This window comes from Arenibacter sp. ARW7G5Y1, assembly GCF_003201775.1.
Taxonomy (GTDB): domain Bacteria; phylum Bacteroidota; class Bacteroidia; order Flavobacteriales; family Flavobacteriaceae; genus Arenibacter.
Genome location: NZ_QJJZ01000015.1, coordinates 57,672 through 139,073 on the forward strand (window position 1 = coordinate 57,672; position 81,402 = coordinate 139,073).

The window sequence follows — 81,402 nt, forward strand, 5'->3', positions numbered from 1 at the left end:
GAAATGGCATTTTTTACATTTTCAAAGGCATAAAGGAAAAGTAGGGCGGGACCTATGGTAAGAAGAATGAATGCCAATGATGGTGGGTATTTGCTTACATTTAGAAAGGACATCATTGTTTTGGTATTGGTGTCCTGTACTGTCCAGGGCACCAGATCCCCATAGACGTTCAAGCCCCTTATTACAAAGAATAGGACCAAGGCCCCTAATCCTATTCGCAACAGCCATGTTCGCCTTAGTTTTGCATCAAAGTCAGTTAGGTACAATTGTCCCAAACAATACCCCAATGCCATTAGGCCTATCCAAGGGATGACGGGGTAATGAAACAATATCATTTTATCCGGTCCAATTACCAAGGCTTGATTCTGATGTAGAAGATACCAGATTATGGACTGCAGGTTATTCCCCTGCATCACAATACCATCCAAAAGATTGTGTCCCACAATAATCATCAAACCAACAGCAAGAATTATTTGTTTTGGTAAATAAATTAGAAACGATAAACATATCATACTAAAGCCAATGGCCCATATAACTTGAAGTATGGGAAAACTGTAGGTAAGATCAAAGGTCCATATTAAATTGTTTACAACAACTTCCATAAAAATTAACCAGACACCTCTGGTTAGCAGGAATTTGGAGAGTTGGGCCCTGGTTTTGTTCCTACCGTAAAGGAAGGCGGAAGTTCCGGCCAGAAATACAAATACGGGGGCACAATAATGGGTTATAAAACGTGTAAAAAATAATATGGGTGTTGTAGTTTCCAAATCTGTGGGGTCAACAAAAAAGGAGCCATAGTTAAAATAGTCCCTTACATGGTCCAGGGCCATAATAACCATGACCAGACCTCTTAATATATCAATGGATTCTATTCGGTTGGTTTTTGGTTGCATAAATATAAGGTTGTTTTTGGTTGATCCCCATTGTTGCATATTGCTTGTTACTATTTAATAGGGAATTTTCCAAGTGATCAATTATAAGGCCTGCATTCTGTTTTAATAACACCTGCCATAGTCGTGGTATATATTATTATTATTATTATTATTATTATTATTATTATTTAAAAATTACGTTTTGTTCCGCTTCAAACCATGTTCTGTACAAGGGTTGGAATACCCTTTCCAAACTATTTCTCTTTATTTTTAAAGTGGGGGTTGAAAATCCGTTGGCTACGTTCCATTCCTCTTGCATGACCACAACTTTGGCAATTTTTTCATGTTTTTGAAGTCTTGGATTAATTTCCAAAATTGATTGATGCAAACTTTTGCCGAGATCATCTTTGGATTTGGCTTTCCCAAGAGAGGAGACCGTTACTAAAGCTATGGGCTGGGGTATCCCTGTGCCAACGACACAGATCTGTTCAATATCGGTATTTTTTGAAATTTGAAGTTCTATGGGAGCAGGGGATATATACTTTCCTTTATCGGTTTTAAACTGATCTTTTACCCTTCCAGTGATGGTTAAATAACCTTCATGGTCGTATTCTCCAATGTCCCCGGTTTTAAAATATCCTTCTTCATCAAAAACGGATGCCGTTATCTCCGGTGCTTTGTAATAACCCTTAAAAAGGCAGTTGTTTAATATTAAAATCTCACCTTCTTCAGAGAATTTAATTTTCACCCCTTCCAGTGCTTTGCCTACAGTACCTATTTTACTATGGCCTATTAAATTGGAATGGGAAATACAACAATCCTCCGTCATTCCATAGCCCTGTTGAATAGTGATGCCAATAGTACTGTACCAGTTTACCAAGCTACTGGAAATGGGGGCGGCAGCAGAGGCTATGAATGTAGCATTGGCCAATCCCAATTTGGTCTGGATTTTTTTCTTGATCACCCTATTCAAGTACGGGATGGATAAAAGGAAGTCTAATTTTTTTTGCGGAATACTTTCGAGAATTTTTTCTTGGAATTTGGTCCAGATCCTAGGTACGGCAAAGAAAATATCGGGCTGTAATGCCTCTAGGTTTTCGGCAAATTTTTCCAATGAATATGGAAAGGTTATCTGGCCTCCGTAAAAAAGTATCCCATTGCAAAAGGCCCGTTCGGCTACATGTGCCAGTGGTAGATAGGAGAAGAATTTAGGGTTTTTGGGTAACTTCAGGACGCGGATAAATGTACTTGAACTTTTGGAGAAATTTCCGCTGCTATGCATAACTCCTTTTGGCTGCCCTGTGGTTCCGGAGGTGTATATAATAGTCCTTAGATCATTATTTTTGGGCAAATATAAATCCAATAACTCCTCTTCCTGCTGCATAATGTCTTCCCATAAATTCCCGGTATTGCCGCCAAATGTTTTTACAGTGATAATAGGGATATCGGGAATGCCTTGTTCTTGCGATGCAAAATCGTCCAGTTTGCCAACAATTATGGCTTTGGATTCACTATGTGTCAAAATCAGGTCAATCCCTTCGGATGTCAATGTTGGGTAGATGGGAATGGAAATAAATCCTGCCATGGATATGGCCAGATCCGCCATCATCCAGTGGGGACAATTTTTGGAAAGCAAGGCAATATGGCTTTTTTTGGGCAATCCCAGTTTCGATAAATACGAGGCCAATTTCCTCATCTCAATCCCGGCGTCGGAGTAGGAGAGGGTCTTTTGATGGTTCTCAAAATTCTGAATCAAGAACGGATTAAGAGGGGTCTTTTTTTCCCAATATAAAAATGCCTCTATAGAAGAATTAAAATTATTCATTAGTACATTTTATCGGGTTAAAAAGTTTTGTTGTCAACATCTTTAATGAATTTTATTAAACCATTGAAATAAGTCTTTTGATCATCGTATTGCGATAAATGACTGCCGTTTGGACATAATAAAAATCGAGCTTTTGGCAATTCTTGGGACATCCATTCCATGTATTTCGGATCCATGGTATCATGGGTGGCCCCAATTACCAAGGTAGGAACTGTAATCGTGTTCAACCGCTCGGAGACATCCCAACCCTTTAAGGAGGCATTTCCGGTTACCCCAAATTCACTATATCCCTGCATAAAAATATAAATATTGGGGTTGAGATGGGCCATTGCACGATTAACGGATTCTGGCCATTTGTCCACGGGCAATCTTAAAAAGTGTTCCGTATAATAATGTTGCATTACCAGTTCTGAATATCTGGGATTCATAAAATCATTATTCGCCTCCATGTCCTTAATTTCCTTATAGACTTCTGGAGGTAATTGTGGGCCCAGCACTTCAGCGGCATACTTTTCATATGCCGGGATGCTGGCCATCATATTGGAAATAATAAGTCCTTTTAAGTTATCCTGATATTTTAAGGCATATTCCATTCCCAAGATCCCGCCCCATGATTGTCCAAGAAGATAAAAGTTGTCCTTGTTAAGGTTTAGGGCTTTTCGAACTTGTTCCACTTCCTCTACAAAGTGATCTGTTGTCCAAAGGGTGGAATCGTTGGGTTTGTCACTGTAATAGGAGTCCAATTGATCATAATAAATGTATTCAATTTCTTCCTTGGGCAAATAGCCATCAAAACACTCAAAAAACTCATGGGTACCCCCTGGACCCCCATGAAGTAATAATACCTTCATTTTGGGGTTGTTGCCAACCCTTTTTGTCCATACCTTGAACGTACCTTTTGGTGTTGTAATTGGTATCATGGCGATCCCGCCTGTAAATTGGTCCTCGCTGTTGGAGTAATCCATATAGGCCGACGTAGCTTCCTTTTCTAATTTTGGATGCTGTTTTTTTCCACAGGAAACCAATAAAACTAGAAAAATACTGGTGTATAGAAATTTGGTTTTCATAACTAAATCATGTTTTTAATAGTGAAACTCAATTTTGAGAAGTCAGTAAGACGTACTTAAAATTGCAAGTTGAACTAATCCCGCCTTTTTCGGCGGGATCTAGGTTCAATACCTCGACCCTAGGATCGATTCCTATTATTGGGTTCAGGGCAGACAGGCCTGTCTGCCGACAAAGGCAGGCTTGCCCTGAGGTTTAATACCTTATTATTTTTAATAACGATCTATATTGTCCAAGCCCAACCTCTGGTTTACTTTTGTGATTATAAAACATATTTGATCAAATAGGGTGTAAATAAATAGGGGGAAAGACAGGTCTTTGGTTTAATTTATTTACACTCGGATTTAAACCTAAAGGTTTCATAATGAATGCTTTTTGTTTTATTAAATATAATTAATTATTAATTCATTTCTCCTTTTACAATACAGATTGCAGGGGTAACAGGTATAAACCTCGTTAATTTTAGGTCAGATTTTATAAAAATTGCCTCGGTGGTGACATACCCAAAGATCATTTGGGCAATGGCGATATTGGGTGGTAGACTGCTTTCCATTGGCTATTATTTTTTAATGTAAATTATTTAATAGCAATGCCTGCGCTCGATGGTCCAGCTAAGGGAATTATACTTGTCTTGGTGAACCCAGCTTCCTTGGCAAGTCCATCAAAATCCGAAGTCGAAAAATCGTACCCTTCCGGAGTTTCGATCAACATGTTGAGGGACATAAGCAATCCAAAAGCATTTTTACGACGATCCTTATCGATAATATTTTCAATGACGACCAATGCCCCACCTTTCGGTAAAGCATCGTATGCTTTTTTAACAAGCATTTTTTTGTCCTTGGTTCCCCAATCGTGTAATATTTGACCCATGGTAATCACATCGGCTTTTGGGAAATTGTCCGTAAAAAAGTCCCCAGAAACCACCTTCACCTTATCCCCTAGGCCCATGGCATCCAAATTTTCTTGGGCAATGGGCGACACCGGGGGCAAGTCGAACGTGGTACATTGCATATGTGGGTTTTTCATTGTCACATGGGCGGAAAGAGTTCCGGCCGAGCCTCCAATATCACACAGTGTACTGTAATTGGAAAAATCGAATTCATTGACAAAAGCTATAAAATTGCCCATTTGTACGCCAGTCATAGCACGTATAAATTCCCGCAATTTGTCTGGATTGGCATAGATGATCTCAAATGGAGATTGTCCACCATCCTTGGCTTCATTTTGCGGCAAGCCTGTTTTTAGTCCGTCCTCTAAATTGTTCCAAAAAGGGTACAAACGGTTGTTGCACATTTCCAAAATTCCACCTATGTAGCTAGGTTTGTTCTTGTCCAGGAAGAAATCGGCATCCTCTGAATTGCTGTAAAGGGCACTTTCCTTAATTCCCTTTCTGTTTAGAAATCCCAATGCTACCAAAGCGTCCAAGTAATCATATAGACTACGTGCGTGCAGACCAAGCCTAGATTGAATTTCATTGGCAGATAATTCCCGTTTGGCCAGAATGGTGAAGAGTTCCATATTCACTGCCGTGAGTAAGGTTTTGGTGGCGAAAAATCCAGTACCGACCTGCATAATTTTTGACGGGTCGATTTGTGTTTGTGCTGTTGTTTCCATTTTGAAGGTTTGTTTATATTAGGTTCTTGTTTAATAATGAATTGGATTAAATGTGTTTTTTTGGTTTTAAAATAATAGGTTGAAGGTTATTTGGTGTATTACCCAAGTTGATAGAATTAGAAGGTATGGTCGGTAATTCTTTTCATTTCTTTTGTCGTAAAAAATCAACCCAATAAGAATCAGGTAGATTATTCCGTATTGTAAATTTTGGGTTACATGCTCTGACCATTCCAAAATTTGTGGTCCAATTCTACCAATTGTAGGTCCTAGAAAAACAGTGGCCGTACCAAGAATGTATCGCATATGTTTTGAAACAGTCCCCCTATTGTACATTGCCAATGAATAAAATAGGATCAATAGAACACTATCGGCCATAGGGAAGAATAGAATCTGTGGTGCGTCTGAATTTATAATCCTTATCATTTGGGGAACAAAGGATAAAATTAGGATTGGGAATACTATGTAGGATAGTTTGCCAATTTTTCTATGCAGTTGGTTTTTTCTGTATATTATTAGGAGGGGTTGAACAACAAGAAGTAAGATCCAAATGGAGGCAATAATGGCATGAAGATGTATAAACGTAGTTAGGTTTTCTTTAAAATCTGGAAATTGAACGAAATAAGTTTTGTAAAAACCCAAAAAGGTCAACGGTATCAGCAACAAAAAAAAGTATCCCAGATTTTTATACGCTTTTTCCATAAGATTGACTTTTATTTTACTGAACCAACTGTATTTTTTAAAAGTTGGTAATCACATATTAAATATGTCAGGTATTTCAGTAGAAATTTTCGTTTGATCGAGTTTTACCCCGCAATTTTTCATTATCATCCTAGATTCTGAACCTATATGTCTTTCCAAAAGGTGGCTTTTGTATAACCAATGGCACAGGGGCCGTCCATTCTGTTCAATAATCTGGCTGTGATATACTATTGGTGGTCCCAGCCTTCCAAATCCAAGATCATCTGGAATGTAGACCACATCTTTAAAGGCTTTTTATAGATTTTTTTTGGGACCTTTAAACGGCGTACATTTCTTTTTTAACGGTATTCTCAAATAGTTTTGACCGGAACCTTTTCTCAAACCGAATGAAGTCCAGATAATAAGCATACTTGCCGTTGGACATATACCTAAGGGTGTCACAATCTAAAATACCAATTCTTCGTTTTCTTGTTTGATTCGAAGTAAGGTCAATTTCTTTCCAAAATAATTTTCAACAGATAAAAATGTACAGCAAATGCAGCCAGTAATACAACAAATGCGATTTTCTATTGGTTTTGTTATTTTTTTGGAAAACTGCTTTAATAGCCCATTGGGTTCTGCGCGGGTGCCATTTATAGTAACGTTTAGCTTTTAGGCGGTACTATAAAATAATTTCCTTCTTGTGACGATACCAAATCGGGGGAAGTATAGGGATCTGACAATCGTTTTGATAGTTTACTTTCAGTTGAATTTACGTTTCACTGTTCCTTTCCTTTGTTTAAAAAAAACAGGTAGGGGGGTGTAGTAATGGTTTGGTCTATTTTCTTTACGAAATTGCTAATTCAAATTGAAAATCTGCAAACTACTTGTTGCCCCAAAGCTCCTGATGAAACCTATGACCTACCTGTTGATAAGTTTAATTAGATGGCGTATAGGCCAATTCGGGATGCATTCGCCCAGTCTCGGTTTCGTATTTTAATACGTACTTGAACACTTCATCGAAAAGTTTTTTCCCTTCTTCACCTAACAAGGCCTCATTTTCCTTAGATTTTTTAGCATAGTCCTCGGCGTCTACTGCCGAAATTACTGCCAGATAATAATCTCCCATATTACCAAATCCATTGTGGTATATACGATAGTACTCCTTGGATCCCTTTGAAGTATATAGGGCTTTTAATTCCTTTAGTTTTCCTTTAAGATTTTGAATGTTGCCCGGGGCAACATGTAAGAAATGCCATTTCCTGTAGTTCTGACCTTCGGTGATCGGGTTTATTCCTTCGGGCATATAAGTGAGTTCCTTGTTCAGATAAATTATATAATCGCCATGCTTGTCATAACATTCATTAAACCGCTTAAAAAGATTGACAAAGGCTTCTTCGCCCATTTTTTCAGACAGGGGAGCCATGACGTTCTTGTCCAGTTCCGCCATATTTTCTATAGGGGAAATGTTAAAGTACCTTCCGGTGTCGGTTGAGGCTACCTGCCAGCTAAGGTCCTGCAGGTTATGTTTTTTACTGGCTTCTGTAAAGTCTTTGGAAACCTGGTCATATTCTTGGATCATATTTGGTTTTACCTGATCCTCATGTACATAATAAGCTTGGTTCTTTTCCTTCTGTGCGGTAGCTGTGAATGTTATTAGTGTTAATGCCAGTGAAGTAAAAAGCGTTTTTTTTAGTGTTTTCATAATATTTGTTGATTTATGGTTTAGACATTTAATTTTGTTAAGGATTTTATATGTTGCACTATTTCAGATTAGGGGCCCGCAGCGAGTACCCCAATTGCTGTAAAAATTCCAATTCATTATAGAAAATATCTTCACGGTATATTTGCCCCTCTTCATTAAAATACAGGTGTGAAAATCCGTTTATTTTTACTTTCTTACCTGTGGCCATTACTTCGGCAAATTGGCCGGTATTGGTCCCGGTAAACATCCAGTCTACATAGCCTTGATTATCACAAACCAGGCAATTGCCCATTGTTATATCATAGTCTGGGAATCCGGTTCCAAAAAGATTAAGTCTTGCTTTTAGCTCTGTTTTATTGGTAACCACTGGTATTCCGTTCATGTTTCGTACATAATCGTCTGTTACAAGGCTATCAATTTCTTTTTCTCTCCTAAGGTTTAAGTAGACAATTATACTTGTCTCTAGCTTATTTTTCTTGGCAACCATTTTATTGTAACCGGACCTTGTCAAGGTTTCATTGCCCTCTAGAATTCTGTTGTTTTTACATGAAACACAACCTATGACCATAAAAATTAAAAATAACATGGGTGTTTTCATGACTTTCAAATAACTACCTAATTCTATCTAATTAATTGGTTTTTATGTTGAGTGGCAATTTGTTTGGGACGGAACCCTTGATTTAATGTCCGAACAACTAGTTTTATTTAGCCTGTGATTTATGTCATTATTATCGTATCTTAATCATCCCCGGATTTTTATGATAAATTATTGATTGCAAAAATGGGCAAACATCACTTTATTTCAGTTTTCATAATTATCCTCTGCAGTCCTTTGTTATTTGGGCAACTCATAGATTTTAATAGGGATGCCCCCTATGAAAAGGTATTTGTGGATACCGATAATTTTGGAGCTTCCTATCTACAACAATTGGAGAATTCCTATTCACAGGCCCCTTCGGATACGCTACAGTTCGAAATATTGAATGATCTGTCCTATTATTGGCATACTCGCAATTTAACTAAGGCCTTAAATTTTACCGAGGAAGGATTAAAGTGTACTTTGGCAAAAGGGGATATGCTTTGGCATGGCAGATTTCAAATTACCCAAGGGGCCATACTACTGCGAATGGAAAAACTAACAGAGGCCCAAGAAGTTTTGGAAGAGGCCCAAGGCAAGGTACCCATCAAAGACCTTCCTTTTTTATATACACAACTGGGCTATGTTTATGAACGTCGAGGGCAGCTCGACAAAGCAGCCGATTTTGCCTTGGAAGCATTGGAAATAGGGGAGGAATTAAAAGACAAAAAAGCTATAGCACTTGCTTATAGCGACTTAAGTAATATTTTTTGGAAACAGGCAAAATACGATAAGGGATTAAAATATGGTATTAAGTCCATTGTCATTTTTGAGGAACGGGGAATCATTGATCTGGATTATGATTTTACCCTTTATGTGGTGGCAAATAATTTCTTAGAACTGAACAGATATGATGAGGCGCTTAAATATTACGAACATTCCTTGGCCATAGGCGAGCGCTACGGGTTTTATAATAATTTAAGTGATGTTTACATTTCCCTTGTAGACCTCTATGCCTATTTAGGTCAATATCAGAAGGCGGAAAGTGCCGGGCTCAATGCGGTTAAATATGCAGACATCTTGGATAATGATTTTATGTTGATGAGATCTTGGCTATCTATTGGAAAATTGCAGAACCTTCAAGGAAAATATAAAAATGCCATAGAAAGCCTTCAGAAATCCCTGGAGGTTGCTACCACCGAATTTGGAGATGAATACTATTTGAGCCAGGTTTATGAGGCCCTTGGCAAGGCTTATGCCGGAGATCATGATTATATGGAGGCCTATAAGGCGTTTTCCAAGTATGATGGGCTAAAAAATGAAATCTTTACAGCGGAATCCGATCAACGTATAGCCTTGCTTCAAACCGAATTTGAAGTTGCACAGAAGGAAGATACCATACTTATGCAAAAGGGGACCATCCAAAAGCATAAGAGTAATCAGATCTTAACCTCAATAATCATTGGATTGTTATTGTTTCTTTTGATAGTAGGTTATGTAGCCATTAGAATTAACCATAGAAAGAATAGCCAACTACAGCAACAAAATAAGGAAAAAGAATTTCTTATAAAGGAAATACATCACCGGGTAAAGAATAATTTGGAGGTTGTTTCTAGTTTGCTTTCGCTCCAGTCTACCTATATAGAGGACAAAAAAATAAAGGACAATATGCATCAAATTCAAAATCGGATTTTGAGTATGAGCATGATCCATCAAAATTTGTATCAGGGAAAGAACCTGGCCAGTATTGAAATGAAGCATTATTTCAAAATTTTGGGCGATTATGTGCTGCAATCCTATGGTACGGAAAAAAGGATTGATATGGTCTATGACATGGAGGAGTTAGAACTAAATGTGGACATAGCAACCCCTATAGGTTTAATAGTTAACGAGTTAATTACAAATTCTTTAAAATATGCCTTTCCCAACGATCTAATCGGTACAATTACTATTAGTCTTGTGCAGAAGCCCCAGTTTTTGGAGCTTAGGGTCACAGACAACGGCATCGGTTTCCAAAAAGGTAGTAAGGTAAACGGAACAGGGTTTGGCACTCAATTGATATCCCTATTAACCAAACAATTGGATGGCAAAATGGTACTTCACCATAAAAAGGGAACTTCGGTCTCCTTTGAATTCCAATATCATAAAGCAGCTTAGTTATGGAAGAAAAGACCCGTATTTTAATTGTAGAGGACGATATGATCATCGCCGCCAATATATCTGTGCAACTCTCTAATTTGGGATATGAGGTAATGGGGATTGAAACTAGGGGGGAAGAGGCAATCTTACATGCCACCACCAATTGTCCCGATATTATTTTGTTGGATATTAACTTAAGGGGTCATATAAATGGAATTGAAGCTGCTGAGCAAATTCAGAAATACAAAAAAATTCCCATCATATATCTCACGGCCAATAGTGACGAGGCAACTTTTACAAAGGCCAAAGCTACACGCCCCCATGCTTTTATTTCAAAGCCATTTAATAGTCTAAGTCTGCATCGGACAATTGCCTTGGTTGTGGACCAAATAGGGGACAAGGATTTTGACACCTTTGAGGAGTCTGAAAATCTGGAGATTCTTTTGGATCGTATTTTTGTTAGACATAATGGGAAAATGGTTAAACTCCTTCTCGATGATATTTTGTATATAGAAGCCGATAGAAATTATAGTAATATAGTTACTTCAACAGGAAATTATTTGGTGAGTACCACCCTTAAGGTAGTGGAAAACAAAATGAAAACCCATATGTTTCTCAGGGTTCACAGATCATATATGGTGAATATTTCCAAATTGGATGTGGTTGCGGATAACCATTTGGAAATAAACAGGAAGGTAATTCCACTAAGTAAATCCTTTAAGGAGCATCTGTTGAAACATTTGCACACTATTTAAAAAGGTCGATTCGGAGCTTGGATAAGTTTAGTCTGTCTACGGCACCAGTGGGCTGTATTCGTTCTGTTTCCATGCCTATTTTGGGATCTATTTATTCAGTACAAAATATGGTTCAAATTAAACTTATGGCCATATTAGCTTTTGGTAGTATTTTAATGCAGGGTTAATAATCTGGTGGATGATATGGATTTGATAAATCGACCCCACTTTTTAATAAAAAGAATAAAAGCCTATAACGGTTATTATAGGCTTTTGGTTTTATAAGGATGATGAATCAACATGCATGTGTAAATCCTTATCCAATAGGATATACTTACTTTTTTAAGGTAATTGTAGTTTCCCCTTTTCCTATTATTATGATATCGGCCATATCCAAAAATAAGCCGGTCTCTACAACCCCCGGAATCTGTTTTAGTTCGCTTTCCAATAATTGGATATTTGAAACGTGTACAATATTAAGATCCAAAATAAAATTACCCTCATCGGTGACAAAGTTACTCCCATCCTTTTCTCTTAATTTCGGCTGTAACCCCATTTTTTTGAGCAACTGCTCAATTTTTTTAGTGGCAAAAGGTATGGTTTCCACGGGTAATTTAAAATCGCCCAACCTTTTTACCTCTTTTTGTGAATCGGCAATTATGATGACCAAATCCGAATTGAAGGTTAATATTTTTTCCCTTAACAAGGCACCACCGCCCCCTTTTATAAGTTGCATATAGGGATCAAATTCATCGGCACCATCAATATAAACATCAATGGTTTTGGTTTTTTCCAAGGTAGTAAGGGGTATCCCTAATTCCGTTGCCAATTTTTTAGTGTTTTCAGAGGAAGGTACCCCAACAATTTCCAGTCCTGTTTGTACCAGATTACCCAATTCTTTAACCATGTGTGCTGCGGTGGAACCTGTGCCCAAACCTACGGTCATTCCACTTTTAACATATTTTACGGCTTCTTTGGCTGCAAGCTGCTTTTCTCTATCCAGATTCATTTTCTAATATGTGTATAAAAATATTAAATACTACTCTGTTGTTATTTTTTTTGCTTTATCCTAATGGCAATCCCATGCGAACCTGGATTCTTGGTCTTTAGCAATTCCCCCATTATTTTTGGATGGTCCTCAGGCCTTGTCTGTGATAACTTATAGGTTGCTTGAATATCCGATATGTTGATTTGAAATCCAACAATACCCTTAATCTGCCTCATCGTCTTGTGGGACAAATTATGGATTGAAACCGGATTAGTGGATTCTTTCTCGTATTTGTCCACTAATTTATGAAGGGAGTCCAAGACCGCTCCTTCATTCAATATCTGTATTTTACCGTAGACGTGTACCGCTATATAGTTCCATGTGGGTACTTCCTCTTGCTTGTACCAAGAAGAGGAAACGTAGCTATGCGGACCATTGAAAATGGCTAAGACTTCTTCATTTTCAACGAATGATTTCCATTGGGGATTGGCCTTGGCGATATGACCCACCAGTATATCCATGCCTTTGTCATCTCTATCCAATTCCAATGGGATATGTGTGGCCCAGGGGCGGCCATCGGTTTGGTTGACCAAAATACCAAAGCTGTTTTGCTTCAGGAAATCCCGAACTTCATCCAGGTTTTCGTTTTTATAATGGGATGGGGTATACATGTTATAAGCGGTGCTTTATGGGTCAAATACTCAGGTCATAACTTAATCCTTCATTGTCATCAATACGGGTAAATGATCCGATATATGCATATTGTTGGGCATTCTGTCATCAATATGGGTATAGGACAGAACGTCAATTTTGTTAACAAAGATATAGTCTATTCTATTCTCCATAATTCTGTCCTGATCAAAACCATTAAAAGAACCAATGGGTCCATAGAAAGGTTTTTGTGAAATTTCCATGGCATCTGTTAGGTTCTTTTTTAAGAATTGAATAGGCTCGGTGTCAGGGGTTAAATTTAAATCTCCCATTAATATCACAGGTAGGTCGGAGGTATTTATTTCCCTTATATTTTTATAAATGAGTTGGGCCGAATTTACTCTGGCCAGCTTACCCCTGTGATCAAAATGCGTGTTAAAGACCCAAAATTGTTTTTTGGTCGTTAAATTTTCAAATAAGGCATAGGTGCAGATTCTCTCCATAGAGGCATCCCAACCTACCGATACTTTTTCAGGGGTTTCGGACAACCAGAAGGTATTCGTTTTCAGTACTTTAAATTTGTTGCTATTGTAAAAAATTGCCGAGTATTCACCTTTTTGCTGACCATCGTCCCGTCCCACTCCCACATAGGTATAACCATCGAGGGCATTATTTAGGTAATCAACTTGGCGGTGCAGGCCTTCCTGTATACCTAGGATGTCGGCATCATAGTGCTTAATTAATGTTGCCATTGACGCCCTACGTTTGTTCCAACTGTTTATGGTATCAGATGTAATGTCATACTTAATATTGAAACTGATAAGGTTGGTGGTTTGGGAAAATGTGTAAGCTGGAATTGAAAATAGGGCCAACCCCACTAATAGGGTAGTAAATATGTTTTTCATTGGATAATTATTTTTAGACTTTAAGAGTTGATCTTTTAAAAGAATAAATATCCTGATTTTTTTATATACCTACTAATCCTTTCGGGGTAAATATCACATAAATAAAAGAAAAGGGGGAACTGATCATTTGAGATCAATCCCTTTTTGGTCTATTATTTCTGTTCCTGTTGCGATTGTTATTTCTGCCTCCCCTGGGATTGGAGTGTCCTGTCCTCTGTTTTTGCCTATTATGGTGATGCTTTTTCTCTTCCAAAGGAATCTCTTCCGATCCATCATCCACGAAGGGATGATCGGTTATAACGGGTACCTGCTGGTTTATTAGTTTTTGAATATCCTTTAGATAAGGTCGCTCTTCAGCATCACAAAATGACAATGCAACCCCACTGGCGCTAGCCCTACCGGTTCTACCTATACGATGCACGTATGTTTCCGGAACATTGGGGAGGTCATAATTAATCACTAGGGAAAGTTCTTCAACATCTATTCCCCTAGCCGCAATATCGGTTGCAATAAGGACCTTTAGTTCCCCATCCTTAAAATCGCCCAGGGCTTTTTGACGAGCATTTTGCGATTTATTGCCGTGTATGGCATCGGACTTAATATCGGCTTTGGCAAGCTGTTTTACTATTTTGTTGGCACCGTGCTTGGTCCGTGAAAAAACAAGGGCAGAATCATTTGGTTCCTTTTCCAAAAGATGGATCAGGAGGTTGGGCTTATTTTTTTTGGTGACAAAATAAACTCCCTGTTCTACCTTTTCCGCTGTTGCTTGTTGAGGTTTTATCGTTACGCGTTCAAAGTCCCCCAATATTTTCTTTGAGAGTTCCACAATGGCGGGTGGCATGGTAGCGGAGAAAAAAAGTGATTGTCTGTTTTCCGGTAGTTTGGCGATTATCTTTTTAATATCGTGGATAAAGCCCATGTCCAACATTTGATCGGCCTCATCCAATACGGCATATTTAATATCCTTTAAAGAAATAAAGCCTTGGTTCATCAAGTCCAATAGCCTTCCCGGAGTAGCTATAAGTACATCCACTCCTTTTCTAAGGGCGTCTGTTTGCCTTCCCTGTTTAATCCCCCCGAAAATAACGGTGTTTTTTATTCCTGTGAATCGGGAGTAGGAGGTGAAATTTTCCCCTATCTGTATGGCCAATTCCCGCGTTGGTGTTACCACCAAGGTTCTTATTTTTCTTTGTCGCTGATCGGTTTCCCTGTCCATCACCAATTGTTGAATGATGGGAATGGAGAAGGCCGCTGTTTTGCCGGTACCAGTTTGTGCGCAACCCAATAGATCCTTTCCTTTTAATAAAATGGGTATGGATTTTTCCTGTATTGGAGTTGGATTTGTGTAGCCTTCAGCCGTCAGGGCTTTTAGGATAGGCTCTATAATACCTAATTCTTTGAATGTCATGTAGTATGTAAAATAAGCGGCAAAGGTAGTGGATTAGTTTGGATAAACCGTTTAATTCAAAAAATAGACCTTACAATCCAGCAACTGCAGCTTCTGCACAACGCTCCCCATCCATGGCTGCCGACACAATGCCCCCGGCGTAACCACCACCTTCCCCACAAGGAAAGAGTCCTTTTATTTCCGGATGTTCCAAGTTTTTATTTCGCGGTATATTTACAGGGGAGGAGGTCCGTGATTCAACCCCCACCACATTGGCCTCAGAAGTGTAATAGCCTTTCATTTTTTCCCCAAAAGCCGTAAATCCCGAGCGTAGCCTGCTGCCAATTAATTTGGGTAAAAGGGAATGTAGTGGAGCAGATTTCAAACCTGGCTGATAGGAGGTGGCATTAAGGTCGTTGGATAGTTTGCCTTCAACAAAGTCGGTAAGCCGCTGTGCAGGCGCCGTTTGTGTCCGCCCCCCCGATGTAAAAGCAAGTCGCTCCAAATCCTTTTGATATTCCAAGCCCTTCAGCGGGCCATAGTGCTCGTATTTGTGAATATCGATATCGACATTTATTTCTACAACAATACCGGAATTGGCAAATAAGTTATTGCGTTTGGAAGGCGACATACCATTTACGACTACTTCTCCCGGCGCGGTAGCTGCGGGTACTATAAATCCACCAGGGCACATACAGAACGAGTACACCCCCCGGTCCTTTACTTGTTCCACCAGACTATAGGCGGCGGCAGGGAGCAATTCGTTCCTTTGTCCTTTGCAGTGGTATTGTATGCTATCTATAATATGTTGAGGGTGTTCTACCCGTACCCCCATGGCAAATGACTTGGCCTGTAAGGCTATTTTTTTATTGTTCAGTAAATAATAGATATCCCTGGCCGAATGGCCCGTAGCCAAAATTACCCTTTCTGCCGGCATTTCGGTGCCATCTTGTAGTATAATGGCCTTTATGGTATTCTTGATAATGTTAAAATCGGCAACCTTTGTTTGAAAGTGTATTTCACCACCATATTTTATAATGGTCTCCCTAATATTTTGCACAAGCTTGGGCAATTTATTGGTGCCGATATGTGGGTGGGCATCAATGAGAATTTGCTCTGTGGCCCCGTGATATACCAAATTTTCAAAAATTCGCCTTACATCCCCTCTCTTAAGGCTCCGGGTGTACAATTTGCCGTCCGAATAGGTGCCGGCACCTCCTTCGCCAAAACAATAATTGGAGTCTTCATTTACTTGATGGTCCCTATTGATGGCCTTTAGGTCCCGTCTACGGTCCTTAACATTTTTTCCTCTTTCCAGGACAACGGGTCTATATCCCAATTCTATACATCGGAGCGCAGCGTACATCCCAGCAGGTCCAAAACCGATAATGTGTATTTTTTTGGCTTTGGAAACATCCTTGTAATCAAACTTGTACTCCATGTTTTTAGGAGCAGCTTCATTGATATATACAGAAACCTTGTAATTGAAATATATGGTAGGTTTACGGGCATCGATCGATTTACGCAGTACGTTCACCATAGAAATTTCCTCCATGGGAATTCCCAAATATTTCGAAGCTTTCTTTCGTAGGATATCCTCTACCGATTCTTCCAATAAAGTGGTCCTAAGCTGTATGTTTCTTACCATAGCGCAAAATTACTTTAATTAAAGTAATATTTATCCAAAAAAAATGACCGGTCTGTGGCCACCTATTTTGTTTATGGGCCATACTCCTTTTTGTAGGCCAATGGGGTCCTTTTGGTAATTGCCTTGAACTGTTTGTTGAAGTTGGACAGGGTTTGAAAGCCGCTCTCGTAGCAGGCCTGGCCAATATTCATTTTGTTCTCGATAAGTAATTTGCAGGCGTAGCCGATTCTAATTTCACTTAAAAACTCGGAGAAAGTCTTGTTGGCATGGACCTTAAAGTATCTGCTAAAGGAGGTAGGGGTCATGTTGGCCAAAGAGGCAACCGTACCCAGTTCTATTTTGCCTTTGAAATTTTTCATAACATAGGCATGTACATTGTTCATTCTTTCGGTATCGGCCTCCTTTAAGGAGTTGGTATATCCCGGGCTGGCCAATGGAATAGTTTCTGTTGTGTTGGCAATACAGTTTAGGATTTTAAACAATTCCAGAACACTCTCCATACCTTCAAGCTGAATAAGGTTGGTTAACATACTACCGATAGATTTGGCGGTTTTCCCAGTCACATCCAACCCCCTTAAACTTCTTTGAAATAATTGTCTCAGTTTAATCATTTCTTCTTTTTGCAATAAGCTATGGCCAATGAAATCCTCATGAAAGTAAACTACGATACCCTCAGACCATAAACTTTCCTCAACAACATATCCTTCATTGTCGCTGCGCCACATATGGGGCAAATTTGGCCCGGTAAAGGTAATATCGCCCTCTTTGAAATGCTTAACGTGGTCACCTATAAATCGGGTACCACTACCTTTTAATACCATAAATAGCTGATATTCGGGGTGGAAATGCCAAATAGGGTCAAAATTGGGCTGTCTCAACAATTTGGCCACAAAGGCATGGGATTTGGGAATGGGCGATTTTTGTAATGCGGATTTCACGTGGGGACCAGGATTTATTTACTAAGTTGTAAGCACACCAATCTTAGGTAGATACCTTGATTGTGTAATAATTTATCTATAAATATAGTCAAAATACTTAATGAATGATATAATACAGTCAATTGTAGATAAGATAGAGTATTCTTAGTGCCCGAATAATCGTTATAATTGTTGAACTTAAATACACTAAATCATGAAAACCATACAGGCACGTTTTTTTTGTTTACTTATTATAGTTACAAGTATTATAGGCTGTAATCCCTCTGAAAAGAAAAAGAAAGACGATGAGCCTAGGCGGATAGAGATGCTGTTCCTTGGACATTCACAGGAACACCATAACTCTAGGTCCTATATGCCAATTTTAGCTTCTGCACTGACCAAAAGCGGTATAAATGTTACCTATACCGAAGCGGTGGAGGACCTTAATCCTGAAAACTTAGAACGCTATGACGGTGTAATAATTTACGCCAATCATGAAGGTAGGTTTCCGGAGCAGGAAAAAGCCTTGCTGGATTATGTCGCCGCGGGGCATGCATTTGTACCAATTCACTGTGCAAGTTTTTGTTTTAAGGAGTCCGAAGAATATGTAGACTTGGTAGGGGGGCAATTTAAAACCCACGGCACGGATACTTTCACTGCCAAGATTATTGAAAAATCGCATCCTATCATGCAAAAGTTTGAGGAATTTTCAACATGGGACGAAACCTATGTTCATGATAAATTGGCCAGTGATATTACTGTTTTGATGGAAAGGGTGGATGGGGAACATCATGAGCCTTGGACATGGGTAAAACAATTTGGTAAGGGCAAGGTATTCTACACGGCTTATGGGCATGATGAAAGAACATGGAGTGAACCTGGGTTTCAAAATCTTATTAAGGAGGGTATTCTATGGGCAGTGGCCGATCAGGTAAAAAAGAATTGGGAAGAATTCGTTAAGGATATTCCAACACTGGAATATAAGGAAATGGCCAATATTCCCAATTATGAGAAAAGGGATCCTGCCCCTAAATATCAGTTGCCTTTATCGCCGGAAGAATCGGCAAAATTAATTCAAGTCCCTTCGGGCTTTAAGTTGGAACTATTTGCCTCCGAGCCCGATATAATTAATCCCATAGCAATGAATTGGGATGAGAAAGGTAGGCTATGGGTAATAGAGACTGTTGACTATCCCAATACGGTACGCGACGATAAAGGCAGTGGGGACGACCGCATTAAAATTTGTGAAGATACCGATGGGGATGGCAAAGCTGACAAGTTTACGGTATTCGCGGATAAACTAAATATACCAACCAGTTTTACCTTTGTAAATGGGGGTATTTTGGTTTCCCAAGCCCCATATTTCTTGTTTCTAAAGGATACAGATGGGGATGACAGAGCGGATGTGAAGGAGGTAGCAATCGATGGCTGGGGTGTTTATGATACCCATGCAGGGCCTTCCAACCTTCAACGTGGTATTGATAACAATATTTATGGAGTTGTTGGGTATTCAGGATTTAAGGGTACTATTTCCGGTGAATATTTCGAATTTAGTAAAGGTATATATCGATTCAATAGCGACTTTGGCAATTTTGAATTGTTGACCAATACCAGTAACAATACTTGGGGGTTGGGGATAACAGAGGATAATTCCATTTTTGCTTCCACGGCCAATAATACCCATAGTGTTTTTATGGGCATACCCAATAAGAGCTTAAAGGATGTGGCAGGAATTTCCTTGGAAGGAAGTGCAAAAATAGATGGCCATTACGCCATGTTGCCCATTACCCAAAACGTTCGGCAAGTTGATGTTTTTGGTGGTTTCACGGCTGCGGCCGGACATCATTTTTACACGGCCCGTAGCTTTCCCGAGCAGTATTGGAATAAGTATGCCTTTGTATGCGAACCTACGGGAGGTGTAGTCCATATTGCTAAAATTGAAAAAGAAGGCGCTGGATATTTGGAAAAGGATGGTGGCAATTTAATGGCCAGCTCTGATGAATGGTTTTCCCCGGTGGAGGCCAAGGTAGGACCGGAAGGTGCCGTTTGGGTATTGGACTGGTATAATTTTATTATTCAACACAATCCGACTCCCCGGGTAGAAAGAGGTGGGTATGATGCTGTGAACGGACTGGGGAATGCCTATGAGAATCCTTTACGCGATAAATCCAGGGGGCGTATTTGGCGTATTATGCCCAAAGATGCGGAAGCAAATACAACCATGACTTTGGATCGGGAGGATTCAAAGGGCTTGGTAGAGGCCTTATCCAGTGATAATATGTTTTGGCGTATGACCGCCCAGCGTTTATTGGTTGAAAATGGAGATAAGGCCGTAGTGCCCGAACTCATATCCTTGGTGAAGAATAGGGAAGTGGACGACTTAGGGCTTAACCCAAGTGCCTTACACGCTTTATGGACACTTAATGGATTAGGGGTTATTCCCTCAAATGCCGAAGCTATTCAAGTAGCGAAAGCTGCATTGAATCATCCATCCGGAGCGGTTCGAAGAGCAGCCATACAGATTTTGCCTAAAAATGAAACTACAGATGCATTGCTTTTGGAGTCCAATTTATTGATGGATAAGGATCCTGAGGTGCAATTGGCGACGCTTATTTATTTTGCGGACCGGGAACCTAATGTGGAAATAGGGAAGAAGTTGTTTCTTTTAAGCGAGAACCAGCAAGTGTTGGCCGATGATTGGTTGGCAAAGGCACTTTATGCGGCGGGAAGTAAACATCATCAGGGATTCATTACGGCATTCCTAGCTGCCAATCCCAATTTTGAAATGGGACAGTTTAACGAAAGTCAAAGAGAAGCGGCAGACCTAGATGATTCCAATTGGGAAACCATGCGTCTACCTCAGTTGATAGAAGATGCAGGATTGCAGATAGATGGTATAATTTGGTTTCGTAAAAATGTGGAAGTGCCGTCCAACGAAGCGGCCAAGTCCGGTACTATTTCCTTGGGGCCTGTAGATGATTCGGACAAGGTGTATGTAAACGGTATTTTGGTGGGTGGTATAGAAAAGGATTATCAGGCGCAAAGGGTGTACAAAATTCCATCCGGGGTATTGAAAGCAGGAAGTAATTCCATTGCCGTCAGAGTCGAGGATACTGGTGGCGGAGGTGGTATCTGGGGCAAAAAGGAGCAGATGTCCCTAAAAGTTGGGCAGTTTAGCGTTTCGTTGGCCGGGAATTGGAAATATGAAGTGGAATCGGACTACTCCAATACTGTAAAAAACGTTTTTGCAGATAAATCCTTGTCCCAACTTTTGGTCGAAACCTATATGAATGAGGTTGAATTGGCATTGGATGATGACCTGGACAGTAATTCCAACGCTTTGGTAATTAATATCAAAACCATTAAAAATGAGATGAAATATGATCTCACCGAGTTTGTCGCAGTGGCTGGGAAACCTGTTGAAATTGTATTTGAGAATACCGATTTTATGCAACACAACCTGGTTATAACCAAGGTGGGAGAAAAGGAAAAGGTAGGTATGGCTGCGGATAAATTGGCAATGGATCCCGATGGTGCACAAAAAAATTATGTTCCGGAAATGCCAGAAGTGCTTTATGCCACTGCCATTATAAACCCTGAAGAAAAGGTTGTACTAAAGTTTACAGCTCCCGAAGAACCAGGTGATTATCCTTTTATCTGCACTTTTCCTGGGCACTGGCGAATTATGCAAGGGGTCATGAAGGTGGTCCAAGGGGATTGAGTGGAAATATAAAATACAATTATTTATAGTAAATAGTTGTAGAATAATTTATTGCAATACTTTGTTTAAAGTAAAACTTGTATAATGATCAGCGATATAAAATACGGTGTAAGTACCTGGCTTTGGGAATCACCTTTTAATACCAAATCCGTAGCCTTGTTTCCAAAAATTAAAAAGATGGGGTTCGATTTGGTGGAAATACCAGTGGAGGATCCTGAATTGATAGATGGACAGGCTATAAAAAGGGCATTGGATGACAATGGGTTGCAAGCAATCGTTTGTGGTGCCTTTGGCCCAGCAAAAGATCTGACCCATAAGGATACGGCAGTTCATCAAAACTGCTTCAATTACATAGAACAGTGTTTTCAATTGTGTAATTTGTGGGGGGTGGATTTTTTGGCAGGTCCTATGTATGCAGCTGTGGGCAAGGCAAGAATGCTTCCTGGGGAAGAACGGAAACAGGAATGGGACCTAGCGGTACGCAATGTATCCAAGGTTTGCACAATGGCTCAGGATTACGGGGTCTCCGTTGCCTTGGAACCATTAAACCGTTTTGAGTCCGACTTAGTCAACACTGCGGAGGATGTAATGCGTTTTATTGGAGATGTTAACCATAAATGTGCTAAAGTTTTACTTGATGGTTTTCACATGACTATTGAGGAAGGTAATATTGCCGAAGCTATAAAGTTGGTAGGCGATAAATTGCTTCATGTGCAGGTTTCGGAGAACCATAGGGGAGTTCCTGGGACTGGATTGACCCCTTGGACCGATTTTGCCGAAGGGTTGAAGGCCATCGAGTATAAAGGGGCAATCGTCATTGAAAGTTTCACCCCGGAGATCAAAGAGTTGGCTGGAGCCGTGTGCATTTGGAAAAATATGGCGAAGAGTCAGGACGAATTCGCCTCACAGGGAATTGATTTTTTAAAAAGGACATTTAATTAAATATAACATAAGATGAGTAGTAAGAAAGTAAACATCGCCATAGTAGGTCTAGGGTTTGGTGCGGAATTTATTCCAATCTATCAAAAGCATCCAAACGCTAATTTGATAGCTATATCGCAACGGAATCCAGATAAGCTAAAAGCACTGGCAGATGCGTTCAATATCGAAAAAAGATATACTTCCTATGATGAATTGTTGCTGGATCCGGAAATAGATGCCGTGCATATCAATACGCCTATTCCCGATCATGGAATACAATCCATAAAAGCGTTAAGGGCAGGTAAGCATGTAGCATGTACCGTGCCTATGGCAACTACTGTAGAGGAATGTGAGGAAATTGTTCGTCTAACACAGGAAACTGGCCTCACCTATATGATGATGGAAACCGTAGTCTATGCTAGGGAGTTTCTATTTATGAAGGAATTATTTGACCATGGAGAATTGGGTAAAATACAATTTCTTAAAGCCAGTCATCAGCAGGATATGGACGGCTGGCCGAACTACTGGCCCGGTTTGCCACCTATGCATTACGCAACGCATTGCGTAGGCCCTGTTCTAGCCCTTACAAGAGGGGAGGCCGAGTACGTTTCCTGTTTTGGGTCAGGAACCATACGCGAGGAGTTGATACCGCACTACAACTCTCCGTTTGCAGTGGAAACTACACATATTAAATTTCGAAATTCGGATTTAAGCGCACAGGTGTATCGTTCATTGTTTGATGTGGCCAGGCAGTACAGGGAAAGCTTTGAGGTCTATGGTTCAAAAAAATCGGTGGAATGGCCATTGATTGAGGGGAAACCTCTAGTGGTACATACGGCCAAGAAGCCGGAGCCTGAAATTCCGGAAGAAGTGGAAAGTCCGGATTTCGCAAAATTGTTACCTGAAGAGATACAACATTTTACTACCCAGGGAGTGTATGATTCCGATGAGCACCAACACCTGTCGTTTACACAAGGGGCGGGTCACGGAGGGTCCCATCCGCACTTGGTGCACGAATTTGTAAATGCACTTGTTCTGGAAAAAGCTCCTTACCCCAATGCCCAGCAGTCTGCCAATATTACATGTGTTGGGATTCTGGCGCATGAGTCGGCACTTAAGGGTGGCGAGATTATTAGACTTCCCGATTTTACCTTTTCTGCTAAATAGTTTAATTATAATTTTTTAAAGGTTATAACGTAAAGTGAAATTTTAAGCCATCCGGAGTGTAGTGTGGAATATGGCTATGAGTGGTTGTAAATATGGACTGAGTCAATATTTTATGATAAAAAGCACCCCTCGCATTAAAATATTTGCTAAATTTAGTATTCATAAGTAAGACTTAAAGAATAAGTTATTTGGTAAAAAAACCTATTTTTTAACTTTTAAAAGAGGACGTAGGGGTGCGTCCTCTTTTTATTTGATAGGATTCCACTTTTGCAGAACAATTCTGAAACAAAAAATTCCAGGCTAAACTCTTCAACTTTCAAATGGGGTGTATAATTGATGAAATCTTTACCTAAGGTATTTTTGCAAACAAACAGTTTGCATGTGTACTTTGTCAGGGCATGCTTGGAATCGGGTTTACGATTTGAGTTAATTTTTTTTCAAAAAAGGGTGTTTCGTAGGGGAATAAATGTTAATTTTATAATTCATAAGTTAAGACTTGAAAAATACGTTTTGCAAAACGAAACTATTTTTTAAAACTTCAAAAGAGGACGTAGGGGTGCGTCCTCTTTTATGTTTGTGGTAATACTATCTTCAATCCATCCCGTGAAATCTACAATTCGGTAGAACCTATTTTCTATCCACTTTTTTTTAAATCACATTTGTCCAGTGAAAAACTTACGAAAGAATTAGCTATGCATAAAGTCATATTGATAATTTTAGCGACCGTCGTCAATGAATTGGTGGCGGCCCATAGTGAAAGTAAATTGGTAGATAACTCTATTTTTTACATTATGGATCAATACAGTAGACAATCTAAAAAGGTGTCAAAAACATTTGTACCGGCAACTTTGTATTCTGAAAATGGTCTCCTTTATATTCCAGTGGATAATGAACCTTCGTGGGAACTTTTTCCTAACTTTAAGCCAAGAGGGATCCATTGTGTCAATAACGCTAAGTTGAATTTACAGGGTTTTAATATGGTGGATTACAAATAAGGCTGGATGATACGATTCATTAAACATTTGGGGAATGCACTTTTTGTAGGGACTTTATTATATTTTGTTTTTCTCGCCGTTTTCTTTTTTATGGGGAAATTTAACGAAGGCTTTAATGTACAGAGGGCTCTTCAAGAGTACGGCACCAATATGATTTTTACGGTAATCCTTTATTTGGTGAATGCGTATTGGATTCAATTTCTTATAATAAAATATGATCAGCAAATGTACAGGGGGAGACACTTGTTGATTGGATTCTCTGGTAATATTGCGTTCTCTTTGGCGGGTATATTCGTTTCCCGTGTAATCCTTAAGGTAGTAATTGGGAAAATGCCTATTTCGGATTTTTTGGTAAATGAGGAGCCTGGGCACTACAAAATATCGTTATTGTTGGCTGTTTTAATTTCCGCATTGTTTTATTTGGCTTGGTTTTTTAAACATCGGCAAGAGAACAAGGTTAAGGAGCAGAAAATAATTGCAGGTACGGCCTCTGCCAAGTTTGATGCTCTAAAGAACCAGTTGGATCCACACTTCCTGTTCAATAGTTTAAATGTGCTTACCAGTTTAATTGAGGAGGATCCCCTACAGGCGCAAAAATTTACAACCTCCCTTTCCAAGGTGTACCGATATGTTCTGGAGCAGAAGAACAAGGATTTGGTAACCGTAGATGAAGAGCTTGCCTTTGCCGAGACTTATGTGAGGTTGTTGAAAATGAGATTTGAGGATAGTATAGTGTTTGATATCCCTGGGAAGTGCAGTGATACTGCGGCAAAAATAGTTCCCCTGTCCCTACAGCTCCTATTGGAAAACGCAGTTAAACACAACGTGGTAACGGTTGAAAGGCCCTTGCGGATACGTGTCTATGAGGAGGGTGGAATGCTCTGTATATCTAATAATCTGCAGGAGAAGCAGGTTGTTGGAAAGAGTAGTGGGGTTGGACTCAGGAATATACGGGAACGGTACCAGATTTTATCCATTAAGAGGGTTCAAATTGAAAAATCTGCTTCGGAATTTACGGTCAAGCTCCCGATACTTATGGAAAGAATAGGGGTTAAGGAAATGCATGAATCTTTTTTGGAGGATAAACGCTATCTGAAAGCCAAGGAACAAGTAGAAGCTATAAAGGGCTTTTACGGTAATCTAATATCCTATTGCTTGGTACTGCCCATCTTGATTATAGTCAATTATAGCACCACAAGTTTTCCGTGGGTGCTCTTTCCTGCGGTAGGGTGGGGATTTGGGGTGGTGGTCCATGGTATGGAGGTCTTTGGTTATAATCCGCTATTGGGGAAAGGCTGGGAGGAAAGGAAAATTAAAAAGTATATGGAGGATGAAAATTTTTAGGGTTACGGTCCATCCTATAAAATCAACATTTCATTAGTTTGTTTTTGAAAAAACAAGGGCGGGCCGCTAATTTTGAATTAAAAATAAATCATGGAAAATTTAGAAAAAGAGAACAAGTATTTCAGGGCCAAAGAAAGGGTTGGGGCAATTAAAAAGTTCTATATGAGTCTAATGTCCTATTCTGTTTTTATAGGGTTTCTAGCGGCCCTTAACTACTGGGTCGATCAATGGCGGCACCCTTGGTTTCTGTGGGCGGCATTTGGCTGGGGGATTGGGTTGGTATTTCATGCAATAAAAGTATTTGGTCTGGACTCTTTCTTCGGAAAGAATTGGGAGGAAAGGAAAATTAAGGAGTATATGAAGGAGGATGATAGGAAAAACAGATGGGAATAATGGATTTTGATAGGGAGAATAAATTGGAGCGCGCCAAAAAACAGGTGGCAGAATTGAAGGGGTTTTATGTTCACCTTGTGGTGTATCTCGCTGTAAACGTATTTATTACAACAGCCAAGATTATTGGTGATAAAAACAATGGCGATACCATGCTGGAGGCGTTTTGGGATTTTGGAACTTTTGCGGTTTGGTTGTTTTGGGGGGTAGGCTTATTGTTTCATGGTTTAAATGTCTTTTCGTATAATCCATTTTTCAACAAAGAGTGGGAAGAAAGGCAGATCCAAAGGTATATGGAGAAAGAGAAACAGGAATCCAAAAAATACAGGTAATGGAGGGTTTTCGTAGTGCCAAGGAATTATATGCTAGGAAAAAAGTGAAATTGATTAAAGAGTTTTATTGGTTTGTAGGGACGGTTTGCCTTATTACTTTGGGGAGTCTGGGTGTTGTCTATTTTTTATCCAGTAAAAATGCTTCAAGCACAGTTATCTGGATTTTTGCTGTGGTACCTGTTGCCACCTGGATCATTGTGTTTGTGGAGTACCTTAGAATCTTTGGTGCTGGGTTGGATTTCGTAAAAAGATGGGAAGGGAAGCAGATAAAAAAAATCATGCAAAAAACTGGGAGGGAAACTTAAAAGTGCAACCAATGGAAATGGATAAACATGCGCTGGAAGGGTGTATTAAGTGCGGAAAGTAAGCGGATGTTCTTTGGCCATTATATACAAATAGTGATTTATCCGGTTCTTTGGGGGGTAGTCCCCTTGGTGGCCGGAATTTTACTTTCTTAAATTGGAACCTGAATTTTCCCAAGACATTGGTAAGAGTGGCCAAGTGGAAATTACATAGAAGGATAAGGGGATTTCGGGGGCGTCGAATAAAAACCAAGCAAGCCATAAAATGAATGCAATCATTATTGAAGATGAAAAACCTGCCGCCAGAAGGTTGGGGCGATTATTGACCAATTTAAAGGTAGGGGTGTCCACTATGCTCTATTCTGTAGAGGAAGCCATTGTATGGTTTCGGGAAAATGAACATCCCGATTTGATCTTTTTGGATATCCAGCTTTCGGATGGATTGTCCTTTGAGATTTTCGAAGCTGTTGATATACGAAGTTCGGTAATTTTTACTACGGCATATGATGAATATGCGCTACAGGCATTTAAGTTGAATAGCATTGATTATTTGTTGAAACCCATAGATGATGAAGAGCTGGAAATGGCCGTAAAAAAGTACCTCACTTTTAGGCCTGAAAAACAAAAAATGTCACTCGATTTTGAAGATGTAAAAAAATTGTTGGTAAATCCTGTGGAGCGGGAATACAAAAAGAGGTTTACGGTTAGTGTGGGGCAACATCTTAAAATTATCAATGCGGAGGATATCGAATGTTTTTACAGCGAAAACAAAGGTACCTATGCATCCACAATTGAGGGGAGAAATTATCTACTGGACCATACCTTGGAAAACTTGGAATCGGAACTTCATCCCAAATACTTTTTTCGGGTAAGTAGAAAATTCTACGTGAATATAAATCATATCAAAGACATTGTTTATTATACCAATTCCAGGTTGGAAATTAAATTAAACCGCTTCAATGGGGCCGAAATCATAGTAAGTAGGGAGAGGGTAAAAGACTTTAAGTTATGGTTGGAGTAATGGTATATAATATATTGATTTTATTATAGTTATATTGTTAAAATATATGCTATAGGTTTTTCTTATAGTAGTGGTTTTGGGTAATTTTGGGCTATTCTTCAACTCTGTTGTCGTCAAAAGAGGAAGGTAGTAATTTTGGAATTAATTTAATGAATATAGGTAATAAAACTGCTCCACCAGGAAGTATGAAAATCGCTAGCGAAGGAATGCTTTTAAAAATATCCAGGAGTTGATTTTGCACTTTTTTCTTCTCTTCAGGACTAAGGTCCTTCACTGTTGATTTGGATAATAAGGTAACCAGTTCCTTGCTTTCCGAAAGTTCCTTTTGTAGACGTTTGCTGTTTCTGAGAATAAGTTTGTTTACAATTTTGGACATGCTATCGTAAAATTGGACAGCCAAATTGTGATCTTTTAGATGGGGTATTTTGTCGGTATTTAATTGAAAAAATCCAGTAACATCCTGCAGCGATTTTCCTATTTCATTTTGGTCAAAACCAAGGTCCCTTCCCAGGCCAAAAATAAAGTCGGATTCGGTGTAATCCAATGACTGGTCTTCCCATACCGTTAAGCAGGCAACATCCAGAAAATACCTATTTTCCGAACGGGAATATTTGTTGACCAATTCATTTCTATAAGAGCCGTCAAAGTCCTGTTTTGCGCTTTCAATAAAAGTTAGGGAGGAGGCAAAAAGTTGCGCTAGTTTTTCATCATTTTTATTTTTCTCCTTGGAGTTTAGGGTGTGATATGTAATATTTATGGTGATATGTTCCAGACCCTGGGCATATTCTTTTATTGCGGTTTCACCTTCTAGATATCTTTTAAAGCTAAGAACGTCTATAAAAAGCAGCGAATTGGTTATGATGTTATTAAAGGTCTTGCTTATTACATTGTCCTCCAAGTAGATTCTCGAGTTTAAGAGGTTTTCCAGTTTGGAGGATGTTTTCTTTCCAGTAAGAAATTTGTTCAAAAATGAAATTCTGTTAATTCCCAAATCTTTATAGAACATAAAGATATGACCCAGGAAAGCCTCAAAATTGGGGTCGTTGTTTTTGAGCTTATAGGTAAAATAGAGCGCGGTTATTAAATTGATCTTGGCCTTTTCATCCTCGGACAGGGGAACCTCTTTAATGATAAAAGGAGGTATATCCAGATTGATCCCATAGACAAATCCAGTACTTTTTAGTAGGGAGTATAATTCTTCAAAAGAGTGGATATAGTCGTTGTTGTCCTTTACCAGATACCCAAACTTATCTATCCAACCAGTGGCAGAAGGATTCATAGATCCAAATTTTAATGGGTAAAATTAAATTAAAATATGGGACTTCATTCTTATTGCCACCGTTTTTTCGGTAAATGGTATTTTTAGGAATCAATATAAAACCCTCTTAGTATGTATTATTATTTTTTGCGGCCTTCTTGATTTGAGATTCTAAAAATATACCTTACGGCTTCGATAAAAATAAAAGCACGAATAACAGTTGTAAATGTCAGCAGGGGAAATATCAATTTAAAAGCCTCCTTCTTTTTGACGTTGAAAGTTGTGTCACCAAAATTTGGTGCTTACGGAAATTTTCTTTGGATTTTGAGTGGTGTTGGGTAATGGAAGGTAATTGAAAAAGGGATATGACCATTTCAGGGGAAATATAGGAAGCAGTCCTAGGCTGGGAAAGGTCACTTAAGCCTGTGCGTGTTTATTGGAAGAGAACAATAAGGGTTGCCACTAGTGTTAGGGCTACCATAAGAAAAATAAACATTTCCCTGTTGCGATCTTTTAGGGCCCGGTTTTTTATCCTATCCTTTATTTTTTTTAATTCTATTTCGGATACTTGCTTAAAGTTCAGTTTTGTAAGGGCAGGCGTGGAATCGGAATATATATTGTCCCTATTGCTTTCCTTAAACCGTGCCCGATTGGAAGGTTTAAGAGAGCGATTCTGATTCACTCTATTGTTCATGTCCTGAATACTTCCACTCATCTTAAATTTTTTGGGCTACTTTTAATTTGTATTAAAAATAGCCCAAAAAAATGTAAAAGCAAAGAATTATTTTATCAGGTTACTCCCATTCGGTATGGAAGATACCTTCCATATCTGTTCTTTCATATGTGTGCGATCCAAAGTGATCCCGTTGCGCCTGAATAAGGTTTAAGGGCAATCTTCCAGAGGTGTAGGCATCAAAATACGTCAGAGAGTTGGAAAGACCTGGTAATGGGATACCATTTTTTGCTCCATATGCAACAAGATTTCTCGTGGCCCCCACGGTAGACTGAACCTTGGGAACAAACTGGGGAGACAATAGTAGGTTGGGCAATTGTTTGTCCTTGGTAAAGGCCGCGGATATGTCTTCCAGCAAGCCAGCACGGATAATACATCCCGCTCTCCAAATTTTGGCTATTACGGAAAGATCCAGATCATAACCATATTCCTTGGAGGCGTCTGCGAGTTGATGGAGTCCCTGTGCGTATGTGGTTATAAAGGAAAAGTAAAGTGCTTCCTCTGCCCATTTTGCCATTTCATTTTTTTCCATGATAGCTGGCTCTGGCCTATTGTATAACTTATCGGCCAATACCCTTTCTTCTTTCAGGGCCGATATTTCCCTCATACTCACGGCTATATCTATGCTTGGGATGGGAATACCCAGGTCCATGGCATTTTGGGATGTCCATTTGCCAGTGCCCTTTTGTTTGGCCTTGTCCAAGATTTTGTCTACCAATCTGCCATCGCCCTTGTCATCATCCTGTTTAAAGATCTCGGCGGATATTTCTATTAAAAAGGATTGTAACCTTCCCTTGTTCCAGGAATCGAAAATGGCATGTAGTTCATCATTATTGTACTTACCTGCCTTTTTTAGAAGGTCGTAAATTTCGGAGGTAAGTTGCATTAGGCCGTACTCAATGCCATTATGCACCATTTTTACATAGTTACCGGCAGATTTAGGGCCCAGATAGGCAACGCAGGGTTCTCCTTTAAATTTGGCCGAAACCGCCTCGAAAATTGGTTGTACTTCCTTGTAGGCTTCTTTGTTTCCACCTGGCATTATGCTGGGACCTCGCCTAGCACCCTTAGCTCCTCCGGAAACGCCGGAACCAAAAAAGTGAATTCCTTTGCTCTGTAAATACGTCTCCCTGCGATCTGTATCGGTAAAAAAAGAATTTCCACCATCTATGATAAGGTCGTTTTTATCCAAATAAGGCAGTAGGCTCTCAATTACGGAGTCCACTATTTTACCAGCAGGCACTAAAAGCATTATTTTTCTAGGCTGTGATAAGGATTGTACGAAATGTTCGATATTTGTGGAGGCATTCACTCTTTTAGTGTCCTGTCCTTCCTCGATCAGTGCATTTACTTTTTCATCATCCAGATCGTATCCCATGGCCGAAAAGTTATTGTCCGCAACATTTAAAATAAAATTACGTCCCATTACGCCTAGGCCGATCAATCCAAAATCATATGTGTTTTCCATGTTTTTTCCTTAAAGTTATTTAACAAAATAAAGTGGCTTTTGTTAAGTGTCCTTGTTTATAAATGAATAAGCTAAATTAGTTTTATCTTCGCATGATAATTTAAAAATCAAAAATAATCAATTAAACGGTTTTTAGAACCAAAGTTTTAAATTCCCAACAAATTGAACAAAACTTCCAATAATTATAATATGAACAAAACAGCAAATCAAATGCTTGTTATTTTTGGGGCATCAGGAGATTTAACTGCTAGAAAGCTGGTTCCGGCTTTATTTAACTTGTACAAGGCAAAACAACTCCCTGAGAATTTTGTGGTATTGGGAGTAAGTAGGAGCAACATGACCGATGGTGAGTTTAGGAGGAAGGTCGTCCAGGAAAGCACTTACCTGAAGGAAAAGGTAAAGGATGCCTCCACAGATTTTATAGACACCTTTGCAGATAAGTTTTTTTATGAGGATCTTGGGGATGATTACGGTAAGGTATACAGTAAGTTGTCAACTAGAATATCGGACTTGGATGATAAATTCAGTACCGGGGGCAATTATATATTTTATCTGTCGACCCCACCCAGTCTTTATGAGCTAATTGCAAAAAATCTTTCCGAGCAAGGTTTAAATGACGAAACCAACGGCTGGAAGCGAATTATTGTTGAGAAGCCATTTGGTTATAGTTTGGAGACGGCCAAAGAACTAAATATTGGTTTGCAGACCTATTTCAAGGAATCCCAGATCTATAGAATTGACCATTATTTGGGTAAGGAAACGGTACAGAATTTATTGGTAACCCGTTTCTCCAATAGTATTTTTGAACCACTTTGGAACAGAAACTATATACACCATATAGAAATCACCAATGCCGAAAGTGTTGGTGTGGAAAAAAGGGGCGGGTATTATGATAAATCCGGTGCGCTTCGCGATATGTTCCAGAACCATTTATTGCAAATTGTCTCTTTAATAGTAATGGAACCACCAATAGATGCCAGTGCGCAGGAAATAAGGAACGAAAAAGTCAAGGCATTAAAATCATTGCGGATTATGCGCGATGAGGAAACCTTGTATAATAATACGGTAAGGGCACAATACTTGTCATCCGTAATAGACGGTAAAAAAGTAAAGGGGTATAGGGAAGAGGAAGGTGTTGATCCCAACTCCAAAACGGAGACCTATGCCGCCATTAAATTTTTCGTGGATAATTGGAGGTGGAAAGATGTCCCCTTCTATGTGCGCACCGCCAAAAGAATGCCTACCAAGGTAACAGAAGTGGTAATTCATTTTAAATCACCGCACCACCAAGTGTTCAAAAATTCTGATATGAACAACAAGGACAACCAGTTGATCATAAGGATTCAACCGGATGAAGGCATCCTTATTAAGTTTGGGGTGAAAGTTCCCGGGCAGGGCTTTACCGTAGAACGGGCCAATCTGGACTTTTACTATTCCAATCTGGCAGATAATAATGTAATGGATGCTTATGAAAGATTGTTGTTGGATGCCATGCAGGGAGATGCAACCCTTTACGCCAGAGCGGATGAAGTGGAAGCTGCATGGGAGTTTGTAGATCCCATATTGGACTACTGGAAGAATGGTTCGGATGTAAACATATATGGCTATTCTTCGGGAGTTTGGGGTCCAACCAATTCGGACCGTTTATTGGAAGGGGACCTAAAGTGGAGGAATCCGGGTGAAAACTTGGCCGATGACCCCGGTTTCTGTGTTATTAAGTAATTTTTAATCAAACAAAATATAATAGATGCATATTAATATATCCCCCACGAAAACGGAAGTTGCCAAAAACTTCTCCGATTATTTGGAAGCACTTATCACAGAGAATATTACAACCCATATCGCCTTGTCCGGGGGTAGTACGCCTAAGGTGGTCTTTGATTATATGGCAGAGCATTATAAGGAGGTGGATTGGTCTACGGTTCATTTGTATTGGGGAGATGAACGATGTGTTCCTCCTACCGATCCGGAAAGTAACTATAAAATGACGGTAGACCACTTGTTATCCAAGATCAATATTCCCAAAGATAATATTCACCGAGTGCATGGGGAAGATCTGCCGGAATTGGAGGCAGGAAGATATGGAAAGGTCTTGGAGGAGGAATTGCCCATAGTGGACAACATGCCTCAATTTGATTTGGTTATTCTCGGTATGGGCGATGACGGACATACAGCTTCTATTTTTCCACATGAAATAGGCCTTTGGGACTCCAAGAATAACTGCGAGGTAGCAATTCATCCAGATTCGGGACAAAGACGTATTACCATTACCGGGAAGCTAATAAACAATGCGAAGACGGTAGCATTTTTGGTGACGGGCAGCAGTAAGGCAGAAAAAGTTAGGGCCATAATTGCGAGGGAGGAAGGCCATGAGAGCTATCCCGCTTCTTTGGTAGCGCCTTCATCCGGGGAGTTAATTTGGTTCTTGGACGAGGAGGCCGCGGCCCAAATAAATTAGGAGGGGTCTAGATTTATTTTGACATTTTCATGGTCCAAATCCTTCAAGTAGTCATTCATTTTAAATTGGGACGATTCAAATTGACTGCTTCGAGACATTGATTGTTTTTTCCGTTGAATACTACGTGCAAACCTGCGAACGCCCTGTTCGTCTTCAATGATCAGACCGGGCACAGGAGTGCTTCGGCCCTCCGAATCCTTCGCTACCATAGTGAAATAGGAGGAATTACAATGTTTTCTTTTCCCAGTGGTTACGTTTTCGGATTCTACCCGGACACCTATGACCATGGAGGTACGTCCTGTATAATTTACGGAGGCCTTTAACGTAACTAATTCCCCAACTTCAATGGGGTTTAAAAAATCTACCTTGTTCACCGATGCTGTAACGCAATACTTTCTTGAGTGTTTTGAGGCACAGGCAAAGGCTATTTGATCCATTAGGTTTAATATGTGGCCACCGTGTACTTTTCCCCCAAAATTGGAATGGGACGGCAGCATTAATTGGGTTATGGAGACTCTGGATTGTCTGGCACTTTTAAATTCGTCCATGGTTTTTAATTTAAGTGGGGGGAGTTTTCCTTTTCTACGGAAGTGACAAAATATTTGGTATCTCCCAACCAAAAGAAGGTCCTGTAGCGCTCTATATAGGTTACTTTAACATAAGAACCTTGATATTCCTTCAGTTTGGCAATTACATCGTCCTTTAAAACCGAAAAGGAGAAAATCTGTGCTCCGGATATTCCTTGACTTATTTCACCCTCCCATGTTTTTATAAGCACTCCTTTACGGCTTATTTTGATAAGTTCTCCCGAGCGGATTCCTTCACTATAGGGAACAAAATATACAAATAAAAAATAGGCAGTCATAATTAGGACCAGGCCTAGCAAGGTAAATCCGAGTATTTTTTTCATACTTAATGTTTAAGTTAGCTAAAGTAAGGTTAAAGGTTCTTCATTCCCGTCATCATCATCCTCGGCTCTTTTCAGGAGAGAATCGGGAATGGATTTTTTTGCTTTGGCGCCCATTTTTTTTAATTTCTCTATACTGGTAATTATATTTCCCCTACCGTCGACCAATTTGTTCATAGCTCCCTTATATTCGGATTTTGCTTCATCCATTTTTTTGCCAACCTTCATCAAATCGCCAACAAAACCTTCAAACTTATCATATAAGGCTCCCGCCTGACGGGCAATTTCAATGGCATTGCGTTGCTGTTTTTCATTGTTCCACATGGTATCTATAGTCCGTAGGGTAGCCAATAGGGTGGAAGGGGTTACTATGATAATGTTCTGCTCAAAAGCTTTGTTGTACAGGTTGTTATCGTTGTTTATTGCAATGGCAAATGCAGGTTCTATGGGAACGAACATAAGTACAAAATCCGGACTCTCCATTTCATAAAGGTCCTCATATTTTTTTGCTGATAGCTGGTCCACATGCCTCCTGAGGGAATTGATATGATCTTTAAGGAATTTATCCTTTAGCTCATCCTCGGCATTTACATAACGTTCATAATCCGTAAGGGAGACCTTGGAATCTACGATCATCTTTTTGCCGTCGGGCAGGTTTATGATCACATCGGGTAGCACCCGACTTCCATCTTCTCGGGTAAAACTTTGTTGTACCGTATATTCACGATCCTTTTCCAAGCCCGACTTTTCCAGAACGCGTTCCAATACCAATTCGCCCCAATTGCCCTGCATCTTACTGTCCCCTTTTAGGGCCTTGGTAAGGTTTTCCGCCTCTTGGGTTATTTTAAGGTTTTGTGTTTGAAGATTGGCCAATTGTTCCTTGAGGGCGGAATGCATGCCTACACTTTCTTTTTGGCTGTCCTCCACCTTTTTCTCAAAAAGAATTATCTTCTCTTGTAGGGGGGTCAATATATTTTTAATGTTCTCCCTGTTCTGTTCCGTGAATTTGGTGCTCTTCTCGTCCAAAATTTTATTGGCCAGATTCTCGAATTCCTTGGTAAATTTTTCCTGTAATTTCTCTACCTCCCCTTTTTGTTCCCGATTTTTGAGGTCCAAATTTTCCATTTCTGCCTGATAACGGACTATTTTATTCCCCAATTGCTCCTTTTCGGATTGTAATTGCGCTTTCTGCTCCTCGGCATCGATAAGCCTCTGCTCCAAGGTGCTGAGGTTTGCTCTCAATTGTTGTTCGCGTTCCAAAAGGGCGCTTTGACTGGATTTTGTTTTTAGATTTTGGATATAATTCCCTAAGAAATATCCAATTGCCAGGCCAACTATGGCAAGGACTGCATATACTAGCAATTCATTCATGTTAATGATTTAATATAATATGTTAAAAGTAAATAAATAATAAGGAATTTATTCAGATAAAGTTTGGTTTGAGTTAGAGAAATCATATTTCAGTATGGTCTTTTGTAGAATTTTCCAATGATTTTTTACTTGTCTTTTTATCTCAGGTGCTTCTAGTTCTTCAGATGCCTTGTAGGCATATTTTAGGTAATTACCTCTGAATTTTCTCCAAAATGATTTAGTTATCGGTTGGCCATTTTTATATATTGTTCTTTTCGCAGGCAATTGTCTTGCTTTAACCCCCTTAAAAGTGAATAATCTATATAACTTTCTTTTATAAAGTGGAGCTTCATCTAAAAGATATTTTTCCTTGATACTTTCAACCCTTTTATGCTTTCGTTTAACAGTTTGCTTCATTTCCCTGTAAAAATTAGCCAGGTTCTTAGATTTGATTAAAGTTTGATAGCCATAGAATTCAAATCCTAAATAGTTTAGTGGTAAATTTTCTCGTAAAGCACCAGAATTAGTAATTCTAAAGGATTGCAGTCTATTTTTGTGGATTTTAAAAAGTGTTTTTTCAGTTTTTTCTAAGGATATTTTTAGTTCAAGTTTCTCAATTTCTTTTATTATATAATCTTTAACTAGTTTTATTTGATTCTCTTTACATAGAACGATAATATCATCTGAATATCTTCTGTAAAAAACATCATTTTTAATAGAAAGTACATTGATAATAGCCTCATCAAAGGATAACATATAAATGTTTGCAAGTAGGGCGCTAATGGGCAGGCCTTGCGGAATTCCGATAAGCTGTTTTCTGTTATTTTTATTTTGATTTTTATATATGGTAATGGAAGAATCTAAAAGATGTTCTATTTTTTCAAAGAAAGTATGCGTACCTGTCTTTTTATGTTTTGATAATTCTTTTTCATCAAAATGGCCTTTTTTAGTCTTTAGATCGTTCAGTTTTACATAAGAAAAACGTGTGGCAGATTTAAAAACATTAAAATGGTCTTTTGGTAAGGTTTTCTTTTTTAAAATTTTAGCCCAAGCTAATTTTAGCATTTGATGATTAAGAGTAGGGAAAAAGTTTTCAATGTCCAAAACCAATGAAACACAGTTTTCTCTTCGTCTTATTTCTTCAAAAACATCTTTGGCAAAATGGACGTTATTTTTAAATTTTAGATTATCATCTGACCTAATTTGTCGATAAGCGGTAATAGCCCCTGATAGCAATGGGCTTTTGTTAATATATTCTTCATACTTAGGGGTTAATATTTCCTGCGCATAATAAGAATAAATATGTGCATCGATATGTGTAGCATATAAAATTTTTCGAATTTTGACATTTGAAATTATTCTACCGTCTTTTAATTTTTTATGCGAGCGCTTTATTTCATTTTCGAAGTTAGATTCTTTGTATCGTCTTTGTTTAATTTCCTTAAAAATGAGAGGTAAGAAAGAATGTCTCGATACTTTATTCTGGTCCGAAACATAATGTTTGATTCTTATTCTTTTTGATCGCGGGGTCTTATTAGAAAAGTGAGGATACCCCCTGTCTTTAAACCAATCTTTTGTTTTCTTCATAATAAAAAAAGTAAGGGAAGTTCTCGCGCGTATTTATAACAAAATACAACGTAACGTCTCCAAAGACTGAACCATTAGCCGAATTCTCGACTCACGCTGAATCTGTACGTACCTTTGCCTTTAAATCTGGCGCAGGTGATAAATATAATCCTAACAGTTGTCCATATGATTGTAATAATCACATTAGCTTGGGGTAAGCCCCGAATGCTTATTAAACTTGTAGAAATAATACTTATGTTTCTTTCATTAAGCCTAGACCCAACGTTGGGGATTTGGTTAATGAAAGAAATTTACAACTTTCCTAATCTCCGTATTTATTATCCCTTTTAAATAGAAAAGGTCGGATTAAGCGATTAATCAATTGATTAATACGATAGCTCAACAAATGTTATATTTCTTTAACTAAAGAACTTCCTTACTTATTCGTAAATGTAAGATTTTATTCTATTTTTATAAAAAAAATCTAATATGTCAGCATTGTCAAATTTTGAGATTGGAGATATTGTAACATTAAAGACCCATCCTTTATTGAATAATGATGCAAAAAAAATTATAGAATTTCCAGCTCAAGTTCCTCCATTAATGTTGGTAAAGGAAGTTCTAATTGAAAGAAAAGAAAAGAAAAAGATATACAGTGATGAGATTGAAAATGCAAGGATATCTGACCTAGTGAAATATCTTTGCATATATTTTAATGGTAATAAAGGGGAGTTTGTAGAAGTAACACTTTATCATTCTTTATTAGAAAGTTACAAAAAGTTAAAATATTATAGAGAATTTGAAAAAGATAAAAAGGTAACAATTGAACTAGACGATCAGTTAATTCCTGAAGTTTTGAGGTACAGTTTAATTTCTGAATATGAATATGGAAAAGTAGTTCAGTTAAAGACTAAGAAACTGGAACAAAGAAAATCATATAGTGGAGCTGGTGAAAGAATCCCTGGCGCAACCTTTCAAACTCCGGATTTTTTGCTGACGGGAGTAAAAAATGAATCACAAACGGATTTATATTATCCGGATGGTAAGACAAAAAGAAAAATCACTAAACAACTGTATAAAATAATGTGGTTTAATAGCATTCAACAAAAATTTAGTGAATACTTCTTACCGAAGGAATTTTTAGTAGAAGGTTTAGAGATGTGATATTTACTTATTAACTCTAAAAGAACCCGTTTGTGCATCGAAAGTAATGGTGTCTATAGGGAACAGATTTTCAAAACTTTTCTTTTGTATCAATTCGCATGGAGATCCAAAGCTACTCTGGTTTTCTTTTAGTATCAATATTTTATCGCACAACTGAATCGCAATTTCAATTTCATGGGTAGTAAAGAGGATAGTCTTGTTGGTTTCGTGGGCAATGGTTTTGAGTAATTTTAGTATTTGTACCTTATGGTATAGGTCCAGATGCGTCGTAGGCTCATCCAGTAAAATTAGCTGGGTGTCCTGGGCTATGGCCCTGGCGATCATTACACGCTGCAATTGTCCGTCACTGAGTTCATAGCATTTTTTGGACTTTAATGCTGAAATACGGACCATGTCCAGGGCCATGGATATTTTGTCATTATCTTTTTTGGTAAGTGTTCCCAGCCAATTGGTGTATGGTTGTCTACCTAGACTGACCAGCTCCAACACCGTTAGGTTTTTGGAGGCGATGGGTTCTGTTAGTACCACACTAATTTCCGATGCCAGCTCTTGAATGGAATGATGTTCCAAGGACTCTTTGTTCAAAGTAATCTTGCCGGACAATTTGGGCTGTACATTGCCAAGTGTGCGCAATAAGGTTGATTTTCCAATCCCATTAACGCCAACTATGGAGGCGAGTTCTCCTTTAAATAGGGTAAAATTAATATCCCGGGCAATGCAGGATTGTTGCTTGCCGTTGGAATAACCTATGCTTAGGTTTTCCGTTTTAAGGGCAATATGTGGAGTAAAATTATCTATTTTTAGGTAAATTTTAGGTTGCTAAGTTATTGGTTTTTGCTGTTCTTTACGCTACTATTTTATTGAAGGTACTTTAGTACTGCCCAATATTGTCAAGAGATTAAAAAATCATTTTCCTTTTCCTTATTAACAGCCAAATAACGACAGGTGCACCAATAATGGATGTTATGGCGTTAATGGGTAAAACACTGGCCGAATTGGGCATTTGGGCAATGGTATCGCAGATGAGCATTAATATGGCACCGTAGACCAATACCGCCGGAACCAAAATTTTATGATCGGTGGTGTTGAAAATTTGTCGCGTCAAATGAGGCACGGCCAGGCCTATGAAGGCAATGGGCCCTGCGAAAGCAGTTACACCACCTGCCAAAAGACCCGTGGCTACAATTATGGAATACCGGGACCGCTTCATATTAACCCCCAAACTTTTGGCATAGCTTTCTCCCAGTAATAGGGCGTTCAAGGGTTTTATGGAAAAAATACTGATCAAAACACCGATCATTACAATCAACAACAGCAGTATCAGTTGGTTCCAGGATAAATCCCCGATACTTCCAAAAGACCAATATACATATTGCTGTAATTTTTCGGCGGTGGAGAAATAGGAGAGCACGCTCACCACGGCAGTAGTAATACTGCCGAACATGAGACCTATGATCAGTAAGGCCATGGTGTCCTTTACCCTTACGGCAACTACCATGACCGCCAATAGAACCATAAAGCTACCGATACTGGATGCCAAGGCCAAGGAAATGTCATTTACCATCCCCAGGGAAAATATTCCGGTGAATAGGGAGGATCCCAATATTAAGAGGGCCGCTCCTAAACTTGCTCCGGAGCTTATGCCCAGTACAAAGGGGCCGGCCAAGGGGTTTCTAAACAAGGTCTGCATCAATAACCCGCTCAAAGCCAAGCCACTCCCCACCAATATGGCGGTAAACGCTTTGGGAATTCGGTAGTTCCAAATAATATAGCTCCAAGAATCTACTTGGGTAGTTTTGCCAATTATTGATCTCAATGTTTCTTGAAAGGGAATGGAAACGGAGCCTAGGCTGATGTTCACTAAAAAACATACCACCATAACCAAAAACAGTAGGATAAAATAGATTCTATATGATTTTAGTTGCCGCACTTAATCCAGGGGTTTATAAAAGGTCGGAATATAGTTGGGAAGCAGCTCGGGGTGAAAAATATGGATTAGGTCTTTTAGTACCAAATCCGGTCTGTTGGGTGCCAGTTCAAAAAAGAGCAATCCCCCAGTTTCCCCTTTGGAATTGGCATAGGTGTACACCTTCTTATTGCTGAATGCATCAAACTGTGTATAATGAAGGTTGGCCTCCTTTAGTTCGGAATAACTGCCAAATTGTGAGGGGGAAATCCAGAAATCGGCATCCTTGGCCCGCTCTATTACGCTTTCCAAACTAAGGGAAAGGCTTCCGTTTGAATCGGTATTCTTCCATAAATATTCCGCATTGGCATCTTCTATAAATTTGGAGGCCCAACTCTTTCCACCAGGCAAATACCATATATCCTTATATAAGGCTCCGCTTAATACCTTAGGCTTATCGGCTGTATTTTTAGCCATGGCCTTGGCATTGTTGTAATTATTCTCTATGGTTTTGAAAATACTATCGGCCTTTTGTTCCTTTTGAAAGAAGGGGGCAAAAAACTTTATCCATTCCGCTTTTCCCAATGGTGTTTCTTCGGTCCAATCGCCATTATAAACAACGGGAATATTAGACCTTTGAATGGTCTCATAAGCTTTATTTGTACGGTTAATGCTAAAACCAATCACTACTTCGGGATTTAAGGCAATCACCATTTCGGAATTTAAGGATTCATTGTTGCCCAATTCCTGCACCAATCCCTCATTTATACGTTTTCTGGTTTTCGAGGAAGATACGTATTCCGTATCTGGAAACCCTGTCAATTTATCAGCTTCTTCCAATGCCTCCAGAGCCGGTATATGTGTAGTGGAGGTAACTACCATTTTTTTTATCGGCACCCCTATTATGGCGCTATATTCATCCCTGTTCAGTGTTATTGTCGGTAATTTTTCCTTAGGCACCAGGGCATAGGTGAAACTATCTTCAGATTCGGGCCAAGGAGAACTTACTGTAATAATAGTTACCCCGGACGATGTTCTTTCAATGGTAAAACCTTGGGCATAATCTATGTTTGTGGACTGTGATAAAACAGAGCTGGAAACAGCCTCCTTTTTAGACTGTTTGCAAGAACAAATGCATATAAAAAGTAGAAAAAAAATGGCTTTTCTCAAAAGTCTAAGGGTTTGTTTAAGAATTCAAAAGTAGTATTAATTTCTTGAATCAAAATTTCTTAAAGGCTAACAATGGTCATAATTTATTGTTGCCAGAGTATTTATTTTTGGGCAAATAAAAATTATGAGAGGAGAGTCCAACACCTTAATATATATTATTGCCGCCGTCATAGTCTTGCATTTTATTGTAGGTTTCATTTGGTTGGCCTATAAATTAAACAAAAAAAAGGACGGTGGTACATCCAAAAAAAAGTAGTAGTTTCGCAATGAATTTTGGTTTCTATTCCCAAATGTATAGGGGATAGGATTAAAAGGGAATTCGGTGAAACTCCGGAACTGTTCCCGCAACTGTGAGCTTAATCCATATTGTATGGATGGCTATCATTTCTTCAAATACCACTGCCCTATAATACGGGTGGGAAGGTAAATGATAGTACGCAAGTCAGGAGACCTGCCATATTCATCACTAAAATAGAATAGATCTTCGGGCAAAGGGTCTTCTTGGGTATGGAAAAAAAACAAATATTATTATTTTTTATAGGACTGTTGTCCATTGGGCAGATTTTTGGGCAAAAGGACAATGTAATTGTTTTGGACGAGGTGATTTTGAGCGATGCCAAACTGCTTCATTTTTCAAAAGGTACAAAAGTTAGCGTTGTAAGGGATTCCGTTCAGCAAAAAAGCGGAGCGACCTTAACGGATTTATTGCGGTATAATTCCAATATATATTTTAAGGAAAATGGCTATGGTATGGTCTCTTCAGCTTCATTTAGGGGCACCAATGCCCAACAAACTGCTGTTGTTTGGAACGGTATAAATATAAACTCCCAACTTACAGGTCAGACAGATTTCAATACCTTGATTCCAGGGAATTACGGGGATGTTGTGGTAAGAAGTGGAGGAGGTTCTGTCCAATACGGGAGTGGAGCGGTAGGGGGAACGATACTATTAAATGATAGCTTTAAGTTTAATGACGGTTGGAAAAATAGTCTTAGGACAAGTTATGGCAGTTTTAATACCAGTCTGCTCGCTTTTAATACTTCCCTCGGTAAAGAAAAGACATCTTTTCAAATCGGAGTTAACCACATAGCTTCGGACAACGATTATAAGTTTTTGGGGACAGACAGAAGAAACGGGAATGGTGCGTACGATCAGCTGAACCTAAATGCCAATGTTGGCTTTATTTTGTCCGATCAACAAATTGTAAAAGTGTACCATAATACCTTTATTGGGGACCGGGATTTTTCTGGAACATTGACTGCCCCGGCCGATGAAAATTACAGGGATTTAAACCATAGGTCACTTGTAGAGCTGGGCAGCTTTAACGAAAAGAGGATAGCACGGTTAAAAGTAGGGCATTTATATGAGCGCTATCGCTATTTTCCCAATAAGGAACGAAAGGAGTTTAGCTATGGACAAGCCAATACCTTTCTTGCCAATTACGATTATAAATATCAGTTAAATAGGATTACGTTAAATGGCTTGATCGATCTCTCTACGATCAGGGCCAAAGGGACTTCCATTGAAAATGCCAATAGAGATTTTGTAGCCGGAACTTTTTTGTTGTCCCATGACCTTACGGATAGGTTCAACTATGGTGTAAACCTAAGAAAGGAAGTGGTAAGTGACTTTAAAAGTCCATTTCTTTTTTCTTTGAACAGTGGTTATGAAGTGTCTAAAAACTACCGCTTGACCATTAATATGTCTAAAAACCATAGAATACCCACCTTCAATGACCTTTATTGGACAGGCGCCGGGGCCAGTGGTAATTTAGAGGTCCTGCCGGAAGCCTCTTGGCAGTTGGAACTTGGGCAGAAACTTAGGTTGAAGAACATAACCTTATTATTAAATGCCTACAGTATAACAACCGATAATTTAATTCAATGGCGACCCAATGAACAAGGTATTTGGATGGCGATGAATGTCCAGGATGTGTCCCAATACGGATTGGAACTTGGTCTTGATTGGAAAAAAAAATGGGGAAACAATAATGTGGTCTGGGAGAGCGAATATTCCTTCACCAAATCTATCGATAATTCCACCGACCATCAATTGTTATATGTCCCAGAGCATATGTTGAGGTCAAATTTGGCCTATCAATACAAGAAGGTGGTAGCCTTTTGTCAGCTCTTGTACAACGGATCGGTTTATACAACTACAGACAATAGCGATAGTCTACCTTCATATACCCTTGGCAACCTAGGATTGGATTACCATGGACCGGATATTTCGGGAATCAAATTTATATTAGGAGTAAAGGTGAACAACATATTTAATAAAAGTTATCAGAACGTAGCCTATAGACCTATGCCCAATAGAAATTTTCAAATACAATTAATTACTAAATTTTAAAACAGTTTAAACCAATGAAGATTAGAAAAGTAGTTTTACCCCTATTGATTATCGGCCTTACCTGGTCATGCTCCAACGATGATGATGGGATTCAAGTGCCTATGGGCGATTACGCAGATGGAATTTTGATTTCCAACGAAGGCCCCTTTAGCAATGGAACCGGAACGGTCACTTTTATTTCCGAGGATCTGTCCGTAGTGAATCACGGAATTTATAATACAACGAATGATGAAGATCTGGGCAATGTTGTTCAGTCGATAGGGTTCACGGAGGATGAGGCGTTTATAGTGGCCAATGTTTCCAATAAAATAAATGTAGTAAATAGATTTACTTTTGAAAAAATAGCAAGTATTACCAACGGCTTGAACAACCCAAGGTATTTTATTGAGGCAAACGGCAAGGGGTATGTTACCAATTGGGGAGATACTGCAGATGAAACAGATGATTTCGTAGCCATTATCAATCTTCAAAATTACACTGTGGAAGGTACCATACCCGTAGTTTTGGGTCCTGAAGCTATTTTGGCAAAAGACAATACGGTGTATGTGGCCCATCAAGGTGCTTGGGGCCAGAATAATAAGATTTCGGTTATCAACACCACTTCCAATGAGGTGATAAAAACACTTACAGTAGGGGATGTGCCCAACTCTATGCAATTGGACACCTCTGGGAACTTATGGGTATTGGCTTCGGGTAAACCTGCCTATACGGAGGATGAAACTGAGGGGGTGCTATCAAAGATCAATACGGTCACCAATGAAGTGGAGGGCAATTTACCGTTTGAATCCACCCAACATCCCAATAGTTTGAATTTGGATGGAGGGGATCTGTACTATCATTTGGGGGATACCGTGTTTAAACAAAGTTTAACTTCAACCTCCTTGGGCATGGAAATGGTCTTGGAAGGCGTTAGTTTTTATAATATGGTCGTACATAATGGTAGGTTATATGGCACCGATGCAGGCGATTATGCCAGTAATGGTACACTAACAGTTTATGATGTAAGCACCACATTGGCTATAAAATCCATCACGGTGGGTATTGTTCCTGGGGGAATCTATTTCAATTAGGTGGTTTGGACCGATTTCCTATGGTAATGAAAACCCCTCTTTTATTTGGTATATGCCAAGTAAAAGAGGGGTTTCCGCTTTATGGTTGTTATGTGGAATAACTAGGTGAAAGGCCTATTGAAAGGAAATTTCAATAGGTTTGTCCAAATACATATTGTCCTTTATAGCTGTAAACATTTTGGAGTTGGAGATTTCATTTACCGGCATTTTTACGGTAAAATCCCTCTTGGCACTTGCACCGGTAATTTCTTGGATAGCCCTTGCAAAAAGAGGTTCATTTATATCCCCTAAAACGCCTAGGTCCGCAAGATCTTCCTTTAAAACAACGTCGGGGACCAAGCCTGAGGTATAGTCCGAAAACCCCTCGGAATTCTCGTTTCTCCCCATAAGGGGCTGCATGGCCCATCTATTGCCAGGGTTTATTTTATTTTCCCTGTCGGATCTGTAGATATAATCATTGTCTATATCATCTACCATGGTAACGGAAAATTCGTTCTTACCCCTCGTGGTTTCACCAATGTGAAAAACATCCACATAGGGTGCCAGTCCGTTCATGACCAATTCACTGGCCGATGCGGAACTTCCTGTGGCAAGAACATATACTTTGTTAAGGTTAAGACTGTTCAAGTCCGATCCCGAGTCTGTTTTATTGGCAAAATAGTCTTCCAATTGCTCTTGTTTAAGAAGGCCTTGTATTTTATCGTTCCATCTTTGTCTTACATATAATTCCTTCGTATTGGTGCCATAAACCATACTGGCCAATAATCTGGAGCTGTTTACCGAACCTCCGGGGTTGTACCGAAGGTCTAGCACCAATTCCGTAGCCCCTGCATTTTTAAACTCTCCGAAGACCGTATTTAGTTGTTCATCATAGCCACTGGTAAAACCGTTGTACATTAGGTAGGCAATTTTGGTTCCGTTGACCTCTACTGTCTTTGCTATTAGGATCGGGTTTTCTTGCAATCCTTCAGATTTGGTCAATGTTACTTCCCTGTCATTATCCGTAACGACAGTTCCGGAAATATCGGCCATACCAAGGGTGTAGCTATCGGAATTTCCAAAAAGAAGGCTTATGTAATTGGCATCGGTAAGTTGCACCCCATTCACCCGAGTAAATATATCCCCTCTGGCTATATCTTTGGTGGAGGCATTGGAGTTCGGAATTATGTACCTTACGTATCCAAAAAGATCGGTACTGCCCTCATTCCGCGCCAGTCCAAATTCAAGTCCATTACTTTTTGAAACACCACTCAGTGTATTTACAAGTGTTTCGTAATCATCTTCAACAAAGCTGAAACGATCAATAGCGGAACTACTGCCAACTACATTTGAGTGATTGTAACAGGTTTGGTAGAAGAATTCCTCTGGATCGGTATAGGATTCAAGATAGACCACATAGTCGTCATTGGTAGTGAATCTGTCATCACCTAAATTAGGAGCGTCCGCCTGCCAAAAATACCATTGATTTAAACCTTGCCACATAAAGTTCTGTACAGTTGACTCCTTTGGATAGACGAATGTATCATCATCCTTGTCCGAACAGGAAAAAACTATTGTAATTAAAAGTAGGCTGAAGATTTTTTTCATAGTATTAGTAATATTAATTCTGCCGCACATTATATTTATTGGCCTAGGTTAATCTTTATAAGCTAGGGCGACACCTCAAACAGAGTACTGGCTACTGTTTTTTTATCCAGTTTAGGGGTTTTTTGATATCCATAAACATATTGTCCTTGATCTTTGTGAACATCTTGGAACTACTTACCAATTCAACCGGCATATCTACCGTAAAATCCATTTTTGCAGTGGTTCCTGTAATCTCTGCAATGGCCTTGGCCAAAAGGGGTTCGTCCATATTGCCCAATATACCCATAATGGATAGATCCTCCCTCAATAATATATCAGGGGCAAGGCCGTCCGTATACTCCGAAAAGCCATTGGCATTTTCATTTCGTCCTATCAATGGTTGAATGGCCCAATGATTTTCAGGATTTATATTGTCCTCCCTATTTGGGTCGTACACATTGCCATTCTCAAAATCGTCCACAAAGGTAACGGAAAATTCATTCTTCCCAGTCGTTGTTGTCCCTATATGGATAACATTTATGTAAGGGTCCAATCCGTTCATTACCAATTCACTTGCCGATGCGCTACTCCCGGTGGCAATGACATAAACCTTGCTTAAGCCTAACGTGTTTATAGGAGTATTGTTGTCCGTTGCATCGGCAAAATACTCAATAAGATCGGTGTCCTTAAACTCAGATTGCAGCTTGTCATTATACCTGGCTTTCAGGAAAACACTATTGGTATAGGTGCCATAAACCATACTGGATAATAATCGGGCCGAATTAACCGATCCCCCTGGATTGTACCTAAGGTCCAAAACTAGATCTGTAACGCCGGCGGATTTGAATTCGCCAAAGGCATCGTTTAACTCTTCGTCAAATTCATTCGTAAAGCTATTGTACATTAAATAGCCAATTTTTTGTCCGGCAGTTTCCAATACCTTGGTAATAAATATCGGATTTTCGGTTAGGTTGGCTTCTTTTGTCAATGTAACCTCCCTATCCGTAGTGGAAATAATATTATCGGAGATTTCTGCCATATTTAAGGTATAGGTGTCGCTATCTCCAAATAAAAGGTCTATATAGTTATCCAGATTAAGGTTAGTGCCATTTACTCCCGTAAAAATATCCCCTCTTCGGATATCTTTGGTAGCGGCATTGGAGTTGGGCACAATGTAGCGTACATATCCGTAGACATCATCACTATCCACAAATAAACCCAAACCAAACTCCAAGCCATTGCTTTTGGAAATTCCGGCGAAAGATTGTGTCAATTCTTTATAATCATCGGAATAAAAACTAAAGCGGTCTTCCGTATAAAGTAATTTTTCGTCAAAAAATGTTCCAGGGTCTTCCTCTGTTTCCAAAAACGATACGTAATCCTCAAAGGAATTAAAGCGGTTATCTCCCAAGTCAGATACATCACTTTGCCAAAAGTAATAAGTATTCATGGTCTGCCACATAAAGTTTTGGACCGTTACATCTATTTCTGCTTCCGGGTTGGGGGTTATCCCTTCAAATGCATCGGTAACTTGGGGGTCATCATTCTTATTGCAACCCGTGAGGATCAATCCCAATCCTAAAAAAATCAATAAATACTTCTTCATAATTTTTAAAATAACGGCCAAACCATAATGGTTAGTGACGTACAAATATCATTCCATTAAAAAAGTATGAATTAGCTTTGGGGAACGATTTAAACTATATACGGTAATATTGCCAATTTGGTTTCCGTTGCGCTAATTTACTTACATTGTAATGAATTGGAAACTAATTGTAACAAAATTCGATGTACGTCGTCTTGCTATTGTAAGCCTGTTGATCAGGATTATAAAACAACTAAACCAAAATGCAACAAACGGAGTTTTTAAATGTGGTTTTGCCATTTAAGGATAAGCTTTATAGATTGGCCAAGCGTTTATTGGTCTCTAAGGAAGAAGCAGAGGATGCCACACAAGAAATCCTAATGAAGCTATGGTCCAAAAATAGTATGATGGAGGGTTATAACAATGTGGAGGCCTATGCCATGATGATGACAAAGAATTTTTGTTTGGACCGACTCAAATCCAAACAGGCCGGGAACTTAAAACTGGTGCATAGCAATTACAGGGATGAAAATGTTTCATTGCAGAACCAGGTTGAGGTAAGCGATAGTCTAGGTTGGGTAGAAAGAATCATGGAGGAATTGCCGGAACAGCAAAAAATGGTACTACAGCTAAGGGATGTGGAGCAGTATGAATTTGAGGAAATAGCCGAACTATTGGGTTTGAGTGCAACGGCAGTTAGGGTCACTTTATCCAGAGCGCGAAAAACAGTGAGGGAAAAATTAGTTCAAAAGCACAATTATGGAATTAAATAATATAGAAAAATTATTGGAAAGATATTTTGACGCAACTGCTACGGTTGCTGAAGAAGAAATGTTGAGGGAGTATTTTACAAAGGAAGAAGTTCCGTTGCACTTAAAAAAATATGCCCCAATGTTTCAGTATTTTTCAATAGCCAAAGAAGAGAAGTTTACTAGACAGGTTCCACTAAAACCTAGAAAAAAAAGTTATATGAAGTGGATTTCCGTTGCGGCTGTAGGCATTTTGATATTTGGTATTTATTTTGGAAGAAGCTATCAAGAACAGCGAGAAGCCGAATACGCCTATCAGGAAACCAAAAAGGCATTGAGCCTTTTGGCCGCCAATCTTGGTAAGGGAACCGAGAAAGTAGCATATTTAAGGGAATTTGAAGAAACAAAACAAAAAATTTACAACAAAAATTAAATCAAAAAAAATGAAAAAGATTATCATAATAGCATTAGTTACCGTTTTGCCCCTAATAGGTTTTTCACAGTCCATGTTCGATAAATTTGAAGATCTGGACAATGTGAGCGCTGTAGTGGTCAATGAAAGCATGTTCAAATTGTTGAGCAAGATAAACGTAGAGGTCGATGACAAAGAGGCTCAGGATTTTATGGATATTGCCCAAAACCTGAAAAATCTGAAGGTTTTTATTACCGAGGATAAAAAGATTTCTGCGGACATGCAGGTTACCATGGAAAAATATCTGAAATCGTCGTCATTACAGGAACTTATGAGGGTTAAGGATAAGGATGCCAACGTAAAGTTTTATATCAAGAGCGGGAAGGATGAGGATCATGTAAGTGAGTTGCTCATGTTTGTCACCGGGATTAATAATACGGACCTGGAAATTAATAATAGAAAATTTGAAACGGTATTGCTATCGCTGACCGGGGATATCGATCTAAACAAGATTGGATCTTTGACCCAAAAGATGAATTTGCCTACCGAGCTAAATAAGGCTGGTAAGAACAAGAAATAGTGGTTGGGGGCAATGATCCATTTATTGGACCATTGCCCTTACCGATCAACACTTAATCATACAGAAAATGAAAACAAAAGTTGGGAAATTCACCGGGGCAATGTTGCTGATCTTCACATTGTCTGCATGTTCGTCCACACAAAGTCTTCAGGAATATTATGTGGACAATGCGGATAATCCAAATTTTTTATCGGTAGATCTACCGGTAAGCTTGTTGAATATGGAGAAAACCGATTTAACGGAAGACCAAAGGGAAGCTCTTGCGTCATTAAAAAAATTAAATATTCTGGCGTTTAAAATAACCAAGGATAACCTTATTGAGTTTCAAAAAGAGAAAGCCAATATTACGGCCATTCTAAAGAATGGCAAATTTACAGAGCTAATGAAAATGAACACCAAATACGGGAAAGCTTCGGTAAGATATTTGGGTGATGATGATGCCATTGATGAGGTTATCATCTATGGAGACAGCGAGGATAAGGGTTTTATGCTGGTACGGGTATTGGGCAAAAATATGAACCCTGCCAAATTGGTCCAATTTATGAAAGCTGTGGAAAAATCGGATTATAAAGGGGAAGGATTGGGAGAAATAGGAAATTTTTTGAAGGGGTAAAGCAGTGCCTAGCGGAATGCTATGTATGGAATGGGTTAAACATTCTCTGTTTAGAAATAATGTCTTGTAACGAGATTAGGGATATTTGTGTTAAATCAGCCTTTGCTCAGGAACTTTAATAATCAGCTGATTTATTATAAAAGTTCCTGCCGAAGACATTAAAAATCCAATATATCCCCTATGGCAATCCTAGGCAACATTATTAAAAATACAATTCACCTAAAGGAAACGTTCTCTTCTGAAAGGGATCATTGGGAAGAACAACAAGAGGTCCTTCAAAATATTTTGAATATTGCCCGAAATACCGACTTCGGGAATTATTATGATTTTGGGACCATCCTGGATTCTCGGGACCTTCCCAGAAAATTTGCCGAAAAAATACCTTATTTCGATTATTCAAAAATAAATAGGGAATGGTGGCATAAATTACAAGAAGGCCATGAGAATGTTACCTGGCCTGGCAAGCCATCTTATTTTGCCCTAAGTTCCGGAACAACCGGAAAAAAGAGCAAGCGGATACCTGTTACGGACGATATGATCGAGTCCATAAGGGCCGCGGGACTTAAGCAAGTCTTTGCTTTGAGTAATTTTGATTTACCTGCCGATTTTTTCGAAAAGGAAATTATGATGTTGGGCAGTTCTACCAATTTGGAGGAAAGAAATGAACATTTGGAAGGAGAAATAAGTGGTATAAGTGCAGGAAACATTCCTGACTGGTTCAGAAGTTACTATAAACCAGGGGAGGAAATCGCAAAAATTGAAGACTGGGACAAAAGGGTGGAGCGTATCGCTGAACGCGCCGGTGATTGGGATATTGGTGCTTTGAGCGGGATACCTTCATGGATAGAATTAATGCTCCAAAAAGTTATTGCACACCATGGCCTAAAAAACATCCATGAAATTTGGCCCAACCTGATGGTGTATACTTCGGGTGGGGTAGCCTTTAAACCCTATAAAAAAAGTTTCAATTCTCTTTTGGGGCACCCTATTACAGTCATAGATACCTATTTGGCTTCCGAAGGATTTATTGCCTGCCAGACAAGGCCAGAAACCACGGCCATGCAGTTGATAACCAATAATGGGATCTATTTCGAGTTTGTTCCCTTTAAACCGGAATATATTCAGGAAGATGGGTCCCTGACGGGGAATGCCCCTTCCATTACCTTAAACGAAGTGGAATTGGATAAGGATTATGTTCTGGTTATAAGCACGGTTAGCGGGGCATGGCGTTATTTAATTGGTGATACCATTAGGTTTACAAATTTGGAGAAAGCCGAAATACAAATTACTGGACGGACAAAATTTTTCTTAAATACGGTTGGATCGCAGCTCACCGTTAACAAAATGGATGATGCTATGGGACATTTGGAAGATGCGTATTCTACCAAGATACCTGAATATACCATTTGTGCCAAACGTTTTGATGATGGCGAGTTCTACCATTGTTGGTATTTGGGTTCCGATATGGAAAATCCTGATTGCGAATCTCTGTCCAAGTCATTGGATAAGTTTTTGATGGGGGCCAACAAAAATTATAAGGTAGCTAGGGGCAAATCCCTAAGAGGGGTGAAGGTTAAGGTAGTTTCTCCTGATTTTTTTTACGACTGGAATGGGAAGAACAAAAAGAAAGGTGGTCAGGTCAAAATGGAGCGGGTAATGAAGGAAGAAAAATTTGCCGACTGGGAACAATTTGTGCGCACCAAAGTCTCCCATGGGATCTAGCGGCTACGTTCTTCTGCCAAAATCATGATCTCTTCCGGGGATAGGTAATACTTTTTAATTCGATCCTTATAGGAGACGGCTATATCTGAGTGGTTCAAAATAAAATTCTTGGTTGCTAGTATATATTTCTCCATACCGTGGGCAACAGCATAGGTGTCCGCCGCACGTTCGGCCTCTATTATAAATCGATCGGAAAAGAGGTATTTTACCCCAAATGAAACCAAATTGGTCTTAGTCCTATTTTGATAGTCCATAATGTGTCCCAATTCATGGCCGATCCAACCAATTAGAATATTGGACGGGATATCCTTTGTTGTAAATTCTTTATCCGAAATCTTAAAAGTTTCACTGATCAATATTACATAGTTCCTTTTGCTCCGTTTCTTGAAGAAACTTTGAAAGGTGGGTCTGGCCTGCATGGTCGATTTCTTGATATTTCTTTTAAAACGAATTTCAATATTACATTCTGATAGTTCCGGATAAAAAGACAGTGCCTTTAAGGCTTCATTTTCAATCGAATTTGGAATTTTATGTTGTGCATTCATAAACAAGGAGGCTGAAATAGCCATAATGTAGATTACCGATTTTCTATTAAATATATTCATGTTATAGTATAACATAAATATTGACAAATAGCATTCCATGTATAAAATTTAACCTAAAATTTAATACTTCTACAATTTTAGAAGAACCATTCCCTTTTATAATGGCTTGTCTTGGGGTGGGAGCCTGGATCTAATTGATTAAAAGTTCCAAATCCTTGGTGCAGTTAACCTATTATAAAACTTATGTTATCTTCGTGATATTATGAACACTAACAATATACAATCATGGAAAAGGCAGAAGAATGGCTTAATTACGGAATAGAATTGGCAAAAGAGTTTGGACCTAAGGTGCTCACGGCATTCTTAATCTTCATTATCGGATTATGGGTTATTAAAAGGATTATCGGAGGTACTAGAAAGGTCATGTACAAGAGTAAATACGATGAATCCCTACAGCGTTTTTTACTTAGTATGGTGTCATGGATCCTGAAAATATTTTTAATCTTAGTGGTTATTGGTCAGTTAGGGATAAACATAACTACTTTCGCCGCTGTGATCGCTGCAGCCGGTTTGGCAGTTGGCCTTGCCCTACAGGGCTCATTGTCCAATTTTGCTGGTGGGGTTTTGATCATGATATTCAAACCTTATAAGATTGGGGATTTGATAGAGGCACAGGGCGTATTAGGTGCAGTAAAGGAGATTGAAATCTTCACCACGAAACTTATAACACCTCAAAATAAACTTGCCATTGTGCCCAATGGAGCCATGGCCAATGGCAATATCATCAATTACACGGCCGAAGGTAAGATGAGGGTGGATACTACCATTGGTATTGGATATGATGAGGATATTAAGAAGGCCAAGGAGGTACTATTGGCCGTATTGGAATCCAATCCCAAGGTGTTGAAAGACCCGGCGCCATCGGTTAACGTTTCCGAGTTGGCGGATAGCTCCGTGAATTTTGCCGTACGTCCCTTTTGTCTACCAGAAGATTATTGGTCGGTGTATTTTGGAACCTTGGAATCCTGCAAATTGGCCCTTGATAAGGCAGGTATCGAAATACCATATCCCCATCAGGTAGAAATACAAAAGAAGGGGTAGGGTCTGTTCCTTTGAAGTATGGATAAAAAAGTAATCCAGGGCATAATGATCATACCCTGGATTGCTTCATGTAAGCCTATTATAATTGAGTGCTTTTTTAAATACCCGTATAATTACTCGGGGTAATTTGCTTCAATTCAGATTTTATTGCTTCCGTCGTTTCCAAAGTATCTATAAAATTTGAAATGGATTTTTGTGTAATTTTCTCATTGGTCCTGGTTAATCCTTTCAAGGCTTCATAAGGATTGGGGTAGGCCTCTCGCCTAAGGATGGTTTGAATGGCTTCTGCGACTACCGCCCAATTATTTTCAAGGTCCTGCTCAAATTTCTCCTTATTCAATAGTAGTTTATCCAATCCCTTTAAAGTGGATTGAAAGGCTATAAGTGTATGGCCAAAAGGTACGCCAACGTTTCTGAGTACCGTACTGTCCGTTAAATCCCTTTGCAACCTGGAAACAGGAAGTTTGGCGGATAAATGCTCAAAAATGGCATTGGCAATTCCCAAATTGCCTTCGGAGTTTTCAAAATCGATAGGGTTTACCTTATGGGGCATAGCGGACGACCCCACTTCGCCAGCTTTTATTTTCTGTTTAAAATAGTCCATGGAAACATAGGTCCAAAAATCCCGGTCCAAATCTATTATAATTGTATTGATCCTCTTTAGGCAGTCGAACAGGGCAGCCATATGGTCGTAATGTTCTATCTGTGTAGTAGGGAAGGAGTGGTGCAGACCGAGCTTTTCTTGCACAAATTTTTGTCCAAAACTTCTCCAATCAATTTGTGGGTAGGCAACCTTGTGGGCATTATAGTTCCCTGTTGCTCCCCCAAATTTGGCAGCACTTGGTATATCGTTGAGCAGATTGAATTGTTCTTCCAAACGCACGGTAAATACCTCTATCTCTTTTCCTAAACGGGTTGGGGATGCTGGCTGGCCGTGTGTCCTTGCCAACATTGGAACGGCCTCCCATTCCTTGACCAGGGCCGTTAACTTGTTCAATACCTCCAAATACTGGGGAACATAAACCTCGTTCATGGCTTCTTTAATGGAAAGAGGAATAGCAGTGTTGTTTATGTCCTGCGAGGTAAGTCCAAAGTGGATGAATTCCTTATGTGACTCCAAGCCCAATTTGTCGAACTCCTTTTTTATAAAGTATTCAACAGCCTTTACATCGTGGTTGGTTACCTTTTCAATCTCCTTTATGGCAATGGCATCCTCCGAACTAAAATCGTTATAAATTTTACGTAAATCATTAAATTTTGATTTGTCAAAATTTGAAAGCTGGGGAAGGGGAATTTCGCAAAGTGATATAAAATATTCAATTTCTACGCGCACCCTATATTTTATTAGAGCCTCCTCTGAAAAATATGAGGCAAGGGAATCTATTTTGTTTCTGTATCTGCCATCAATAGGGGATATGGCGTTTAATTTGTTTAATGACATCTCGTGCTATTTGATTGATTTTGGAAAAGGGCAAAGATAGCTATAAGTTAAGGAGTTTAAAAGTTAAGCGGAAGATTGTTCTGTTATTTGTACCAAGGTTCTTACTTACTTCAGTTTCGCCAAGGTCAGCCTAGCCCTTGCCTTATAAGCCGCACTGCCATTTTGATAGTTCTGTTCCAGTATCATTCGCAATTCCGGATGGATCCAGTTGAACTTTCTGCCCAATAACAATAAGCTGGTCATGGAATATGCCTGGGCCGCCACTTTATGGTCCCCTATAAGCCAGTCGAAACAAGCGGAAGTTATATTTTCCAAGTGTTCTTCATTAAGTGCGTTACGGGTTGTGTGGTCCTTTGATTGAAAGTAGGATTTCATTAAGATCTCGCAGATTTTGGCAATGGGCCTAACTGCCGGATCCAAATGCACCGAACCAATATTACGGACAAAAGTATCCATGCTCGGAAGGAGGTAAGCCAAGTGTTCCTTGGCGGTAAATTCCAAAATCCAGCAGGCTTTACAGGAAACGGGATCATCTACTTGAAAGGCAACTTTCATAAGGGTTGCAATGTTGGAAGGTTGGCTCACTACAAGGTTGGACATATCCCTTCTTTTGGTCCTGGAATGATCAACGTAGTTGAGGGCGTTATAGAGTTCTAAATAGGTCACGGATACACTTTGATATTAACAGATTCCAAATTTTGTATAAGGGAATAAATATAAATAAATCATGGGTCAATTCGCAGCCTACTTATTTTATTAGGCTCTTTTAGAAAGCTATCCCCTTGGAAATGCTTGTGATGGGGCATGGATTGAAGTAGATCCTTTGCTGGGCACCTTGCCAGGTTTAATTGGGGAAGCTAAATGGAAAAAAGAAGTTGCCGTTGACTACATAGTCCAAGTTTTATGTACCTGGGATAACAAAGGAAGTTCAATGCTTTTCGCCGATCAAATCCGATACCAATTGGGGTACTCCGGTTACGGCACTGGCCTGTATTATAGTGAGTTGTTTAAAATCGGTCCGACTAATATTGGGTTTTGGGTCTATAAAATAAATGGGGGTGTCCCTGGTTACATAATGGATTAAACTAGCTGCTGGATATACTTGCATGGAGGTACCGATGATGATTAAAATATGGGCAGATTGGGTGATATTGGCCGCTTTTCCCAATAGTGGCACTTCCTCTCCAAACCACACGATATGGGGGCGCAACTGTTTTCCATTTTCTGAAAGATCGCCAAGTTGGATATCGGTTTTCCAGTCAATTATGTGATTGGGATTATGGCTGCACCTAGCCTTTAATAACTCTCCGTGCAAATGAATGACCTTGGAGCTTCCAGCTCGTTCGTGTAGGTCATCCACATTTTGGGTAATTATGCTTACGTCAAAATGGTCTTCCAGGCGCGCCAAAGCTTTATGGGCCATATTGGGGGCGACTTTGAGCAACTGTCTTCTTCTCTCGTTGTAAAAATTGAGGACCAATTCGGGATTATCCCCAAAACCTTGGGGTGTTGCCACTTCCATTACATCATGACCTTCCCACAATCCATCGGAATCCCTAAAAGTGTTAATGCCACTTTCCGCACTGACCCCTGCACCTGTTAACACCACTATTTTTTTCATTGTGCTAGAATATAGTAATATTTGTAAAATTAAACGTTTTCTTTTTTAATACCCTAGAATTATGGTCGATTACCAGTTGCTTCATTATTTGGAAGGTTTTATAACCCCTGAGCGGAAAGCCCGTTTCCTGAAAATTTTGGAAGATCGTACAAATTATATAACCGTAGCAATAGAGGATGTTTTCCAGATGCACAACACCAGTGCCGTTGTGAGGAGCTGTGATATTTTTGGGGTGCAGCAGGCCCATCTCATTGAAAGTAGGTTCGGTAAACGACTTGATAAGGATATTGCCATGGGGGCCCAGCAATGGGTGGATTTAAGAAGATACAATAGCACGACGGATTGTATTGACACCTTGAGGCGTCAAGGGTATAAAATTGTAGCTACTACCCCCCACAGGGATGATTGTTCACTTACGAATTTTAATTTGGATGGAAAGACAGCATTATTTTTTGGAACAGAACGGGATGGCTTGAGTGAGGAGGTATTGCAAAAAGCTGATTCTTTCCTAAAAATACCCATGGTAGGGTTTACCGAAAGTTTAAATATCTCTGTTTCTGCCGCAATAATTTTACACACCCTAACAAGTCAATTGCGCAAAGGGAACATAGATTGGAAGTTGACCGAAGAAGAGAAACTGGAAAAAAGATTGGATTGGACCAAGAAATCAGTTCGGAGTTTGGATGATGTTTTGGCCAGATTTCATGGGACAAAATGATATTTTTAGTATATTTAAACAGCACTAACCAATAAATAAAAGCTCATGGCAATATTGCTTTATATAATCATAGGGGTGGTTATTTTGATTACCGTTCTTGCATTACTGGCTCCTAAAAGTTATGATGTTTCCAGATCTATAGAAATTTCAAAACCTAAGGCCCAAGTTTTTGATAATGTTAAATATTTGAAAAAACAGCAGGAATGGTCCCCTTGGGCCAAAAAAGACCCTAATATGGAAAAAAAATTCACCGGTATTGATGGCGAGGTAGGGGCGGTAAGTTATTGGAACGGCAACAAGGAGGTAGGTGAAGGTGAACAGGAAATCAAAAAGATAATTGAGGGCGAAAGAGTCGAAGGGGAGCTTCGATTTATGAAACCTTTTAGGTCTACCTCCATTAGTTATTTGGATCTAACGGAATCGGGAGATGGAAAAACCAAGGTTACCTGGGGCTTTAAGGGAGAGAACAAGTTTCCCATGTCTATCATGATGTTGTTTATGAGTATGGACAAGGCTGTTGGTAAGGATTTTGAGGAGGGACTTCGTAACTTAAAATCCATTATGGAAAAATAACCCGGTTATGGAAAGTAATATGGTTGGCTGGTTTGAAGTTCCGGTAATTGACATGGAGCGTGCCAAAAAGTTTTATGAAGCGGTATTTGATATTGCTATTTCTGTCCACGACTTGGACGGGTTAAGAATGGGCTGGTTTCCGTCTGCACCCGGAAAATCTGGAGCTATGGGTTCCTTGGTACAGCATGGTTCGTATATCCCAAGTGACACCAAGGGTCCCGTATTGTATTTTTCATGTAAAGATTTATCCCTTGAGTTGGGTAGAGTGGAGGGCGCTGGGGGGACTGTTTTGCAGGCTAAGAAAGAAATAGGGGATGGCCATGGGTTTATGGCCCTGTTAAAGGATACTGAAGGCAACAGAATTGCGCTACATTCGCAACTTTAGTAATTAGATGTAAAAAATACTTGCCTCTGCCCGGGCTCCAAATCGCAGTGGAATTACAGTGGTGCCGATTCCTTTGGAAACGTACATATTAGAAATTCCGTTATTGTACCATCCCTTAACATAGTCCCCGCTACCGTAGGGTGTAATGAGTGGTATTCCAAAAAAGGTTACTTGCCCCCCATGTGTGTGTCCTGAAAGTATTAGTTTCGGATTAATTTTATGTTCTATACTAATGAGGTCTATTTGCTCCCTATAAGCGGGACAATGATTAAGGACTATAACGGGCAATGATTTGTCTATTTTTTCTATGGATTTTCTAAAATCCGGATTGCCATGGACCAAATCGTCCAATCCGATAATGTTAATTTCCCTTTTTTTGGTTTTGAGTACGTATGGTTCGTTGATCAGCAAAATACCATTGTGATCCCTAAATAGGTCCTTTAGTTTTTGTATGTCGATTCTTCCTGAAGATTCCTTATTGCCTAAAATGGCTATTTTTGGAATATCGGCATTCAATAAGCCTAAAAAATCCTCTAAAATCGCCATATATTTGTCCCGCTCTATGGAATCACCTGTAAAGAATATGACGTCTGGCCGTTCCTTGTTGATTCGCCTGGCAATGGTTTTATGAACCCATTTTATATCGTGTAAATGAAGGTCGGTTAGATGAATGGCTTTGATTTTGTTGGATTCCGTTTCAGAAATATCGTGCTCCGTCCACTCTATAAAATTGGTTTCCAGCCAGTAAGAATCAATTGTAGCAAAACCAACGGACCCTAAAATCAATTTTAGGATAAAATGTCTTCTATTCAATTTCATTTAATATCTGTTGGATACACATTTTGGCATTAAAAAGGAAGTGTACGAAATTAGGAAACATTTTTAGAAATTGTCTTGTAAAAAAGTTAATTGGGCATAATTTATAGGTTGGGAGAAGAAATGTGTTATTAATCTTGTCTCTTCATTCCTAGCCAATTCCAACCTTAAAACGATCGGCAAGTAGAAAATAAATGTTGGCGGCTTTTCATAAAAAGGCGATTTCAATTGACTTTTGTGGGGCAGGTCCATATCGGGGCCGGCTTCTTTGTCCTCTTTAATTTTATTCTCGTTAAAGTAGAAGGGAAAAATCAAAAGCACAGCAAGGTGCATCCCCTTTTTAATTAGCAGCTATTTTGCTTATAGCTAAAATCTCTGGATTTTAAGGATCGATGCCATGGCCTAAATTATTTCCAAGGCTTCAATAATTCTTAATGGCCATGCCATCTCCACGACGGAAGAAGAACGACCAAACCATAGACCTTGAGGGCAATGCCAAAGGTTGTTAATAACGGAAAATGACTTATCCCCACATGAAGGTTGACGCAACCTAAGGACCGGCCTATTTTCAATTTACTTAAGTGGTTATTATTGCCTGCCTTCGGCAGACAGGCCTGCCTTTGTCGGCAGACAGGTTTTTTATAGGTTTTCGTGAATCTTCGATTTCGTATTAAATCAAGTAGTTTCCACATTGGTTTCAGGTAGGCGTCCATAGAGCATTTCACCCAAGTGAAAGCGGCCTGGACGGCGGAGCCGTGGAAAGTGCGTAGATTTAAAGAAATTCCAAGGGTCAAGCAAGGCTTACCTTTTCCTGTTTAGGACCTTATATTCTTCGTAGCAGCTGCTTATGGCGTCCAATATTTGCAGGTCATTGGCCGTAGTAATAAAGGATTTGGAGTAATTGCAATTATTAAGTATGTCCTCAATATCCACCTTTTCCAATTGCAACAGCTCTGTCAAGGTTTCCCTATCGAATTTCGAGGCCAAAAGATCCCTAATTTGATCGTCCTCCTTCATTTGTCGTAATTTGCGCATTTGGTTGGGTTTCTTCCCGAATAAATTTCTCAACAAATCCGCGGGGTTCAGTATGGCTCCCAACACTTTGGTAACGGCACTTGGATTCTTGCTTCCGGCCTCATAGCCAACGGACAAACCAGAAATACTATATTGAAAGGCGTTGTTCAGGGGTAAGTTCTTTACGTCTATTTCCAAATAACCTGTAAGGGAGTAGGGCCTAACTATAACCTCTTCCAAGGCGTATGCCAATTCGGTAAGGGAAATTTTAGTCTCTTTAAATTTGAACATATCATTGGTAACCCTCACTTTTTGGGATTTAAACCCTAAAAAAGTAATATAAAGGGTGTCATTGACCTTGGCAGGAATATTGAATTCTCCTTTTTCATTGGTAATTGTACCCACCACTTCGTTAAGGTTTACGACATGGACACTTTCCATTGGTTGGTCGGTTTGGGCATTTAGAACCACCGCTTTTAATTGTTTTACACCTTCATCCTTTTGGTCGTCCTGGGAATATCCAAAAGAGACAATTAGGAGGAGTAGGGGCAAGAAATAATTTTTCATTAAATAAAATCCATGTTTATAATTGGTAAACTAACTAAAAAAATACGCCGAAGCGTATTTTTTTAATATACAATTAACTAAAAGAAATCACTTTTTCTCTTAGTTCTTCTTTTTCCAGAACTACTAGAGGGGCTTCCTTTGGCCGCACTTCTGTCTCTTCTTCTTCCCTTGTTGCGATCATTATCCCTAGAATCACGGCCTCCGCCACTTCTACTCCTGTCCCGTCTTCCGCGACCTCCGCCTCCACCTGGGTTTTTTGATACTTCAACATTGACAAATCTGCCATCGACCTTAAATTCCGTGAAGGTTTTTAAAATAGCTTCGGTAGCGGCTGCATCGGTATTGAAGAAAGAGAAACTATCCTTTACATCAACTTTAAAAATATCGTCCTTGCCCAAATTAACGGTATCTCTTAGGAAATCCTTTAAAGACATCCAGTCATAACCATCCTTTTCGCCAACATTGATGAAATATCTAACGTTTCCGTCAGCTGGGACACGGCTATCACCATCCCTAGATCTTCCTCTTTCTGCACGATCACCAGAATCTGAGGTATTCAGGTCCTTGGTTTTGTTGTAATAATTAAAGAAACGCGTAAATTCTACCGAAATTATCTTTTTTATAAGTTCTTCACGGTCTATACCTTGTAGTACATCATTTATCGCAGGCAAATAATTGTCTACTTCCTCGTTAACCTTGGTGTCCTTTATTTTATTGGCCAAATGGTAAAGCTGTATTTCACAAATTTCCATTCCTGTAGGGATTTTTTTGGAAATAAAATCCTGTTGAATTTTATTTTCGATGGCCTTGATTTTCCTAAGTTCGCTTCTGGTAACAATAACCATGGAAATCCCTGATTTACCAGCCCTTCCAGTACGTCCACTTCGGTGTGTATAGGTCTCTATTTCATCTGGTAATTGATAGTTGATAACGTGGGTAATATCATCAACGTCTATACCACGTGCCGCTACGTCCGTAGCAACCAACATTTGTATTTGTTTCTTACGGAAGGAGTTCATTACCAAATCTCTCTGGTTCTGACTTAGATCCCCGTGCAGTGCACCGGCATTGTACCCATCCTCGATCAACTTTTCAGCCACCTTTTGTGTGTCCCTTTTTGTTCTACAAAATATGACCGAGAATATATCCGGGTTGGTATCGGCAAGCCTTTTTAGTGCAGGATAACGATCTCGACCACCTACTACATAGTACTCATGTTGTACGGTAGTTGCTCCTGAATTTTTTGTTCCTACCGTGATTTCTTGAGGACTGTGCATGAATTTTTTGGCAATCACAGATACCTCTCTGGGCATGGTTGCGGAAAACAACCAAGTGGATTTTTCCTTCGGAGTGTTGGAAAGAATATCTTTGATATCCTCCATAAAGCCCATATTCAACATTTCATCGGCTTCATCCAGAACGCAGTAATCGATTTTGGAGATATCCACCAAACCACGACCAATCATGTCCTTCATTCTACCTGGGGTAGCTACCACAATCTGGGCACCCCTTTTTATTTGTCTGGCCTGGTCCGTAATACTGGCACCGCCATATATGGCTACAACATTAACCCCTTTTTCATACTTGGAGTAAAGCTGTAGTTCATTGGTGATCTGCAAGCAAAGTTCCCTTGTCGGGGAAAGGATCAAACCCTGTGTAGTCCTACTATCGCTATGTATTTTCTGAATTAGTGGGAATCCAAATGCTGCAGTTTTACCTGTGCCTGTTTGGGCTAGGGCAACCAAATCGGTTTCACTCTCCAATAAGATGGGAATTGCTTTTTCTTGTACTTCTGAGGGTGATTCAAATCCCAAATCAGAAATAGCATTTAATAGGGACTGTTTTAGCCCCAATGCTTCAAATTTTGTCATAATATGTTTTAAATAATCGCAAATATGTATGTTGCATAGAGCGATTATTCTTTATAACCTATTTAGACTCAGCGCAACACATGCTATACTAGCGGCGTTAATTGAAGCGGCAAAGGTACTGCTTATTTTTTAATTAAAATATTTTATTTTGAAAGCGGTTTTATGGGGCAAGGATAAAACCGTATACCGAAATTAGAATTCCAATGGTGCCAAATACCATCATAAGCAGGATGAAGTTTTTCTGTAGTTTTTTGTTATCGCGAATTATTATGCAAACTGCACCCAGTACGATGCAAATTTGAAACAACAATTTTCCCAAGTCGAATTTTTTGGTCGCGGTTTCGTAATCCTGGGTAAGTTTTTCCCATTCGTTTATTCCTATAATTTTGCCCATTTCCCCATCAAGGTCTTGTGCCCAATATTCTCTTGGTACATTGGATGATCCTACCAGAATTTCAGTTTTTTCCGCTTCGTATTTTAGTACCATGCTTTTGGTCTGGGCTACTTTGGACTTAATATTTTTTATTTTATCATCGGGTATTATCCCTGTTTCCGTCAAGGCATTTAAATAATCCAGCTCACCTTCCTTTAAACTTTGTTTTATACTTTTGGATTGGTACCAATTGGAATAGTTTACGAATTGGCTGTGGGCAATCATCATCTCCTCTTCCAGGTTATTGTTAACAAGTTCCGCTATGGCCAATAAGGCAGCAAATACCGCAATCATTATTCCTCCAACGGTCTCGGTACGCTCCAATAATCTAGGGGTTGTTGTGGGTGTTTCTTCAATTTTATTTGTTGACATGGGGTTGGTTTTTGAAAAATGCTAATAATTGTTCTATTGCTTTGGCTCTGTGGCTTATTGTGTTTTTGACCGAAATTGGTAATTCGGCAAAAGTTTTGTTATATCCGTTGGGTCTAAAAATGGGGTCGTATCCAAAACCTTTTTCGCCTTTTTTTTCGGTTGTTATTTCCCCTTGGACAATTCCTTTGAAAAGCAGTTGCTCATTGTTAAGGTTAAGGGCAATAACGGTTTTAAAATGCGCAGATCTGTTGGGGTGTTTATGCAATTGGAGCAATAATTTGTCCATATTATCATCAGCATTCTTTTGTTCGCCGGCATACCTTGCGGAATATACCCCTGGCGCCCCATCCAAAGCGTCCACCAAAAGTCCGGTATCGTCTGCGAAACAGGGGTAACCGTAATTGTCTGTGACAAAATTGGCCTTAATGGTTGCATTGCCCTCCAAATCGTTTGCGGTTTCGGGAATCTCATCCATGCAGCCAATATCCTTTAAAGAGAGGAGCTGTATTTCCTTGGGAAATAAGATTTGCACTTCTTTTAGTTTGTTGGGGTTGTGTGTGGCAAATACCAATTGCATTGTTCTAGGTCTTATTATTTTTCTGTTCGGGTTTGATAATCTTAAGGGGCAAATTAATTTTAAATGTTTAAAAGTAGTAATTTTATTTTCTTATCATTTTATTATATGCTATGAAGTTAAAAATTCCGCCCCTTGTCATCACTATTGTGTTTGGGTTGTTTATGTACCTGTTGGCAGCCTTTTTACCTGTTGGTTATTTTGAATTTTTTGGTAGAAATTATTTAATGTATTTACTTTTTTTTCTTGCATTCTTGATTGGAGCGATTTCATTGTGGCAGTTTTTTAGTTCAAATACCAGCATTGACCCCCGTACTCCTTCCAAAGTAACCAAATTGGTTAGCAGTGGTCTCTATCAATATTCAAGGAACCCTATGTATTTGGCACTATTGCTGCTGCTTTTGGCTTGGGGACTGTATCTAGGGAATGCTTTTAACACACTATTGGCAGCCGGATTTGTCTACTATATGAATTCCTTTCAGATCATACCGGAGGAGGAGGCCTTGACGAACATGTTCGGGAAGGAGTATCAAAAGTATTGTGTAATGGTTCGTCGTTGGTTTTAATCTTTTTATAATCTATTTAACTTATAAGTATAAATATTAGTTAATTAGCTTATATTTTAATATATTAGCATTTTAACTTATATATGGTAGCTATAATTACAGGGGATATCATTAATTCTGACCGTTATGCGGCTTCGGAATGGATGGATATTTTAAAGTCATACCTTGGTCTTCAGGGGAAAACGCCCAGCGATTGGGAGATTTATAGGGGCGATGAATTTCAAATAAGAACAACGCCGGAAAGAGCCTTGTCCATGGCCATTCAGATCAAGGCCCTCATTAAATCGATCAAGAATTTGGATGTAAGAATGGGGATAGGACTGGGGTCCGAAACGTTTGTGGGCAGCAGTGTAAGTCAGTCCAACGGAACGGCCTACCAACGCTCCGGTAGGATTTTTGAAACCTTAAAGGAACAAAAGCTTAATTTGGCCATTGTAACAGGCCAAGCCGATAAGGACGATACTTTGAACCTTATGTTGAAACTAGCATTGAACTTTATGGATGATTGGTCTACCGTTTCGGCACAAATGGTAAGTTTAACCCTGGCAAAACCTGAGGCGTCCCAACAAGAGGTTGCGGATCAATTGAAGATAAAACAATCAGCCGTAAGCCAGCGATTAAAACGGGCAAGGATGGATTTGGTGTTGGATTTACTGGCGTATTACAATGATAATTTAAAGCATATTAAGGCATGATATTTTTTACTAAACTTTTGTTGGCCCACCTTCTGGGCGATTTTTTGTTTCAACCCACTAAATGGGTGGTGCACAAAGAGGCGAATAAGATAGCATCCAAATATCTATACCTCCATATATTGGTACATGTTATGATCACCATGTTGTTATTGTGGGATTTAAAATTATGGAGGTGGGTTTTGGTAATAGGCATATCTCATTATTTTATAGACCTTTCAAAAATATATGCCAACCCTTATTTTAAGAATAAATCCATTCCTTTTTTTATAGATCAGGTATTGCATTTGATTGTTTTGTACTGCTGTGCGTATAATTCTGATTTAATGGGGCACACCTTGGGTCTTATAAAGGAATTAAATTGGCAGTTGGTTACCGCGGTTGTATTTGTAACTTATCCCTCTTCCATTATTATGGCCAAATTGTTGGAAGGTATGTCGCACAGGATAGAATTGGATCATAAGTCGCTTCCAAATGCGGGTAAGTATATTGGAATTATAGAACGAATGTTTGTATTGATCTTTATAATTGTAGGTAGATGGGAGGCAATTGGTTTATTGATTACCGCCAAATCTGTTTTTAGATTCAACGACCTTAAGGAAAGCAACTCAAGGAAGCTCACGGAATATATATTGATCGGTACCTTGATGAGTTTTGGATTGGCCATATTGGCCGGATTAATTTTTCTCGGGGTTCGCTGAAGGTAGATTTGATCAACGGATGGATATTGATAGACCCTTTAATTTCAAGAAGGATAATTGACGGATTCTAAAATTGTCCACGGGCATAGGTGCAGGGAGATTTTTATCAATTTCTTAATTTTATAGGGGTAAAAAAATCAATTTCCCATATATGGAGGTGAATATTCAAGTCTCGATTACTTTTCTAGACAAGAATAGGAAGTTGGACAAAATTTATTCATACTTTTGCCCCTTAAAATTCAGATTCAATGGTTGCGGTAGGCAGAAAATATGTGTTTGATTTTGATAGTACGCTGACAAGAGTGGAGGCGTTGGATGTTTTGGCGGAAATTACGCTAAATGGAAGATCGGATAAGGACGATATTATTCGGGAAATCCAAAAAATAACCAATTTGGGGATTGATGGGGATATTTCTTTTACCCAATCCTTGGAAAAAAGAATTAATCTACTGAATGCGCACAAGGACGATTTGGAGAATTTGGTACAATTGCTTCGCCAAAAGATATCCAAGTCCATTGAATCCAACAAGGAATTTTTTCAGAATTATGCCGATGATATTTATGTAATTTCCTGTGGTTTTAAAGAGTTTATAGATCCCATAGTCGCCGAATACAACATTCCTGCGGATAGGGTGTATGCCAACACATTTCGATTTGACGACAATGGGAGGATAATTGGATTTGACGAGAACAATGTATTGGCCTCCCACAACGGAAAAATTGCCTGTTTGAAAAACTTGGATTTACAAGGGGAAGTACAGGTGATTGGAGATGGTTACAGTGACTATGTAATGCGCGAAGCCGGTATAGCGGATAAATTTTTTGCCTATACCGAGAATGTGCATAGAGAAAAGGCTGCGAGAAACGCAGACTATATTACACCTAATTTAGATGAATTTTTATTTGTGAACAAGTTGCCAAGAAAGATATCCTACCCGAAGAATAGAATAAAGATCCTATTGTTGGAAAATATCCATCAAAATGCTTTCAATACCCTTTCTGAGGAGGGGTTTTCCGTGGAGCTGTTAAAGCATAGTTTAACGGAAGAAGAGCTGATCGAAAAAATAAAAGGAGTACACGTTCTAGGAATACGTTCCAAGACACAAGTCACCAAAAATGTGTTGGCTGCGGCAGACAAATTAATGGTGGTGGGTGCCTTTTGTATAGGTACTACCCAAATAGACTTGGAGGCCTGCAAGAAAAAGGGAGTTGTGGCATTCAATGCCCCATATAGCAATACACGGTCCGTTGTGGAACTGGCTATTGGTGAGATCATTATGCTAATGAGGAGTATTTTTCCTCGTAGTACTGAAATCCACGCCGGGCAATGGAATAAAACTGCAGCCAATTCAAAAGAGGTACGTGGTAAAAATATCGGTATTGTAGGTTATGGCAATATTGGAAAACAACTTTCGGTATTGGCCGAGGCCTTGGGAATGCGTGTTTACTATTACGATGTGGGGGATCAGTTGGCACTGGGCAATGCCACCAAGTGCAATACCTTGGAGGATTTGTTAAATGTTTCCGATGTAGTAACCTTGCACATAGACGATAACAAGGCCAATAAGAATTTTATAGGGGAAAGGGAAATTAACCAAATGAAAGATGGTGCCCTTTTTATAAATCTATCCAGAGGTTTTGTGGTGGACATTGAAGCACTGGCCAATGCCCTGAAAAGTGGAAAGATCGCAGGAGCTGCCATAGATGTTTTTCCAGAGGAACCCAGAAGTAACGGGGAGTTTTTAACGGAGCTGAAAGGTTTGGAGAACGTTATTTTAACTCCACATATTGGTGGTAGTACAGAGGAAGCACAGCGTGATATTGCCGATTTTGTTCCCCATAAAATAATGGACTATATCAATTCAGGGAATACCGTAGATGCCGTAAACTTTCCAAATATTAGGCTGCCAAAACAGAATAATGCACATCGTTTTTTACATATCCATAAGAATGTTCCAGGGGTTATGGCGAAGATCAACGAAGTTTTGGCCCGTTATGATATGAATATTTCAGGACAGTACCTGTCTACGGATAACGAGGTGGGGTATGTAATTTCGGATTTGGATAAAGAATACAACAAGGATGTTTTAAAGGCCCTTAAGAAAATAGACAATACGATTAAGTTTAGGGTTTTATATTAGAATAGAACTGGAAATCACAACTTTAAAACTGCCTGAAATTTGTTTTTAGGCAGTTTTTTTATGCCTTTTGATGAAAAAATAATCAGGCTCCCTAGTATTTAGCAGGAAACGGAAGGAATTTCCTGATTAGGCAGGTGTTTTGTTTTTTTATGCCTTTTGCTAGTGATGGTGGTAGGGTTCGTTCCTTAGGATGGTAAAAGCCCTATAAAGTTGTTCCACCATAAACAATCGAACCATTTGATGTGAAAAGGTCATTTTTGATAAACTTATCTTGCCTTGACTTTTTTGATATACGGCCTCGCTAAAACCATAAGGCCCGCCAATGACGAATACCAGCTGCTTTAGGCCCGAATTCATGTTTTTTTGTAGGTATCCCGAGAATTCCACAGAGGTTTTCTGCTTACCGTTTTCGTCAAGCAGAACTAACCGATCCGTAGGGTTGAGCTTATTTAAAATGGCTTCGCCCTCCTTCTCCTTTTGTTGCTTTTCCGAAAGGTTTTTGGTATTCTTGATGTCGGGGATTATTTCCAACTCAAATTTTATATAGTGTTTTAACCTATTTTGATATTCCTCGATCAATTGGGTTAATTGAGCACTATCTGTTTTTCCCAGTACTAATAATTTAATGGTCATAGGCAAATGTAAGGTGCATATTTCAAACTCCAAAAAGAAGCTTGTTTTGGTATGGGACAATTATAGGAAGAATTGAAGTGAGGATGGGGGCAATAGGTTTCAAATTACCTTGGGGAGCTGTTTTATCTGGAACGTTTGGCATTTAATGAAATATCAAAGTAGGTGGAATTGGACAAACATTTTACTAAATTAGCAAGGTAAAAGTATTCCATGATTTCAGAAGAACAATTTAAGACAGAACTCGATTTAATTATCAAGAATGCCATACGGGAAGATGTGGGTGATGGAGATCACAGTTCATTGGCCTGTATTCCTGCCACAGCAACCGGAAAAGCAAAATTATTGGTCAAGGATAAGGGTATAATTGCCGGAGTGGATTTTGCCAAAAAGGTCTTCCAATATGTTGACAGGAATTTAGACGTGGAAGTTCTTATCAATGATGGAGCCTCGGTTAACTTTGGAGACATTGTTTTTTATGTGACAGGAAGTTCGCAAAGTATTTTAAAGGCGGAGAGATTGGTGCTCAATGGTATGCAAAGAATGAGCGCTATTGCCACAAAGACCAATTATTTTGTAAAGCTTTTGGAAGGCACCGATACCAAAATCTTGGATACCCGTAAGACCACCCCGGGAATAAGGGCCCTGGAAAAATGGGCAGTAAAGATAGGTGGGGGTGAAAATCATAGATTTGCGCTTTATGATATGGTAATGTTAAAGGATAACCATATCGATTTTGCCGGAGGTATCACTAAGGCCATTGAAAAAACACAGCAATATCTGGCCGAAAAAAAATTGGATCTAAAAATTATCGTGGAGGCTAGAAACCTAAAAGAAGTTGAGGTGATCCTGCAATCCAATGGCATTTATAGAATTTTGTTGGATAACTTTAGCTTTGGGGATACGCGGATAGCAGTAAATATGATAGGGGATAAATGCCTCACGGAATCTTCTGGAGGCATTAATGGGGACACCATACGGAAATACGCGGAATGCGGTGTAAATTATATCTCTTCCGGGGCATTGACGCATTCCATATACAATATGGACCTCAGTCTTAAAGCCGTGTAAATGTCCCAGGAAATTGAAAGAAAACTGGAGAAGATCCCCATAGTAAATTGGGTAGTGGGCCTTATGAAAAGGTTTAAGTTGCCAGCCTTTGAGGGACTTTCATTTTATGATCTTATGGAGATGTATGTGATGGGGATCGTAAAGGGGGCTTTGTCTACCAGAGCGAGCTCCATTTCCTTCAGTTTGTTCTTGGCCCTATTTCCATTGTTAATATTTTTGGTTACCCTAATTCCTTTTATAATTCCCTATGTTTCTGTGGGGAATTCAAATTTTGACACGGAATTTCTAATATTTTTGGAATCATTTTTGCCAAGGGCAACGGGTGATTATTTTAGTGAAATATACCTGCAGATCAGTGAGCAGGAGAGGGGGGATGTCCTGTCTTCCGCAATCGCATTTATAACCTCAATTTTTTTAATGGCCAATGGGGTGAATGCAATTTTTGTAGGGTTTGAAAACTCCTACCATGTAAATCTCAACCGCAGTATGTTTAAGCAGTATGTCTATGCCCTGATGGTTGGTTTGATGCTGTCCATACTACTATTGATAGGTGCGGTCATATTTGTTTATTTTGAGGCATATGTGCTTATCGGTTTATATGATATAACACATACGGGAGTGGAATTGGAGGTGGATGAAAGTGAATTTCTTTTGGTGCAATGGGGAAAATTTTTATTTTTAGGAGTGTTGGCCTATTTTATAACGGCTATTTTATACTTTTTTGGAACCAAGGAAGGAAGACAGGCCAGATTTTTTTCGGCCGGGGCATTAATGACAACCTTACTTTTTATCCTTACTTCCTATTTGTTCGGGGTATATGTTGAAAAATTTGCCAGATATAACGAATTATATGGTGCTTTGGGTGGTTTATTGATTTTATTGGTATTTATTTGGTTAAATTCCAATATCTTGCTGTTGGGGTTTGAACTGAATGCCTCATTAAATTCTTTAAGGAAAAAATATGAAAAACATGATGGAAAGGAATAAATGGGCAATATGGGGTGTTTTTATGCTTTTTTCTTTGTCCACTTCCGGCCAGAGCATCTTTGGAAAATGGAAGACCATCGATGATAGGACAGGTAATCCCAAGGCAATTATTAGTATCTATGAAGAAGATGGGCTTATGTACGGTCATGTGGTGGAGATCTTGGAAGAAGGTAAGGAAAATGCCGTTTGTGTAAAATGTGACGGAGACAAAAAGAACCAGCCAATAGTTGGAATGAAAATAATTGAAGATGTGGAACACATTGGTAATGGGGAATGGAAGGGCAAAACCCTGTTCGATCCCGAACAGGCCATGACCTTTAGATGCAAATTGTGGCTAAACCCCGACAATCCGGATGAATTAAAGGTTAGGGGATATTTGGCTTTTATCTACCGCACCCAGACATGGATAAGGGTGGAAGGATAGAACTTTTGGGACTATGCAGCAGGATTTTATCAATGTTATTTTACCCATACCTATAGAAAAGCTCTTTACCTATAAGGTTACCAAGGAAGAGGCCGAAGTATTAAATCCGGGAATGAGGGTGGCCGTACCCTTTGGAAAGTCCAAAATTTACACAGCCCTGGTGTTCGAGATCCACAACACAGCTCCCACCGTATACGAAGCAAAGGAGATAGATCAAATTTTGGACGATTATCCCATTGTGACCACTATCCAACTTAGGTTCTGGCAATGGCTGGCCCAATATTATATGTGTTCCATCGGGGAAGTTTTTCGCTCGGCCGTACCAAGTGCCCTGCTACTGGAAAGTGAAACCTTGATTTTGAGGAACGATAGGGTGGAGATAGAGGAAAGCGATTTGCCCGATGATGAATTTATGGTGTTTGAGGCCTTGCAGCATCAATCAATTCTGAGGGTTCAGGAAATAAGTGATATTCTGGACAAAAAGAATATAATCCCGGTTTTAAATAGGTTGCTTCATAAGAATATCATCTTTCTCAAGGAAGAGATGTATGAGCAGTATAAACCCAAATTGGTACGATATGTTCAACTTGGGAAAAACCATAGGTCCGAAGAGCATTTGGAAGCCTTGTTGAATAGTTTAACCCGAGCCCCTAAACAGAGCCAAGTGGTTTTGTCATTGTTTCAATTACAGGCTGTAACCAAAAAGCCCGTAAAAGTGAGCGACTTGGAAAAGGCCAGTAATAGTTCCAGTGCCATTGTTAAGGCCTTGATAGATAAAGGTATTTTGGAAGAACATTTTGTTCAGACCGATAGGGTGGTGTATGGGGGGGATGAAGAAACCGAAACCTTAAAGTCTTTGAACGACTATCAAAAGGGTGCTCTCAAGGATATAAAAAGCTCCTTTGAAGACGGCAAGGTAGTCCTTCTTCACGGAGTTACCTCTTCGGGGAAAACGGAGGTCTATGTTAAGCTGATCGAAGAATTTTTAAGCCAAGGAAAGCAAGCCCTTTACCTTCTACCGGAAATAGCCCTTACCACCCAATTGATTTCCAGATTGCAGGCCTATTTTGGGGAAAAAGTGGCCGTGTACCATTCCAAGTACAATGTGCAGGAAAGGGTGGAAGTCTGGAACAATGTCCTGCAAAACAAGCCAGTGGCACAAATTGTTATAGGGGCCAGGTCGGCCCTGTTTTTACCATTTAAGGATTTGGGATTGGTTCTTGTGGATGAAGAGCACGAAAGCTCTTTTAAGCAGTATGACCCGGCACCTCGATATCATGCAAGGGATGCCGCCATAGTTTTGGGTAATTTGCACGGGAGCAATATTCTCTTGGGATCGGCTACGCCTAGTGTGGAAAGTTTTTATAATGTAAAGGTTGGCAAGTATGGCTATGCGCAAATAGAAAGAAGATACGGCAATGTACTAATGCCGGATATGGAATTGGTAGATATTAAGGAGCAGTCCCGTAAAAAAAGGATGAAGGGGCATTTTTCGGAGCGACTTCTGGAGGGCATTACAGAGACCTTGGACAATGGGGAGCAGGTTATTCTCTTTCAAAATAGACGGGGATTTGCACCAATTATGGAATGTACCACCTGTGGGCATGCCCCCCAATGTCCTAATTGCGATGTAAGTCTAACCTATCATCAGCATAGAAAACAATTGCGTTGTCACTATTGTAGCTATCATATTGCCCTTCAGGAAACTTGCCAAGCTTGTGGGAATGCCACTTTGGATACCAAAGGTTTTGGGACCGAACAGGTGGAGCAGGAGCTAAATACTTTGTTCCCAAATGCCAATGTTGGGAGAATGGACCTGGATACCACCAGGGGCAAGCATGGTTACGAAAAGATAATCACCTCATTTGAGCAACAGGAAATCGATATTCTGGTGGGTACCCAAATGTTGACCAAGGGGCTCGACTTTAGGAATGTAAATTTGGTGGGAATAATGAACGCGGATTCCCTGTTGAATTTTCCTGATTTTAAGGCCCATGAAAGAAGCTTCCAATTATTGACCCAAGTGGCCGGTAGGGCAGGGAGGACCAAGAAGAGGGGGAAGGTGATTATTCAGAGCTATAACCCCAACCATAGGATATTGCAGCAGGTAACCACAGGAGATTATAATGGGATGTTCCAAGAACAGATTTATGAAAGGGAACAGTATAAATACCCCCCCATAAATAGGATTATAAAAATCACCTTTAAACATAAGGATTACAATAAGCTTAACGAGGCTGCGGAATGGTTTGCCAAATCGCTGAGAAATAGTTTTGGAGCAAGTGTTTTGGGGCCGGAATACCCGCCTGTGGCAAGAATCCGAAATCAGTATATAAAGAATGTTGTAATCAAGATTGGGGGAAAATACTCTTTGGTAAAAACAAAAAATAGCATTAAAAGAATTGAAAAATCCTTTAATGCTATTTCCTACTACAGAGGTATTAGGGTAATCTACAATGTAGATCACATATAATTATCTAAAAATTATTTAGGGCCTCTGCCAATTCAGTTTTCTTATTTCTACTTAGAGGTATTTGTTTTCCACTAACTTCTACATTTTTACTGTTAAACTTCTCTACTTTCTCCAAGTTGACAATATAGGACTTGTGAATTCTCAAAAACTTATCTTCCGGCAACTGTTTTTCAAAAGATTTCATTGTTGATAAAATTACGATATTGGCCTCATCTGTAACTAGTTTTATGTAGTCGCCCAAGGCTTCTATCCATTTTATCTCATTTAAAATAACCTTTCTTTTCTTCAGGTTGCTCTTAACAAAGATGTGTTCTTCGTCTTCCGTTACCTTATTGATTTGTTCGTATTTTGCCACGGCCCGCTTAACGGAAGCGTCAAACCGGGATAAGGTAATAGGCTTGTGAAGGTAATCCGTTACATCGTAATCAAATGCCTTAAGGGCATAATCCGGTTTTCCAGTGATCAAAATTACCTGAGGGCTGTTATCTAGGGACTCCAATAGGTCGAATCCAGTGATAATGGGCATCTCTACATCTAGGAAAATTAAATCTATTTCGTTGTTCTTGATGCCGTTCTTAGCTTCAATGGCATTACTGTACTCAGCTACCAAAGCCAGATTCGGATGGTTATTTACCAGTTTGGCAACTGCCATCCGCTGCATGGACGAGTCGTCCACGATAATGCTTCTTAATTTCATAAATGGTTGATTTGTGGGGTTAAATCATCGACAAAGTACTTAAAAATCACGCTGATGTACAACAAAAGTTGTAAACATTGCAGTAATTGTTGTGTAAATGGCAATGACCATAGTTTAATTGTTTTTGGTTAAGTTCAATATTATGTTTTCTCTAGGTATAACGAAGATTTTTTCATTTTCTTGTGATATGAACAAAAAATAATTACTTTTGCACACTTAAAAATTTTTAAACATATGAACAATTACGAAACTGTTTTCATTTTAAATCCCGTTCTATCTGATGTTCAGATAGAGGAAACAGTTAAGAAATTTGAGGATTTCTTAATTAACAGAGGTGCCAAAATGGTAGCCAAAGAAAACTGGGGGCTGAAGAAATTGGCCTATCCGATCCAACACAAGAAAAGTGGTTTTTACCATTTGTTCGAGTTTACAGCTGAAGGCGACGTTGTTGCCCCTTACGAATTGGAATTCAGAAGGGACGAACGGGTTATGCGTTTTTTGACCGTAAAATTAGACAAGCATGCCGTATCATGGGCAGAAAGAAGAAGAACAAAGTTAAAAGCTAAAGCGTAAGGATTATGGCATCAATAGAACAACAGGCAAAAGGTAAAAAAGACGGAGAGATTAGATATCTTACTCCTCTTAATATAGAGACCAATACTCAAAAGAAATATTGTCGTTTCAAAAAATCAGGTATTAAATATGTAGATTATAAGGATCCTGATTTCTTAATAAAGTTGGTAAACGAGCAAGGCAAATTGCTTCCAAGGAGACTTACTGGAACTTCCTTGAAATATCAGCGTAAAGTGGCCGTTGCTGTAAAAAGAGCGCGTCATTTAGCTTTAATGCCATATGTTGGCGATTTATTAAAATAAAAAGAAACGGACGATGGAACTTATATTAAAGGAAGACGTACAAAACTTAGGTTTTAAAGATGATTTGGTGAACGTTAAGAATGGTTTTGGTAGAAACTACCTAATTCCAAGAGGATTGGCCTCTTTAGCTACGCCATCAGCCAAAAAAGTGTTGGCAGAAAATTTAAAACAAAGGGCCCATAAAGAGAAGAAGGTTGTTGATGCTGCCAATAAGACAGCGGAAGCCATTAAGCAATTGGAAATCAAGATTGCTGCAAAAGCTGGTGCCGGTGATAAATTATTTGGATCTATTACCAATATGGATTTGGCCGACGCTTTGGAAAAAGCTGGACACTCCCTTGATAGGAAATATATTATCATTCAGGGTGGAGCCGTTAAAAGAACAGGTCCCTACAATGCTCAAATAAGATTGCACAGAGATGTAATAGTCGATTTCCCATTTGAAGTGATTGCAGAGGCAAAAGGATAATATTATCCGGATAAGTAATAAGAAAGGCCGCATTTATGTGGCCTTTTTTATGTTAATTACCTTAAAATTCACCGTAAACAATTGTTCTATTTGTTCGTCCTGGTTTCATGGGCAGGGCGATTTCGAAATTTAGTGGCAAAATGAAATATTTAAGATTAACAAGACAACAGCTAGAGGAGTTGCACCCAGAGTTTATCAATTTTTTGGCTACACAATCCATCACAGGGGAGGAATGGGAAAAGTTGAAAACGGAAAAACCGGAGGTGGCCGAAGAGGAGCTGGATATTTTTAGCGATCTAATTTGGGAAGGTGTATTGTCCAAAGTACGTTTTCTGGAAAATATATCTGCCCAGCAAATGCATTTATTCCATACGGAAGAAAAGGAAATGAAACTTATTTCGGTAAAGGTGATGAATCCGGATATTGATCTAAGTACCAAAGAAGGCTTTTCTTGGTTTAGAAAAAACTATCAATCGGATTTTGTAGAATATTTAACGGCCTCCAAAGCATATTCGGCCGACAAAAATCTGGATAAGTTTAATTTGATAAAGCAGGGAGCCGTAATTACCAAAGGAGAACTATATAAATGGTTTGACAATCTAATTGGTTAATTTTGTTTGATCCGACATAGGCAAAATTCCACAATCCGTTATATTTACAGCAGAATTAGAAACAATGGCACAAAAACCATCCATACCTAAAGGGACCAGGGATTTTTCCCCATCCGAAGTCAATAAGAGAAACTATATTTTCGAAGTGGTAAAAAAGCATTTTCAAACCTACGGTTTTCAACCTATTGAAACCCCGTCCTTTGAAAATTCGGAAACCTTAATGGGAAAATATGGAGATGAAGGCGATCGATTGATCTTTAAAATATTGAATTCTGGGGATTTCTTGAACAAGGTGAATGATGAACTGTATGCTACCAAAGACTCAAGTGCCATAACTTCAAGGATTTCGGAAAAAGCCCTCCGTTATGATCTTACCGTGCCTTTTGCCCGTTATGTGGTAATGCACCAAAATGAAATAGACTTTCCCTTTAAAAGATATCAGATTCAACCGGTATGGCGTGCCGATAGACCCCAAAAAGGGCGTTTTCGTGAATTTTTTCAGTGCGATGCGGATGTAGTGGGGTCGGATTCCCTTTTGCAAGAGGTGGAATTGGTACAGTTGTACGATGCTGTATTTACGGATTTGAAGTTGGAAGGGGTTACCATTAAGCTCAATAATAGGAAGATTTTGGCCGGGATTGCAGACGTAATCGGGGAACGCGATAAGTTGATCGACTTTACCGTGGCTTTGGATAAGCTCGATAAAATAGGGATTGATGGGGTTTCCAAGGAAATGAGGGGAAAAGGCATTTCTGATGCAGCCATTGAAAAGGCAGCCCCTTTATTTGCGTTAAACGGCAGTAATCTGGAGCAGTTATCGGCTTTGGAGAACTTGCTAAAGGATTCCGAGGAAGGTAGCAAAGGAGTGGGGGAGTTAAGGTTTATCATTGAAACCTTGGAGGAACTAGGACTGCAATCTGCCAATTTAAAAATAGATGTTACACTGGCCAGGGGCCTTAATTACTACACGGGGGCCATATTTGAAGTGGCCGCTCCGGAAGGGGTAAGTATGGGCTCTATTGGCGGCGGTGGTCGTTATGATGACCTTACCGGTATTTTTGGTCTTAGGGATGTGAGCGGGGTAGGCATCTCCTTTGGATTGGACCGAATTTATTTGGTATTGGAGGAGCTGGGGCTTTTCCCGGAAGCCATAGATCAATCATTACAGGTGCTCTGTGTTAATTTTGGGGACAAGGAAGCATTTATTTCTTTAAAACTGGTTAATCAATTAAGGAGAGCTGGTGTAAAATGTGACCTGTACCCTTCCAGTGCCAAGATGCAGAAACAAATGAAATATGCCAACAAAAGGAATGTGCCTTATGTGATATTGATAGGGGAGCAGGAATTGAGCAACCAGTCCTTTGTGGTCAAGGACATGGTTAAAGGGGGGCAGGAAACCTATAGTATGGAAAGGGTAGGGGACTTTATAAACAAATTATAGCCGTTTTTGCAAGGCATTGAGTACGGTTTCGTAGTATTCCATGTCATAAGGCACATATTTTTTGGAAATGACCCTGCTTTCCAATTCTTTTCGGAACAGGGGCAATGAAATTAGGGCAAGATCGTCTACTTCTGTTTCCTGCATTTCAAGTGTTGCCAAGCGTACTTTCAGTTCACATAAAAATGTATGGTGGAATTCACGGTCCAATAAATCTTGATGATGTTGGTGGCTGTATTTGAACACACCTAATTTGTGAAGATCCTTTTTTTTGATGTCAAGACCGATCTCCTCCTTTACTTCCCTAATGGCAGATTCCACTATGTCTTCACCGGCTCCTATATGTCCGGCAACGGATACATCCCAAAGTCCTGGATGGGTATCTTTGTTTTTGGCCCGCTGTTGAATAAGTATTTCTCCGTTTTTGTTATAAAGCCAAACATGGATACTAGGGTGAAAAATCCCCTTTCTGTGCGCCTCAGATTTCATGATGCATTTACCCGTGTAATTTCCGTCGGCATCCAATACGTCTATTAATTCATCCATTTAAAACTATATGATCTATTAATTGGCCAATTATACAATATAAAAAAATCCTCCCCAAAGGGAGGATTGTACGGTGCTATTCAAAATAACTAAAAGTTTCGCCCTCCTTAATGTTTAGAAGGGTCTCGTAGATAAGTTTAATTACGTTTTCAACATCGTCCCTATGAACCGTTTCCACCGTGGTATGCATATATCTAAGTGGAAGTGAAATTAGGGCAGAGGCCACTCCGCCATTGCTGTAGGCAAAGGCATCGGTATCCGTGCCGGTAAATCTCGAGGCAGCCATACGCTGAAAGGGGATCTTACTGGATTCTGCAGTTTCAATAATCCGCTCCCTGAGTTTGTTCTGTACTGCCGGGGCATAGGAGATTACAGGGCCTGCACCGATTTCGGTATGGCCTTGTTTCTTTTTCTCTATCATAGGGGTGGTAGTATCGTGACAAACATCGGTGATAATGGCGACATTCGGTTTTATTCTATGGGTAATCATCTCGGCCCCCTTTAGTCCAATTTCTTCCTGTACGGAATTGGTAATATAAAGTCCAAACGGAAGGGATTTTTTATTTTCCTTGAGAAGTCTGGCCACCTCGGCGATCATAAAGCCGCCCACTCGGTTGTCAATGGCACGACAAACAAATTTATCCTTGTTTAGAACCTGGAAGGTATCCGGATAGGTGATGACACATCCTACGTGTACCCCTATTTTTTCCACTTCGGCCTTATCCTTGGCACCAATGTCTATAAAGATGTTATCCAATTTAGGGGATTCCTCTTTGGAGCTGTCCCTGGTGTGAATGGCCGGCCATCCAAATATGCCTTTTACAATTCCATTTTTAGTGTGGATGTCCACCCATTTTGAGGGGGCAATTTGATGATCGCTTCCACCGTTTCGTATTACATAGATCAATCCATTGTCCGTGATGTAGTTTACGTACCACGATATTTCATCGGAATGCCCTTCAATGACCACCTTGTATTTGGCGTCGGGATTTATAACTCCCACAGCGGTGCCGTAGGTGTCGGTAATAAAAGTATCCACATATGGTTTCAGATATTCCATCCATAATTTTTGCCCTTCCCATTCGTAACCTGTGGGGGAGGCATTGTTTAAATATTTTTCTAAAAAATCCATTGATTTTTTGGTAAGAATCTTTTTTGTGCTCATTTACGTATATTTTGAATACAAACTTAACAATATTCACTTTTAATTAATAATAACATTCTTTCTTTATCCTTAATTTTGGCCTGGCTTTTGTATAATTAGATTCAATGAAAAAGAGACTGTTAACAATACTTTGTGGATTATTGGCATTTTGCGGCATGTCGCAGGTTCAGGAGGAGGTTTTGGATTCATTGGCAGAACAGTATGTAATAATGGAAGGCGATTCCATTCTTCAAAGTTCCATTGCGCTAAATGAGGTTTATGTATTTGGTAGGCTTAAATTCTCCTCCTATAACGATAAGTTACGCTATTATATACTAAGGAGGAAGACTATGAAGGTGTATCCATATGCCAAATTGGCTGCCGAGAGGTTGGTGGAGCTTAATGATAGTTTGGAGCATATAAAGAAGAATTCGCATAAAAGAAGGTTTACCCGCAAGGTTCAGAAATTTATTGAGGACGAATTTTCCGAGGAATTAAAGAAACTGACACGTACCGAAGGGCAGATTTTGGTAAAGCTCATTTATAGGCAAACGGGGATTACGGCCTTTGACCTGGTAAAAGAGTTGCGGAGTGGCTGGCGTGCTTTCTGGTACAATACCACGGCTAAAATGTTCAACATTAGTATCAAGGAAGAATTCCATCCCGATCTGGTGCACGAGGATTACCTTATTGAGGATATTTTGCAACGGGCCTTTGCGGATTTCAGTTTGGAACGGCAACCTTCCGTATTGGAATACGATTATGCTACCCTTACCAATATCTGGAAAGACCAGAAAAAGTCTAAGGAGTAGGGGTGTGTAATTCTCTATATTCCCCGAACTATTTTAAGAAAATGTATTGTGTGCCCCTCTTTTTGCCATTCCGTTCGGCCTGCGGTCTTGGGCTGGCATGTCCACTTAGGGGGGCGTTCCTGTTTTAACGTTTCGGTGTTTTGCGGTCAGGGAAAAAAGTGTTAAATTGTTCTCCCTTTTTTGCGGGATGGTTCGCTGCAAGATGCTTGTTGACAGCGTGTTGTGCGCATCCTGTTTAAAAAGGCAAAAAAAGTTTAAAAAAACCCTTGTGGATTTAAAAAAGGGTGGTAGATTTGCACCCCGCAAACGAAGGAATTACGGAGTGTGCGGAAAGGGTGTTGGGAGCACCGCGTTCATATAGGTTCTGTTCGATATAGGCCGGCCGAGGGGAAAAAATAATTTTTTTTCAAAAAAGCTTGGCGGATAAAAAAAAGGCTGTACATTTGCAGCCGCTTTGGGAGACAGGGCGAACGAAAAGAAGAGAAACAAGTTCATTGATATATTGTAAAGACAGCGTGCCACATACCCGGTAACGGGGATGTGGCGCAGAGAAATAAATCGAAATAA

Annotated in this window: 78 protein-coding genes and 1 riboswitch (1 of these 79 cut by a window edge); of the genes, 39 read left to right on the forward strand and 39 right to left on the reverse strand. The window is 39.4% G+C overall.

The window, feature by feature from the left end; genetic code table 11:
• From C7972_RS18760 to C7972_RS18790, 8 genes are all read right to left on the reverse strand, one after another.
• Positions 1-893 carry the 5' portion of a DUF1624 domain-containing protein gene (locus C7972_RS18760; protein ID WP_110357782.1) on the reverse strand. 289 nt of this gene lie to the left of the window's left edge, so 893 of the gene's 1,182 nt are visible here — the first part of the coding sequence; the start codon lies at positions 891-893; its stop codon lies beyond the left edge, outside the window.
• Between the two features lie 163 nt (positions 894-1,056).
• Positions 1,057-2,697: an AMP-binding protein gene (locus C7972_RS18765; protein ID WP_110357708.1), complete on the reverse strand. Its 1,641-nt coding sequence runs from the start codon at positions 2,695-2,697 to the stop codon at positions 1,057-1,059.
• 17 nt (positions 2,698-2,714) lie between these two features.
• Entirely contained in the window at positions 2,715-3,764 is a 1,050-nt protein-coding gene (locus C7972_RS18770; protein WP_110357709.1) for a proline iminopeptidase-family hydrolase, read from the reverse strand.
• Positions 3,765-4,162: 398 nt separating this feature from the next.
• Positions 4,163-4,315 carry a hypothetical protein gene (locus C7972_RS23915; RefSeq protein ID WP_181422936.1) on the reverse strand — a complete coding sequence of 51 codons (153 nt, stop codon included), beginning with the start codon at positions 4,313-4,315 and terminating at the stop codon, positions 4,163-4,165.
• Between the two features lie 23 nt (positions 4,316-4,338).
• Complete coding sequence (locus tag C7972_RS18775; RefSeq protein WP_110357710.1) at positions 4,339-5,376, reverse strand: methyltransferase; 1,038 nt, start codon at positions 5,374-5,376, stop codon at positions 4,339-4,341.
• Positions 5,377-5,442: 66 nt separating this feature from the next.
• The gene (locus C7972_RS18780) at positions 5,443-6,075 is read right to left on the reverse strand and encodes a hypothetical protein (RefSeq protein ID WP_110357711.1); all 633 of its coding nucleotides are present in this window, start codon (positions 6,073-6,075) and stop codon (positions 5,443-5,445) included.
• A gap of 916 nt (positions 6,076-6,991) precedes the next feature.
• Positions 6,992-7,759 (reverse strand): hypothetical protein, encoded by a 768-nt coding sequence (locus tag C7972_RS18785; RefSeq protein WP_110357712.1) that lies wholly within the window; start codon positions 7,757-7,759, stop codon positions 6,992-6,994.
• Between the two features lie 58 nt (positions 7,760-7,817).
• A complete protein-coding gene (locus C7972_RS18790; RefSeq protein ID WP_110357713.1) occupies positions 7,818-8,357 on the reverse strand; it encodes an ester cyclase in 540 nt (179 codons plus the stop codon).
• A 183-nt stretch (positions 8,358-8,540) separates the two neighbouring features.
• Between C7972_RS18790 and C7972_RS18795 the strand changes: the two genes are divergently transcribed.
• Both C7972_RS18795 and C7972_RS18800 read left to right on the forward strand, forming a co-directional pair.
• Complete coding sequence (locus tag C7972_RS18795; protein ID WP_110357714.1) at positions 8,541-10,493, forward strand: tetratricopeptide repeat protein; 1,953 nt, start codon at positions 8,541-8,543, stop codon at positions 10,491-10,493.
• 2 nt (positions 10,494-10,495) lie between these two features.
• On the forward strand, positions 10,496-11,230 hold the full coding sequence (locus C7972_RS18800; RefSeq protein WP_110357715.1) for a LytTR family DNA-binding domain-containing protein: 735 nt from the start codon (positions 10,496-10,498) through the stop codon (positions 11,228-11,230).
• A 313-nt stretch (positions 11,231-11,543) separates the two neighbouring features.
• On the opposite strand, the gene rpiA is transcribed toward C7972_RS18800, so the two are convergent.
• The 6 genes from rpiA to C7972_RS18830 all read right to left on the reverse strand — a co-directional run bounded on the left by rpiA (position 11,544) and on the right by C7972_RS18830 (position 17,726).
• Positions 11,544-12,218: a ribose-5-phosphate isomerase RpiA gene (gene rpiA / locus C7972_RS18805; protein WP_110357716.1), complete on the reverse strand. Its 675-nt coding sequence runs from the start codon at positions 12,216-12,218 to the stop codon at positions 11,544-11,546.
• Positions 12,219-12,259: 41 nt separating this feature from the next.
• Positions 12,260-12,868: an FMN-binding negative transcriptional regulator gene (locus C7972_RS18810; protein WP_110357717.1), complete on the reverse strand. Its 609-nt coding sequence runs from the start codon at positions 12,866-12,868 to the stop codon at positions 12,260-12,262.
• 42 nt (positions 12,869-12,910) lie between these two features.
• Positions 12,911-13,753, reverse strand: coding sequence for an endonuclease/exonuclease/phosphatase family protein (locus C7972_RS18815; protein ID WP_110357718.1), 843 nt, complete (start codon positions 13,751-13,753; stop codon positions 12,911-12,913).
• 133 nt (positions 13,754-13,886) lie between these two features.
• Positions 13,887-15,161 (reverse strand): DEAD/DEAH box helicase, encoded by a 1,275-nt coding sequence (locus tag C7972_RS18820; protein WP_110357719.1) that lies wholly within the window; start codon positions 15,159-15,161, stop codon positions 13,887-13,889.
• A gap of 70 nt (positions 15,162-15,231) precedes the next feature.
• On the reverse strand, positions 15,232-16,788 hold the full coding sequence (locus C7972_RS18825; protein ID WP_110357720.1) for an NAD(P)/FAD-dependent oxidoreductase: 1,557 nt from the start codon (positions 16,786-16,788) through the stop codon (positions 15,232-15,234).
• Between the two features lie 71 nt (positions 16,789-16,859).
• A complete protein-coding gene (locus C7972_RS18830; protein WP_110357721.1) occupies positions 16,860-17,726 on the reverse strand; it encodes an AraC family transcriptional regulator in 867 nt (288 codons plus the stop codon).
• Between the two features lie 193 nt (positions 17,727-17,919).
• Here C7972_RS18830 and C7972_RS18835 point away from each other — a divergent pair, with 193 nt between their 5' ends.
• The 9 genes from C7972_RS18835 (at position 17,920) to C7972_RS18880 (ending at position 27,898) form a co-directional block, all read left to right on the forward strand.
• A complete protein-coding gene (locus C7972_RS18835) occupies positions 17,920-21,426 on the forward strand; it encodes a PVC-type heme-binding CxxCH protein (RefSeq protein ID WP_110357722.1) in 3,507 nt (1,168 codons plus the stop codon).
• An 84-nt stretch (positions 21,427-21,510) separates the two neighbouring features.
• Positions 21,511-22,368: a sugar phosphate isomerase/epimerase gene (locus C7972_RS18840; RefSeq protein WP_110357723.1), complete on the forward strand. Its 858-nt coding sequence runs from the start codon at positions 21,511-21,513 to the stop codon at positions 22,366-22,368.
• A gap of 12 nt (positions 22,369-22,380) precedes the next feature.
• Positions 22,381-23,514, forward strand: a complete 1,134-nt coding sequence (locus C7972_RS18845; protein ID WP_110357724.1) for a Gfo/Idh/MocA family protein — start codon at positions 22,381-22,383, stop codon at positions 23,512-23,514.
• 692 nt (positions 23,515-24,206) lie between these two features.
• Positions 24,207-24,509 (forward strand): hypothetical protein, encoded by a 303-nt coding sequence (locus tag C7972_RS18855; protein ID WP_110357726.1) that lies wholly within the window; start codon positions 24,207-24,209, stop codon positions 24,507-24,509.
• A gap of 6 nt (positions 24,510-24,515) precedes the next feature.
• Positions 24,516-25,853 carry a 2TM domain-containing protein gene (locus C7972_RS18860; RefSeq protein ID WP_110357727.1) on the forward strand — a complete coding sequence of 446 codons (1,338 nt, stop codon included), beginning with the start codon at positions 24,516-24,518 and terminating at the stop codon, positions 25,851-25,853.
• Between the two features lie 90 nt (positions 25,854-25,943).
• The gene (locus C7972_RS18865; RefSeq protein WP_110357728.1) at positions 25,944-26,246 is read left to right on the forward strand and encodes a 2TM domain-containing protein; all 303 of its coding nucleotides are present in this window, start codon (positions 25,944-25,946) and stop codon (positions 26,244-26,246) included.
• Positions 26,237-26,575, forward strand: a complete 339-nt coding sequence (locus tag C7972_RS18870; RefSeq protein ID WP_258364895.1) for a 2TM domain-containing protein — start codon at positions 26,237-26,239, stop codon at positions 26,573-26,575. Before C7972_RS18865 ends, C7972_RS18870 begins: the two co-directional genes overlap by 10 nt.
• The gene (locus tag C7972_RS18875; RefSeq protein WP_110357729.1) at positions 26,575-26,880 is read left to right on the forward strand and encodes a 2TM domain-containing protein; all 306 of its coding nucleotides are present in this window, start codon (positions 26,575-26,577) and stop codon (positions 26,878-26,880) included. Before C7972_RS18870 ends, C7972_RS18875 begins: the two co-directional genes overlap by 1 nt.
• 262 nt (positions 26,881-27,142) lie before the next feature.
• Positions 27,143-27,898 carry a LytTR family DNA-binding domain-containing protein gene (locus C7972_RS18880; RefSeq protein ID WP_110357730.1) on the forward strand — a complete coding sequence of 252 codons (756 nt, stop codon included), beginning with the start codon at positions 27,143-27,145 and terminating at the stop codon, positions 27,896-27,898.
• Positions 27,899-27,989: 91 nt separating this feature from the next.
• Here the strand turns inward: C7972_RS18880 and C7972_RS18885 are convergent, their stop codons facing one another.
• The 3 genes from C7972_RS18885 to gndA all read right to left on the reverse strand — a co-directional run bounded on the left by C7972_RS18885 (position 27,990) and on the right by gndA (position 31,357).
• A complete protein-coding gene (locus tag C7972_RS18885; protein ID WP_110357731.1) occupies positions 27,990-29,177 on the reverse strand; it encodes an LETM1-related biofilm-associated protein in 1,188 nt (395 codons plus the stop codon).
• A gap of 412 nt (positions 29,178-29,589) precedes the next feature.
• Positions 29,590-29,871, reverse strand: coding sequence for a hypothetical protein (locus tag C7972_RS18890; RefSeq protein ID WP_110357732.1), 282 nt, complete (start codon positions 29,869-29,871; stop codon positions 29,590-29,592).
• Positions 29,872-29,950: 79 nt separating this feature from the next.
• Positions 29,951-31,357 (reverse strand): NADP-dependent phosphogluconate dehydrogenase, encoded by a 1,407-nt coding sequence (gndA, locus tag C7972_RS18895; protein WP_110357733.1) that lies wholly within the window; start codon positions 31,355-31,357, stop codon positions 29,951-29,953.
• 189 nt (positions 31,358-31,546) lie between these two features.
• Here gndA and zwf point away from each other — a divergent pair, with 189 nt between their 5' ends.
• Entirely contained in the window at positions 31,547-33,079 is a 1,533-nt protein-coding gene (gene zwf, locus C7972_RS18900; RefSeq protein ID WP_110357734.1) for a glucose-6-phosphate dehydrogenase, read from the forward strand.
• 25 nt (positions 33,080-33,104) lie between these two features.
• The gene (pgl, locus tag C7972_RS18905) at positions 33,105-33,815 is read left to right on the forward strand and encodes a 6-phosphogluconolactonase (RefSeq protein WP_110357735.1); all 711 of its coding nucleotides are present in this window, start codon (positions 33,105-33,107) and stop codon (positions 33,813-33,815) included.
• Here the strand turns inward: pgl and C7972_RS18910 are convergent.
• Genes C7972_RS18910 through C7972_RS18925 form a run of 4 tightly spaced genes read right to left on the reverse strand, consistent with a single transcriptional unit; the run spans position 33,812 to position 37,659 of the window.
• Positions 33,812-34,363, reverse strand: coding sequence for an acyl-CoA thioesterase (locus C7972_RS18910; protein WP_110357736.1), 552 nt, complete (start codon positions 34,361-34,363; stop codon positions 33,812-33,814). The genes pgl and C7972_RS18910 overlap by 4 nt on opposite strands.
• 5 nt (positions 34,364-34,368) lie before the next feature.
• Positions 34,369-34,725, reverse strand: coding sequence for a 6-phosphogluconate dehydrogenase (locus tag C7972_RS18915; protein WP_110357737.1), 357 nt, complete (start codon positions 34,723-34,725; stop codon positions 34,369-34,371).
• Between the two features lie 18 nt (positions 34,726-34,743).
• On the reverse strand, positions 34,744-36,093 hold the full coding sequence (gene rmuC / locus C7972_RS18920) for a DNA recombination protein RmuC (protein ID WP_110357738.1): 1,350 nt from the start codon (positions 36,091-36,093) through the stop codon (positions 34,744-34,746).
• Between the two features lie 48 nt (positions 36,094-36,141).
• Positions 36,142-37,659, reverse strand: coding sequence for a reverse transcriptase/maturase family protein (locus C7972_RS18925; protein ID WP_110357739.1), 1,518 nt, complete (start codon positions 37,657-37,659; stop codon positions 36,142-36,144).
• Between the two features lie 468 nt (positions 37,660-38,127).
• Here C7972_RS18925 and C7972_RS18930 point away from each other — a divergent pair, with 468 nt between their 5' ends.
• Positions 38,128-38,802, forward strand: coding sequence for a hypothetical protein (locus tag C7972_RS18930; RefSeq protein WP_110357740.1), 675 nt, complete (start codon positions 38,128-38,130; stop codon positions 38,800-38,802).
• A 3-nt stretch (positions 38,803-38,805) separates the two neighbouring features.
• Here the strand turns inward: C7972_RS18930 and C7972_RS18935 are convergent, their stop codons facing one another.
• The 3 genes from C7972_RS18935 to C7972_RS18945 all read right to left on the reverse strand — a co-directional run bounded on the left by C7972_RS18935 (position 38,806) and on the right by C7972_RS18945 (position 41,878).
• Positions 38,806-39,612, reverse strand: coding sequence for an ABC transporter ATP-binding protein (locus C7972_RS18935; RefSeq protein ID WP_309148936.1), 807 nt, complete (start codon positions 39,610-39,612; stop codon positions 38,806-38,808).
• A gap of 88 nt (positions 39,613-39,700) precedes the next feature.
• Positions 39,701-40,681 (reverse strand): iron ABC transporter permease, encoded by a 981-nt coding sequence (locus C7972_RS18940; protein ID WP_110357742.1) that lies wholly within the window; start codon positions 40,679-40,681, stop codon positions 39,701-39,703.
• A gap of 51 nt (positions 40,682-40,732) precedes the next feature.
• Positions 40,733-41,878 (reverse strand): ABC transporter substrate-binding protein, encoded by a 1,146-nt coding sequence (locus C7972_RS18945; RefSeq protein ID WP_110357743.1) that lies wholly within the window; start codon positions 41,876-41,878, stop codon positions 40,733-40,735.
• 257 nt (positions 41,879-42,135) lie between these two features.
• A riboswitch (cobalamin riboswitch) is annotated at positions 42,136-42,352 on the forward strand.
• A 33-nt stretch (positions 42,353-42,385) separates the two neighbouring features.
• Here C7972_RS18945 and C7972_RS18950 point away from each other — a divergent pair.
• Together C7972_RS18950 and C7972_RS18955 are read left to right on the forward strand one after the other, a co-directional pair.
• The gene (locus C7972_RS18950; protein WP_110357744.1) at positions 42,386-44,230 is read left to right on the forward strand and encodes a TonB-dependent receptor; all 1,845 of its coding nucleotides are present in this window, start codon (positions 42,386-42,388) and stop codon (positions 44,228-44,230) included.
• A 14-nt stretch (positions 44,231-44,244) separates the two neighbouring features.
• The gene (locus tag C7972_RS18955; protein ID WP_110357745.1) at positions 44,245-45,300 is read left to right on the forward strand and encodes a YncE family protein; all 1,056 of its coding nucleotides are present in this window, start codon (positions 44,245-44,247) and stop codon (positions 45,298-45,300) included.
• A 114-nt stretch (positions 45,301-45,414) separates the two neighbouring features.
• Here the strand turns inward: C7972_RS18955 and C7972_RS18960 are convergent, their stop codons facing one another.
• Complete coding sequence (locus C7972_RS18960) at positions 45,415-46,887, reverse strand: S41 family peptidase (protein WP_110357746.1); 1,473 nt, start codon at positions 46,885-46,887, stop codon at positions 45,415-45,417.
• Between the two features lie 91 nt (positions 46,888-46,978).
• A complete protein-coding gene (locus C7972_RS18965) occupies positions 46,979-48,472 on the reverse strand; it encodes a S41 family peptidase (protein ID WP_110357747.1) in 1,494 nt (497 codons plus the stop codon).
• A gap of 242 nt (positions 48,473-48,714) precedes the next feature.
• Here C7972_RS18965 and C7972_RS18970 point away from each other — a divergent pair, with 242 nt between their 5' ends.
• The 5 genes from C7972_RS18970 (at position 48,715) to C7972_RS18990 (ending at position 52,527) form a co-directional block, all read left to right on the forward strand.
• On the forward strand, positions 48,715-49,224 hold the full coding sequence (locus C7972_RS18970) for an RNA polymerase sigma factor (protein WP_110357748.1): 510 nt from the start codon (positions 48,715-48,717) through the stop codon (positions 49,222-49,224).
• Positions 49,211-49,633 (forward strand): hypothetical protein, encoded by a 423-nt coding sequence (locus C7972_RS18975; RefSeq protein ID WP_110357749.1) that lies wholly within the window; start codon positions 49,211-49,213, stop codon positions 49,631-49,633. The genes C7972_RS18970 and C7972_RS18975 overlap by 14 nt, the downstream gene beginning before the upstream one ends.
• A gap of 10 nt (positions 49,634-49,643) precedes the next feature.
• Entirely contained in the window at positions 49,644-50,192 is a 549-nt protein-coding gene (locus tag C7972_RS18980) for a DUF4252 domain-containing protein (RefSeq protein ID WP_110357784.1), read from the forward strand.
• Positions 50,193-50,259: 67 nt separating this feature from the next.
• On the forward strand, positions 50,260-50,805 hold the full coding sequence (locus tag C7972_RS18985; protein ID WP_110357750.1) for a DUF4252 domain-containing protein: 546 nt from the start codon (positions 50,260-50,262) through the stop codon (positions 50,803-50,805).
• Between the two features lie 180 nt (positions 50,806-50,985).
• The gene (locus tag C7972_RS18990) at positions 50,986-52,527 is read left to right on the forward strand and encodes a GH3 auxin-responsive promoter family protein (protein WP_110357751.1); all 1,542 of its coding nucleotides are present in this window, start codon (positions 50,986-50,988) and stop codon (positions 52,525-52,527) included.
• Here the strand turns inward: C7972_RS18990 and C7972_RS18995 are convergent.
• Positions 52,524-53,132 carry a hypothetical protein gene (locus tag C7972_RS18995; RefSeq protein WP_375334793.1) on the reverse strand — a complete coding sequence of 203 codons (609 nt, stop codon included), beginning with the start codon at positions 53,130-53,132 and terminating at the stop codon, positions 52,524-52,526. The genes C7972_RS18990 and C7972_RS18995 overlap by 4 nt on opposite strands.
• 225 nt (positions 53,133-53,357) lie before the next feature.
• Between C7972_RS18995 and C7972_RS19000 the strand changes: the two genes are divergently transcribed.
• Positions 53,358-54,173: a mechanosensitive ion channel family protein gene (locus tag C7972_RS19000; protein WP_110357752.1), complete on the forward strand. Its 816-nt coding sequence runs from the start codon at positions 53,358-53,360 to the stop codon at positions 54,171-54,173.
• A gap of 97 nt (positions 54,174-54,270) precedes the next feature.
• Here C7972_RS19000 and purB read toward each other — a convergent pair whose 3' ends face one another.
• The 3 genes from purB to C7972_RS19015 all read right to left on the reverse strand — a co-directional run bounded on the left by purB (position 54,271) and on the right by C7972_RS19015 (position 57,235).
• Entirely contained in the window at positions 54,271-55,614 is a 1,344-nt protein-coding gene (gene purB / locus C7972_RS19005) for an adenylosuccinate lyase (RefSeq protein WP_110357753.1), read from the reverse strand.
• A gap of 105 nt (positions 55,615-55,719) precedes the next feature.
• Positions 55,720-56,280 carry an adenylosuccinate lyase gene (locus C7972_RS19010; protein ID WP_110357754.1) on the reverse strand — a complete coding sequence of 187 codons (561 nt, stop codon included), beginning with the start codon at positions 56,278-56,280 and terminating at the stop codon, positions 55,720-55,722.
• Positions 56,281-56,542: 262 nt separating this feature from the next.
• Positions 56,543-57,235: an NAD-dependent deacylase gene (locus C7972_RS19015; RefSeq protein ID WP_110357755.1), complete on the reverse strand. Its 693-nt coding sequence runs from the start codon at positions 57,233-57,235 to the stop codon at positions 56,543-56,545.
• A gap of 61 nt (positions 57,236-57,296) precedes the next feature.
• Here C7972_RS19015 and C7972_RS19020 point away from each other — a divergent pair, with 61 nt between their 5' ends.
• From C7972_RS19020 to C7972_RS19030, 3 genes are read left to right on the forward strand one after another with little or no spacing between them, the layout of a single operon-like run.
• Entirely contained in the window at positions 57,297-57,953 is a 657-nt protein-coding gene (locus tag C7972_RS19020) for an RNA methyltransferase (protein WP_110357756.1), read from the forward strand.
• A gap of 45 nt (positions 57,954-57,998) precedes the next feature.
• Entirely contained in the window at positions 57,999-58,526 is a 528-nt protein-coding gene (locus C7972_RS19025) for an SRPBCC family protein (RefSeq protein WP_110357757.1), read from the forward strand.
• Positions 58,527-58,533: 7 nt separating this feature from the next.
• A complete protein-coding gene (locus tag C7972_RS19030; RefSeq protein WP_110357758.1) occupies positions 58,534-58,911 on the forward strand; it encodes a VOC family protein in 378 nt (125 codons plus the stop codon).
• A 3-nt stretch (positions 58,912-58,914) separates the two neighbouring features.
• Here C7972_RS19030 and C7972_RS19035 read toward each other — a convergent pair whose 3' ends face one another.
• The 5 genes from C7972_RS19035 to C7972_RS19060 form a co-directional block, all read right to left on the reverse strand.
• Positions 58,915-59,730, reverse strand: a complete 816-nt coding sequence (locus C7972_RS19035) for a metallophosphoesterase (protein WP_110357759.1) — start codon at positions 59,728-59,730, stop codon at positions 58,915-58,917.
• A 798-nt stretch (positions 59,731-60,528) separates the two neighbouring features.
• Positions 60,529-61,308 carry a carboxypeptidase-like regulatory domain-containing protein gene (locus C7972_RS19045; protein WP_110357761.1) on the reverse strand — a complete coding sequence of 260 codons (780 nt, stop codon included), beginning with the start codon at positions 61,306-61,308 and terminating at the stop codon, positions 60,529-60,531.
• Positions 61,309-61,385: 77 nt separating this feature from the next.
• Positions 61,386-63,179, reverse strand: coding sequence for a DEAD/DEAH box helicase (locus tag C7972_RS19050; protein ID WP_110357762.1), 1,794 nt, complete (start codon positions 63,177-63,179; stop codon positions 61,386-61,388).
• A gap of 160 nt (positions 63,180-63,339) precedes the next feature.
• Entirely contained in the window at positions 63,340-63,984 is a 645-nt protein-coding gene (locus tag C7972_RS19055) for a DUF4337 domain-containing protein (RefSeq protein ID WP_110357763.1), read from the reverse strand.
• On the reverse strand, positions 63,971-64,561 hold the full coding sequence (locus tag C7972_RS19060) for a non-canonical purine NTP diphosphatase (RefSeq protein WP_110357764.1): 591 nt from the start codon (positions 64,559-64,561) through the stop codon (positions 63,971-63,973). The genes C7972_RS19055 and C7972_RS19060 overlap by 14 nt, the downstream gene beginning before the upstream one ends.
• A gap of 110 nt (positions 64,562-64,671) precedes the next feature.
• Here C7972_RS19060 and C7972_RS19065 point away from each other — a divergent pair, with 110 nt between their 5' ends.
• From C7972_RS19065 to serA, 4 genes are all read left to right on the forward strand, one after another.
• Positions 64,672-65,124: an isoprenylcysteine carboxylmethyltransferase family protein gene (locus C7972_RS19065; RefSeq protein WP_110357765.1), complete on the forward strand. Its 453-nt coding sequence runs from the start codon at positions 64,672-64,674 to the stop codon at positions 65,122-65,124.
• A gap of 83 nt (positions 65,125-65,207) precedes the next feature.
• Positions 65,208-65,819 (forward strand): SatD family protein, encoded by a 612-nt coding sequence (locus C7972_RS19070; protein WP_110357766.1) that lies wholly within the window; start codon positions 65,208-65,210, stop codon positions 65,817-65,819.
• Positions 65,816-66,517 (forward strand): DUF3307 domain-containing protein, encoded by a 702-nt coding sequence (locus tag C7972_RS19075; protein ID WP_110357767.1) that lies wholly within the window; start codon positions 65,816-65,818, stop codon positions 66,515-66,517. Before C7972_RS19070 ends, C7972_RS19075 begins: the two co-directional genes overlap by 4 nt.
• Positions 66,518-66,765: 248 nt before the next feature.
• Entirely contained in the window at positions 66,766-68,658 is a 1,893-nt protein-coding gene (serA, locus tag C7972_RS19080; RefSeq protein WP_110357768.1) for a phosphoglycerate dehydrogenase, read from the forward strand.
• Positions 68,659-68,817: 159 nt separating this feature from the next.
• On the opposite strand, the gene rlmH is transcribed toward serA, so the two are convergent.
• A complete protein-coding gene (gene rlmH / locus C7972_RS19085) occupies positions 68,818-69,291 on the reverse strand; it encodes a 23S rRNA (pseudouridine(1915)-N(3))-methyltransferase RlmH (protein ID WP_110357769.1) in 474 nt (157 codons plus the stop codon).
• Positions 69,292-69,501: 210 nt separating this feature from the next.
• Between rlmH and nadC the strand changes: the two genes are divergently transcribed.
• The 4 genes from nadC to priA are packed head-to-tail and all read left to right on the forward strand — an operon-like array spanning position 69,502 to position 74,243.
• Positions 69,502-70,359 carry a carboxylating nicotinate-nucleotide diphosphorylase gene (gene nadC, locus C7972_RS19090; protein WP_110357770.1) on the forward strand — a complete coding sequence of 286 codons (858 nt, stop codon included), beginning with the start codon at positions 69,502-69,504 and terminating at the stop codon, positions 70,357-70,359.
• Complete coding sequence (locus C7972_RS19095) at positions 70,360-71,346, forward strand: YihY/virulence factor BrkB family protein (protein WP_110357771.1); 987 nt, start codon at positions 70,360-70,362, stop codon at positions 71,344-71,346.
• The gene (locus tag C7972_RS19100; RefSeq protein WP_258364896.1) at positions 71,321-71,770 is read left to right on the forward strand and encodes a DUF2147 domain-containing protein; all 450 of its coding nucleotides are present in this window, start codon (positions 71,321-71,323) and stop codon (positions 71,768-71,770) included. Before C7972_RS19095 ends, C7972_RS19100 begins: the two co-directional genes overlap by 26 nt.
• 13 nt (positions 71,771-71,783) lie before the next feature.
• Complete coding sequence (gene priA / locus C7972_RS19105) at positions 71,784-74,243, forward strand: primosomal protein N' (RefSeq protein ID WP_110357772.1); 2,460 nt, start codon at positions 71,784-71,786, stop codon at positions 74,241-74,243.
• A gap of 4 nt (positions 74,244-74,247) precedes the next feature.
• On the opposite strand, the gene C7972_RS19110 is transcribed toward priA, so the two are convergent.
• A complete protein-coding gene (locus tag C7972_RS19110) occupies positions 74,248-74,940 on the reverse strand; it encodes a LytTR family DNA-binding domain-containing protein (protein ID WP_031444569.1) in 693 nt (230 codons plus the stop codon).
• Positions 74,941-75,174: 234 nt separating this feature from the next.
• Here C7972_RS19110 and rpsF point away from each other — a divergent pair, with 234 nt between their 5' ends.
• The 5 genes from rpsF (at position 75,175) to hisS (ending at position 78,336) form a co-directional block, all read left to right on the forward strand.
• Positions 75,175-75,513: a 30S ribosomal protein S6 gene (rpsF, locus tag C7972_RS19115; protein WP_110357773.1), complete on the forward strand. Its 339-nt coding sequence runs from the start codon at positions 75,175-75,177 to the stop codon at positions 75,511-75,513.
• Between the two features lie 2 nt (positions 75,514-75,515).
• Positions 75,516-75,815, forward strand: coding sequence for a 30S ribosomal protein S18 (rpsR, locus tag C7972_RS19120; protein ID WP_176225701.1), 300 nt, complete (start codon positions 75,516-75,518; stop codon positions 75,813-75,815).
• A 13-nt stretch (positions 75,816-75,828) separates the two neighbouring features.
• Positions 75,829-76,284: a 50S ribosomal protein L9 gene (rplI, locus tag C7972_RS19125; protein ID WP_110357774.1), complete on the forward strand. Its 456-nt coding sequence runs from the start codon at positions 75,829-75,831 to the stop codon at positions 76,282-76,284.
• A 140-nt stretch (positions 76,285-76,424) separates the two neighbouring features.
• On the forward strand, positions 76,425-76,895 hold the full coding sequence (locus C7972_RS19130; protein ID WP_110357787.1) for a DUF6495 family protein: 471 nt from the start codon (positions 76,425-76,427) through the stop codon (positions 76,893-76,895).
• A 64-nt stretch (positions 76,896-76,959) separates the two neighbouring features.
• A complete protein-coding gene (gene hisS, locus C7972_RS19135; RefSeq protein WP_110357775.1) occupies positions 76,960-78,336 on the forward strand; it encodes a histidine--tRNA ligase in 1,377 nt (458 codons plus the stop codon).
• Here hisS and C7972_RS19140 read toward each other — a convergent pair.
• Together C7972_RS19140 and C7972_RS19145 are read right to left on the reverse strand one after the other, a co-directional pair.
• Positions 78,331-78,879, reverse strand: a complete 549-nt coding sequence (locus C7972_RS19140; protein ID WP_110357776.1) for an NUDIX domain-containing protein — start codon at positions 78,877-78,879, stop codon at positions 78,331-78,333. The genes hisS and C7972_RS19140 overlap by 6 nt on opposite strands.
• Positions 78,880-78,955: 76 nt before the next feature.
• A complete protein-coding gene (locus C7972_RS19145; protein WP_110357777.1) occupies positions 78,956-80,044 on the reverse strand; it encodes a M42 family metallopeptidase in 1,089 nt (362 codons plus the stop codon).
• 104 nt (positions 80,045-80,148) lie between these two features.
• Between C7972_RS19145 and C7972_RS19150 the strand changes: the two genes are divergently transcribed.
• Positions 80,149-80,835: a DUF4294 domain-containing protein gene (locus C7972_RS19150; protein ID WP_110357778.1), complete on the forward strand. Its 687-nt coding sequence runs from the start codon at positions 80,149-80,151 to the stop codon at positions 80,833-80,835.
• The last annotated feature ends 567 nt before the right edge of the window (positions 80,836-81,402 follow it).

Coding starts and splice junctions, on each gene's coding strand:
- C7972_RS18925 (WP_110357739.1), bottom strand. CDS start 37,659: ATGAAGAAAACAAAAGATTGGTTTAAAGACAGGGGGTATCCTCACTTT.
- C7972_RS18990 (WP_110357751.1), top strand. CDS start 50,986: ATGGCAATCCTAGGCAACATTATTAAAAATACAATTCACCTAAAGGAA.
- C7972_RS19060 (WP_110357764.1), bottom strand. CDS start 64,561: ATGCAATTGGTATTTGCCACACACAACCCCAACAAACTAAAAGAAGTG.
- C7972_RS19070 (WP_110357766.1), top strand. CDS start 65,208: ATGGTAGCTATAATTACAGGGGATATCATTAATTCTGACCGTTATGCG.
- C7972_RS19050 (WP_110357762.1), bottom strand. CDS start 63,179: ATGACAAAATTTGAAGCATTGGGGCTAAAACAGTCCCTATTAAATGCT.
- C7972_RS19095 (WP_110357771.1), top strand. CDS start 70,360: ATGTCCCAGGAAATTGAAAGAAAACTGGAGAAGATCCCCATAGTAAAT.
- C7972_RS18995 (WP_375334793.1), bottom strand. CDS start 53,132: ATGAATATATTTAATAGAAAATCGGTAATCTACATTATGGCTATTTCA.
- C7972_RS18980 (WP_110357784.1), top strand. CDS start 49,644: ATGAAAAAGATTATCATAATAGCATTAGTTACCGTTTTGCCCCTAATA.
- C7972_RS18930 (WP_110357740.1), top strand. CDS start 38,128: ATGTCAGCATTGTCAAATTTTGAGATTGGAGATATTGTAACATTAAAG.
- C7972_RS18810 (WP_110357717.1), bottom strand. CDS start 12,868: ATGTATACCCCATCCCATTATAAAAACGAAAACCTGGATGAAGTTCGG.
- C7972_RS19020 (WP_110357756.1), top strand. CDS start 57,297: ATGGTCGATTACCAGTTGCTTCATTATTTGGAAGGTTTTATAACCCCT.
- C7972_RS18860 (WP_110357727.1), top strand. CDS start 24,516: ATGATACGATTCATTAAACATTTGGGGAATGCACTTTTTGTAGGGACT.
- serA (WP_110357768.1), top strand. CDS start 66,766: ATGGTTGCGGTAGGCAGAAAATATGTGTTTGATTTTGATAGTACGCTG.
- nadC (WP_110357770.1), top strand. CDS start 69,502: ATGATTTCAGAAGAACAATTTAAGACAGAACTCGATTTAATTATCAAG.
- C7972_RS18835 (WP_110357722.1), top strand. CDS start 17,920: ATGAAAACCATACAGGCACGTTTTTTTTGTTTACTTATTATAGTTACA.
- C7972_RS18985 (WP_110357750.1), top strand. CDS start 50,260: ATGAAAACAAAAGTTGGGAAATTCACCGGGGCAATGTTGCTGATCTTC.
- hisS (WP_110357775.1), top strand. CDS start 76,960: ATGGCACAAAAACCATCCATACCTAAAGGGACCAGGGATTTTTCCCCA.
- pgl (WP_110357735.1), top strand. CDS start 33,105: ATGCATATTAATATATCCCCCACGAAAACGGAAGTTGCCAAAAACTTC.
- C7972_RS18845 (WP_110357724.1), top strand. CDS start 22,381: ATGAGTAGTAAGAAAGTAAACATCGCCATAGTAGGTCTAGGGTTTGGT.
- C7972_RS18820 (WP_110357719.1), bottom strand. CDS start 15,161: ATGACATTCAAAGAATTAGGTATTATAGAGCCTATCCTAAAAGCCCTG.
- C7972_RS19030 (WP_110357758.1), top strand. CDS start 58,534: ATGGAAAGTAATATGGTTGGCTGGTTTGAAGTTCCGGTAATTGACATG.
- C7972_RS19150 (WP_110357778.1), top strand. CDS start 80,149: ATGAAAAAGAGACTGTTAACAATACTTTGTGGATTATTGGCATTTTGC.
- rmuC (WP_110357738.1), bottom strand. CDS start 36,093: ATGAATGAATTGCTAGTATATGCAGTCCTTGCCATAGTTGGCCTGGCA.
- C7972_RS19075 (WP_110357767.1), top strand. CDS start 65,816: ATGATATTTTTTACTAAACTTTTGTTGGCCCACCTTCTGGGCGATTTT.
- rpsF (WP_110357773.1), top strand. CDS start 75,175: ATGAACAATTACGAAACTGTTTTCATTTTAAATCCCGTTCTATCTGAT.
- C7972_RS18825 (WP_110357720.1), bottom strand. CDS start 16,788: ATGGTAAGAAACATACAGCTTAGGACCACTTTATTGGAAGAATCGGTA.
- C7972_RS18800 (WP_110357715.1), top strand. CDS start 10,496: ATGGAAGAAAAGACCCGTATTTTAATTGTAGAGGACGATATGATCATC.
- C7972_RS18960 (WP_110357746.1), bottom strand. CDS start 46,887: ATGAAAAAAATCTTCAGCCTACTTTTAATTACAATAGTTTTTTCCTGT.
- C7972_RS18875 (WP_110357729.1), top strand. CDS start 26,575: ATGGAGGGTTTTCGTAGTGCCAAGGAATTATATGCTAGGAAAAAAGTG.
- C7972_RS18890 (WP_110357732.1), bottom strand. CDS start 29,871: ATGAGTGGAAGTATTCAGGACATGAACAATAGAGTGAATCAGAATCGC.
- zwf (WP_110357734.1), top strand. CDS start 31,547: ATGAACAAAACAGCAAATCAAATGCTTGTTATTTTTGGGGCATCAGGA.
- C7972_RS19100 (WP_258364896.1), top strand. CDS start 71,321: ATGAAAAACATGATGGAAAGGAATAAATGGGCAATATGGGGTGTTTTT.
- C7972_RS18955 (WP_110357745.1), top strand. CDS start 44,245: ATGAAGATTAGAAAAGTAGTTTTACCCCTATTGATTATCGGCCTTACC.
- C7972_RS23915 (WP_181422936.1), bottom strand. CDS start 4,315: ATGGAAAGCAGTCTACCACCCAATATCGCCATTGCCCAAATGATCTTT.
- C7972_RS18770 (WP_110357709.1), bottom strand. CDS start 3,764: ATGAAAACCAAATTTCTATACACCAGTATTTTTCTAGTTTTATTGGTT.
- C7972_RS18795 (WP_110357714.1), top strand. CDS start 8,541: ATGGGCAAACATCACTTTATTTCAGTTTTCATAATTATCCTCTGCAGT.
- C7972_RS18915 (WP_110357737.1), bottom strand. CDS start 34,725: ATGAAAAAAATACTCGGATTTACCTTGCTAGGCCTGGTCCTAATTATG.
- C7972_RS19045 (WP_110357761.1), bottom strand. CDS start 61,308: ATGAAAAATTATTTCTTGCCCCTACTCCTCCTAATTGTCTCTTTTGGA.
- C7972_RS18855 (WP_110357726.1), top strand. CDS start 24,207: ATGCATAAAGTCATATTGATAATTTTAGCGACCGTCGTCAATGAATTG.
- C7972_RS18785 (WP_110357712.1), bottom strand. CDS start 7,759: ATGAAAACACTAAAAAAAACGCTTTTTACTTCACTGGCATTAACACTA.
- rplI (WP_110357774.1), top strand. CDS start 75,829: ATGGAACTTATATTAAAGGAAGACGTACAAAACTTAGGTTTTAAAGAT.
- C7972_RS18870 (WP_258364895.1), top strand. CDS start 26,237: ATGGGAATAATGGATTTTGATAGGGAGAATAAATTGGAGCGCGCCAAA.
- C7972_RS18840 (WP_110357723.1), top strand. CDS start 21,511: ATGATCAGCGATATAAAATACGGTGTAAGTACCTGGCTTTGGGAATCA.
- C7972_RS18765 (WP_110357708.1), bottom strand. CDS start 2,697: ATGAATAATTTTAATTCTTCTATAGAGGCATTTTTATATTGGGAAAAA.
- rpiA (WP_110357716.1), bottom strand. CDS start 12,218: ATGAATCTGGATAGAGAAAAGCAGCTTGCAGCCAAAGAAGCCGTAAAA.
- C7972_RS18880 (WP_110357730.1), top strand. CDS start 27,143: ATGAATGCAATCATTATTGAAGATGAAAAACCTGCCGCCAGAAGGTTG.
- C7972_RS18775 (WP_110357710.1), bottom strand. CDS start 5,376: ATGGAAACAACAGCACAAACACAAATCGACCCGTCAAAAATTATGCAG.
- C7972_RS18815 (WP_110357718.1), bottom strand. CDS start 13,753: ATGAAAAACATATTTACTACCCTATTAGTGGGGTTGGCCCTATTTTCA.
- C7972_RS18950 (WP_110357744.1), top strand. CDS start 42,386: ATGGAAAAAAAACAAATATTATTATTTTTTATAGGACTGTTGTCCATT.
- C7972_RS19140 (WP_110357776.1), bottom strand. CDS start 78,879: ATGGATGAATTAATAGACGTATTGGATGCCGACGGAAATTACACGGGT.
- C7972_RS19035 (WP_110357759.1), bottom strand. CDS start 59,730: ATGAAATTGAATAGAAGACATTTTATCCTAAAATTGATTTTAGGGTCC.
- C7972_RS18865 (WP_110357728.1), top strand. CDS start 25,944: ATGGAAAATTTAGAAAAAGAGAACAAGTATTTCAGGGCCAAAGAAAGG.
- C7972_RS18885 (WP_110357731.1), bottom strand. CDS start 29,177: ATGAATCCTTCTGCCACTGGTTGGATAGATAAGTTTGGGTATCTGGTA.
- purB (WP_110357753.1), bottom strand. CDS start 55,614: ATGTCATTAAACAAATTAAACGCCATATCCCCTATTGATGGCAGATAC.
- C7972_RS19055 (WP_110357763.1), bottom strand. CDS start 63,984: ATGTCAACAAATAAAATTGAAGAAACACCCACAACAACCCCTAGATTA.
- C7972_RS19015 (WP_110357755.1), bottom strand. CDS start 57,235: ATGAAAAAAATAGTGGTGTTAACAGGTGCAGGGGTCAGTGCGGAAAGT.
- C7972_RS18965 (WP_110357747.1), bottom strand. CDS start 48,472: ATGAAGAAGTATTTATTGATTTTTTTAGGATTGGGATTGATCCTCACG.
- C7972_RS19065 (WP_110357765.1), top strand. CDS start 64,672: ATGAAGTTAAAAATTCCGCCCCTTGTCATCACTATTGTGTTTGGGTTG.
- C7972_RS18970 (WP_110357748.1), top strand. CDS start 48,715: ATGCAACAAACGGAGTTTTTAAATGTGGTTTTGCCATTTAAGGATAAG.
- C7972_RS19110 (WP_031444569.1), bottom strand. CDS start 74,940: ATGAAATTAAGAAGCATTATCGTGGACGACTCGTCCATGCAGCGGATG.
- C7972_RS19025 (WP_110357757.1), top strand. CDS start 57,999: ATGGCAATATTGCTTTATATAATCATAGGGGTGGTTATTTTGATTACC.
- C7972_RS18790 (WP_110357713.1), bottom strand. CDS start 8,357: ATGAAAACACCCATGTTATTTTTAATTTTTATGGTCATAGGTTGTGTT.
- priA (WP_110357772.1), top strand. CDS start 71,784: ATGCAGCAGGATTTTATCAATGTTATTTTACCCATACCTATAGAAAAG.
- rlmH (WP_110357769.1), bottom strand. CDS start 69,291: ATGACCATTAAATTATTAGTACTGGGAAAAACAGATAGTGCTCAATTA.
- C7972_RS19145 (WP_110357777.1), bottom strand. CDS start 80,044: ATGAGCACAAAAAAGATTCTTACCAAAAAATCAATGGATTTTTTAGAA.
- C7972_RS18910 (WP_110357736.1), bottom strand. CDS start 34,363: ATGGACGAATTTAAAAGTGCCAGACAATCCAGAGTCTCCATAACCCAA.
- C7972_RS18975 (WP_110357749.1), top strand. CDS start 49,211: ATGGAATTAAATAATATAGAAAAATTATTGGAAAGATATTTTGACGCA.
- C7972_RS19130 (WP_110357787.1), top strand. CDS start 76,425: ATGAAATATTTAAGATTAACAAGACAACAGCTAGAGGAGTTGCACCCA.
- C7972_RS18940 (WP_110357742.1), bottom strand. CDS start 40,681: ATGGTGGTATGTTTTTTAGTGAACATCAGCCTAGGCTCCGTTTCCATT.
- C7972_RS19000 (WP_110357752.1), top strand. CDS start 53,358: ATGGAAAAGGCAGAAGAATGGCTTAATTACGGAATAGAATTGGCAAAA.
- C7972_RS18780 (WP_110357711.1), bottom strand. CDS start 6,075: ATGGAAAAAGCGTATAAAAATCTGGGATACTTTTTTTTGTTGCTGATA.
- gndA (WP_110357733.1), bottom strand. CDS start 31,357: ATGGAAAACACATATGATTTTGGATTGATCGGCCTAGGCGTAATGGGA.